The 115,343-nt window shown below is 54.2% G+C and carries 111 protein-coding genes and 5 tRNA genes; 36 read left to right on the forward strand and 80 right to left on the reverse strand.

Going from position 1 to position 115,343, the window contains the following annotated elements; genetic code table 11:
* Positions 1–162: 162 nt before the first annotated feature.
* The 7 genes from BLR44_RS21280 to BLR44_RS21310 all read left to right on the forward strand — a co-directional run bounded on the left by BLR44_RS21280 (position 163) and on the right by BLR44_RS21310 (position 6,573).
* The gene (locus tag BLR44_RS21280) at positions 163–2,292 is read left to right on the forward strand and encodes a nitrite/sulfite reductase (protein ID WP_089685940.1); all 2,130 of its coding nucleotides are present in this window, start codon (positions 163–165) and stop codon (positions 2,290–2,292) included.
* 2 nt (positions 2,293–2,294) lie between these two features.
* Positions 2,295–3,053, forward strand: a complete 759-nt coding sequence (gene cobA / locus BLR44_RS21285; RefSeq protein ID WP_089685942.1) for a uroporphyrinogen-III C-methyltransferase — start codon at positions 2,295–2,297, stop codon at positions 3,051–3,053.
* A 3-nt stretch (positions 3,054–3,056) separates the two neighbouring features.
* Positions 3,057–3,692, forward strand: coding sequence for a precorrin-2 dehydrogenase/sirohydrochlorin ferrochelatase family protein (locus BLR44_RS21290; protein ID WP_089685944.1), 636 nt, complete (start codon positions 3,057–3,059; stop codon positions 3,690–3,692).
* Between the two features lie 5 nt (positions 3,693–3,697).
* A complete protein-coding gene (locus BLR44_RS21295) occupies positions 3,698–4,372 on the forward strand; it encodes a phosphoadenylyl-sulfate reductase (RefSeq protein WP_089685946.1) in 675 nt (224 codons plus the stop codon).
* A 91-nt stretch (positions 4,373–4,463) separates the two neighbouring features.
* Complete coding sequence (locus BLR44_RS21300; RefSeq protein WP_089685948.1) at positions 4,464–5,648, forward strand: trans-sulfuration enzyme family protein; 1,185 nt, start codon at positions 4,464–4,466, stop codon at positions 5,646–5,648.
* A 12-nt stretch (positions 5,649–5,660) separates the two neighbouring features.
* Positions 5,661–6,419, forward strand: coding sequence for an SDR family NAD(P)-dependent oxidoreductase (locus BLR44_RS21305; RefSeq protein ID WP_089685949.1), 759 nt, complete (start codon positions 5,661–5,663; stop codon positions 6,417–6,419).
* 81 nt (positions 6,420–6,500) lie between these two features.
* A tRNA-Gln gene (locus BLR44_RS21310) sits at positions 6,501–6,573 on the forward strand.
* A 221-nt stretch (positions 6,574–6,794) separates the two neighbouring features.
* On the opposite strand, the gene BLR44_RS21315 is transcribed toward BLR44_RS21310, so the two are convergent.
* Positions 6,795–6,986 carry a hypothetical protein gene (locus BLR44_RS21315; RefSeq protein ID WP_089685952.1) on the reverse strand — a complete coding sequence of 64 codons (192 nt, stop codon included), beginning with the start codon at positions 6,984–6,986 and terminating at the stop codon, positions 6,795–6,797.
* A 351-nt stretch (positions 6,987–7,337) separates the two neighbouring features.
* Here BLR44_RS21315 and BLR44_RS21320 point away from each other — a divergent pair, with 351 nt between their 5' ends.
* On the forward strand, positions 7,338–8,903 hold the full coding sequence (locus BLR44_RS21320) for a hypothetical protein (protein WP_089685953.1): 1,566 nt from the start codon (positions 7,338–7,340) through the stop codon (positions 8,901–8,903).
* Here the strand turns inward: BLR44_RS21320 and BLR44_RS21325 are convergent.
* The 3 genes from BLR44_RS21325 to BLR44_RS21335 are packed head-to-tail and all read right to left on the reverse strand — an operon-like array spanning position 8,890 to position 13,160.
* Positions 8,890–10,080, reverse strand: a complete 1,191-nt coding sequence (locus BLR44_RS21325) for an ABC transporter permease (RefSeq protein ID WP_089685955.1) — start codon at positions 10,078–10,080, stop codon at positions 8,890–8,892. The genes BLR44_RS21320 and BLR44_RS21325 overlap by 14 nt on opposite strands.
* Positions 10,077–11,378, reverse strand: a complete 1,302-nt coding sequence (locus tag BLR44_RS21330) for an ABC transporter permease (protein ID WP_089685957.1) — start codon at positions 11,376–11,378, stop codon at positions 10,077–10,079. The genes BLR44_RS21325 and BLR44_RS21330 overlap by 4 nt, the downstream gene beginning before the upstream one ends.
* A gap of 15 nt (positions 11,379–11,393) precedes the next feature.
* Positions 11,394–13,160 (reverse strand): ABC transporter substrate-binding protein, encoded by a 1,767-nt coding sequence (locus BLR44_RS21335; protein WP_089685959.1) that lies wholly within the window; start codon positions 13,158–13,160, stop codon positions 11,394–11,396.
* Positions 13,161–13,233: 73 nt separating this feature from the next.
* On the opposite strand from BLR44_RS21335, the gene BLR44_RS21340 reads away from it, so the two are divergent.
* Positions 13,234–14,799, forward strand: coding sequence for an ABC transporter ATP-binding protein (locus BLR44_RS21340; protein ID WP_089685961.1), 1,566 nt, complete (start codon positions 13,234–13,236; stop codon positions 14,797–14,799).
* On the opposite strand, the gene BLR44_RS21345 is transcribed toward BLR44_RS21340, so the two are convergent.
* On the reverse strand, positions 14,800–15,183 hold the full coding sequence (locus BLR44_RS21345; protein ID WP_143017409.1) for a hypothetical protein: 384 nt from the start codon (positions 15,181–15,183) through the stop codon (positions 14,800–14,802).
* Between the two features lie 789 nt (positions 15,184–15,972).
* Between BLR44_RS21345 and BLR44_RS21350 the strand changes: the two genes are divergently transcribed.
* A complete protein-coding gene (locus BLR44_RS21350; protein ID WP_089685964.1) occupies positions 15,973–16,584 on the forward strand; it encodes a biliverdin-producing heme oxygenase in 612 nt (203 codons plus the stop codon).
* A gap of 1 nt (position 16,585) precedes the next feature.
* Here BLR44_RS21350 and BLR44_RS21355 read toward each other — a convergent pair whose 3' ends face one another.
* Genes BLR44_RS21355 through ribD form a run of 3 tightly spaced genes read right to left on the reverse strand, consistent with a single transcriptional unit; the run spans position 16,586 to position 18,902 of the window.
* Positions 16,586–17,371, reverse strand: coding sequence for a hypothetical protein (locus BLR44_RS21355; RefSeq protein WP_089685966.1), 786 nt, complete (start codon positions 17,369–17,371; stop codon positions 16,586–16,588).
* Between the two features lie 4 nt (positions 17,372–17,375).
* Complete coding sequence (locus BLR44_RS21360) at positions 17,376–17,858, reverse strand: GAF domain-containing protein (protein ID WP_089685968.1); 483 nt, start codon at positions 17,856–17,858, stop codon at positions 17,376–17,378.
* Between the two features lie 12 nt (positions 17,859–17,870).
* Positions 17,871–18,902 carry a bifunctional diaminohydroxyphosphoribosylaminopyrimidine deaminase/5-amino-6-(5-phosphoribosylamino)uracil reductase RibD gene (gene ribD, locus BLR44_RS21365; protein ID WP_089685970.1) on the reverse strand — a complete coding sequence of 344 codons (1,032 nt, stop codon included), beginning with the start codon at positions 18,900–18,902 and terminating at the stop codon, positions 17,871–17,873.
* A gap of 84 nt (positions 18,903–18,986) precedes the next feature.
* Here ribD and prmC point away from each other — a divergent pair, with 84 nt between their 5' ends.
* Complete coding sequence (gene prmC, locus BLR44_RS21370) at positions 18,987–19,823, forward strand: peptide chain release factor N(5)-glutamine methyltransferase (protein WP_176956152.1); 837 nt, start codon at positions 18,987–18,989, stop codon at positions 19,821–19,823.
* 747 nt (positions 19,824–20,570) lie between these two features.
* Positions 20,571–20,984, forward strand: a complete 414-nt coding sequence (locus BLR44_RS21380) for an Hsp20/alpha crystallin family protein (protein ID WP_176956153.1) — start codon at positions 20,571–20,573, stop codon at positions 20,982–20,984.
* 54 nt (positions 20,985–21,038) lie between these two features.
* On the opposite strand, the gene BLR44_RS21385 is transcribed toward BLR44_RS21380, so the two are convergent.
* The 5 genes from BLR44_RS21385 to rpsT all read right to left on the reverse strand — a co-directional run bounded on the left by BLR44_RS21385 (position 21,039) and on the right by rpsT (position 25,456).
* The gene (locus BLR44_RS21385; RefSeq protein ID WP_089685978.1) at positions 21,039–22,367 is read right to left on the reverse strand and encodes a dihydrolipoamide acetyltransferase family protein; all 1,329 of its coding nucleotides are present in this window, start codon (positions 22,365–22,367) and stop codon (positions 21,039–21,041) included.
* Between the two features lie 75 nt (positions 22,368–22,442).
* Complete coding sequence (locus BLR44_RS21390) at positions 22,443–23,693, reverse strand: competence/damage-inducible protein A (RefSeq protein ID WP_089685980.1); 1,251 nt, start codon at positions 23,691–23,693, stop codon at positions 22,443–22,445.
* A complete protein-coding gene (locus BLR44_RS21395; RefSeq protein WP_089685982.1) occupies positions 23,680–24,351 on the reverse strand; it encodes a DUF1684 domain-containing protein in 672 nt (223 codons plus the stop codon). Before BLR44_RS21395 ends, BLR44_RS21390 begins: the two co-directional genes overlap by 14 nt.
* Before the next feature lie 23 nt (positions 24,352–24,374).
* Positions 24,375–25,079, reverse strand: a complete 705-nt coding sequence (gene radC / locus BLR44_RS21400) for a RadC family protein (RefSeq protein WP_089685984.1) — start codon at positions 25,077–25,079, stop codon at positions 24,375–24,377.
* A 122-nt stretch (positions 25,080–25,201) separates the two neighbouring features.
* A complete protein-coding gene (rpsT, locus tag BLR44_RS21405) occupies positions 25,202–25,456 on the reverse strand; it encodes a 30S ribosomal protein S20 (protein WP_089685986.1) in 255 nt (84 codons plus the stop codon).
* Between the two features lie 102 nt (positions 25,457–25,558).
* On the opposite strand from rpsT, the gene BLR44_RS21410 reads away from it, so the two are divergent.
* A complete protein-coding gene (locus BLR44_RS21410; RefSeq protein ID WP_089685988.1) occupies positions 25,559–26,524 on the forward strand; it encodes a zinc dependent phospholipase C family protein in 966 nt (321 codons plus the stop codon).
* Between the two features lie 237 nt (positions 26,525–26,761).
* Positions 26,762–29,203, forward strand: coding sequence for a DUF3857 domain-containing protein (locus tag BLR44_RS21415; RefSeq protein ID WP_218127145.1), 2,442 nt, complete (start codon positions 26,762–26,764; stop codon positions 29,201–29,203).
* A gap of 57 nt (positions 29,204–29,260) precedes the next feature.
* On the opposite strand, the gene BLR44_RS21420 is transcribed toward BLR44_RS21415, so the two are convergent.
* Positions 29,261–29,698, reverse strand: a complete 438-nt coding sequence (locus BLR44_RS21420) for a lipocalin-like domain-containing protein (RefSeq protein WP_143017410.1) — start codon at positions 29,696–29,698, stop codon at positions 29,261–29,263.
* 114 nt (positions 29,699–29,812) lie between these two features.
* On the opposite strand from BLR44_RS21420, the gene BLR44_RS29325 reads away from it, so the two are divergent.
* Together BLR44_RS29325 and BLR44_RS21430 are read left to right on the forward strand one after the other, a co-directional pair.
* Positions 29,813–30,199: a LysM peptidoglycan-binding domain-containing protein gene (locus BLR44_RS29325; protein WP_317042807.1), complete on the forward strand. Its 387-nt coding sequence runs from the start codon at positions 29,813–29,815 to the stop codon at positions 30,197–30,199.
* Between the two features lie 251 nt (positions 30,200–30,450).
* Positions 30,451–30,942 (forward strand): DUF4293 domain-containing protein, encoded by a 492-nt coding sequence (locus tag BLR44_RS21430; RefSeq protein WP_089685994.1) that lies wholly within the window; start codon positions 30,451–30,453, stop codon positions 30,940–30,942.
* Here BLR44_RS21430 and BLR44_RS21435 read toward each other — a convergent pair whose 3' ends face one another.
* Positions 30,943–31,128 carry a hypothetical protein gene (locus tag BLR44_RS21435; protein ID WP_089685996.1) on the reverse strand — a complete coding sequence of 62 codons (186 nt, stop codon included), beginning with the start codon at positions 31,126–31,128 and terminating at the stop codon, positions 30,943–30,945.
* Positions 31,129–31,226: 98 nt separating this feature from the next.
* Entirely contained in the window at positions 31,227–32,234 is a 1,008-nt protein-coding gene (locus BLR44_RS21440) for an aspartate-semialdehyde dehydrogenase (RefSeq protein ID WP_089685998.1), read from the reverse strand.
* Between the two features lie 701 nt (positions 32,235–32,935).
* Between BLR44_RS21440 and BLR44_RS21445 the strand changes: the two genes are divergently transcribed.
* Together BLR44_RS21445 and BLR44_RS21450 are read left to right on the forward strand one after the other, a co-directional pair.
* The gene (locus BLR44_RS21445) at positions 32,936–34,882 is read left to right on the forward strand and encodes a lamin tail domain-containing protein (protein ID WP_176956154.1); all 1,947 of its coding nucleotides are present in this window, start codon (positions 32,936–32,938) and stop codon (positions 34,880–34,882) included.
* 3 nt (positions 34,883–34,885) lie between these two features.
* Complete coding sequence (locus BLR44_RS21450) at positions 34,886–36,463, forward strand: glycosyltransferase family 39 protein (protein ID WP_089686002.1); 1,578 nt, start codon at positions 34,886–34,888, stop codon at positions 36,461–36,463.
* Positions 36,464–36,467: 4 nt separating this feature from the next.
* Here the strand turns inward: BLR44_RS21450 and BLR44_RS21455 are convergent, their stop codons facing one another.
* Positions 36,468–37,472 (reverse strand): isoaspartyl peptidase/L-asparaginase family protein, encoded by a 1,005-nt coding sequence (locus tag BLR44_RS21455; RefSeq protein WP_089686004.1) that lies wholly within the window; start codon positions 37,470–37,472, stop codon positions 36,468–36,470.
* A 290-nt stretch (positions 37,473–37,762) separates the two neighbouring features.
* On the opposite strand from BLR44_RS21455, the gene BLR44_RS21460 reads away from it, so the two are divergent.
* From BLR44_RS21460 to BLR44_RS21470, 3 genes are all read left to right on the forward strand, one after another.
* A complete protein-coding gene (locus BLR44_RS21460) occupies positions 37,763–38,149 on the forward strand; it encodes a TraR/DksA family transcriptional regulator (RefSeq protein ID WP_089686006.1) in 387 nt (128 codons plus the stop codon).
* 73 nt (positions 38,150–38,222) lie between these two features.
* Positions 38,223–38,783 carry an SMC-Scp complex subunit ScpB gene (scpB, locus tag BLR44_RS21465; RefSeq protein ID WP_089686009.1) on the forward strand — a complete coding sequence of 187 codons (561 nt, stop codon included), beginning with the start codon at positions 38,223–38,225 and terminating at the stop codon, positions 38,781–38,783.
* A gap of 50 nt (positions 38,784–38,833) precedes the next feature.
* A complete protein-coding gene (locus tag BLR44_RS21470; protein WP_089686011.1) occupies positions 38,834–40,273 on the forward strand; it encodes a pseudouridine synthase in 1,440 nt (479 codons plus the stop codon).
* A 43-nt stretch (positions 40,274–40,316) separates the two neighbouring features.
* Here the strand turns inward: BLR44_RS21470 and BLR44_RS21475 are convergent, their stop codons facing one another.
* Positions 40,317–41,795, reverse strand: coding sequence for a glycine--tRNA ligase (locus BLR44_RS21475; RefSeq protein ID WP_089686013.1), 1,479 nt, complete (start codon positions 41,793–41,795; stop codon positions 40,317–40,319).
* Between the two features lie 35 nt (positions 41,796–41,830).
* On the opposite strand from BLR44_RS21475, the gene alr reads away from it, so the two are divergent.
* Positions 41,831–44,236, forward strand: a complete 2,406-nt coding sequence (gene alr, locus BLR44_RS21480) for an alanine racemase (protein WP_089686014.1) — start codon at positions 41,831–41,833, stop codon at positions 44,234–44,236.
* 49 nt (positions 44,237–44,285) lie between these two features.
* Here alr and rplQ read toward each other — a convergent pair whose 3' ends face one another.
* From rplQ to BLR44_RS21720, 48 genes are all read right to left on the reverse strand, one after another.
* A complete protein-coding gene (gene rplQ, locus BLR44_RS21485) occupies positions 44,286–44,828 on the reverse strand; it encodes a 50S ribosomal protein L17 (RefSeq protein ID WP_089686017.1) in 543 nt (180 codons plus the stop codon).
* 9 nt (positions 44,829–44,837) lie between these two features.
* Positions 44,838–45,827 (reverse strand): DNA-directed RNA polymerase subunit alpha, encoded by a 990-nt coding sequence (locus tag BLR44_RS21490; RefSeq protein WP_089686019.1) that lies wholly within the window; start codon positions 45,825–45,827, stop codon positions 44,838–44,840.
* A 27-nt stretch (positions 45,828–45,854) separates the two neighbouring features.
* Positions 45,855–46,460 carry a 30S ribosomal protein S4 gene (gene rpsD / locus BLR44_RS21495; RefSeq protein WP_089686021.1) on the reverse strand — a complete coding sequence of 202 codons (606 nt, stop codon included), beginning with the start codon at positions 46,458–46,460 and terminating at the stop codon, positions 45,855–45,857.
* A 38-nt stretch (positions 46,461–46,498) separates the two neighbouring features.
* Positions 46,499–46,891 carry a 30S ribosomal protein S11 gene (gene rpsK, locus BLR44_RS21500; RefSeq protein ID WP_089686023.1) on the reverse strand — a complete coding sequence of 131 codons (393 nt, stop codon included), beginning with the start codon at positions 46,889–46,891 and terminating at the stop codon, positions 46,499–46,501.
* 12 nt (positions 46,892–46,903) lie between these two features.
* A complete protein-coding gene (gene rpsM, locus BLR44_RS21505; RefSeq protein ID WP_089686025.1) occupies positions 46,904–47,281 on the reverse strand; it encodes a 30S ribosomal protein S13 in 378 nt (125 codons plus the stop codon).
* 6 nt (positions 47,282–47,287) lie between these two features.
* Complete coding sequence (gene rpmJ / locus BLR44_RS21510; protein WP_089686028.1) at positions 47,288–47,404, reverse strand: 50S ribosomal protein L36; 117 nt, start codon at positions 47,402–47,404, stop codon at positions 47,288–47,290.
* A gap of 49 nt (positions 47,405–47,453) precedes the next feature.
* The gene (infA, locus tag BLR44_RS21515; protein ID WP_089686030.1) at positions 47,454–47,672 is read right to left on the reverse strand and encodes a translation initiation factor IF-1; all 219 of its coding nucleotides are present in this window, start codon (positions 47,670–47,672) and stop codon (positions 47,454–47,456) included.
* A gap of 2 nt (positions 47,673–47,674) precedes the next feature.
* The gene (gene map / locus BLR44_RS21520) at positions 47,675–48,475 is read right to left on the reverse strand and encodes a type I methionyl aminopeptidase (protein ID WP_089686032.1); all 801 of its coding nucleotides are present in this window, start codon (positions 48,473–48,475) and stop codon (positions 47,675–47,677) included.
* Positions 48,475–49,803 (reverse strand): preprotein translocase subunit SecY, encoded by a 1,329-nt coding sequence (gene secY, locus BLR44_RS21525; RefSeq protein ID WP_089686033.1) that lies wholly within the window; start codon positions 49,801–49,803, stop codon positions 48,475–48,477. The genes map and secY overlap by 1 nt, the downstream gene beginning before the upstream one ends.
* 6 nt (positions 49,804–49,809) lie before the next feature.
* Positions 49,810–50,256, reverse strand: a complete 447-nt coding sequence (rplO, locus tag BLR44_RS21530) for a 50S ribosomal protein L15 (RefSeq protein ID WP_089686036.1) — start codon at positions 50,254–50,256, stop codon at positions 49,810–49,812.
* A 2-nt stretch (positions 50,257–50,258) separates the two neighbouring features.
* Positions 50,259–50,438, reverse strand: a complete 180-nt coding sequence (gene rpmD, locus BLR44_RS21535; protein ID WP_089686038.1) for a 50S ribosomal protein L30 — start codon at positions 50,436–50,438, stop codon at positions 50,259–50,261.
* Positions 50,439–50,442: 4 nt separating this feature from the next.
* Positions 50,443–50,955 carry a 30S ribosomal protein S5 gene (gene rpsE, locus BLR44_RS21540; protein ID WP_089686039.1) on the reverse strand — a complete coding sequence of 171 codons (513 nt, stop codon included), beginning with the start codon at positions 50,953–50,955 and terminating at the stop codon, positions 50,443–50,445.
* A gap of 5 nt (positions 50,956–50,960) precedes the next feature.
* Positions 50,961–51,311 carry a 50S ribosomal protein L18 gene (rplR, locus tag BLR44_RS21545; RefSeq protein ID WP_089686041.1) on the reverse strand — a complete coding sequence of 117 codons (351 nt, stop codon included), beginning with the start codon at positions 51,309–51,311 and terminating at the stop codon, positions 50,961–50,963.
* A 17-nt stretch (positions 51,312–51,328) separates the two neighbouring features.
* Positions 51,329–51,883 carry a 50S ribosomal protein L6 gene (rplF, locus tag BLR44_RS21550; RefSeq protein ID WP_089686043.1) on the reverse strand — a complete coding sequence of 185 codons (555 nt, stop codon included), beginning with the start codon at positions 51,881–51,883 and terminating at the stop codon, positions 51,329–51,331.
* Between the two features lie 9 nt (positions 51,884–51,892).
* Positions 51,893–52,291, reverse strand: coding sequence for a 30S ribosomal protein S8 (gene rpsH / locus BLR44_RS21555; protein WP_089686045.1), 399 nt, complete (start codon positions 52,289–52,291; stop codon positions 51,893–51,895).
* Positions 52,292–52,378: 87 nt separating this feature from the next.
* Entirely contained in the window at positions 52,379–52,648 is a 270-nt protein-coding gene (gene rpsN, locus BLR44_RS21560) for a 30S ribosomal protein S14 (protein WP_089686423.1), read from the reverse strand.
* Between the two features lie 63 nt (positions 52,649–52,711).
* Positions 52,712–53,269, reverse strand: a complete 558-nt coding sequence (gene rplE / locus BLR44_RS21565) for a 50S ribosomal protein L5 (RefSeq protein ID WP_089686047.1) — start codon at positions 53,267–53,269, stop codon at positions 52,712–52,714.
* A 4-nt stretch (positions 53,270–53,273) separates the two neighbouring features.
* The gene (gene rplX, locus BLR44_RS21570) at positions 53,274–53,624 is read right to left on the reverse strand and encodes a 50S ribosomal protein L24 (RefSeq protein WP_089686049.1); all 351 of its coding nucleotides are present in this window, start codon (positions 53,622–53,624) and stop codon (positions 53,274–53,276) included.
* A 4-nt stretch (positions 53,625–53,628) separates the two neighbouring features.
* Complete coding sequence (gene rplN, locus BLR44_RS21575) at positions 53,629–53,997, reverse strand: 50S ribosomal protein L14 (protein ID WP_089686052.1); 369 nt, start codon at positions 53,995–53,997, stop codon at positions 53,629–53,631.
* Positions 53,998–53,999: 2 nt separating this feature from the next.
* Entirely contained in the window at positions 54,000–54,278 is a 279-nt protein-coding gene (gene rpsQ / locus BLR44_RS21580; RefSeq protein WP_089686054.1) for a 30S ribosomal protein S17, read from the reverse strand.
* 5 nt (positions 54,279–54,283) lie between these two features.
* Positions 54,284–54,487, reverse strand: coding sequence for a 50S ribosomal protein L29 (gene rpmC, locus BLR44_RS21585; protein WP_089686056.1), 204 nt, complete (start codon positions 54,485–54,487; stop codon positions 54,284–54,286).
* Positions 54,488–54,492: 5 nt separating this feature from the next.
* On the reverse strand, positions 54,493–54,912 hold the full coding sequence (gene rplP / locus BLR44_RS21590) for a 50S ribosomal protein L16 (RefSeq protein WP_089686058.1): 420 nt from the start codon (positions 54,910–54,912) through the stop codon (positions 54,493–54,495).
* A gap of 33 nt (positions 54,913–54,945) precedes the next feature.
* Complete coding sequence (gene rpsC, locus BLR44_RS21595) at positions 54,946–55,698, reverse strand: 30S ribosomal protein S3 (protein ID WP_089686059.1); 753 nt, start codon at positions 55,696–55,698, stop codon at positions 54,946–54,948.
* A gap of 8 nt (positions 55,699–55,706) precedes the next feature.
* A complete protein-coding gene (gene rplV, locus BLR44_RS21600; RefSeq protein WP_089686061.1) occupies positions 55,707–56,102 on the reverse strand; it encodes a 50S ribosomal protein L22 in 396 nt (131 codons plus the stop codon).
* 52 nt (positions 56,103–56,154) lie between these two features.
* Positions 56,155–56,433: a 30S ribosomal protein S19 gene (rpsS, locus tag BLR44_RS21605; RefSeq protein WP_089686064.1), complete on the reverse strand. Its 279-nt coding sequence runs from the start codon at positions 56,431–56,433 to the stop codon at positions 56,155–56,157.
* A 2-nt stretch (positions 56,434–56,435) separates the two neighbouring features.
* On the reverse strand, positions 56,436–57,260 hold the full coding sequence (gene rplB, locus BLR44_RS21610) for a 50S ribosomal protein L2 (RefSeq protein WP_089686065.1): 825 nt from the start codon (positions 57,258–57,260) through the stop codon (positions 56,436–56,438).
* A 13-nt stretch (positions 57,261–57,273) separates the two neighbouring features.
* On the reverse strand, positions 57,274–57,564 hold the full coding sequence (rplW, locus tag BLR44_RS21615) for a 50S ribosomal protein L23 (RefSeq protein ID WP_089686067.1): 291 nt from the start codon (positions 57,562–57,564) through the stop codon (positions 57,274–57,276).
* Positions 57,565–57,567: 3 nt separating this feature from the next.
* Positions 57,568–58,197, reverse strand: a complete 630-nt coding sequence (rplD, locus tag BLR44_RS21620; RefSeq protein WP_089686069.1) for a 50S ribosomal protein L4 — start codon at positions 58,195–58,197, stop codon at positions 57,568–57,570.
* Positions 58,197–58,814, reverse strand: a complete 618-nt coding sequence (gene rplC, locus BLR44_RS21625; protein WP_089686071.1) for a 50S ribosomal protein L3 — start codon at positions 58,812–58,814, stop codon at positions 58,197–58,199. Before rplC ends, rplD begins: the two co-directional genes overlap by 1 nt.
* A 185-nt stretch (positions 58,815–58,999) precedes the next feature.
* Positions 59,000–59,305: a 30S ribosomal protein S10 gene (rpsJ, locus tag BLR44_RS21630; RefSeq protein ID WP_089686073.1), complete on the reverse strand. Its 306-nt coding sequence runs from the start codon at positions 59,303–59,305 to the stop codon at positions 59,000–59,002.
* Positions 59,306–59,313: 8 nt separating this feature from the next.
* Positions 59,314–61,416, reverse strand: a complete 2,103-nt coding sequence (gene fusA / locus BLR44_RS21635) for an elongation factor G (protein WP_089686075.1) — start codon at positions 61,414–61,416, stop codon at positions 59,314–59,316.
* Between the two features lie 3 nt (positions 61,417–61,419).
* The gene (gene rpsG / locus BLR44_RS21640; protein ID WP_089686076.1) at positions 61,420–61,887 is read right to left on the reverse strand and encodes a 30S ribosomal protein S7; all 468 of its coding nucleotides are present in this window, start codon (positions 61,885–61,887) and stop codon (positions 61,420–61,422) included.
* 13 nt (positions 61,888–61,900) lie between these two features.
* Positions 61,901–62,311, reverse strand: a complete 411-nt coding sequence (rpsL, locus tag BLR44_RS21645; protein WP_089686078.1) for a 30S ribosomal protein S12 — start codon at positions 62,309–62,311, stop codon at positions 61,901–61,903.
* 95 nt (positions 62,312–62,406) lie between these two features.
* Positions 62,407–62,736 carry a DUF3467 domain-containing protein gene (locus BLR44_RS21650; protein WP_089686080.1) on the reverse strand — a complete coding sequence of 110 codons (330 nt, stop codon included), beginning with the start codon at positions 62,734–62,736 and terminating at the stop codon, positions 62,407–62,409.
* A gap of 87 nt (positions 62,737–62,823) precedes the next feature.
* A complete protein-coding gene (gene rpoC, locus BLR44_RS21655) occupies positions 62,824–67,152 on the reverse strand; it encodes a DNA-directed RNA polymerase subunit beta' (RefSeq protein ID WP_089686082.1) in 4,329 nt (1,442 codons plus the stop codon).
* A 66-nt stretch (positions 67,153–67,218) separates the two neighbouring features.
* On the reverse strand, positions 67,219–71,097 hold the full coding sequence (gene rpoB, locus BLR44_RS21660; RefSeq protein WP_089686084.1) for a DNA-directed RNA polymerase subunit beta: 3,879 nt from the start codon (positions 71,095–71,097) through the stop codon (positions 67,219–67,221).
* A 169-nt stretch (positions 71,098–71,266) separates the two neighbouring features.
* Complete coding sequence (rplL, locus tag BLR44_RS21665; RefSeq protein WP_089686086.1) at positions 71,267–71,644, reverse strand: 50S ribosomal protein L7/L12; 378 nt, start codon at positions 71,642–71,644, stop codon at positions 71,267–71,269.
* A gap of 33 nt (positions 71,645–71,677) precedes the next feature.
* A complete protein-coding gene (gene rplJ, locus BLR44_RS21670) occupies positions 71,678–72,211 on the reverse strand; it encodes a 50S ribosomal protein L10 (RefSeq protein WP_089686087.1) in 534 nt (177 codons plus the stop codon).
* A 2-nt stretch (positions 72,212–72,213) separates the two neighbouring features.
* Entirely contained in the window at positions 72,214–72,912 is a 699-nt protein-coding gene (gene rplA, locus BLR44_RS21675; RefSeq protein WP_089686090.1) for a 50S ribosomal protein L1, read from the reverse strand.
* A gap of 57 nt (positions 72,913–72,969) precedes the next feature.
* Entirely contained in the window at positions 72,970–73,407 is a 438-nt protein-coding gene (gene rplK, locus BLR44_RS21680) for a 50S ribosomal protein L11 (RefSeq protein ID WP_089686092.1), read from the reverse strand.
* Between the two features lie 13 nt (positions 73,408–73,420).
* A complete protein-coding gene (gene nusG, locus BLR44_RS21685) occupies positions 73,421–73,978 on the reverse strand; it encodes a transcription termination/antitermination protein NusG (protein WP_089686094.1) in 558 nt (185 codons plus the stop codon).
* A 28-nt stretch (positions 73,979–74,006) separates the two neighbouring features.
* Positions 74,007–74,195: a preprotein translocase subunit SecE gene (gene secE / locus BLR44_RS21690; protein ID WP_089686096.1), complete on the reverse strand. Its 189-nt coding sequence runs from the start codon at positions 74,193–74,195 to the stop codon at positions 74,007–74,009.
* 19 nt (positions 74,196–74,214) lie between these two features.
* A tRNA-Trp gene (locus tag BLR44_RS21695) sits at positions 74,215–74,290 on the reverse strand.
* 102 nt (positions 74,291–74,392) lie between these two features.
* Complete coding sequence (tuf, locus tag BLR44_RS21700; protein WP_089686097.1) at positions 74,393–75,580, reverse strand: elongation factor Tu; 1,188 nt, start codon at positions 75,578–75,580, stop codon at positions 74,393–74,395.
* A 252-nt stretch (positions 75,581–75,832) separates the two neighbouring features.
* Positions 75,833–75,904 (reverse strand) — tRNA-Thr (locus tag BLR44_RS21705).
* Positions 75,905–76,043: 139 nt separating this feature from the next.
* Positions 76,044–76,116 (reverse strand) — tRNA-Gly (locus BLR44_RS21710).
* Between the two features lie 60 nt (positions 76,117–76,176).
* Positions 76,177–76,259, reverse strand: a tRNA-Tyr gene (locus BLR44_RS21715).
* 186 nt (positions 76,260–76,445) lie between these two features.
* On the reverse strand, positions 76,446–79,019 hold the full coding sequence (locus BLR44_RS21720; RefSeq protein WP_089686099.1) for a M1 family aminopeptidase: 2,574 nt from the start codon (positions 79,017–79,019) through the stop codon (positions 76,446–76,448).
* Between the two features lie 107 nt (positions 79,020–79,126).
* Between BLR44_RS21720 and BLR44_RS21725 the strand changes: the two genes are divergently transcribed.
* The 4 genes from BLR44_RS21725 to BLR44_RS21740 all read left to right on the forward strand — a co-directional run bounded on the left by BLR44_RS21725 (position 79,127) and on the right by BLR44_RS21740 (position 83,803).
* On the forward strand, positions 79,127–79,627 hold the full coding sequence (locus BLR44_RS21725) for an acyl-CoA carboxylase biotin carboxyl carrier protein subunit (RefSeq protein WP_089686102.1): 501 nt from the start codon (positions 79,127–79,129) through the stop codon (positions 79,625–79,627).
* Positions 79,628–79,710: 83 nt separating this feature from the next.
* Positions 79,711–80,418, forward strand: a complete 708-nt coding sequence (gene pyrH / locus BLR44_RS21730) for a UMP kinase (protein ID WP_089686104.1) — start codon at positions 79,711–79,713, stop codon at positions 80,416–80,418.
* A 41-nt stretch (positions 80,419–80,459) separates the two neighbouring features.
* Positions 80,460–81,020 carry a ribosome recycling factor gene (frr, locus tag BLR44_RS21735; protein ID WP_089686106.1) on the forward strand — a complete coding sequence of 187 codons (561 nt, stop codon included), beginning with the start codon at positions 80,460–80,462 and terminating at the stop codon, positions 81,018–81,020.
* Between the two features lie 161 nt (positions 81,021–81,181).
* Positions 81,182–83,803 (forward strand): valine--tRNA ligase, encoded by a 2,622-nt coding sequence (locus tag BLR44_RS21740; protein WP_089686108.1) that lies wholly within the window; start codon positions 81,182–81,184, stop codon positions 83,801–83,803.
* 75 nt (positions 83,804–83,878) lie between these two features.
* Here the strand turns inward: BLR44_RS21740 and BLR44_RS21745 are convergent, their stop codons facing one another.
* From BLR44_RS21745 to BLR44_RS21770, 6 genes are all read right to left on the reverse strand, one after another.
* On the reverse strand, positions 83,879–86,125 hold the full coding sequence (locus BLR44_RS21745) for a choice-of-anchor D domain-containing protein (RefSeq protein ID WP_176956155.1): 2,247 nt from the start codon (positions 86,123–86,125) through the stop codon (positions 83,879–83,881).
* A gap of 457 nt (positions 86,126–86,582) precedes the next feature.
* A complete protein-coding gene (locus BLR44_RS21750) occupies positions 86,583–87,983 on the reverse strand; it encodes an NAD(P)(+) transhydrogenase (Re/Si-specific) subunit beta (protein WP_089686112.1) in 1,401 nt (466 codons plus the stop codon).
* Between the two features lie 72 nt (positions 87,984–88,055).
* A complete protein-coding gene (locus BLR44_RS21755; protein ID WP_089686114.1) occupies positions 88,056–88,343 on the reverse strand; it encodes an NAD(P) transhydrogenase subunit alpha part 2 in 288 nt (95 codons plus the stop codon).
* A 136-nt stretch (positions 88,344–88,479) separates the two neighbouring features.
* Positions 88,480–89,616: a Re/Si-specific NAD(P)(+) transhydrogenase subunit alpha gene (locus BLR44_RS21760; RefSeq protein WP_089686116.1), complete on the reverse strand. Its 1,137-nt coding sequence runs from the start codon at positions 89,614–89,616 to the stop codon at positions 88,480–88,482.
* A 219-nt stretch (positions 89,617–89,835) separates the two neighbouring features.
* Positions 89,836–91,578, reverse strand: coding sequence for a single-stranded-DNA-specific exonuclease RecJ (gene recJ / locus BLR44_RS21765; RefSeq protein ID WP_089686117.1), 1,743 nt, complete (start codon positions 91,576–91,578; stop codon positions 89,836–89,838).
* Positions 91,579–91,727: 149 nt separating this feature from the next.
* Positions 91,728–92,408: an SPOR domain-containing protein gene (locus tag BLR44_RS21770; protein ID WP_176956156.1), complete on the reverse strand. Its 681-nt coding sequence runs from the start codon at positions 92,406–92,408 to the stop codon at positions 91,728–91,730.
* Between the two features lie 277 nt (positions 92,409–92,685).
* On the opposite strand from BLR44_RS21770, the gene BLR44_RS21775 reads away from it, so the two are divergent.
* Together BLR44_RS21775 and BLR44_RS21780 are read left to right on the forward strand one after the other, a co-directional pair.
* A complete protein-coding gene (locus BLR44_RS21775; RefSeq protein ID WP_089686119.1) occupies positions 92,686–93,588 on the forward strand; it encodes an MBL fold metallo-hydrolase in 903 nt (300 codons plus the stop codon).
* A gap of 11 nt (positions 93,589–93,599) precedes the next feature.
* On the forward strand, positions 93,600–94,124 hold the full coding sequence (locus tag BLR44_RS21780; protein WP_089686121.1) for a hypothetical protein: 525 nt from the start codon (positions 93,600–93,602) through the stop codon (positions 94,122–94,124).
* On the opposite strand, the gene BLR44_RS21785 is transcribed toward BLR44_RS21780, so the two are convergent.
* Entirely contained in the window at positions 94,121–96,418 is a 2,298-nt protein-coding gene (locus BLR44_RS21785; RefSeq protein WP_089686123.1) for an FG-GAP-like repeat-containing protein, read from the reverse strand. The genes BLR44_RS21780 and BLR44_RS21785 overlap by 4 nt on opposite strands.
* A 55-nt stretch (positions 96,419–96,473) precedes the next feature.
* Between BLR44_RS21785 and BLR44_RS21790 the strand changes: the two genes are divergently transcribed.
* The 6 genes from BLR44_RS21790 (at position 96,474) to BLR44_RS29330 (ending at position 103,034) form a co-directional block, all read left to right on the forward strand.
* Positions 96,474–97,763: a UDP-N-acetylmuramoyl-tripeptide--D-alanyl-D-alanine ligase gene (locus tag BLR44_RS21790; protein ID WP_089686125.1), complete on the forward strand. Its 1,290-nt coding sequence runs from the start codon at positions 96,474–96,476 to the stop codon at positions 97,761–97,763.
* A gap of 164 nt (positions 97,764–97,927) precedes the next feature.
* A complete protein-coding gene (locus tag BLR44_RS21795; protein ID WP_089686127.1) occupies positions 97,928–98,302 on the forward strand; it encodes a response regulator in 375 nt (124 codons plus the stop codon).
* Positions 98,299–99,345 (forward strand): adenylate/guanylate cyclase domain-containing protein, encoded by a 1,047-nt coding sequence (locus tag BLR44_RS21800; protein WP_089686129.1) that lies wholly within the window; start codon positions 98,299–98,301, stop codon positions 99,343–99,345. Before BLR44_RS21795 ends, BLR44_RS21800 begins: the two co-directional genes overlap by 4 nt.
* Positions 99,346–99,680: 335 nt before the next feature.
* The gene (locus tag BLR44_RS21805) at positions 99,681–100,958 is read left to right on the forward strand and encodes an oxygenase MpaB family protein (protein WP_089686130.1); all 1,278 of its coding nucleotides are present in this window, start codon (positions 99,681–99,683) and stop codon (positions 100,956–100,958) included.
* 14 nt (positions 100,959–100,972) lie between these two features.
* Positions 100,973–101,668 (forward strand): transmembrane-type terpene cyclase, encoded by a 696-nt coding sequence (locus BLR44_RS21810; protein WP_089686132.1) that lies wholly within the window; start codon positions 100,973–100,975, stop codon positions 101,666–101,668.
* Positions 101,649–103,034 (forward strand): sensor histidine kinase, encoded by a 1,386-nt coding sequence (locus tag BLR44_RS29330; RefSeq protein ID WP_089686134.1) that lies wholly within the window; start codon positions 101,649–101,651, stop codon positions 103,032–103,034. The genes BLR44_RS21810 and BLR44_RS29330 overlap by 20 nt, the downstream gene beginning before the upstream one ends.
* 3 nt (positions 103,035–103,037) lie before the next feature.
* Here BLR44_RS29330 and BLR44_RS21820 read toward each other — a convergent pair whose 3' ends face one another.
* Positions 103,038–106,358: a cyclic nucleotide-binding domain-containing protein gene (locus BLR44_RS21820; protein ID WP_089686136.1), complete on the reverse strand. Its 3,321-nt coding sequence runs from the start codon at positions 106,356–106,358 to the stop codon at positions 103,038–103,040.
* A gap of 430 nt (positions 106,359–106,788) precedes the next feature.
* On the opposite strand from BLR44_RS21820, the gene BLR44_RS21825 reads away from it, so the two are divergent.
* Entirely contained in the window at positions 106,789–107,418 is a 630-nt protein-coding gene (locus BLR44_RS21825; RefSeq protein WP_089686138.1) for a hypothetical protein, read from the forward strand.
* Positions 107,419–107,488: 70 nt separating this feature from the next.
* Here BLR44_RS21825 and BLR44_RS21830 read toward each other — a convergent pair whose 3' ends face one another.
* The 3 genes from BLR44_RS21830 to BLR44_RS21840 are packed head-to-tail and all read right to left on the reverse strand — an operon-like array spanning position 107,489 to position 111,203.
* Positions 107,489–108,541, reverse strand: a complete 1,053-nt coding sequence (locus tag BLR44_RS21830) for a glutathione synthetase (protein ID WP_089686140.1) — start codon at positions 108,539–108,541, stop codon at positions 107,489–107,491.
* Positions 108,538–110,406: a peptidase MATCAP family protein gene (locus BLR44_RS21835; RefSeq protein WP_089686142.1), complete on the reverse strand. Its 1,869-nt coding sequence runs from the start codon at positions 110,404–110,406 to the stop codon at positions 108,538–108,540. Before BLR44_RS21835 ends, BLR44_RS21830 begins: the two co-directional genes overlap by 4 nt.
* On the reverse strand, positions 110,403–111,203 hold the full coding sequence (locus tag BLR44_RS21840; protein WP_089686144.1) for an N-formylglutamate amidohydrolase: 801 nt from the start codon (positions 111,201–111,203) through the stop codon (positions 110,403–110,405). The genes BLR44_RS21835 and BLR44_RS21840 overlap by 4 nt, the downstream gene beginning before the upstream one ends.
* Positions 111,204–111,377: 174 nt before the next feature.
* Here BLR44_RS21840 and BLR44_RS21845 point away from each other — a divergent pair, with 174 nt between their 5' ends.
* Entirely contained in the window at positions 111,378–112,115 is a 738-nt protein-coding gene (locus tag BLR44_RS21845) for a DUF2625 domain-containing protein (protein WP_218127146.1), read from the forward strand.
* A gap of 56 nt (positions 112,116–112,171) precedes the next feature.
* Here the strand turns inward: BLR44_RS21845 and BLR44_RS21850 are convergent, their stop codons facing one another.
* From BLR44_RS21850 to BLR44_RS21860, 3 genes are all read right to left on the reverse strand, one after another.
* Positions 112,172–112,723, reverse strand: coding sequence for a Dps family protein (locus BLR44_RS21850; protein WP_089686146.1), 552 nt, complete (start codon positions 112,721–112,723; stop codon positions 112,172–112,174).
* A gap of 103 nt (positions 112,724–112,826) precedes the next feature.
* Complete coding sequence (locus tag BLR44_RS21855; RefSeq protein ID WP_143017412.1) at positions 112,827–114,575, reverse strand: AsmA family protein; 1,749 nt, start codon at positions 114,573–114,575, stop codon at positions 112,827–112,829.
* A 112-nt stretch (positions 114,576–114,687) separates the two neighbouring features.
* Positions 114,688–115,257, reverse strand: coding sequence for a fasciclin domain-containing protein (locus BLR44_RS21860; RefSeq protein ID WP_218127147.1), 570 nt, complete (start codon positions 115,255–115,257; stop codon positions 114,688–114,690).
* Between the last annotated feature and the right edge of the window lie 86 nt (positions 115,258–115,343).

A 115,343-nucleotide genomic window follows, 5' to 3' on the forward strand; every position in this document is an offset into this window, starting at 1 on the left:
TGCGGCTTTCACGAGGCGGCCCTGATGGCCCAGAGTGCCTTTGCCCGGGTGTTCCCCGACAAGAAGTACTCCCTGAAGTACACCACCGTCAACGGCGTCCAGGCCTTCTAATCCGCTTATTTCCTGATTCTGATTTTATTTAATTCTCGATAACTCATCCTCATGGAACTCGATCATATTTCATCCGCTGACCGTACCGACATCCTGGAATTGCAGGAGAAAATCGACGCGTTTCAGCACGGGCAGATTCCTGAAGACAAATTCAAGGCGTACCGACTGACGCGCGGCGTCTATGGCCAGCGGCAACTGGGCGTACAGATGTTTCGGACCAAGCTGCCCTACGGGCGCATCACGTCCCACCAACTGACGCGCCTCGCCGACATTTCGGAGCACTACACGAATGGCAACCTGCACCTGACCACGCGTCAGAACATCCAGTTGCACTTTGTAAAGCTAACCGACAGCCCCGCGATCTGGAAAGAGCTGGCGGAGGTAGGCGTTACGGCCCGCGAAGCCTGCGGCAACACCGTGCGGAATTTCACCGCGTCGGCTCACGCCGGCATCGATCCGGAAGAGGCGTTTGATGTATCGCCGTATGTAGAAGCGTCGTTCCGCTATTTCCTGCGTAACCCCATTTGCCAGGACATGGGCCGTAAGATCAAGATCGCCTTCTCGTCGAGCGAAGCCGATTCTGCCTTCACTTACTTCCACGATTTCGGGTTTATTCCGCGCGTCAAGCACGTCGGCGACCGCGAAATCCGGGGTTTCAAAGTGGTGATCGGCGGCGGTCTGGGCGCGCAGGCCATCATGGCCCAAACGGCGTATGAGTTTCTGGAAGAAGATCAGATCATTCCGTTGATGGAAGCGGGCCTGCGGGTATTTGACCGGTACGGCGAGCGGGCGAAGCGCCACAAAGCACGGATGAAGTTCTTGATCAAGGACATCGGGCTGGAGCGTTTCCTCGAACTGGTCGAGGAACAAAAACCTTCACTGAAACACAAGTCCTACAAAATTGATCGGCAGTTGGTGCCGACGGCCCTCCCGGCGCAGCGTCAGGCCATTCCGGAAGTAGCAATCGCCGACGAACAGAAATACCAGCAGTGGCTGGAGAGCAACGTCTATCGTCAAAAGCAAGCCGGTTTCTACGGCATTCAGTTGCGAGTGCCGCTGGGTAATGTGTCGGCCGAGCAGGCCCGCACGTTGGCCAAGCTGGTGAAAAACTACGCCGCCGACGACATCCGCATCACCATCAACCAGGGTTTGTTGCTGCGGTTTGTCCGCCCCGAAGCCTTGGCGTATGTATACAGCGAACTGGACAAATTAGGATTTGCCGACCCGGGCTTCGATACCCTGGTAGACGTAACGGCCTGCCCCGGAACCGATACCTGCAATCTGGCGGTAACCAACAGCACGGGCCTGACGGTGGAACTGGAAAAAGTGATTCGCCAGGAATACCCGGAACTGGTGGGTGAGCCGAACCTCCACATCAAAATCAGCGGTTGCATGAACTCCTGCGGTCAGCACATGGCGGCCAACATCGGTTTCCACGGAAGCTCCATCAAAAAAGGAGGCCTGGTGGCCCCGGCCATGCAGGTGGTTCTGGGCGGCGGTGTCGACCCGCAGGGACGTGGGTTCATCGCCGAGAAAATCGTGAAAGTGCCGACCAAGCGCATTCCGGAAGTGATCCGTCGTTTGCTTGATGGCTTCCAGGAAGATCGCCAGGGTGGAGAATACTTCAACGATTATTTTCAGCGGCTGGGCAAAATGCACTTTTATCACCTGCTGAAGCCTCTGGCGGAACTGGACGTGCAAGACGAAGAAGCTTTCCGTGATTGGGGCGAAGAAGCCTTGTTCCAACCTGAAATCGGGACGGGCGAGTGCGCCGGTATTTCGTACGACGTAGTCGGTGGTATTCTGGGCGACGCCGAAGAGAAGCTGGTGCGGGCCGAGAAAACTCTGGCCGAGCAATCGTGGGCGGAGGCGTTGTACTACGCTTACACGTCGCTGGTAATCGGTGCCAAAGGCCTTCTGCTGGCGAAAGACGTTTCGTGCAATACCCAGAAGGGCATCTTGCAAGATTTCGACGCGCACTATGTGCAACAAGGCGAGTTTGTGCTGCCCGGTTCGGCCAGCAACTTCGAAGCGTTTGCCGAGCGCATCAGCCAGCACGAGCCCGAAGAAGCTTTTGCGCGGCAGTACGTAAGCGACGCGCGGGCCTTTCTGGAGCATACCCAGGAAGTACGTCAGCGTCAGCTCGACAAAACCGTCATCAACCACTATTACAAAGCGTAAGCATGCAGAAGAAACTCACGTTGGTCGGAGCCGGACCAGGCGACCCGGAACTCATCAGCCTGAAGGGCGTTCGCGCGCTGCAACAGGCCGATGTGGTGCTGTACGACGCGCTGGTGCATCCTGACCTGCTTGAGTACGTGTCGCCCCGCGCGCACCAAGTATTTGTCGGCAAGCGTGCGGGTCATCATTACCTCGCGCAGGAGGAAATCAACCGCCTGATTGTTCAGTACGCGACGCAATACGGACATGTCGTCCGGCTGAAGGGCGGTGACCCGTTTGTGTTCGGGCGCGGTCACGAAGAGTTGACCTACGCACGCGAGCACGGACTGGAGGTCTCGGTAGTGCCGGGGATCAGCAGCGCGACGTCGCTGGCGGCCCTGCAAGAAGTGCCGCTGACCTGCCGGGGTGTGAACGAAAGCTTCTGGGTGCTGACCGGTACGACAAAAGCCGGTACGCTTTCGGAAGACGTTGCCCTGGCAGCCCGCTCGTCGGCAACGGTCATCGTGCTGATGGGCGTCAACAAGCTGACCGAAATTGCGGCGCAGTTCAGCACCCGCGGCAAAGGCGACCTTCCGGTGATGATCATCCAAAATGGAAGTCTACCCGACGAACGGGTGATACTGGGCACGGTCGACACGATCGTTTCGATCGCGCAAACTGAAGGCATCGGCTCACCGGCGATTCTGGTCTTTGGGCAGGTGGTGGCGCTTCATCCCAAATTTACCCTGGAGTACGCCCTTTCGTACGCACAACCCGCTTGAACGATGACTGCCAATCCACTCTACCCCGTCTTTCTGAAGCTCGATCAGGTACCGGTGCTCATCGTAGGTGCCGGGCCGGTGGGATACGAAAAGCTGTTTTTCATTCTGAAAAGCAGCCCTAACGCCCGCATTACGGTCGTCGCCATCGAAGTCTCGGCCGAGGTAGAGGAGTTGCTGCAACAGTATCCTCATCTCGAGGTGCGGCGGCGGGCTTACCAGCCTTCCGACCTGGAGGGGAATAAACTGGTGATTGTGGCGACGGGCATCCGGGAAATGGGCGTGCAGATTCGGGAAGAGGCCCATGCCCGCAACATGCTGGTTAATGTGGCCGACACGCCCGACCTCTGCGACCTCTACCTGGGTAGTATCGTGACGCGCGGCAACCTGAAAGTCGCCATTTCGACCAATGGTCAGTCGCCCACGTTCGCGAAGCGCTTTCGGCAAATGCTCGAAGAGGTGCTACCGGAAGAAATTCCGGATTTGCTGCAACACCTGAAAGCCGTTCGGGATCGCCTGAGCGGTGACTTTGAAGATAAAGTAAAACAGTTGAACGATTTGACAGCGCAATTGCTGGAAACCGGCCCTGCCCCGGAGCAAAAGACGGGTTCGTCTTCCGAGTCATCGCCTGAAACTAATTGACTTTTATGGATATTTCGTCACTGAACGAGATTTTTAAGCCCCTTTCCCCGCTGCGGCGGATGCAGGAATTGTATCGTCATTTTGACGAAAGCGAAGTACTGGTTACTTCTTCGTTTGGCACTACGTCGGCTTATCTGCTGCACCTGATTCAACGCGTGCGCCCTACACAGCCGATCTATTTTATCGATACCACGTATCACTTCCCGGAAACGCTGGCCTACCGCGACCAACTGGCGGATCAGCTCAACCTGAACATCATCTCGCTGCGCCCGGATCAGCACCTGAATGCCTACACGCGCGAGAACAAAACCTGGGCGCACGACCCGGACCTCTGCTGCTCGGTCAATAAAAACGATACGCTGTCTCCTCTCAAAATGCGCCACAAAGTGTGGGTATCGGGCGTGATGGGCTATCAGACTCCGCTGCGGGAGCAGCTCAACATTTTTGAGCAGAACGACATCATTAAGTTTCACCCCGTGCTCAACAGCACCGAGGCTGACGTGCGGCGCTATACGTCGTACTTCCGCCTGCCCCCCCACCCCCTTCAGGCGAAAGATTACCATTCTATCGGCTGTGTGCATTGCACCCAACAAGGCACGGGCCGCTCGGGACGCTGGGCGGGCAAGGGTAAAATCGAATGCGGTCTGCACGCACCGGTCGAAAAATCGATGGTGGCCTGAGGGTAGCAATGCCTCTGCTTTCTGATTCTTTTTTCGCCGGAAATGCTGGCTTGGGTCTACCTTTGTATTTCACAAGATCGGTAGTGTACTTATGAATTTCGAAACCAGAGCCATCCGTACCCAGCTGGATCGAACCCAGCACCGCGAACATTCTGCGCCTGTTTACAATACGTCCGGTTTTATCTTTGAAGATGCCGAACAAATGCGGGCGCTGTTTGCCGAGGAGTACGAAGGCCACATGTACAGCCGCTACTCGAACCCCAACAGCAGCGAATTCGAAGAAAAGATCAAACTTCTGGAAGGCGTAGAAGACGCATTCGCGACGGCCTCCGGTATGGCGGCGGTATTTGCCAGTCTGGCACCGCTGTTGCAAAACGGCGACCACATTGTAGCGTCGAGTGCGTTGTTTGGGGCTTCGGTAACCATCCTGACGAAAATTCTGCCCCGCTACGGCATCACGGCTACCCTGGTACATCCGGAACAGCCAGAAGCCTGGGAAAAGGCTATTCGGCCCAATACCAAGATGCTGTTTCTGGAAACGCCCTCGAACCCTGGTCTGGCGGTGATCGACCTGGCCTGGGCAGGCGAGCTCGCCCGCAAACATGGGCTGATCTTTAACGTCGATAACTGTTTCGCCACACCTTACCTGCAGCAACCCGCGCATTACGGCGCCGACCTGATCACCCACTCGGCCACGAAGTTTATCGACGGCCAGGGCCGCGTGCTGGGTGGCGTGGTAGCGGGTCGGAAAGACCTTATTGCCGAAGTGCGCAAGTTTTGCCGGGCTACAGGGCCTTCGATGGCGCCCTTCAATGCCTGGGTGCTTTCGAAAAGCCTGGAAACGCTGGCGGTCCGCATGGACCGTCACTGTGACAATGCCCTGCGCATCGCCGAACATTTTCAGGACCATCCGGAAGTGGAGCGCGTAAACTATCCGTTTTTGCCTTCTCATCCGCAGTACGACATCGCACGGCGGCAGATGAAAGCGGGGGGCGGCATCATCACCCTGACCGTACGCGGTGGTCTGGAACGTTGCCGTCAGTTTATCGACGCCCGACAGATGATTTCCCTGAGCGCTAACTTAGGCGACACCCGTACCATCATTACTCACCCGGCCTTTTCTACCCACTCGAAGCTCAGCGAAGAGGAGCGGCAGGCCATCGGCATTTTGCCAGGGCTCGTACGCCTTTCTGTGGGCCTGGAACATCCGAACGACATTATCGCCGACCTGGAACAGGCCTTGGAAAAAAGCAAGGTCGCCTCGGAAGTCCGGTAACGGCAGCGCGGCATGAACATCGATTTAACGAACTGTCGGGTGTTGGTGACCGGTGCCAGCCGGGGCATTGGCCGTGCTATCGCCGAGGCGATGGCGCAAGCCGGTGCGCAGGTCGCCGTCCATTATTATCGAGAGGAATCGGCCCTCGCGCTGGCGGAAACGCTGGGTGGTGGCGCACAAGCCTTTCGCGCTGATTTGGGCGACGCCCGCGCTACAACACGTCTCTTTCAGGAGGTCGTAACGACCTTCGGGCGCATCGATGTTTTGGTAAACAATGCCGGTGTGGCCGTCAGTGCCCCCCTTGCCGAAGAGGAAGCGCGCTGGCTGGACGAATGGCGCTTTACGCAACGCATCAACCTCGAAGCGGTCGCGCTGCTTTGTCGACGAGCGGTTCTGCATTTCGCCGAACGTCCTGAAGGTGGACGGATCATCAACATGGCTTCGCGCGCGGCATTCCGCGGCGACACGGCCGATTACCTGGCCTACGCAGCCTCTAAAGGGGGCGTGGTGGCCCTGACGCGCTCGCTGGCACGGGCGTATGGCAAGCAGAACATCAAAGCGTTTACGTTAGCACCGGGGTTTGTGCGGACCGATATGGCACAGGATTTTATGGACCAATACGGAGAAGCGTTCGCCCTGAATGATATTGCCCTCCCCCGCCTAACCGAACCTCAGGACATTGCACCGCTGGCTGTACTTCTGGCCAGTGGTTTAGCCGACCACGCGACCGGCAGTACGTTCGATCTCAATGCAGGCAGCTATATTCGTTGAGGATTTTTTCGGCGGGTGGGTTGCGGACATTTGAAATGTGCCTTATATTTGCCCTCGCTTTTGCCAAGAGCACAAGAGCATTGACCGATGGTGTAACTGGCAACACGTCTGATTTTGGTTCAGAAGAGTCCAGGTTCGAGCCCTGGTCGGTCAACAAAAACCCGCTTTTCAGCGGGTTTTTTGTTTTATAGCCCCTCTGCAACAAAGCATACCACGCGCTGAAAAGAAAAAAGCCCTTTGAGCGGCTACACTCAAAGGGCTGTGTAATTTCAGTGGTCGTACAGAGGCAACACCGTTGGCTCTCGTTGTTACATCCTTGCTAACCCACTTATTGGTTACACCTATGAAAAACTATGAAATGTAATGTGTGTGTGGTTATGCAACCGGCCAGGTCGTTACGACGATACCGCCCCCACCTGCCAACAGATTTTGGTCTTCTTCTTCTCCCTCTACTTGCTCGAGCATTTGTAGAATTTCTTCGTCAGTGCGGAGGCAAACTCCATCTTGGAAATCGCTGGCTGTAAGAACGTTAGCTGAAAGAAGAAAGCTGATCATTAACTCCATCATGGCTGTATCTGTTTTTGTTTTGTTGTTTCTTGACAACAAAGAACCAGCCTTTAGCCCGGGGATATATATCAGTTTTCTTTTTTTGTAACATGAATTTTGGCCAACTTTTAGAGTGCAAAACTTCACTTCTTAAGAATATTTGGGTATTTTTTCTGTCAAAACCGCAAAAAAAGTCACATATTTTGCATCATAATTACCTCAAAAAATATCCGATTCATCGACCAACGCCCATAAAAAAAAGATCAAAATAAGTTATCTCGTTACCTTTAGCATAACATGGTTCTAGGTTAAAATCCTCCTCATTTTCTTTCGATTCTTACTAGGACAGAATCTGCTGGTTAGTCCCTCGAAATGAACTACTTACACAAGCTTACGGAGATTGTCACACAGCACATTGCTGGGCAGTTTGAGTTCTTTACGAAGGGTAACCTCCGCCAGAAAAACAAGCTAAATACCCTGTTTCATGCCATCGCCAGCCAACAAGTGCGCAGCGATGCAGAAGCCGAGCGACTTATCTACGGCCGCAACGAAGGGTCGTCGCGCTACAAAATGCTGAAGTCGCGCCTGACCGATAAGCTGGAAAACACCCTCCTCACCCTGGATGCGACCCAACTGAAAGATTATGCCCGCTTTAGCTACCAATGCCACCGCGCCCTCTTTTTCTGTCGCTTGCTGACGTATTTTGAAGCCTTTCCGAGCGCCGAAAAGCTGCTACGCAAAACCCTCCGGCAGGCACAACACGCGCAGATTTACGAGGTGATCTACGAAGTAGCGCGCCTGTTGCGGTACATCTACGCCCACCAGGGCAACGAAACGCTTCTGGACAGGTACCACCAAATAGCGGCCGAAGCCAGCCAAGTGCTGAGCGCCGAAGAACGCTCGATGGAACTGTACCAACGCACCATCCCACGGATGGTACGCAGCGTGAGCTATTCGCCCGAAATGACGGCCATGTTCCGCACGTACGCCGACGAACTCAAGCCCCTGCACCAGAAGTACCCTACCTACCGCCTGACGACCAACTACCTTATGTTGGAGACGGCCTATTACACGGCCACGTTCCAGTACGAGAAGCTGCTGGAAATACAGCAGGCCCGGGAAGACTTCCTGAACAAATATCCGCATTTTATCAGCGAAGGGCTGATGCTCAACATCTTACTGACGCGGGCCAGCGCATATTCTTCGTTGAAACAGTACGATCTGGCCGAAAAGGCCATCAATCGCTCGATTCATTACGTACGCGATGGTACTTACAATTACTTTGTTCTCCAACGTATCTACCTGAGTCTCACCGCCGAAGCTGGGCAATACGACCGCTTCAACAAGCTGGTACGCCTGGTGGTGCGCCATCCGCAATTCCGCCAGCAGTCGCTGACACTCCGCAAAAATTTCATGGTCTACGCTGCGTATGGCTATTATCTGGAACTCATCGGAAAGACCAGTAGCCCGCCGCCCGCGGCCAATGCGCGGCCCCGGCAACGCGAAAGTTTCATCAACGAAATTCCGCAGCACCACAAAGACAAGGCGGGTTATAACGTAGCGTTGTTGATTGTGCAGTTGCTCTCGTTGCTGGAAAAGGGTGACCTGGACGCCGTCGACGACAAAATCAACACGCTGGCGCTGTACCGGGGGCGGTATCTGCGTCGCCCGGAAAATCGTCGCAGCCAGTTATTTGTCCGCATGCTGGAGGTGATGATCCGCGAAGGGTTTAACCCTAAAAACACCCGCCAGAAAACGGACCGCTATGTGCGCCAACTGAAAGAGTTACGCAACTACCTGGACGTAGCCAATCAGAATGCCGCCGAGATTATCCCTTACGAAAAATTATGGGAAATTGTACTGGAGCGCCTGCAACACAACCAAACCGACATTCTGTTTCGCCGGCAGCAATTTGCGCAGGGCGTTACGGTGCGCTGAGGGCATAGCGCCGGTGGCGGCGTCCTAACGCATCACCCAGCGTTCGCAGCGAAACGATGGTCAGGAAAATCAACAACCCCGGAAAGACGGCCAACCACCAAGCCGCAGGCTGACTGCGCGATTCGGCCAGAAGCGCGCCCCAGCTGGCCGCCGAAGCATCGGTCCCGATCCGCAAAAATGCCAGCGTTGATTCCAACAGCAGCATTTCGGCCGTACCGAAGGCCAAGGCCACGCTTAAGGTAGGCCACAAATTGGGCAGCACCTCACGAAAAAAAATGTGCGTCTGCGAAAACCCCAGCATGCGTGCGCTCTCGGCGTAACCCGTGTGGCGGGCCGCCCACGCCTCAGCGCGCACCAGACGGGCCAAATTCATCCACCCGGTACACCCCAGCAGCACAGGCAATACCCAAAGGAAAGTTGGAAAAATGGCGACGAAGGCGAGAAGCAAAAAGAGCTTGGGAATGGCAATGACCACTTCGATCAGCCGGGACACGAGGGCATCGACCGGTATGCTGAAGGGGCGTTTTCCCCACGCAAAGCGCTGAAACCACCGCCCCAGTCCCCAGCAACCGAGCCCGCACCCCACACACAAAGCCAGGCTGGTGCCCCACTCTCCCCAGGCAACAGACGACTCACGAGAAATCAGGTCGAACCAGACAAAGCGCAGGCGGTAAATACCATAGAAGAAGAGCAATACGATGGCCAGGGCACCCGAGAGTAACGTTGCTCGTGCCAGGCGCCATTCGCCCCAGAATCCTGCCAGCCCTCCCAAGACTACCCCAATTCCCGTTGCGATCAGTATGCCTGCCAGACTGACGAACAACGAAATCCGACTTCCGTAGACCAGGCCGGCCAATACATCTCTACCAAAGCTATCCGTACCGAGCCAATGGTAGCGGGCGGCTCCCTCCGCAGGCGACCGGTACATTCCTGCCTCACGATCGATGGCCTGGGCATCGTATGGAATCGGGGCCCGCATTACAAAAGCCTCGGACGACGGCTCCGGCGAGGCCTGGGGCTGCTCAAACGCAGGAAAGCGCCACGCACCTTCTTCTACCACCAGTAAGGGTTGCGGATTCGCCACAAAATCGGCCAGCAGGGCCGTGCTGAGCAGCGCCATGAGAAAGAACGCGGCGCTCCACTCGTACCAATGCCAAGTAGCGGTTATCCTCTTCATGAAAGTGAGGAGGGCTGACGCAAACGTGGATCGGCCCGATAATACAACAGGTCAGCGCCCAGCACACCCAGCACTGTTGCCATCCCAATTAACAACGTAAGGCCATAAATCAGTGGATAATCGCGGTACGAGAAGGCCGTGGTAGCCAGGCGCCCCATCCCGGGCAGGGCAAAAATGTATTCGATGGCGACTGACCCGCCAATCAGCCCAGGGAGCATTTGCCCTACCAACGTAATGATCGGCAACCAAGCGGTCCGTAGGGCATGTCGCCAGACCACCCAGGTAGGCGGCAAGCCCCGCGCCGAGGCGGCCTTTACGTAGTCTTGTGTCAATGCTTCCTGCATGCTTGCTTTCACTTGATTAGCTAGATACGTGACGCCCGGCAGTGCCCAGCAAAACAAAGGAAGCACCAGATGATGCATCAGGGAGAGAAATTGCCTTCCCCAGGAATCGTCCGCTTCCAATCCGGTTCCGAAGGCCGGAAACCATCCCCATTGCGCACTTAACAGCCAGATTAACAGCGTGGCGGCCCAATAGTTAGGCACTGCGTAGAGGACATGCAACGCGACATCGAGCAGGTAGCGTAGCGGATGATGCGGATGCGTTGCAAGATACACCCCCAGCGGAATGGCAAGCGCCAGGCTGATGAGCAGCACCGCCAAGGCCATGCCCATGGTCCACGCCAATGCCCTACCGATAAGGCTGCCCACCGACGCGCGGCTTTGGAGCGATGTGCCCCAGTTGCCCTGCAGCAGGTCGCTTAACCAGGCGTGGTACGCATTATCCAGCCCATGCCAGTGCAACACGGGGACGTAGGTCTTCCAGGGCGTTGCCCGTTGGGTCACCGCTTGCCAGGCAGCGGCCAGTGGCACTAAGGTTCGGCCTGAGGAGTGCTGCACTAACGCATGAATCGTCGCAGGGTCCCATGCCTGCCGCAACGCCAAGCGCACCTCCGGGTCGTCTACCTGATGCACCAACGCGCGATATCGCTGAATTTCAGTCCAGTTGCCGTAGCGATACAGCAACCGTTCGGCAGCACGGCGTTCTACGGGATCGATCAGACGATACAGGGTATCGGGCTCGGCCCATACCCCGAAGCTCACGTAAAACAGTGGGCGGATGGCCTCGGTAGCCAAGGGACTGAGCGTGTTGGTGTTGATCACCTGCCGTAGCTCGAACAAGCGCTGTTCCGCCGCGCCCCCCGGCGTACGCAATCCCAGATAAAAGCTAACCAACAAAATAAGAAGCAGGAGTGGAATGAACGTAAACAGACGGCGAAGCAGGTAGCGCATCATCATGAAATCGTGCTCAACTTAATTAGCCGCTGCCTGCTCTGCGGGCGTAAACGCAGCGGGCCAGCAACCGGGGCTCATGCCCGTAATGTGGGTATTGGTATAAGCCTTACTCACCACGATGCGGTCGTAAGGCACGTCCAAAAAAATCAGGGGCACTTCGTCCTGAATTCGGTGATACAAACGCGTGTACAGGCAATCGAGGTGCGGTTCGCCCGCATCGTAGCGAATCGAATCCAGCAACCGGTCGGTGAGGGTATCGCGGTAGTGTACATAGTTTCCCCCGGTGGCAATCGACTCACTGTGGAAAATCTGGGTGTAGTCGTTCGCAACCGGATGAAACGAGAACGAGCCGCCGCTCAATCCAAAATCGCCGGACGCCAGCGATTGCGTAAATTTCCCCCACTCTTCGGCCTGTACCCGAATGTCGATGCCCACCTTCCGGGCCGTTTCCTGCAACAGGATACCAACCGCCCGCCGCTGTTCATTACCCGCATTGTACTTGTAAACCAGTTGGAAGGGGGTTCGCTGCCCGTTTACTTCTTTTTCCAGCACGCCGTCCCGGTCCAGGTCACACCAACCGTCCTGCTGAAGCAACGCCTGGGCCTTTTGCGGATCGTATTGGTACTTTACTGCAACTTCGCCGTCGAGTCGTTCCGGATCATAAGGGCCACTGGTGCGCCGCCCCATCTTCTGCTGAATCGTGTTGAGCAGATAGTCGTAATCGACCAGATAGGCCAGCGCCTGCCGCGTGAGACGTGAGCGTAACAGCGGGTGTTGGTGGTTGATGGCCACGAAGTTGTATCCAAACATAGCCGGCGTACGAAAATCAAATTTGGCCCGCATGCGCGGATCGCGTTGCAAGTGCTCGAACTGTGCGAACGGTACCCCGCGGATAAAATCGAGCTTTCCATTCTGAAGCGCCACCCCAGCCGTTGCATAATCGCTGATCACCCGGAACCGGATCTTCTCCGGAATGGCTTCCAGCCATACGTTCCGCTGCGTTACCCGGTCGGCCCACCAATGCGGCTTTCGAACCAGCACCAGTTGCTGGTCGGCATCCCACTGGGACAGCTGATAAGGTCCGCTTCCCACCAGATCTGGCGACGTCTGCGCCCATACCTCCGAATCGAAATTACGAGCCAGCTGGTGCAAAATGGGGGGTAAGCCCGTTGTATCCGAGAGGTTACCCAGCCATTCCAGACTTAGCGTCCGCAGGGTATGCGTAGAATCGTACCGGTTTTCGGGCACAATGTCAAAATCGCCACTGGTCAGTTCCAGCAACAAGGGTTCGTCGCGACATACCAGCATTACCTTACGCGCATTGGCAGAATCGACACGCACGTCTTTGATAAACTCGATCAGGCTACGCCGGATGGGCAGGTCGGCCAGCGGATTGCGGATCACCTTCAGGCTGAAGGCCACATCCCACCCCGTGATGGGAGAACCGTCGTCCCACTGCGCTTCGGGGCGTACTTCGTAATGAATATAGGTGAGTGTATCGCGGGTTTCGATGGAGGGGCGACGCGCGGCCAATACGGGCAAAATCTCTTGCGATACCGGGTCCAGTCCCAACAACGATTGAAACAGGTGGTTGACCACCACGCCTGCGTTGCTGCTAGTATACTGATACGGATTTAACTTTCCGGGATCGGCCGGCAAATGAATATTGACCTGCCCCAGCGACCGCTCTTCTGGCTGGCAAGCACACAGCCAAAGCAAGCTTACCCAGCCCATCAGACTGGCGATGCCTACGATCCGATCCGTTATTTTTACGCGGCTCTGCATGAGTACTAATAAATAAAGATACAGATAACTTATTGTGTCTCTGTAAGAATATACCGTTCTGTAGTCCAAAAGTATGGTAAGCGCCTCTCGTCCGCTGCTTCGTATCGATCAACTTGCCGTTCGCTACCGTATGCCGGCGGGCACCTTTCCAGTACTGCATGAAATCAACCTGGAAATTTACCCCGGAGAAATTATCGGCATCGCGGGAGAATCGGGCGCCGGAAAATCAACATTAGCACACACGCTTTTGGACCTACTCCCCGCCAATGCGCAATGGACCGGTAGTATGAGCTGGCAAGACGGTACCCGTCCCGTAAGACAGCTTACGCCACACCAGAGCTGGCCCGACCTGCGCGGAATCGGCATCGGGATGTTGTTTCAGCATCCGGCCGCTGCGCTGACGCCCGTCCGAAAGTGCGGTGACCTGCTTCTGGAAACCTTACGGCTGCATCGCCCGGACCGCCCCGACGCATGGGTTGACGAAGCACTGCAACTTCTTGAGCAAGTGCAATTTACAGAACCCCGTAAGATCTACGAAGCCTGGCCTCACGAACTTTCGGGGGGACAGCAGCAGCGGGTGGGACTGGCCCTGGCGCTGGCCAGGCATCCGCGCCTGTTGTTAGCAGACGAGCCGACCTCGGCGCTAGACGCGGCTACGCAAACCGAAGTGCTCGATTTGTTACGGGCGCGCTGTCATCAGGAACACACTTCTGTGCTATGGTTCAGCCATGCCCTCTCGACGATGCGCACCCGTGCAGACCGGCTGTACGAACTGAAGAAGGGTCGTCTGCGTCCGCTCACTTCAAAAAGTGCGACTCTTGTTGCGCCACGTACGCCAGCACCCACCACGGAAGTGCTGCTGAAAACAGAACGCGTTTCCAAGGTGTACGTCTCGGTGGGTCAGCGCGCAGGCGCACCGGCGGTCAATGCCTTGGAAGAATTTTCGTGTGCGCTTTACAAAGGCGAAACGGTGGCGTTGACGGGTGTTTCGGGATGTGGAAAAAGTACGCTGGCACGTGTGATGTTAGGGTTAGTGCCGCCTTCGGCCGGCGAAGTCTGGTGGCAGGCACAGCCGCTGTCGACCTTACCCCCTACTCAGCTACGCAAGCGTCGGTCGTGGGCGCAGGCCGTACTACAAGACGGCTACCGCGCGCTCAATCCCCGGCATACGCTCCGCCAGGCCCTTTTAGCACCGATGCAACTGCACCAGATTGGTGTCACAACGTCTGAACGGCTAGAACGCATTACCGAAGGCATGCACCGCCTTGCGTTGCCGGAATCGCTGTTGGACCAGTACCCGCACGAGTGCTCGGGCGGGCAATTGCAGCGTACGAACCTGTTACGCGCCTTGTTAGTACAACCTGATGTATTGATTGGGGACGAGCCCTTTGCAGCAGTAGACCAGCCTACGCAGCAACGCATGATCGAATGGATTCAGCAGGAGCAGCGACAGCGCGGCATGTCGTTCTTGCTGATTACTCACGACCTGCCCGTTGCTTATCACATGGCGCATCGTGTCTGGGTCATGCACCAGGGGCGTCTGGTAGAACAAGGCGATGTGAACGAAATGTTTGCCACGCCTCAGCACCCGCGCTGGAAAATGCTGCTGGCCCAATCGGAGTGGACTGCGACCTTGTAATTACAAAATGCGCACGATCTGGTTCCGCGAGCGCGCCTTCCGGCGAATCAGGTTGCGTGCTTTGGCCCAGTCGTAAATGAACGTACGCATCTCCTTAACCCGGTTTTTGGCGGGCAGCTTGCCGTTACGAATTCCGATGACCGATCGGGTCGTCGTGCACTGCGTAATAAAGCCCAGCGTATCGAAAATGGGGGTTTGGCTGGAATCAAAATACCCTGGATTGAGCCAGTGAAGGTATAAATGGTACCGCCGCTCGATAAAATACTGCATAAAGCGCTGCGATGACTGGCGGTAGGGCAACGAACATAAAACGATACGCTCCTGCGTGAACTGCTCTGTTGCCTCGCGATCGGTGGGTAACTGATCGAGAAGCACTACATTCACATACTCGCAATCGTTAAAAAAAAGCTGCGTATACCCGGCTTGTGTCTTGATTTTCCCCTGGAAGATACGATTCCAAGTATACGTTTTTCCTGCTCCCTCATTGCCCAAGATTCCGATCAAAAGATTCTCCTGAGGATTTGGTGCTTCGGTCATGCACTTACGTTTAAATACGATTCTTCATCATACTCACTGTTCTGCTAGAGCTCAAAAAAGGCAGTTACGTCGTGATTGATGATTCAAAAGTATAGAACTCGGTACGAATAGGCTGAGCAGTTTTCCCGAATAGTAACATAGGATCTGGCTACCTTCTTGGTATCAACTCGCTCATATAGGCATTAAAAGCGAATATAGTCAACACAGATCCCCTAAAAAGTAACATGAAAACATAGGCGATGGATACCATAATTCCTTAAAAAATTTCTACAATCGCCTGTTTTTTGCAGAAGGAACTGCCCGAATCTTAGACAATTGAATCCCGATTTGGACACATTACGTACGTTCAACAGAACACACCTCGGAAGCACTACCGAAGTAAGTGCTGTCGCTCAACCGGCAGAAGCGGCAACCGTCGGTATGATGCAGGTCACTTAATGACTATTTGTAAAATTTGTTAAGCTTTGTGTGTTCATCCAAGGCGGTCGCTTATATTTGCTATCCCACCTCACTTTAGTTAAGCAGCAAACTCTAGCCAGCGCATCGTCACACGCTTAGTCCATTTTTATCTACCCGTCGGCCAACAGACTTAGGAGGAAGCTCAGGGTATTTTATTGGGAATTGAATCGATCTAAAATGTCTACAGCACGACTTTCACAACTTCGTAGCGTAACCACCGCGTTGCATCACCATCTCGAACAATCTTTCTTCCCTGAGTTTGCCACGCACCGCAGGATTCATCCCGAAGAGTATCAGTTTTTTTTACAGGTAATGCACGCCTTCTACACCAGTCTTTACCTCCAGTCGTCCAACTTCACCTCTGCCTCGTTCCATCTCCCCATCGAAGACCACGTCAACGCACTCCACAAGGAGATCAAACAGTTTCATATACCCCATCAGCAGGAATCATATCGATGTCCGGAATGCAAAGACGAGGCCGACCTTTTGGGCATCAGCTATGTGTTGGAAGGTTCACGCCTGGGAGGCGCCGTTATTCGCAAAATGATCCGCAAACAAGCGTGGTACCACACGGATCTGGACTTTTTCTACCTGCAAGGCTCCAGCGAAACGCTCGGGGCAGGATGGCGCAACTTTCTGGAAGTGTTGGAAAACACGACGCTAACCGCCGAACAGGAAATTCGCTTGCAAATGGCCGCGATCAATACGTTTCTGTGTCTGGAGCACCTGATGAATCACCTGCGGAAATCTGCGATGGTTCCCGTGCCGGTGCCGAACAAAGCCTCCTGACTCATTTCTCTTTCGGGTAGCCGATCAGGTAGGTCATGCGAGTGCCGAAAGCGCCCTTTTTCATCCCGGCCTGCCAGACGTAAGCTTCCCGCTCTACCTCATAAGCCAACGCCATCAACGCCCGGGGCGAATACATCCGTCCCAGCGACACCAGCCCGTCCCAGAGCGTACAACACGGAATCAGTGGTATGGCGTAGGTAAAAAATAAGCGATTTAACGTTACAGGGCGGATGAACGGCGTAACTGCCCACACCGCCGGTGCTAACAACAGCATGGCCGCTCCCCACTCCAGAGGCTGTCCGCACGCGCCATCGAACAGGCCGATAGGCACGCAACGTTGGACTGCATCGCGCAAGAGGCGTTGGAGCTGCTCCGGGGTAAGATGGTGGCTGGCCGAGAAAAGCGTACGCACGCCCGCCAGCGAAGAAGGTACTTGCAAGGCGTCGACCGACTCGGCCACATACCCGATACAGTGGGGTGCCTCCTGCGCCCGCTGCTGAAAAGCCACGATATTAGGGTACTTGTCCGTCAACGTGATCGTCACATTTTCGAGCCCCTGGTGGCGTAATTCATGGAGCAGAAAGACGATTCCGCCGCCACCACCCGAGCCTAAGTCCACCATCTTCGGAGAATGCTGCGTTGCTAGTAAGCGACCTAACAAAGGCACGGCAGGTTGATAGACCTTCAGGTGTGTGATGGCAAAATCCAGAAAATCGGTCATCCCGGTCCGGATGGCATCCGGAAACCAGGGCAGGTCTTCAAACTCAAAAAGTTGTATCCGAGGCATCGGGTCACCCGATTAAGCCTTCGATCAGGCGCATCACCTTCGCGAGGTAATGTGCGTCAGTTTCGTCGAAATCGTTCAACTGGTCGCTGTCGATGTCCAGTACCAGAAATACGTCTTCGCCCCGAAACGCCGGCAGCACAATTTCTGAGCGTGAAGCCCCGCTGCAGGCAATGTGCCCCGGAAAGGCGTCTACGTCAGGCACCAGCATAATCTCGCGACGGGTATAACAGGCGCCGCAAACCCCCTTATCGAACGAAATACGCGTACAGGCCACGGGTCCCTGAAAAGGCCCCAGCACAAGTTGCGTTTCTTTCACCAGATAAAAACCGACCCAGAAAAAGCTAAAGCTTTCTTTTAAGGCGGCGGCAATGTTAGCCAAATTGGCGATCAGGTCCGGTTCTCCTGTCACCAGTGCGTCGAGTTGGGGCAAGAGACTTTCGTATTTTTCGGCGCGGGTGGTTCCGGTAACCGACAAGGATTCAGCCATAAGAGCGTACGGTCAAAACGTTGGATAATAAATGCGCAGTTCGTCTTCTTTCAGGTGTTGTTTCTGGTAAGGCACATGCCGCAAGACGGGTGCCGCTATGCCCTCGCCAAACCGCTGAGGACTTACAAACACACGCGCTTCGTCCCAAAGGCCCGCTTCCAGAAAATGCGATAACAGCGCACTTCCCCCTTCCACAAACAGTGACATCAGGCGACGTTGGTGTAAATCCTCTACGAGTTGCACCAGCAATGGGGTTCCTTCCGAAGCCAATTTTACAAAAGTCGCCGTGGGGCGCGTTTCACTTTTCTGCGTATTGTAACAGAGCGTCGGTTGCGTGCCATCGAACAGATACAACGATGGCGATAGCCTCAGTTCCCGATCGATCACCACACGTACCGGATCAGGGCCCTTCCAGTCGCGCACGTTGAGGCGGGGGTTGTCGTGCTCGGCCGTTCGGCTGCCTACCAGAATGGCGGCTTCTTCGGCCCGCCAGCGATGTACCAGCCGACGCGACAACGACGAACTGATCCACTTGGAATCGTAATTGGACCGCGCCAGGTAGCCATCGGCCGTTTGCGCCCATTTCAGGACGATGTAAGGACGATGCTTCTCTAAGAAAGTAAAAAATCGGCGATTCAGGTGCGCCCCTTCCTGTGCGAGGAGCCCAACCTCGACCGCGATGCCCGCTTCGCGCAACCGGCTCAAGCCCCGCCCCTGCACCAGCGGGTTCGGGTCCTGGTTGGCCACCACCACACGTCTGACTTGGTGCTGCACCAGCAGATCGGCACATGGGGGCGTCTTTCCGTAATGCGAGCAAGGCTCTAACGTCACGTATACGGTTGCATCCGGCAGAAGCGCAGGATCGGCCACAGACCGAATGGCATTGACTTCGGCATGCGGCCCGCCGTACTGCTGATGCCACCCTTCGCCGATAATGCGGCCGCCGTATGTGATGACGCAGCCCACCATAGGGTTGGGAGCCGTGGACGTCCGTCCTAACGCTGCCAGTTCCAACGCCCGCCGCATGAAAAATTCGTCCAACATCGCAGATCAAGATTTTGGGCAATTTTACAGGAAAATCAATTCTTACTTCCGTTGTCGTCCCCTATCCCGCCTTCCGCACGTCTTTTGCACCGCACCGTAGCCGCGCGCCTTCAAACGTACGAACCTCCTGAAGCACAAGCGCTGGCGTTTGTGTTACTGGACGAGCGGTTGGGGCTGACCAAAACACATGTGCTGGCAGATCGCGCACTTTCAGTGCAGCAATGCGCACTTTTACCACAATTGGAGCGGGATGTGCAGCGACTGGAAGCCCAGGAACCGATTCAGTATGTGTTGGGTTACACACATTTCTGTGGACGTACGTTTCTGACCGACCGGCGGGCCCTCATTCCCCGTCCGGAAACGGAAGAATTGGTTGCGTGGATTGCCCAGGACTATGCACAACGTTCGGAAGTTCGCGGGTTGGATGTCGGGACTGGCACCGGGTGCATCGCCATTTGCTTAGCGGCAGCCCTCCCTCCCTCCGCCTGGTGGGCAGTGGATGTTAGCGAAGAAGCATTGGCATTAGCACAGGAAAACGCTGCGCGACAGGAGGTGAAAGTACAGTTCCAGCAACTGGACATCCTAAACGGACCGTACGTAGACCTACCCAACGATCTGGACATTCTGGTCAGCAATCCGCCTTACATTCCGCAGGACGAAGCGGCCGCTATGGCCGGGAACGTCACGGATTTTGAACCCAATCAAGCGCTTTTTGTGCCCAATCAGCAACCGCTGCTGTTCTATGAAGCATTACTCGATCTGGCCCACACGCACCTGAAAGAAACCGGGAAACTCTATTTTGAAATACACGAAAAAATGGGGACTGCCTTGGAGGAACTGTGTCGGTCAAAAAATTGGAATCGCGTCGAACTCCGAAAAGATTTCCGCGAAAAAGTAAGGATGGCTGCCGTACAGCGTTAGAAATCCACTCCAATGATGGCCCGAATCGGAACACGCAGATTTCCTTCCAACGTCACCCAGTCGTCGTCTACTGCCCAAACGATTACTTTCAGGACATTCAACCGGTGGTCGGCAGTTCGAAAACTTACCGAAACAGGTTTCTGATTTAAATTGCTGAAACGCTCGGCGCGCTTCAAATTATATAATCGGAACTGCTTGATAATCTCACTGGAATGAACGTCGTCGGTGCCAAAACTGTATTCACGCTCCAATGCTTCTGACGACTTTACTACTGGCTTTATCATATACTCTGATCTCCTACATCAATTGTTGCTACACACATACCTTAACGAAGAGGATCTTATAAAAGATATAACAATATAGCATAAGTACCATTATTAACGGCAAAAAGTTGCCAATTGGTCGACGAACTGTTGGTTGATGTTAGGTTTTGTTCAATTCTCAACTTTTTTCTTGACTTTGCACACAGGCATGCGTTCCAAGATTGCCAAAAAGTTTTCTATCTTGTCCGCATACTCTTTTATCCACCAGATCGTTTCCTTCCTCGCTTACACCTGTCGGCGCCTCTGTTCCGCGGAATCGATTTGCAGCTCCAACCCGCTAAGTGCGTCAATTTGGCACGCGATCACAACTAGCACGTCAAAGTGACGTATTAACGGTATAGATCCGCATCCTCAAAAGCCCTTACCATCTTGGTACGCTATTTGAAATAGAGAGGATGTTTCTAAGATTAATATGACTAAGGAGATGAATTTATTAGAGAACAAAGAACTGCTCAGAAATCTGCTCTACAGTGGTGACCTGCTGCACACGATAAACGGAGGCATCTCTATGACATACGTAGATGTAAAGAGAACTCCTCAAGAAATAATTATTAACGTTTCCGCGCCTTCTGTTCAGGCGGAAGCGTTCAACGTAATGGTCGAACAGGACAAACTGTTGGTGTATGCATTGCTGCATCACCAGATTCAGGACGAAAATGCTTCACTGGCCGGCACGTTTGCCATGCCGATGTTCAGTCAGACGTTCGATATTCCAGCGAATGTGGATATTGAACACATCGAGGCCCAACACGAAGGCAACCAGCTGCAGATCAGCATGCCATTACTGCCTGATATGGAATCGCATACTGTGCGCCGACGGATCGAGATCAAACACTAGTCGTTCCCTTCTTAATATAAAAAAAGCCCCGCATTGAGCGGGGCTTTTTTTATATCAGACCGTGCGTTCCCGGTCGAACGATTCCAGATAGTCGGCCACACGCCTAACGAACATTCCTCCCAACGCGCCATCGACCACCCGATGGTCGTACGAATGTGACAGGAACATCATGTGCCGAATGGCAATAACGTCGCCCGCGTCGGTTTCCAGCACGGCGGGTTTCTTACGGATCGCCCCCACGGCCATGATGGCTACCTGCGGCTGCATAATGATGGGCGTTCCCATCACGTTACCGAATGATCCGACATTCGAAACGGTGTAGGTTCCACCGCTGAGTTCGTCTGGCTGGAGTTTGTTTTCGCGCGCCCGTTTCGCCAGGTCATTTACTTTTTTTGCCAGACCGGTCAGGCTGTACTGGTCAGCATTACGAATGACAGGCACAATCAGGTTGCCGCTGGGCAGCGCCACCGCTACGCCAACGTTGATGTCTTTCTTCACGATAATCTTGCTCCCGTCGACCGATACGTTAATCATCGGAAAATCCTTGATGGCACGGACAATCGCTTCCACAAATAACGGCGTGAACGTAAGGCTCTGGCCTTCGCGCCGCTTGAAATCATCCTTGATGCGATCACGCCACTTGACTAGTGTAGTCACATCCGCCTCTACGAACGACGTCACATGGGGCGAAATGCGCTTTGAATCCAGCATTCGCTCGGCAATCATCCGGCGCATCCGATCCATCTCGATAATCTCGTCGTTACCGCCTACAGAGGCGGCCGCGCCAGTGCTCACATTCGGGGCGACATACGTTTCGGCCGGTGAGGCGGCGGACGTTACAGGCGAGGCAGAAGGCTGTGCAGGTGATGCCTGACGTTGTTCTACATACGCCAATATATCTTTTTTGGTCACCCGATCGTCTTTTCCGGTTCCGGGAATTCGCTCCAGTGCCGCCATCGGGATGCCTTCCGTCCGTGCAATGTTCAGCACCAGCGGTGAGTAAAACCGCCCGACATCGGAAGCCGGTGGCTCCGCGGCGTGGGTCTGCGGTTGCGGTGCAGCCACGGCTACCGGCGCTGCTTCCTGCGTCTCGACCGCACGCGCTGGCGCGGCGTCTTCTACTGCGGCGCTCTCCCGGTCGCCGTTGGTACTGATGATGGCAATCGGGCTGCCTACGGGCACGACTTCGCCCTCGTTGACCAGGATTTCTTTCAATACTCCCGCGTGGGTGGCGGGTACTTCGGTATCGACCTTATCGGTCGCGACTTCCAGCACGGATTCATCCTGTTCGATAGGATCACCGACCTTTTTCAGCCATTGCAACACGGTTCCTTCCATGATGCTTTCGCCCATTTTGGGCATGACCATTTCAACGATTGCCATACTTCAGGTTTGGTTGGGAGTGGGTGGTCAACAAAAATACAGAATTCGGTGGCGGTCTGCCAGTGGAGCGTCGTGCTACTCCGCGCGCACCATTTGCCAGGCTAGCTGCAGGGCGTATACCGCAGTCAGTTCAATGTTCAGGAGCCGCTCGGTCGTGAGTTGCAACTTACGCGTTTCGACACGCGCTCCGTACGCACACGCGATCCATACCGTCCCGACAGGCTTTTCGGGGGTTCCGCCCCCCGGTCCGGCGACGCCACTACACGCCACTCCCAGGTGGGCTCCTAACCTGCGACATACTTCTGTGGCCATGATGCGTACGACGGGTTCGCTCACCGCGCCATGCGCTTGCAGTACGTCGGGCGACACACCCAGCTGAGAGATTTTGACTTCATTGTCGTAAGCGATAACGCCGCCGCGTACGTACGCCGAACTCCCCGCAATGCTGGTCAAGCGGTGCCCGATGTAGCCGCCTGTACAGCTTTCGGCCGTCGCTAGGGTTAGTCCCCGCGTCTTTAGCTCCTGCCCCAGTGCCTCTTCGATTTCGAGGTCTTCGTAACTGTAGACATAGGGCTGCACGGCCGGCGGCAACGCATTCAGCGCCTCGTCCATTTCCTGCATCAACTGGCCAGAATCGGGTCCATGGCCTGACAAGCGCAACTTCACCCGCCCCGGCGCCGGCAGATAGGCCAGCCGAATGTGCGGAGGCAAGTGGGTCTCCCAGGTATCCAGCAACGGTGCCAGTGTCGACTCTCCGACGCCGATGGTGCGGACTACTCGATGCAGCAGCGCGGTCGGCTGGAAATGGGCTCGCAAGCGCGGCAGGCATTCCTGCTGCATCATGATTTTCATTTCGGAGGGAACGCCCGGCATGGCAATCGTTACCTTCCCCGCACGCTCGAACCACATCCCCGGGGCGGTACCCGTCGGATTGACCACATACTGCGCCTTGACGGGAAGTATGGCCTGTTGTCGATTGAGCGCTGAAAGGGTTTTGCCCCGTTGCGCAAAAAGCGCGATGAGGTGATGCAGTGCGTCAGGATGTTCAGCCAGTTCCGATTCAAAATAATCGGCCAGCACGGCTTTGGTCAGGTCGTCGCGTGTGGGCCCTAACCCGCCGGTGATCAAAATCGCTTCCGCGCGCTGCTCCGCGGCGGCCAGGGCCTGTCGGATCGCCACGGCATCGTCTCCCACCGTAGTGGTCTGTACGACCAGAAAACCCGCTTCTGACAACTGCCGGGCGAGGTAAGGCGCGTTGGTATCGACTACCTGGCCCAGCAGTAACTCGTCGCCGATGGTGAGTACCTCCGCTCTAACGCGCAGCATGCGGCAAGGTAGATAACACGTCTTTCGGAAAATCTTTCTCTCCCGCCTTCACAGGCACGCTCAGGTGATTTTCGCGGGGCGGAACGGGACAGCTGTATTTCGAACTGTAGGCACAGTACGGATTGTAAGCCAGGTTGAAATCGATCGTGATGGTATCCGACTCGGGCGGATCAACGTCGAGGTAGCGCCCACCGGCGTACGTGCCTTCGCCGTTGGTGGCGTCGGTAAAAGGTAAAAAGAGCTTTTCTTCGTCGGCCGCTTCCTTATGCCGAAACAAATAAAGCGACAGAGGAATCTCGTTCACGACAAAGTCAACCCGGCCGTACCGTAAAAACTTTTCTTCTTTGCCGTCGGTCATCGCCATCGGATACAGGGCTGTATCGCCGGTCAACTGCAGTAGCGTACGAATGCGCCAGTTCAGGTCCGCTGCATAGTAGGGCAACGAATCAAAATTTTGGGTGGAGGCTAAGGGCGACTCCTGGTTTTCGCGGAAGTACTCGTTCTTCTCTTGCCGAAATTTCTGTAACTCAGCGGCATATTCACCAGCATCCACAATGGCTTCCAACGGCGCAGCAGGCTTCAGGTCGGCCAAGTACATGGCCAACATCAGCACTGCGCCAATCGTCAGGATGCCTAACAGAAAATGTTTGGGTTTCATAAGACTTTAAACGACGGAAATCGTCAAAGAAGGTTTTCATCCGCGAAGCTAAGGTACTGGTGATCCGTAAAGATGATGTGGTCCAGTACCGGAATCTCCAGCAGGTGGCCGCCGTCTTTCAGGCGTTTGGTCAGTTGACGGTCGGCCTGACTGGGCGTCAGGTTGCCGGACGGATGGTTATGCGCCAGAATCAGTGCACTTGCCCGGTGCTCCAGCGCTACGTTGAAGATGACTTTCGGGTCGGCTACTGTTCCTGAAACGCCCCCTTCGCTCACCCGGACTTTGCGTACCACGCGGTTGGCGCGGTTCAGCAAGATAAGCCAGAATTCTTCTACGGCCAGATCGAGCATGTGAGGCCGGAGAATTTCGTACGCGTCGCGCGAGCAGGTAATCTGCGGCCGCTGTACCGGATCGGCCTCTTTGCGACGTCGGCCCAGTTCCAGGGCACTCACGATCGTAATGGCCTTGGCCTTGCCGATTCCCTTCACTTTCTGCAGGTCGCGCAGCGACAAACGCGCCAGTTCGTTCAGGTTGTTGTCCACCAGTTGCAACACCCGCTTGGCGACATCGACGGCACTTTCCGAGACGGTGCCCGACCCAATCAGGATGGCGATCAGTTCAGCATCGGACAGCGCGGCCTTTCCTTTCAGTTCCAGTTTTTCGCGCGGGCGGTCTTCTTCCGCCCATTGGTTGATGCGTACGTAGCGCGACGAAAGCTCAAGCTCCATTTTCTTCTGACAAGTTTTGGTCTAACCACCCAATATAAGAAGAAAAGTAGCCCGCCTACAACGACAAAAAGCCCTACGCATGTAACGCAGGGCTGTTATAAGAAAGTCTTTTGGGGCTTTTCTTAAGAGAGGCTATTCACATACTTGGCCAGCTTCGACTTGTTGTTGGCGGCCTTGTTGCGGTGAATCACGTTCTTCTTAGCAAGCTTGTCAAGCATGGACGAAACGGTTTTCAGAAGCTCCTGGGCCTCAGTCTTATCATGCGTAGACCGCAATTTCTTCACAAACGTCCGCGTCGTTTTTGCCTGGTAACGGTTTTGCAGACGCCGCTTCTGGCTCTGACGAATTCTTTTTAAAGCCGATTTATGGTTTGCCATACGTGTTCAATAATCAATACTGCGCTAAAAAGGATTGCAAAGATAGACTTTTCACTATAAAATCACAAAGTGACCGATCAAATTATTTCTTATCTTCCCTGTATGAAAAAAGGTGTGGTTCTGGTAATGCTTCTGTTGATTCCGTTTTGGTCGGAAGCCTGGGGCTTTTATGCGCATCGCCTGATCAACCGACTGGCGGTGATGACCCTACCGCCCGAAATGCTGGTCTTCTACAAGCGCCACATCGCCTACCTGACTGCTCAGGCCGTTGCCCCGGACCGCCGCCGCTATGCCGTTGAAGACGAAGGCCCCCGTCATTACATCGACCTGGATGTGTACGGCGATAGCGCGCTGTTTAAGGTACCCCATCGCTGGGATCAGGCCGTAGCACAATACACGGAAGATACGTTGATGGCCTACGGCATTGTACCGTGGCACCTCAACCTGATGCGTTATCAGCTTACCGAGGCGTTTAAGCGCGGCGATGCCCGGGCCATCTTGCGCCTTTCGGCCGAAATGGGGCATTATGCGGCCGATGCGAACGTGCCGTTGCACACCACCCAGAATTATAACGGTCAGCTGACGGGACAGCACGGCATTCACGGCTTCTGGGAATCGCGCGTGCCGGAGTTGTTCGCCACCGACTATGATCTTTTTACCGGGCCGCCGCAGTATCTGGAAAATCCACAGGAGGCCATTTGGCAGGCGGTGGCCCAGGCCCACCAAGCGCTCGACTCGGTTTTTGCCCTCGAACGGCAGCTCACGACCGAGTTTGCCGAGGATCGCAAGTACAGCTACGAAGAGCGGGGCAACCTGACCGTGCGTGTGTATTCACGCGATTTTTCGGAGGCATTCCAGCGTGGACTTCAGGGACAGGTCGAGCGCCAGATGCTGGCGTCGATTCAACTGGTCAGCAACTTGTGGTACACTTGTTGGGTAGATGCGGGGCAACCCGACCTGGCACCGTTGGCTTCTTTTAAATTCAGTGACCAGGAAGAACTCCAGCGGGAGCAAGATTCAAGCGCTGATCCTCAGGAGTCTATCTCAGTGCGTCCACACGAATTTTAAGGATCAAGCGCGCCTGACACCCTTCTTAAACACAAAAAAATCAAACAGGATATAAATTTAATCTCTTTTCCGACTTATCTTTCGCATTCTTTATGAACCAGCTACTTTTTTCGAATGCGACGGACTTTTACGTTTCTCACTTCCCTCCTGCTCTTTTCTTTTACTCTTTGCGCGCAATCTACCGTACAAACCGGACCCGTTCCGGCGTGGGTAAAGCCCCTTCCGGTTCCTCAGGATATGGCCTGGGCAGAAGATCAGCTCACCAGCGGAACAGCTTACCTGCTGGACGATAAGCAGCACCACGTCGCGCAGCAGACCAGTTATTTCCATCATGCGTACCGCATCACCCATCCCAGCGGCGTACAGGAGGCTTCGGAAATTGAAGTTTCGTATGATCCCACGTTTCAGCAACTGATTTTCCACCGCGTCCGCATCCGGCGCAACGGCCAGGAGATTGATCAACTGGACCCGGCCCGTTTTCGGGTGATGCAACGGGAAGAGGGCAAAGAGAGCCATCTGTACGACGGCACACTGACGGCCCTCCTGCTGCTGGAAGACGTGCGGGCCGGCGACGAAATAGAATACGCCTATTCGATCCGGGGTCGCAATCCGTTGTACGGTTCACACTTCTACCTGCGCTTCTACCTGCGTCATTACGCGCCGTTCGGGCAGATTTACGCCCGCATCGTCTCGCCCCGTGCTCTGACAACCGAGCACTTCAACACCACACACAAGCCGGCCTTGAAACAAAGCAACGGCACCTGGGAATATGTCTGGGATGCCCAACGCATAAAAGCGCTGGAGGTAGACGACCATGTGCCCTATTGGTACGATCCGTTCGATCAGGTTCAGGTAACGGATTTTGCGTCGTGGCAGGTTCTCAACGACCTGTTACTACCTCACTACACGCTGGCGAAACCGACCGGATCGCTGGCGGCTTTTGTTGAGCGACTCAAAGCAACCTACCCTACGCCGGAACAGCGGCTGGAAGCGGCGCTGGATTTCGTGCAGAACGAAGTACGCTACACGGGACTGGAATCGGGCATTGGTGCGTACAAACCTCGTCCGGCCACCGAAGTGTTCACCCAGCGTTTTGGCGACTGCAAGGACAAATCGCTGCTGCTGTGTTCCATGCTCCAGGCGATGGACATCGAAGCCCATCCGGCGCTGGTCAACAGCCAGATGCGCCAGGAAATTAAGACTTGGCTCCCGCTGCCGAACGCTTTCGATCATTGTGTGGTACAGGTCCGGTTCCGTGACCAGGCCTACTGGTACGACCCGACCATTAGTGGCCAGCAAGGCGCTTACGACACAGTCTACTTCCCGAACTACCGCACAGCGCTGGTGCTCTCTGACAACACACAAGGCCTGACGGATATTCCGGAATCGACCAACGTACGGACAGAAGTGATTGAAGAATTTTACCTGCCGCCGGTGGACGCGAAATCGACCGAGAATCGGGCGGGACTCCACATCACCACTGTTTACCACGGCTACGAGGCCGATTACCAGCGCAGCAATTTTACCAGTACACCACTGAAAAGCATCGAAAAAGACTACCTCAATTACTACGCGAACCTGTTCGATTCCATTACGGTGGCCTCGCCACTCGCTTACGTAGAAGACACGGTGCACAATACGCTGACCACGGCCGAGCATTACGAATTCTTCCACGTGTGGCAGACGCCGGACTCGCTGCATCCTGAACAACTGGCGTTCGACTTCTATCCCCGACAACTGACCGAAAAGATTCCGGAGTTTTATAGCAAGGTGCGGACCATGCCGGCCGGTTTGAGGTATCCCCTGCATTACCAGCACCGGGTGAAAGTCTACTTTCCGGAAAACTGGTCGTTCTACGCGTCCAATCGGGAAATGACAGGGCCAGGATTCTACTTTAAAGAAGAGGGTCGGATGCTGGAAGACAAGGTCGCGTTATTCGAATATGAGTTCCGCACTACACAAGCTTCCATTGCGGCCGAGGAGGTTGCCGAATTTGCCCGCCAGCGCGACGAGCTCGTCAACAATCTGGGCTATACGTTCACGTACAACACCGAAGCGGTCGGCGCGGCCTCTCGCTACAACGGCTGGGCGATCGGGCTGGCCCTGGTCGTAGTTGTGCTTTCCGGCTGGTGCATGTTGCGTGTGTATCGGTACGATCCCGCGCCCGGCATTTCTTACACTACCGAGGCGCTACCCATCGGAGGTTGGCTCATCCTGCCCGCCATCGGCCTTGTCATCGGTCCGTTTAAAGCCTTGCTGACGTTTTTTTCCAATGGGTATTTCAATGCCCTCAGTTGGCAATCATTCACTGACTCCACCTTAACGACCTATAACCCTGCGTTGGCCGCATTTTGGGCCCTGGAAATGAGCCTCAACATCTTCTTCTTCTGCGCAGTGCTCCTGCTGCTTGTACTGTTTTTCCAACGCCGCACCAGCCTGCCCAAACTCATTTCCCTTTATTACCTGAGTAGCCTGGGCTTCATTCTACTGGACTATGCCGCCACAGCAGCGTTCGGCGCCAGCGTGGACATGACCAATCAGATTCTGACTGCCGTGCTGTCTGCGGCCATCTGGGTGCCTTACTTCAACTTCTCGGAGCGCGTTCAGGAAACGTTCCTCAAGCGAAGCACGCCACGAGCTTATCATACGCTGGTCGAAACTCCGACCAGCGCCCGGTAACGAAAAGCCCTCTTGCGTCGGACGCGAGAGGGCTTTTTCTTGTTAGAGCGGATGGACTTAGCCTTCCGCTTCAAGTTCCAGGGTTGAGCCATCGGCGGCTTCCAGTTCCATCTGGTCTTCTTCCAGGCTCAGAACTTTGAACGATTCGGTGTGATTCTCGCCACTGAACTGCAACGACAGCGTTTGCGACGTGCGGTCATACATCCAGTTGCCTCCGGCGGCTTCCTGGCGGGTGTTCATCGAGAACGTGCCGTCCGCATTGAAAATCATCTGGTCGTTTTTGCGCTCCGTACGCGATAGTTTCTCGTTGTCGCCTTCGGCATTCGTGTGCTTGTCGGCATGCCAGGTTTTACTCGTACTGCCGGAGATCAGGTTCTGATCTCCGGCTTCGGTCATAGTCCCGGTTTCGGCCGTCGTATCCTGGCGCGTGTTACACGCAGCGGCGGACAGGCCCACCGCCAGCAAAAGTGTATGTATGATGTGTTTACGTTTCATAGGAATCGTGCTTGACTACCTCCTTTTACGGCCGACGGCGGGCCGTGTTGCCGAAAACCTCGTCTCTCCAATCCCGTTACATCTCTGTAAGTCGCATGAACAGAAGGCGACTGCATGAGTTATTTTATTAAACTGATTATCATCATGGGACTTAGCGATTTTTTTCGGAAGGGCGTAGAGAAACCGGTGGCGCAGAAGCCTGCGGCCCCATCTCAGCCTGCGCCAGCCGCCCCCAAACGTACATATACCGTAAAATCGGGCGATTCACTTTCTAAAATTGCCAAACAGCATTACGGCAATGCCAACGAATGGCGCCGCATCTTCGAGGCCAACCGCGGGATGATTCAGGACCCGAATCTGATTTATCCAGGACAGGAATTTGTGATCCCGGAGGCGCAAACCAGCAACGCCCCGACCGACGGGCAGCCGGTGCACGCAGCGAAGCCGTCGCGTCAGACCAACCCTCAGGCCACCAACCCGAGTAGTTTCTTTCACTCCTGATCTTAACGTCGCCTCTCTCGTCGGGAGGCGACGCTTTTTATCGCAATTCTTCCCCTTAACAAACGCTTGCGTTTCAGCATACTGCCAACCGAAACGCGCTTGTGCCACCCAATTCTGTCGAATACCAGGCCAGGCCCGCGATTATATTCTGCCGGGGTTTCCGTTCTGTAGAATCAGGAACCCGTTTTATTCAGGCCGGAAGCGGACGACACAAAGCGGATTTACTATTTTTGCCTCCCAATAGCATATTTATGATTCAACGCGTACAAACCCTTTTCCTGCTGGGCGTTGCCATCCTGATGATGGTGACCGTATTTGTCAACAGCTGGGAGAAGACCAATCCTGATACGGGCGAGCGTGCCACCCTCGATGCCTTTTACCTGACGCACCTGGAGCCGGTCGCCAACGAAACCGATTTTAAGAAATCGGCCGAACTACCGGCCTTTTACATTGCCATCCTGTGCATCATTTCCGCGGGACTGGCCGGGTTTTCCATCACCCGTTTCAACAACCGCCTGTTGCAGATGAAACTGGGCGCGGGCAATTCGCTGCTGATCGCGGGCACAGTGGTGGCCATCATGCTGCTGTCGCGCGAAGGCGAACAGCTTTTTGCGCCGACCATCGTAGGTGAATATAAAACCGGATTTTACCTGCCCATCGTAGCCATTTTCCTGAACATTTTGGCGAACCGGTTCATCAACCGCGACGAACGTCTGGTGCGGTCGATGGATCGCCTGCGCTAGTCACACGTCAGGCGGGCGATGGCTACGGCCAACGTAACGGATGAAGAGGATAATGATGGCGGTACTCACCGCAAGTTGCAACAGCGCCATGCCCATGTAACCGATCCGAAAAGCGAGGTAGGCAAAGCCTGCCACACTGGCCGCTACCAAAGCAATCAAAATAAATACGCGTGCAAAATCTTTCATATCCTTCTTGGATACGCGATTGCACTGGCCTACGATACGAAAAAGGCGTTACGAGCTAGCTCGTAACGCCTTTTCTTTTATGCTAATCGGGTCGATTTCTAGTTTTCGACGGCTTCGGTCGCCAGACCGGCTTCTACCAGGTATTCCGCAATCTGCACCGCGTTGGTGGCGGCTCCCTTGCGCAGGTTGTCGGCCACGATCCAGAGGTTCAACGTATTGGGCTGCGTGTCGTCCCGGCGGATACGCCCCACAAACACCTCGTTGCGTCCGTGTGCGTTCATCGGCATCGGATAGACCTGCTGCGACGGATTGTCTTCCAGCACCACGCCTTTGGTTTGGCTCAGGAGGGTGCGCACTTCGTCCAGATCGAAATCGTTGGCGAACTCAATGTTGACCGCTTCGGAGTGGCCGCCCATGACGGGAATGCGCACCGCCGTGGCCGTCACTTGGATGGAATCATCGCCCATGATTTTCTTGGTCTCGTTGACCATCTTCATCTCTTCCTTCGTGTAGCCGTTGTCCAGGAACACGTCGATCTGCGGAATCACGTTCAGGTCGATCGGATATTTGTAGGCCATTTCGCCCTGCTTGCCGGCCCGCTCGTTCATCATCTGGTCCACAGCCTTTTTGCCCGTACCGGTCACGGACTGATACGTCGATACGACGATCCGTTTAATTTGGTACTTTTCGTGCAACGGCGCCAGTACCAGTACCATCTGGATGGTGGAGCAGTTTGGGTTAGCAATGATCTTGTCTTCTGAAGTCAACACGTTGGCGTTGATCTCCGGCACAATCAACTTATGATCGGGGCTCATGCGCCACGCCGAAGAGTTGTCGATGACCGTAATGCCCGCCTCCGCAAATTTGGGAGCCAGCTCGAGCGACGTACCGCCCCCGGCCGAGAAAATCGCCATGGCCGGTTTTTGTGCGATGGCCTCATCGGCCAGACACACCTTGTAAGGCTGTCCGCGAAACTCTACTGTTTTTCCCAACGAACGTTCGGAAGCAACCGGAATCACCTCGGTGATTTCCAGTGATGATTCGGCCAAAACCTTCAGAATTTCGGTGCCTACCAGACCGGTAGCACCTACAACCGCTATTTTCATGATCCTGAAATTTAAGGGGGCGAAAATAAGAAAATTTACGCTATTTTTTCCCCATGATCAACCGTCTCATTTTTATCTGCTGGATGGGGTTAGGAACTTGGGCGAGCTATGCTCAGGTACAGGACGACTTCTCCGACGGTGATTTCACACAGAACCCCACTTGGGAGGGCGATGTCGCTGATTTTAAGATCAATACTGACAATCAACTTCAGCTTAATCAAGATAAGGCTAGCATTTCGCAATTGGTTACGTCTAGTGCGGTAACTAGCGACATGGAGTGGCAGTTTTATGTCCGGTTAGCTTTCGCTCCTTCATCACAAAATTATGCCCGTATCTACTTGCTAGCCGATCAAAAAAACTTGGATGGAAGCAATACAGATGGCTACTTTATTCAGCTTGGTGACCTCGGAAGCAATGACGGAATTGATCTATACAAACAAACAAATGGAAACTCAGGTCGCATTCTTCAGACCTTTCCGGGTGTAGCGGCAAGTCGACCAACCTTACGCATTCGCGTGACGCTGGAACACGACAGCTTGTGGACGATTTACGCAGATACATTAGGAGGATTTGCGTTCTTACCGGGCGGGGCAATCACTATAGCTCAGCAAGATCGTAGTGATTTTTTCGGCTTCTACTGCCGTTACACCGTTTCCAATGCTACTAAATTTTACCTGGATGATGTACTAGTGCGTCCGCTTGTGGTGGATACTGTAGCACCTGTCCTCACCAGCGTCACCGCGATTTCCGAGCACGAACTGAAACTTGCCTGGTCTGAGGCCCTCGACCCCACGGCTGCACAGGACACGACCAATTACCTTGTTCCGGAACTAGGCGCTCCGCAGACCGCAACTTTGCTCGCGCCCGATTCGGTGCTGCTGACGTTCTCGGAGGCCTTCGCAATCGAACAGGACTATCACCTGTCGGTGATTGGTACAAGCGATCTGGCCGGCAATCTGATGGAACCGATTGTGTTACCATTTCATTGGTTTCCCGGCTATTATCCCGCGCAGCCCTTCGAGGTAGTAATTCACGAAATTATGGCTGACCCTTCGCCCCCGCGCGATTTGCCGGACGCAGAGTACCTTGAACTACGTAACGTCACCTCAAACGTGCTATCGCTGACGGGTTATCGGCTGGAAGATGGGACGGGCACCACTACCTTGCCCGAACTACTCGTCCAACCCGACGAACTTGTAATTTTATGCAGTAGCTCCACACGTTCGGCTTTTTCGGCCTTTGGACGTGCTGTGGCAGTCCCTTCCTTTCCTTCGCTGCGCAACGATGGCGAACCGCTGGCGTTACGCGCCCCGGACGGAACCCTGATTCATGCCGTTACCTATTCGGACGAGTGGTACGGCGATGCCCAGAAGGCCGAAGGCGGCTGGTCGCTCGAAATGGTGGACGCTACTAACCCCTGCAGTGGCCGTACCAACTGGACCGCCAGTGTGGCCCCCCCGGGTGGAACCCCCGGACAGCTCAACTCGGTAGCCGCGTCGAACCCCGATTTGTCGAAACCACAACTGATCCGCGTGGAGGCGTTGGCGGCAGATTCGCTGCTGCTCGTTTTCAATGAATCGCTCGATAGCCTCAGCCTGGCGCAGGGAAGCTATGTGGTGCAGCCCGATGTCTCCATTGCCCGTGTGTTGATTGCTCCGCTGCAATTCGACCGGGCCGTATTGGCCTTGGCCGCGCCCCTACAGGCCGGACAACCCTATACCGTTACCGTTGGGAACATGCAGGATTGCGTCGGCAACACCATCGAAGGCGGACAGCCTTTTTCGTTTCTCCTGCCCGAACCTGCCGACTCGGGCGACATCATTCTCAACGAGATCTTGTTTGATCCCCACCCCGGTGGCGTCGATTTTGTGGAACTGGTCAATGTCTCGGAAAAGTACCTGCAACTCCAGGGGTGGCGACTCGCCAACGTGGAAGACGAGCAACTGGCTAATGAACGGTTGATCACTACCGAATCGTTTGTGGTCGCGCCGGGGCAATACGTGCTGCTAACGCCTGATCCGGCACTTACGCTACGCGATTATCCCAAAGCGGCTTCCGAGAATTTCTTACCGGTGGCATCACTGCCCGCCTTTCCGAACGATGCGGGCAGCGTTGTGCTCCTGAGCCCGGCGGGGCAACCGTGGCAACGCTTCGACTATGACGTGCGCGACCATTTCACCCTTCTTGACGACGAAGAGGGCGTATCGCTGGAACGCATCCGGATGGAGGGCCCGGTGAACGATCCGTCCAACTGGCAATCGGCCGCGGCCACGGCGGGTTATGCCACGCCCGGCTATCGTAATTCGCAAGCCACCGATCCGCTGATTACCCAGGGGACGCTGGCTGTAGAACCCGCTGTGTTTACCCCAGATCAGGACGGCGACCGCGATGTCACCACCATTCGGTATCAGTTCGATCAGAGCGGGTTTGTCGGGACGCTTACGCTGTACGACGACCACGGACGTGTCATCCGGCAACTGGCTCGCAACGAAATTCTGGGCACCGAAGGAACGTACAAATGGGACGGAACGCAGGACGACGGACGCAAAGCCCGCATCGGCATTTATCTGGTCCTCTTCGAAGTATTTCTCCTGAACGGTCATACCGAGATTTACCGTGACCAAGTTGTGGTTGGCTCTCGCTTTTAACCTATGATGCAAACCCTTTCTCCTTCGGTCCGGCCGGCCGCGCGCCTCACCGGGTCCGAGTCGCTAGTAGTAGCGGGCTTGATTCTCCTGAAACTGCTGGCGCATTTCCTGACCAATACGCGCTACGGCCTGCACCGCGACGAGTTTCTGTACCTGGCCCTGGGCGATCATCTGGCGGCCGGCTACATGGAAGTCCCTCCTTTTATCGCGTTTGCCGGGCGCCTGGTTACTTCGCTGCTGGGTCATTCAGAGTTTGTGGTGCGGCTGCTGCCGGCTCTGGTAAGCGCCGCGACGTTGTGGCTCACTGCCTTGATGACCAAGGAGTTCGGAGGGAAGTGGTTTGCCCTGCTGCTCGCCGGCGTAGCCATTCTGGTGTCGCCTTCGCACTTGCGGACAGGCTGGCTGTTTCAGCCGGTGGTCTTCGACATTTTTTTCTGGACGCTTTGCGCTTACCTGCTGCTGCGGTACCTGAAGACCCAACGTCCCCGCGTGCTTCTCTACCTGGGCGTTGCCATCGGCATTGGGCTTTTGAACAAACATTCGGTGCTGATTTTTGTGGCCGCGATGCTGCTGGCGCTGGCCCTGACGCCGCACCGTACGGCCTTTCAACAACGTGCACCGTACATAGCTGCGTTGGTGGCGTTCCTGATTTTCCTGCCGAACCTGATCTGGCAGGCCGTGCATCAGTTTCCGCTCGTGCATCATATGGAAGAATTGCGCCGAACGCAACTAGTACACGTTTCTGTGGCCGATTTTCTGGTATCACAACTGTTGATGAACCTTACGTCCGTCTTCATCTGGCTACCCGGGCTTTATTTTTTGCTGTGGACGCGTGGGGGTAAGCCGTACCGGGCGCTGGGATGGCTCTGCGTTTTGACCATTGTGCTGCTTCTGCTGGCCAGCGGCAAGGATTACTACGCGCTGGGAATCTACCCGATGCTGACTGCCGCGGGAGCATACCATCTCGAACAGATCCTCGGCAAGTGGGTCTGGGTGCGGCTTGCGTTGCCCGCGCTGATGGTGGGGCTGATCATTCCCACATTGCCCATTGCCCTGCCGGTGCTCTCGATGTCCAAATTGGTCAACTACTGTGAAGATGCCCGCGAGCGGGGTCTGGAGGGCGCGTTGCGCTGGGAAGATGGCGAGCTACACGCCATTCCACAGGATTATGCCGACATGAACGGGTGGCAAGAGCTCGCGTCGATTGTGCACCGCACGTACGAGGCCCTTCCCGAGGCCGAAAAGGCGCAGACACTGCTTTACGCAGAGAACTACGGGCAAGCCGGCGCGATCAATTACTATAACCGAAATAACGGACTGCCTACGGTCGTGAGTTTCAACGCGAGTTTCCTGGTGTGGGCACCCGACACCATCCGAGCGCAGAGCCTGATTTACGTCAACGACGAGACGGAAGACGTACGGCAGATGTTCCGTGACGTCCGGGAAGTGGGAAGAATTACGAACCCCTACGCCCGCGAAAAGGGTTTGCCGGTTTACTTATGCCGTCGGCCTCAGGTAGATTTTCCGGGCGTTTGGCACCGGCTGGCCCGCGAGCGAAAAGCAGTATTTGGCCTGGAGTAACTCGTTAATCTTTGTAAATCAACACCTTTGCTTTGGCCCCTTTCAGGCGGTAGCCGCGGTACATGCCTTCGGAGTTGAACGTCATGGTAATATTGCCTTTGCGGTCGATCCCGATAATGCCGCCGCTCCCGGGTTTCGCTTTTTCCAATTTGTCCAGAATCACCTGGCGCGCTGCTTCTTCCAAGCTAAGTCCTTTGTATTCCATGCGGGCCGAGATGTCGTAGGCCACGACGTTGCGAATGAAATACTCACCATGGCCGGTCGCCGAAATGGCACAGGTCGCATTGTTGGCATACGTACCCGCCCCGATGATGGGCGAATCGCCCACGCGCCCCCAGCGTTTGTTGGTCATGCCTCCGGTCGAAGTCCCGGCGGCCAGATTGCCCTGTTGGTCTAGTGCTACCGCGCCGACCGTCCCAAACTTATGCGGTGGACTGGGCGTGAGTTGACCAGAACCGTCGTGGTCCAGCTCCGTTTTTTCCTGCTCGATGATGCGCTGTAGCTGCTGGTAGCGCCGCTCGGTGTAGAAATACGACGGATCGACAATGTCCAGGCCTTGTTCTTTCGCAAACGTTTCGGCGCCCGTACCCGTCAGCATGACGTGTTCCGAGGCATTCATCACTTTGATGGCCGCCGAAATCGGATGCTTGATGTTGGTTACACCCGCTACGGCCCCGGCGTTGCCGGTCTTCCCGTCCATGATGGAAGCGTCCATTTCGTTTTTTCCTTCGTGCGTAAAGACCGCCCCCTTGCCTGCATTGAACAAGGGCGAATCTTCCAGATGATGCAGGGTCAGTTCAATGGCTGAGACGCTGCTTTCACCACGGGCCAGCGCGTCGTATCCGAGGTTGATGGCTTCTTCCAGGGTTTGCCGGTAGGCTTGTTCCTGCGCGGGCGTCATACTTTCCCGGCGAATGGTCCCCGCCCCGCCGTGGACAACAATCCCGAAGGTTTGGGCATGTGAGGTTAGCGTCACAAATAGAAATATAAAAAGTAAATTTATTCTCATATCCTTAAAACAATAGGATTTAAATTGGCATCTTTACTCGAGAGGCCAATTAGCAATTTAACCTCTTATTATCGATTTGGTAACCAAATATTACATTCTTTGGAAATAAAATTTTCTATGGCGTAGGCCAATTATTCGATTCATAAAATTTTATTCTTTTATATGTAACTATATTCAACAATCGTTAAGCAGGTGGAAACGGAATTATTTAAATTTGCAGCGAATTTCGGATGTATATTGTTTAGTTTATGTGTTCAATAATTATTACACCACCATCAACCTCTAAATAAATGGCTCAAGAAGAAAGAATACGGTACTCTGAAGAAGAGTTGAAAGAGTTTGAAGAGCTGATCCTGCGTAAGCTGGAAAAAGCGAAAAAAGAATTGGCCTTCTACAAAGAATCCCTGACGCGGCGCAACGATTCGGGTACGGAAAACACTGCCAGCAGCATGAAAGTGCTGGAAGACGGTGCCGATGCCCTGGAAAAAGAGAACTTCAACCAGCTCGCGGCCCGTCAGCAGAAATTCATTCAACAGCTTGAACAAGCCTTGATCCGCATCAAAAACGGCACGTATGGCTTGTGCGTCGATACCGGCAAGCTGATTCCGAAGGAACGTTTGCGCGCGGTGCCCCACACCCAGCACTCGATCGAAGCCAAAATGAACCGCGTTAACTAATACAACCTAACCGCAAAACTTCCGATTAGCGCACGAAACCGTGGGTTAATCGGAAGTTTTGTTTATTTGCCCTATGCACTCTGAATTACTATGCCAGGTGGAAGCGCTGATCTTCTGCGCGACCGAACCGATCACCCCGGAAGAGCTCAAGCGCTGTCTGTGCGAAACCTACGACGCGACCATCTCGGACGAGGACATTACCGTAGCCCTGGAAGCCCTCCGCCAGCGATACGACCAGCCGATGTATGCGTTCGGGCTGTGTGCCCTTGCGGGCGGGTATCAGTTCATGACCAAGCCCGATTTTCAGCCGGTAGTGCAAACGCTCTTGCGTCAGAATTCCAAGAAGCGCCTCTCGCCTTCTGCCCTCGAAACTTTGGCGATCATCGCCTACAAACAGCCGGTTACCAAAACCGAGGTGGAACAAATCCGGGGCGTTACCTGCGACTACGCTCTGCAAAAGCTGCTGGAGAAAGAACTGGTGGAGATTCTGGGCAAGGCCGAAACCCCGGGCCGGCCGCTCCTGTACGGGACCAGTCGCCGCTTCATGGAGCATTTTGGCCTCAACAGCCTGAAAGATTTGCCCACGCTGAAGGAAGTAGTGCAGCCCAAAGCCGAGATTGGCAACCCAAACTGAACTAATCCATGGCGGCTCGGTGTTGATTCGTACCTTTGCATTTTAAGGTTATGAAAAAGACACCTGATCCGTCCGATTCGCCCCAGCGTTCTGCTTCTGAGCAACCAGAAGACGCTGCGTCGCGGGCTTATTACAACGATACTTCGTACGGACGTAAAAAATCCTCGCAGCGCCCTGCCAAAGCCGCCGAGCCTGCACCGCCCAAACCGCAACGTGGCGACGTAACGCAGAAGAAACAGGACCGTTCGGTCTTCGACAAAGAGTTCGACTGGAACCAGGAGTTCACGGACGAATCTCCTGGAAAACCGAGTCGCAAAGCAGCGCGGACGCCTGCCAAGCGAGAGCACCGTGCCGAGCGGCCTGCGTCGTTTCAAGAGAAACCCTTCCGACGCGATCGCCCCGACAAGGGGGGACAGCCCCGGGACGACGAACGCCCTCGCAAGCGTTTCGACGACGAACCGTCGCCTCGTTCTTCTCGCCGCTCCGACGACCGTGATGCCGGTGAAAAACGCGTACGCAAACGTGTCGCGAACGACCGCAACGACGACTACGGCAAAATTTCGGGACGCCCGTATGCACGCCAGGAGGGACGCAAATTCTCAGACAAGAAATCGGATCGTCCTCGCAAGCCGTCTTCTGATCGCTCCGAATTTGACTCACGTCGCGGCGATCGCCGGCGTTCTTTTCAGGAAGACTCCTTCTCGGATCGTCGTCCTTCCCGGGGCGGCAAATCGTTCGAGGCGAACCGGAAACCCAAAGCACCGGCAGCGGAAAGCGACCCCAACATTCTTCGCCTGAACCGCTACATCGCCAACTCGGGTGTCTGCTCCCGCCGCGAAGCCGACGAACTGATTGCCGCAGGGCAGATTGAAGTGAACGGAAACGTAGTGACGGAACTGGGCACCAAGGTGAAGCGAGACGATGTGGTGAAGTACAAAGGTCGTCGCCTGTCTCCTGAAAAGCCGGTGTATGTGCTTCTGAACAAACCCAAAGACTTTATCACGACGCTGAGCGATCCGCAGGAACGCAAAACGGTAATGCAATTGGTGGAAAATGCCGCTGAAGAGCGCATTTATCCCGTAGGGCGCCTAGACCGCAACACGACCGGATTACTTCTTTTCACCAACGACGGCGCACTGGCCGACAAGCTATCGCACCCGTCGAGCGAAGTGAAGAAGATCTATCAGGTAGATCTGAATAAACCTCTGGCCAAGAATGACCTGGAGCAAATTCAGGAAGGCGTGATGCTGGAAGACGGCCTGGTGCCGGTCGATGACATCCAGGTACTTTCGGCCGATAAAACGGTTTTAGGACTGGAAATTCACGTGGGCCGCAACCGGGTGGTGCGCCGCCTGTTCGAACACCTGGGCTACGATGTAGTGCGGCTGGACCGCGTGATGTATGCGGGGCTGACCAAGAAAGATTTGTCGCGCGGCAAATGGCGCTACTTAACAGAAAAAGAGTTGAACATGCTGAAACGCATTCGTTAAAAACAAAAAGGCTTCCGACATCGGAAGCCTTTTTTTATGGTGTCTAGAGTTGTTCAAATACTGAGCGGAACGAAACGGCCCGCCCGATGCGGTCGCGCAGTTCTGCAATGGGCACCCGCTCCTGCTCCGTAGTGTCACGGTGACGAATGGTGACGGTGTTGTCTTCCAGGGTCTGGTAATCGACCGCGATGCAGAACGGGGTGCCGATCAGGTCTTGCCGGGTATACCGCTTCCCGATAGCCGCCTTTTCTTCGTAAATCACTTTGAAGTCCAGCTTCAGGTCGTCGTAAATGGCCTGGGCTTTCTCGGGAAGTCCGTCTTTGCGCACCAGTGGCAGAATTGCGGCTTTGACGGGGGCCAGCGCCGGATGCAACTTCAGATACGTCCGCTCTTTTGTCTTTTCTCCATCCTCTACCGTCTCTTCCGTATAGGCTTGGCACAGAACGGCCAGGAACAGCCGGTCGGCCCCTACCGACGTTTCTACTACGTACGGAATGTAACTTTCTTTGATTTCCTCGTCGAAGTACTGAAGTTTTTTCCGAGAGAGTTCCTGATGATTTTTCAGATCGAAATCGGTCCGTGAGTGAATCCCTTCAATCTCTTTGAAGCCAAACGGGAATTCGAACTCGATATCGACCGCGGCATTAGCATAGTGCGCCAGCTTTTCGTGATCGTGGTACCGGAGCTTGCTCTCGGGCAATCCCAAGGCGCGGTGCCACCGCAGCCGTGTTTCTTTCCAGTGCTCGTACCAGTTCATCTCCTCTCCGGGACGAATGAAGTACTGCATCTCCATTTGTTCAAATTCCCGCATCCGGAAAATGAACTGCCGTGCCACAATTTCGTTGCGGAATGCTTTCCCGATCTGGGCAATGCCGAAGGGAATCTTCATCCGGCCGGTTTTCTGCACGTTCAGGAAGTTGACAAAAATTCCCTGTGCGGTTTCGGGACGCAGGTAGATTTCGCTGGCCTCGTCGGCAACCGAACCCATCTGCGTCGAAAACATCAGGTTGAACTGACGCACTTCGGTCCAGTTGGCAGTGCCGGAAAGCGGACAAGTAATGCCTTCTTCCAAAATCAGGTCCCGTACGCCTGTCAGGTCTTCTGCACTCAACAGCGCATTCATCCGGCTGCGCAATGTAGCCGCACGCTCGGGCTGGCCTTCTGCTTCGTAAGCATCGGCTTTGTCCTCAATGAGGTTATCGGCCCGGTAGCGCTTTTTCGAGTCGCGGTTGTCGATCATCGGATCACTAAAGCTATCGACGTGCCCCGAGGCCTTCCAGGTCAGCGGGTGCATAAAGATGGCCGCATCGATCCCCACCACGTTCTCGTTCAGTTGGGTCATGCTCTGCCACCAGAGCCGCTTGATGTTATTTTTCAGTTCTGCGCCGTACTGGCCGTAATCGTACACGGCTTGCAGGCCATCGTATATCTCACTGGAAGGGAAAACAAATCCGTACTCTTTGGCGTGGGCAATGATTTTGCGAAACACTTGTTCGCTGCCGATTTGCGCTTGTGCTGTCATAGTCCACAAATATAGTAAGTTCGCCGTACGCACCTATGTACACGTTTCAGGAACTCGCCCATGTACTTGCAGGAGCCGCCGTACAAATGCCGCAACCACTGTGGCCGGTGGACACCCTATTGACCGACAGCCGAAGTCTGTCGTATTCCCCCCGTGCGCTGTTCTTTGCACTGCCCGGCACGCATCACGACGGGCACGCGTTTGTGGAAGAGCTTTACGCCAAAGGTGTGCGCTGTTTCGTCATCCAGGCGGAGGCCGCGCTCCGGCCCGAAGCTTATCCCGAAGCCAATTTCTGCCAGGTACCCCGCGTCGTAGAGGCTTTACAGCAGCTTGCTGCTTTCCACCGCAGGGGTTTTGACTACCCCGTAGTAGGCATCACGGGCAGCAATGGTAAAACCATCGTCAAAGAATGGCTGACCCAGCTTTTAAGTCCTGAGTACCGCATCGTCAGTAGTCCCAAGAGTTACAATTCGCAGATCGGCGTGCCATTGGCTGTCTGGCACATGGCGGCAGATCATCAACTGGGCATTTTTGAAGCTGGCATCTCACAGCCTCGTGAAATGGAACGCTTGGCACAGGTGCTACACCCTACGCTGGGCATCTTTACCAACATCGGTTCGGCCCACGACGAAGGTTTTGCGTCACGCCAGGAAAAAATCGCCGAAAAGTGGAAATTGTTTGCTGATTGCCCGGTGGTGATTTGTGCACGTCAGCATGAGGCCGTATACGCCTACCTGATGGCCCATCGGTCGCCAGACCAGCACATCGTGGCCTGGCACCCCGACGACTTTTCTTTTCCTTTTCCCTTTGCGGACGAAGCTTCTTTGGAGAATGCGCGCCACTGTGCAGCGATGTTGCGCTGGTTGCGTTACGATGACGAAGCGATTGCGCAGCGCCTTCAGCACTTGCTTCATGTACCGATGCGCTTAGAGTTTAAAGAGGGGATTAATCGCTGTTCGCTGATCGACGATTCGTACAACAACGACCTCGTGGGTCTGCGCATCGCGCTGGAATTCATGCGCCAGCAAAAGAACGCGGTCAACCTCTCGCGCACGGTCATTTTATCGGATATTTTGCAAACCCACAGTCCTGAAGAGGAATCTTACGGGGCGGTCGTGGACTTGCTGCACCAAGCCAAAATTGCTCGTTTCATTGGCATCGGAACAGCGTTACTGCACCACCAGCAGCTTTTTGCTTCGATTCCGCAGACACATTTCTTTGCCACGACCGAACAGTTTCTAGACGCTTATAAAAATTCAGATTTTCAGGACGCCATTATTCTGGTCAAAGGCGCACGTGCCTTCCGGTTCGAGCGCATCGTCCAACGCTTGCAATTGCAGGCGCACGGAACGCGGCTGGAAATTAACCTGGATGCGCTGGTCCATAACCTGAACATGTATCGGCATCAGTTGCGCCCCGGCGTAAAAATGATGGTGATGGTCAAGGCATTGGCTTACGGCAGCGGGAGCGCTGAAATCGCTAGTTTATTGCAGTACCATGGCGTCGACTACCTGGGCGTCGCGTACGCCGATGAAGGAGTCGCCTTACGCGAACAAGGAATTCGTCTGCCCATTATGGTGATGAATCCGTCGGCATCCACGTTCGAAAAGATGGCACTTTTTCAACTGGAACCTGAGGTATACAGCTTCGGCCAGTTGAAAGAATTAAGTGCTTACGCGCAAGCGACACAACAACCTTTCCGCATTCATCTCAAGATCGACACCGGGATGCGACGTTTGGGTTTCGAACCTACTGAAGTTCCCGCCTTATTGCAGCAGTTAGCGCAAGTACCTCAACTGACTGTAGCCAGTGTGTTCAGTCATCTGGCGGGTGCTGACGAATCGCAACACGATACCTTTACTCAAAACCAGATGTCCTACTTTGCCGATGTGGTGTCCTTGATGGAGAAAGCGTTGCCAAAACGGCCTTTGTTTCATCTGCTTAATTCTGCCGGCATTGCGCGTTTTCCGGAAGCGCAATGGGACATGGTCCGTTTGGGGATCGGATTATACGGCACCGCCCCTTCAACTGAAGCGTCGTTAATACTCCAGCCCATCGGCGTGTTAAAAACCACAGTTTCTCAAGTCAAGACCATTCAGCCTGGAGAGACCGTAGGGTACGGACGGCGTGGTAAAGCAGATCAGAAAAAACGCATCGCTACGCTGGCCATTGGGTATGCCGACGGGTACAGCCGCGCGTTTAGTAATGGAGTCGGCTGGGTGCTCATTCGCGGACAGAAAGCACCAGTGATCGGGAATGTGTGTATGGACATGACGATGGTTGACGTAACGTCCATCGGAGAAGTTCAGGAGGGCGAAGAAGCAATTGTGTTTGGAGAGGGTTTGGCGGTGGAAACATTAGCCCACCAGATTCATACGATTCCGTATGAGCTTTTGACCCGAGTGAGCGAACGCGTCAAACGCGTTTTCTATAGTGCATAAAAAAAGAGGCCCTATCGATGACAGGGCCTCTTTTCTATAAGATTTAAGCTTATTCGCTCTTGGTTTCTTCGTCGCTTTCGGGAGCTGCGTCTTCAGAAGACGAGGCTTCGGCAGCGGGTGACTTCGTTTCTTGCTGAGGAGCGGCGGCAGTGGTAGTTTCCGTATCGGAAGCTTTCTTGCTACCACGGCGGCTACGACGGGTTTTCTTCGGCTTCTCGCTGATGTCGATAAACTCGTTGAAGTCTACCAATTCAATCATGGCCATTTCTGCACCATCGCCTTTCCGGGCACCCAGCTTCAAGATGCGGGTGTAGCCACCAGGACGAGTTGCTACGCGACCCGCTACTTCTTCAAACAACTCCTGTACACTGTATTTATTCTGCAGATGCGAGAAAACAATACGGCGCGAATGCGTGGTATTATCTTTTGCCTTCGTGATCAGGGGCTCTACGTACTTGCGCAGTTCCTTAGCTTTTGCCACCGTGGTCGTGATTCGCTTGTGCATGATCAGCGACGTAGCCATATTCGACAACATCGCTTTGCGGTGCGAATAGGTACGCCCCAGGTGATTGATCTTATTTCCGTGTCTCATGGGTTTTTCTTAATCTTCTTCCAATCGATACTTCGTTACATCCATGCCGAAGGTAAGGCCCTTCTCAGCGATCAGCTGTTCAAGTTCCGTCAGCGATTTCTTACCGAAGTTCCTGAATTTCATCATGTCCGATACTTCTAGGGCTGCCAAATCTCCTAATGTCTTGATATCGGCCGCCTTCAGACAGTTGTATGCACGTACAGACAGATCCAGATCGGTCAGTGACGTCTTCAACAGCTTACGCATGTGCAGATATTCCTCGTCGACCGTCTCTTCCTCTTCTGTCTTCACGGTTTCGAACGTCATGGTCCGATCCGAGAAGAGCATGAAATGCTTTATCAGAATGTTAGCTGCACCTTTCAAAGCATCTTCCGGATGCACTGAGCCGTCGGTTTCTACTTCGATGACCAAGCGCTCATAGTCCGTTTTCTGTTCTACACGCGTATTTTCAACGCTGTATTTTACGTTTTTGATGGGCGTAAAAATAGCGTCGATGGCGATGTAGCCGAACGGCTGATCGTCCGTTTTGTTCTCTTCGGCCGGAACATAACCACGTCCTTTTTGAACGTAGAGCTCCATCTCCAGATCCACCGAAGGATCTAACGTGCAGATGGGCTGTTCAGGATTCAAGACTTCAAACGAACTTGTGAACTTAGTAATGTCACCAGCCGTCAAAGCTTCCTGATTCTGTACCCGCACCACGATCTTTTCGTCGGGCTCGTCCACAACTTTCTTGAAGCGAACCATTTTCAGGTTCAGGATGATCTCGCTTACGTCTTCGATCACACCTTCAATGGTAGAAAATTCGTGCAGGACGCTGCCAATCTTAATGCCTACAATCGAATAGCCCTCCAAAGAAGAGAGCAAGATTCGACGTAATGCATTACCGATGGTAACACCGTAGCCTTTTTCTAAAGGTTTGAATTCAAATATACCGTGAAAGTCGTCGGCTTTCTCCATAACGACTTTCTCGGGCATTTGAAAAGCTAAAATAGACATATGTTGGGGGAGATTAGCTCCAGGCAATTACTTAGAATACAATTCTACGATCAACTGTTCCTGAATTTTCTCCGGAATCTGATCGCGCTCGGGGTAGCTTACAAAAGTACCCTCTAATTCGGCTTGGTTCCACTCCAGCCAATTGAATTTGCGGTTTGCCCGCCCTGCCAAGCTAGCGGTGATAGCTTCAAGCGACTTGGACTTTTCACGAACGCCTACTTTATCGCCTGGCTTCACAGCATACGAAGCAATGTTGACTACTTCTCCGTTCACCACGATATGCTTGTGACCTACGAGCTGACGAGCAGCGCGACGCGTTGGTGCAATGCCTAAGCGGAAAACTACGTTGTCAAGACGAGCCTCCAGGAAGCGCAACAGGTTTTCACCAGTAATTCCTTGCTTGCTGGCAGCTTTTTCGAACAAGTTGGCAAACTGACGCTCCAGTACCCCATAGGTATACTTCGCTTTCTGTTTTTCTGCCAACTGAATTGCATATTCGGAAGGTTTCCGACGACGGCCACGGCCGTGCATGCCTGGTCCGTAAGGTTTCTTCTGAAGAGCTTTGCTAGGGCCAAAGATCGGGTCGTTGAAACGACGTGCTACTTTAGCCTTAGGGCCTGTATATCTAGCCATTTTATGATAATTACAATTATAAACTCAATTCCAATACCTTATACACGACGACGCTTCGGAGGACGGCAACCGTTGTGCGGTAACGGCGTTACGTCGCGAATAGAAGCTACCTCGATTCCCGAATTTTGGATGGTCCGAATGGCTGACTCACGTCCTGAACCCGGGCCTTTCACGAAGACTTCTACTTTCCGCAAACCCAAATCATATGCCGTCTGTGCACAATTGGACGCAGCAACCTGGGCTGCGTAAGGGGTATTCTTTTTAGAGCCTTTGAAGCCCATTTTACCCGCCGATGCCCAAGAGATGACCTGGCCTGTATTGTTTGTAATGGAAATGATAATATTGTTAAAAGAGGCTTTGATGTGCACTTGACCGGTAGGTTCAACGACGACTACCCGCTTTTTAGCCTTATCTTTTCTTTTCTGCGCCATGACAATTATAGATTATTTGGTAGCCTTCTTCTTGTTTGCTACAGTTTTCCGCTTTCCTTTACGTGTGCGAGAATTGTTTTTGGTCTTCTGGCCACGTACAGGTAATCCTCTACGGTGACGCAGTCCACGATAGCAACCAATATCCATCAGACGCTTGATATTCAGCTGCACTTCAGACTTCAGTACACCTTCCACACGGTATTCGGCAGCGATGATATTACGAATCGCGTTCGCTTCATCATCACTCCATTCAGTTACTTTCTTGTTGGGATCAATCCCGGCTTTTTCGAGAATGGTTTGGGCGGAACTCTTACCAATTCCGAAAATATAGGTGAGTGCGATTTCGCCTCGCTTGTTGTCGGGAATGTCTACTCCTGCAATTCTGGCCATGTGAAATTACCCTTGTCTTTGTTTGAACTTAGGATTCTTCTTGTTAATGATGTAAAGTTTGCCTTTACGCCGTACGATTTTACAATCGACGCTACGTTTTTTGACGGAAGCTCTTACTTTCATAATCGTCAAGTGCTAAAGTGATCAGATGGAGGCACTCTCCATCTCAGGTTTATTTATAACGGTAAACTATTCTACCTTTTGTGAGGTCGTAAGGAGACATCTCCAGTTTCACCCGGTCGCCAGGTAAAATTTTGATATAGTGCATGCGCATCTTGCCAGAAATATGAGCAATTACCTGGTGGCCATTCTGAAGCTCTACGCGAAACATAGCGTTGGATAACGCTTCTACAATGGTCCCGTCTTGCTCAATGGAAGACTGTTTTGGCATAATTAAACGCGTATAATTTTTTCTATGTACTCAAAGGTAGTTAGGATGTCAAAAGTTCCATTTCGCATCGCTACCGTATGCTCAAAATGTGCTGAGGGCTTTCGATCAGCCGTGCGAATGGTCCAACCGTCCTGCTCCTGCACTACATTCTTCTGACCTAAATTTACCATGGGTTCAATGGCAAGTACCATCCCATCGCGCAACACAGGCCCTTTCCCTTTGCGTCCATAGTTAGGGACTTCGGGGCTCTCGTGCAGTTGTTTGCCTACGCCATGTCCTACTAACTCTCGAACCACTGTATAACCGCGGGCTTCCACATACTGCTGTACCGCAAAGCCTATATCGCCTACTTTATTGCCACGCGCTACCGCTTTTATACCTTCGTAAAGAGACTCTTTCGTCGCTCTTAGCAAAGCTTGTATTGCAGCGTCAACTTCCCCTATCGGATAAGTATAAGCACTGTCGGCATGAAAGCCATCCCGGAAAACACCGCAATCAATAGAGACAATATCGCCTTCTTTTAACTCGTACTTTCCCGGAAAGCCGTGTACTACGTTCTCATTCACAGAGATGCAGAGGGCGGCAGGAAAACCGTTATAGCCTTTGAAGGAGGGTGTTGCTCCAGAGTCGCGAATAAATTCTTCCGCACGTTTATCGAGTGCTTCTGTACGAACACCGGGTTGAATCAGCTTGGCAACTTCGGCGTGTGCTTTTCCTAGCACAACACCGTTGCTGCGAATAATCTCAATCTCTTCCGCTGTTTTGTATTTAATTCCAGCCACACTCGCCACGGCAGTCGACATCAAGAAGCAACAGCAATGTTTCTAGAACGACCTCTCAGGCGATTGGAGCGCATCATGCCATCATATTGCTTCATGCGCAAATAGCTTTCGATCTGCTGAAGGGTGTCTAGAATGACGCCTACCATGATCAGAAGAGAAGTACCTCCGTAAAACTGAGAGAATTCCCGCGTTACACCCGCTACGCTAGCCAAGGCCGGCAGAATGGCCACGATAGCCAGAAATACCGAACCCGGTAAAGTAATGCGATCTAAAATGGTAGATATGAAATTGCTTGTGTCCTCCCCTGGTTTAACTCCGGGTACAAACCCTCCGTTACGCTTCATATCGTCAGCGATCTGCTTAGGGTTGATGGAAATAGCCGTGTAGAAGAAAGTGAACACAATGATCAGAATACCAAACAGCACGTTATACTGCCAAGTGGTGTAATCGGAGAAAGTAGCACCGACTTCACTTGCCAGCTCACTATCGGCTGACCAGTTCGCCCACAGACCTGCCGTGAGCGCCGGCAAAAACATAAGAGATTGGGCAAAGATAATGGGCATCACACCCGCTGCATTAAGCTTCAACGGAATGTATTGGCGTTGACCGCCGTATACCTTATTACCTACTACCTGCTTTGCATATTGGACAGGAATCTGACGAACGGCTTGCGTTAACATCACTACGCCCATAACTACAAAGAAGAGAACGATCAGTTCTAGCAAGAACAAAAGACCACCATTAAGACCACGTGCCAATCCTTCGGAGATAATAGCACCCGGGAAACGAGAGATGATCCCAATCATAATCAGCATAGAGATCCCATTCCCGATACCTTTGTCGGTGATTTTTTCTCCCAGCCACATGCAGAAGATAGTGCCTGCCGTTAGAATAACAGTAGCGGAGAAAGTAAAGAACGCACGGTCAATCAGAATGGCTTCTGCCGGGATAGTAGCAGACAGATAGGCAGTCGACTGAAAAATCGTAATGATAATTGTCAACCAACGTGTGTATTGGTTAATCTTTCTACGTCCTGATTCCCCTTCCTTTTGCATCTTCTGAAACTGCGGCACCGCCACAGTTAGGAGTTGCAGGACAATCGAGGCCGAGATGTAAGGCATAATCCCCAGTCCGAAAATAGAAGCATTGCTGAAGGCACCTCCTAGGAATGTATCTAACAGCCCTAAGATGCCGTCCGACGCTCCTTCCAAGCGGTTCGGATCAATACCGGGCAAAACGATATAGGATCCTAGACGAAAGACTACTAACAACAAAAGGGTATTGAGAATACGTACCCTTAAGTCATCAATAGAAAAGATATTTCGGATTGTGGTGATTAGTTTTTTCATATGCCTTTACAATACAGTGGCTGTACCTCCCGACTTCTCAATAGCTTCTTTGGCACTGCCTGAAAAGGCGTGTGCTTTCACTTCTGTTTTGGCCGTAAACTCACCCTGCCCCAGGATTTTAATCCGATCTTTTTTGCCTACTTGTCCATGTTCTAACAAGAAAGCAGGATCAATAACTTCGGGAGAATAAGCTTCCACTAACTTTTGGAGGCGCTCTAAGTTAATGACTTTATACTCTACCCGGTTAGGGTTATTAAAGCCGAACTTAGGGACACGACGCTGGATAGGCATCTGTCCACCTTCAAAACCTATTTTCTTAGAATAGCCTGAACGCGACTGTGCGCCTTTGTGCCCACGGGTAGAAGTACCTCCACGTCCCGAGCCTTGGCCACGTCCGATGCGCTTTCTGCTTTTGATCGAGCCTTTTGCAGGCCGCAGTTGATTCAACTTCATAATCAGAGCTCAGTTACTGATACTAAGTGACTTACTTTACGAATCCTACCTAGAACCGCAGGCGTAGCCTCCACTTCGATGGTACGATTGATTTTACCCAGGCCTAATGCCTTGATATTTTTGATTTGGTTGGCAGGACGTCCAATAGTGCTACGAACCTGCGTGATTTTCACTTTCGCCATCACCTTATCCGTTAAAAACTTTGCTAAGAGAAATTCCTCTTTGCTTAGCTACCGCCAGCGGATCGCGCAATTTAGTCAGCGCGTCGAACGTAGCCTTCACTACGTTGTGGGGGTTAGAGGACCCTTTAGATTTTGCCAGTACATTGTGAATACCGGCACTCTCCAGAACAGCGCGCATGGCGCCCCCAGCAATAACACCGGTACCCGCTGTAGCAGGCTTGATGAGTACATAACCACCACCAAACTTACCGTGCATGGGATGAGGAACCGTGCCTTTCATCAGAGGAACTTTAATCAAGTTCTTCTTCGCATCATCGATCCCTTTGGTAATGGCGTCGGTTACTTCGTTGGCTTTACCCAGTCCGTACCCTACTACACCATTTCCGTCACCGACCACAACAATAGCAGAGAAGCTAAAACGACGCCCTCCTTTTACTACTTTTGCCACTCGGTTAATGGCTACTACTTGTTCTTTGAGCTCAATATCGCTGGCTCTAACTACGTTTCCTCGCGCCATATATTTTAGAATTTGAGCCCACCTTCACGGGCTCCATCTGCCAATGCTTTAACACGTCCGTGGTACTTATACCCCCCACGGTCAAATACTACTGCAGCGATGCCACTAGTAGCTGCTTTCTCGGCTAGTTTCTTACCAACCTCTTTCGCAAGATCTGTCTTCGTCGAAGACTCTTTGCTCAATTCACGGCTGGACGCACTTGCCAAAGTAGTGCCCTTCAAATCGTCGATCAACTGGGCGTAGATATCGCGGTTGCTACGGAAGACAGAAAGGCGAGGGCGCTCGGCAGTGCCTTTTACCTTTTTACGAATCCGATACCGAATCCGAGTTCTTTTTAGAGTCTTTATCGCGGTCATGATGGTACTATGGTATATTATTTAGCTGACGTTTTACCAGCTTTACGACGAACCACTTCTCCAGAGAAACGAACCCCTTTGCCTTTGTAAGGCTCTACAGGGCGTTGCTCGCGAATTTTAGCGGCGATCTGACCGATAAGCTGCTTGTCAATACTTTCCAGCGTTACTACAGGAGAACGTCCTTTTTCCGTAACCGCCGTAGCTTTAATTTCAGGAGGCAATCCCATAATGATATTATGAGAGTAACCCAAGCTCATTTCGAGCTGATTGCCCGTTACGGTGGCTTTGTAACCCACCCCAACCAGTTCCAACTCTTTTTTATAGCCGTTGCTAACGCCTTCAACCATGTTGTTGATCAAAGCACGATACAAACCGTGCAGCGCTTTGTGACGTTTCTGTTCCGTCGGACGCTCCACTGAAAGCTCGCCATCTTCGATCTTTACAGTAATGTCAGGGTCTACTTTTTGTGTCAGTGTACCCTTAGGACCTTTAACTGTAACTTCGTTGTTTTTAGCAACCGTAATTTCTACTCCCTTAGGGATGGTGATGGGCTTCTTACCTATACGTGACATGGCAATTGCTTAGTAGACGTAACACAAAACTTCTCCCCCAACGTGCGCGGCACGCGCCTCTTTATCCGTCATGACCCCATGCGAGGTCGACAAGATCGCAATACCCAGGCCATTCAATACGCGAGGCAATTCAGAGGCCGAAGCATACTTCCGCAAGCCTGGCTTACTGATACGTTCTAAGGAAAGAATGGCAGACTGTTTTGTCGAAGGATCGTACTTCAAAGCAATTTTAATATTGCCTTGAACTTCATTATCTTCAAACTTATAATTCTGAATATAGCCTTTGTCGTAAAGCACTTTTGTCAACTCTTTCTTCAGATTTGACGCAGGAATATCTACAATACGGTGCCGTGCTTTAACCGCATTCCGTATCCTCGTGAGATAATCTGCAATGGGATCAGTGATCATAACGTAATAGCTTGAGACCCTTGCCCTGAATTAGGGGGTGCAAAGTTAAATACTTTTTTCGAATTGAATAGCCGAGAAGTCTAAATATTACCAACTCGCTTTTGTAACACCCGGAATTTTACCTGCTGATGCCATCTCACGAAAAGTCACCCGCGAGATCCCAAACTTCCGCATGTAACCACGAGGACGTCCGGTCAAGCGGCAACGGTTATGGAGGCGTACAGGCGAAGCATTGCGGGGTAGCTTGTCCAACCCTACGTAGTCGCCAGCTTCTTTCAAAGCTTTTCTTTTTTCAGCGTACTTCGCCACCATTTCCTGGCGCTTCCGTTCACGTGCTTTTACTGATTCTCTTGCCATAATAGATTCGGTATAAAAAACTTGCAACACTTGGGTAAGTGTGCAAGTTCTGAATAGCTTGTTTTATTTCTTTTGATTTGCGAAAGGCAATCCGAAAGCTTTCAGGAGCTCCAGACTTTCTTCATCCGTCTGGGCTGTCGTTACGAAAGTGATGTCCATCCCTGAGATCTTAGCTACTTTATCAATGCTAATTTCTGGAAAGATAATCTGTTCTTTAACTCCCAGGGTATAGTTGCCACGCCCATCAAATCCTTTATCGTTGATACCACGGAAATCACGCACACGAGGCAAAGCCACAGACATCAGGCGGTCCATGAATTCGTACATACGATCACCACGCAGCGTTACGCGTGCACCGATCGGCATTTCTTCGCGCAATTTAAAGTTTGAAATTGCCTTGCGCGCTTTAGTCGGAACAGCTTTCTGTCCTGTGATGGTAGTGAGCTCTTCTACACCTACATCCACCAACTTTTTATCAGCTACCGCTGCCCCGATTCCTTTGTTGACGCAAATCTTCGTCAAACGTGGTACTTGCATCGGCGATTTGTACTGAAACTTCTGTTGCAGTGCTGGTGCAACCTCCTTATGATATTTTTCTTTAAGTCTTGCTGTCGTGCTCATCTTCTTAACCTATAAAATCACCGGTTTTCTTTGAGTAACGCTGCAGCTTGCCCTGATCGTTAACTTTACGACCTACACGCGTAGTTTCGCCCGTGGCAGGCTCGATAAGCTTCAGGTTGCTGATATGAATGGGTGCTTCCTTCTCCACAAATTCACCTTGAGGATTGGAGGCTGAAGGCTTCATAGCGCGGTTGATGAGGTTAATTCCTTCAACAATGGCCCGGTTGCGTACGCGATCTACCGATAATACCTTTCCGCGCTGATTCTTATGGTTACCAGAAATGACGAGTACTTCGTCTCCGGTTTTGATCCGCAGCTTTAGGGGCTTAGTGTTTTTAAGCTGTGTTTTTTTCATGGCTTTATATCACTTCAGGAGCCAGAGAAACAATTTTCATAAACTGCCGTTCGCGCAGTTCACGGGCAACAGGTCCGAAAATACGGGTTCCGCGAGGCTCGTCGTTATTGTTGAGCAGGACCACGGCATTGTCTTCGAAGCGGATGTAAGAGCCGTCTTTACGACGTACTTCTTTTTTAGTCCGTACGACTACCGCTTTCGAAACCGTCCCTTTTTTCATGTTGCTGGACGAAAGAGCCGATTTAACGGTTACAACGATCTTATCGCCTACCGAAGCATAGCGCTTACGTGTACCACCTAGTACCCGGATCACCAACACTTCTTTAGCGCCGCTGTTATCGGCTACGCTGAGTCTGGATTCTTGCTGGATCATCGTTATTTAGCTCTTTCTATGATTTCTACCAAACGCCACCGCTTACGCTTGCTCAACGGACGCGTCTCCATAATTTTCACCAGGTCACCGATGTTACAATCGTTTTTCTCATCGTGCGCAACGAGTTTTTTCGTTTTCGTCACAAACTTGCCGTAGATCGGGTGCTTTTCTTTCCGTACGATGGCGACGGTAATGGACTTATCCATTTTATTGCTGACCACTTGCCCGATCCGTTCTTTGCGGGCGTTGCGAGTGGTTGGGTTGCTTACTTCGGTCTCCATAATGTTTACTTGTTTTCGGATGCCTTATTACGCGCCGTTATTTCGGTATGCAAACGAGCAATGTTTTTCCGTGCAAAACGGATTTTCATCGGATTCTCAAGAGGCGAGATGGCGTGGGCAAACTTCAGTTTTTGCAAGGCTTGCTGCTCTTCTTGCAATTTCTGCTGAACTTCTTCAGTGCTCAGGGCCCGGATTTCGTCGTTTTTCATGATTCCTATTCTTGATAATCGCGGCGAATAACAAACTTAGTTTTGAGCGGCAATTTCTGAGAGGCCAGGCGCAGAGACTCTTGAGCCAACGCTTTGTCTACACCTCCAGATTCGAATAAGATCGTGCCGGGCTTCACACGCGCTACCCAATATTCTGGTGCACCTTTACCTTTACCCATCCGCACTTCCGCAGGCTTTTTCGTAATAGGCTTATCGGGGAAAATTCGTACCCATACCTGGCCTTCACGCTTCATAGCACGCGTCATTGCGATACGAGCGGCTTCTATTTGACGGCTGGTGATCCAGCCAGTTTCCAGCGATTTGATTCCGAACGAACCGAAGGCGATGTTATGCCCCCGCTGGGCGATGCCCCGTACGCGTCCTTTTTGCTGCTTTCTGTATTTAGTTCTTTTTGGCTGTAACATGATGTCGCAATGTTTTGAGTCGCGTTAACGTTCTTATCTTCTTCTACGACGACGAGAACGATCGTCTCCCCGGTCGTTGCGATCACCACGACGGCGACGGCCACCGGAGGGCTCATTTCCAGAGCCAGCATTGGCTGCAGCATTGGGCGAAAGATCTACTTTACCGTATACCTCTCCTTTAAATACCCACACTTTAATGCCAATCTTTCCGTAAACTGTATTTGCTTCCGAAATAGCGTAGTCGATATCAGCACGTAACGTATGCAGTGGAATACGTCCCTCTTTGTACATTTCTGTACGGGCAATTTCAGCTCCACCCAGACGACCCGATACTTTCACCTTGATTCCTTGGGCACCTACGCGCATAGCTGACGAGATGGCTTGCTTCATAGCACGGCGGTACGAGATACGTGCTTGCAATTGCTGAGCAATCGACTCACCAATCAGCTTTGCATCCAACTCGGGACGCTTGATCTCGAAGATATTGATCTGAATATCTTTATTGGTAAGCTTTTTCAGCTCTTCCTTGATCTTATCTACTTCAGATCCGCCTTTCCCGATAACCACTCCGGGACGTGCCGTATGGATCGTCAGGGTAATGCGTTTGATCGTACGTTCAATGATGATCCGGGCAATCCCCCCTTTGGGAATCCGGGCGAGAACGTATTTGCGGATTTTTTCGTCTTCTATGAGTTTGTCCGCAAAGGTTTTACCGCCATACCAGTTGGATTCCCATCCTTTGATGATCCCTAAACGGAGTCCTACGGGGTTTACTTTCTGTCCCATCTATAATATCAGTTAGCTGATTCGGATTCGTTATTTACGTCTGCTTCTTCTACCTCGACGGCCACTTTGCTATCCACCACTAGGGTGATGTGGTTCGAGCGTTTCCGGATGCGATGGGCACGTCCCTGAGGAGCGGGCTGCAAACGCTTGAGCATCCGCCCACCGTCAACCTGAATGGTTTTAATGTAAAGGCCCATCTCTTCAGGACGACCTTCAGGATTTTTTTCCTCCCAGTTGGCGACTGCCGAGCGAACTAACTTGTAAAGTTGGTCGGCACCGTACCGAGACTGCACTTTTAAGATATTCAGTGCGTGATCCACCCGCTTCCCACGAACCAAGTCAGCCAGCAGGCGCATTTTTCGCGGCGAGGAAGGAACGTTCTTAAGTTTAGCAACTGCTTCCATGGTAATTTATGTTGAAGCTACCCGCCGAAACGGGTGGTTTTCAGTTCAGGATTTATCTTCTGCCTTTGTCTTTCTTGGCGATGTGTCCGCGAAAGTTTCGCGTAGGGGCAAATTCACCCAGTTTGTGACCGACCATGTTTTCTGTCACATACACGGGAATAAATTTATTTCCGTTATGCACAGCGAACGTGTGACCGACAAAGTCCGGAGAGATCATGGAGCGACGTGACCAAGTCTTGATGACGGTCTTTTTGCCTGAATTGTTCATCGAATCCACTTTGTTTTCCAAGCGAAAGTCGATGTATGGCCCTTTTTTGAGCGAACGTGACATAATTATTTCTTCCTTCTGCTGACGATGAATTTATCAGATGGTTTTCTCTTGCTGCGCGTTTTAAAGCCTTTTGCCAAGATACCGTTACGCGAACGTGGGTGCCCACCTGAAGCACGGCCTTCACCACCACCCATCGGGTGATCCACAGGGTTCATGACGACACCGCGAACACGAGGACGGCGACCCAGCCAACGCTTACGACCTGCTTTACCGATCTGCACGTTCATGTGATCTGCGTTCGACACGGTTCCTACGGTAGCCATGCACGTACCCAGGATCATACGCATCTCACCCGAAGGCATTTTCAGCGTAACGTATTTTCCTTCACGCGCTACTACTTGAGCGTAGGTCCCAGCGCTGCGCGCCAGCTGTCCGCCTTTGCCAGGCTTCATCTCAATGTTGTGTACAATCGTACCCAGCGGCATAGCACTCATCGGCAGTGCATTTCCCAATTCAGGAGCGACTTCAGGTCCTGATACGAGCTGCTGACCGACCGTCAATCCTTCCGGGGCAATGATGTAACGCTTTTCACCATCTGCGTAGAAAAGAAGCGCGATACGCGCACTACGGTTCGGATCGTATTCAATGCTCTTTACCGTAGCAGGTACATTTTCTTTATCACGCTTGAAGTCAATCACACGATAGCGACGCTTGTGACCTCCACCTAACTGGCGAACGGTACGACGGCCATTGCTATTCCGGCCACCCGATTTCTTGATCGGACGCAAGAGAGACTTCTCCGGACTTGCCTTTGTAATTTCCTCAAACGAAGGAGCCAGACGGAAACGCTGCCCCGGCGTTGTAGGTTTTAATTTCTTAATTGCCATAACCTATACGTGGTTAGATATTCTCGTAGAAGTCGATGAATTCACCTTCGGCCAACTGAACGTAAGCACGCTTGGTATTTTGAGTGCGCCCTGAAATCACGCCAGCTTTGGTGTAACGCGACTTAGGCTTTCCTTGATAGTTTACGGTCCGCACAGATTTTACACGCACATTGTACATGCTCTCAATCTCATGGCGTATCTGAAGCTTATCAGAGTCGCGATTTACTTCAAAACCGTATACTCCTTTTTCGTTCAACTTGGTAAACTTTTCCGTAACGAGGGGTCGGATTAAAATGCTACGCATGGCTTACTTGTTCAAAAGTTCTTCGAATTTACCAATCGCCTCTTCGCTCAAGATGATACGATCGGCGTTCATCACCTCGTAAGTGTTCAGGTGGCTAACCGTAGTAACTTTGCTCTTTGCCAAGTTACGACCTGACAAAATCAAGTTTTTATCGAGATCCCCGAGAATAAAGAGCGTTTTGCCCGAGCCTACCGACAGATTGCTCAACATAGTGGCAAACTGTTTGGTGCTAGGTTTATCAAGCGTAGGCTTTTCCAAAACTGTGATGCTTTCACTCAAAGCTTTTTGCGCCAACGCCGAACGACGTGCCAGCGCTTTTACTTTTTTATTGAGCTTGAAGCTGTAGTTCCGAGGACGCGGACCAAAAATCCGTCCACCACCGACAAAAACCGGCGACTTCAGGCTGCCTGCCCGTGCACCACCTGTTCCTTTTTGACGCTTGATCTTCTTGGTAGAGCCGGCTATCTCAGCACGCTCTTTCGACTTATGCGTTCCTTGACGCTGATTCGCCAGGTACTGCTTAACGTCCAGATAAACCGCGTGCTCGCTCGGCTCAATACCGAAGACTCCTTGGGGCAGGGTTACCGTACGGCCTGTCTCCTTCCCGTCTATATTTAATACAGGCAGTTCCATTATTTCTCGAGAATTACAAATGAATTTTTAGCTCCAGGGATAGAGCCACTCACCAAGATCAGATTTTTCTCCGGGTACACTTTCAGAACGCGCAGGTTCTGAACTTTCACCCGTTGGCCGCCCATGCGACCCGCCATGCGCATTCCCTTGAATACACGCGAAGGAAACGAGCAAGCACCAATAGATCCGGGGTGACGCTGACGGTTATGCTGACCGTGCGTTTGTCCACCCACACCACCGAAGCCGTGACGTTTCACAACCCCCTGAAAGCCTTTTCCTTTTGAGGTGCCTACTGCATCGATAAACTCGCCTACTTCAAAAAGAGAGACATCGATCGTATCGCCCAGGTTGAATTCCTGCTCAAAATATTTGAACTCTACCACTTTCCGTTTGGCAGTGGTATTTGCTTTCTTGAAGTGGCCTATTGCGGCCTTAGTGGCGCGCTTTTCTTTCTTTTCGCCATACCCCAACTGGAGAGCCTTATAGCCATCCGTTTCGGGCGTTTTTACTTGCGTGACCACACAAGGACCAGCTTCTACTACTGTGCATGCGACGTTCTGTCCATCGGCACTATAGATGCTAGTCATTCCGATTTTTTTACCAATAATACCTGACATTGGGATGTAACTTGTAAGTCAAAAGCGCGGCTTGCAGACCTTGCGCGCAAAAGGACTGCAAAGTTATGAAAACCGCTCAAGTAATCAAATGCGCCTGATAAATTATCTCTGAACGGTGGAGGATTTTTCAGAATAAAAAAAGCACCAACCCAACGATTGGTGCTTTCTATCTTTATTTCAACTGATCACACCTTGATTTCTACATCGACTCCACTGGGGAGTTCAAGCTTCATCAGAGCGTCTACAGTTTTTGCACTTGAAGAATGAATATCTACCAAGCGCTTATAAGTACACAATTGAAATTGCTCACGCGCCTTCTTATTCACGTGCGGCGAACGCAGCACGGTGTAGATCGACTTTTCAGTCGGCAACGGAATAGGACCACTCACTACCGCTCCAGTAGCTTTTACGGCGCGAACAATCTTTTCGGAAGACTTGTCGACCAAGTTATGGTCGTAAGACTTAAGCTTGATTCTAATTTTCTGGTTCATTGTCTTCGTTAATTAACTGCCGCGCCTTTGCTTTTAGAGATGATTGCCTCTGCTAAGTTGTTCGGCACAAACTCATAGTGAGAGAAAGTCAGAGAAGCGGTTGCACGTCCCGAAGAGATCGTACGCAGATCGGTTACGTAGCCAAAAAGCTCCGACAGGGGCACATTCGCTTTGATTACCTGCGCACCCGCTTTGGTATCCATACCGCGCATGATGCCACGACGACGGTTCAGGTCACCTGTGATAGGACCGGTAAACTCTTCCGGTGTTACCACATCCACATTCATGATAGGTTCCATGATTTTCGGTCCGGCCTGACGAGCGGCTTCTTTAAAGCCCAAACGTGCTGCCATTTCGAAAGAGAGCGAATCAGAGTCAACATCGTGGAAGGATCCGTGGTAAAGACGCACCTTCATCGCTTCGATAGGATAGCCCGCCAACGGTCCATTCTTCATCGCTTCATCGAAACCTTTCTGGATGGCAGGAATGAATTCGCGAGGAATGACACCACCGACAATCTCGTTTTTAAACTCAAGCCCTTGGGTTTCATCTTCCCGTGGCCCAAGTTCAAAGACGATGTCTGCGAACTTACCACGACCACCGGTTTGCTTTTTGTAGACTTCACGGTGTTCAACCGCTTTGGTGAGCGCTTCTTTGTAGGCCACCTGGGGAGCCCCCTGGTTGATCTCTACTTTAAATTCACGCTTCAAGCGATCGATGATGATTTCCAAGTGAAGCTCACCCATACCCCGCAGGATGGTTTGCCCTGTTTCGTGGTCAGTATTCACTTGCAGAGTCGGATCCTCTTCTACCAATTTAGCGATCCCGTTGCTCAACTTATCCATATCGGCCTGCGTCTTAGGCTCGATAGCATAACCGATTACAGGCTCAGGGAACACCATGGACTCGAGCACAATCTTAGCGCTCTGATCACACAAGGTATCACCCGTTTTGATGTCTTTAAAGCCGACAACCGCTGCAATATCCCCCGCACTCAGACGCTCAATCTGATTCTGCTTGTTAGCGTGCATTTGGAAGATACGCGAGATACGCTCCTTATTGTTCGAGCGAGTATTGTAGATGTAAGAACCTGACTCCAATACTCCTGAGTAAGCACGTACGAAGCAAAGGCGACCTACGTAAGGATCGGTAGCGATTTTGAAAGCCAAACCAGCAAAAGGTTCTTTATCAGAAGGCTTACGCTTAATTTCAGCCCCTGTGTCTGGATCCGTTCCTTTGATGCTTTCACGATCGAGCGGCGAAGGGCACAAGGCCATCACGTAATCCAGCATCGTTTGTACGCCCTTGTTCTTAAACGAAGAACCACAAAGCATAGGAACGATGGCCATATCGATAGTTGCGCGACGAAGCGCGTTCATGATCTCGTCTTCGGTGATCGACTCAGGATCTTCGAAATACTTCTCCATCAGCGACTCGTCGTACTCAGCTACTGCTTCCAACAGCTTTTCACGATACTCCGTCGCTTCATCCATCATATCGTCAGGAATAGGCACCTCGGTAAACGTCATGCCCATATCTTCCTCGTTCCAGATAATGCCCCGGAAGTTGACCAAGTCAACCACACCCCGGAAGTGATCTTCAGCACCAATTGGCAGCTGCAACGCAACTGCGTTGCTGCCGAGCATTTCTTTTACCTGCTTGCAAACCGCCAGGAAGTCAGCGCCGGAACGGTCCATCTTGTTCACAAAACCAATGCGGGCTACATTGTAGTTATTCGCCAGACGCCAGTTGGTTTCAGACTGAGGCTCTACCCCATCTACCGCGCTGAACAAGAACACCAGCCCATCCAATACGCGCAGCGAACGGTTTACCTCTACGGTAAAGTCCACGTGCCCGGGCGTATCAATGATATTGAGGTGATACTGCTCGCCTCTGTATGGCCAGCTAACGGTAGTAGCTGCAGACGTAATGGTAATACCGCGCTCCTGTTCTTGCTCCATCCAGTCCATCGTGGCGGCACCATCGTGCACCTCCCCGATTTTGTGACTTACCCCAGAGTAGAACAGAATGCGTTCTGTCGTAGTCGTTTTACCTGCGTCGATGTGCGCAGCAATTCCTATATTCCTGGTGTATTTTAAATCGCGTGCCATGAATTAGAATCTAAAGTGTGAAAACGCTCTGTTTGCTTCAGCCATTCGGTGGGTGTCGTCTTTTTTCTTAACAGCCGCTCCTTCACCTTTCGCCGCAGCAACAATCTCGCCCGCCAGCTTTTCCGTCATGGTTTTCTCACCCCGCAGACGTGCGTACTTAATCATCCATTTGATCCCCAATGACTGTTTCCGGTCAGGACGCACCTCGCTAGGCACCTGGAATGTAGCACCTCCCACACGACGACTACGTACCTCTACGTTAGGCATCACGTTGTTCAACGCTTTTTTCCATGTTTCCAGACCGTTCTCGTTGGTGCGCTTTTCTACCAAATCGCAAGCATCGTAGAAGATAGAATAAGCAATGCTTTTCTTGCCGTCTATCATCAAGCTGTTTACGAATTTAGTAACCAGGGTGTCCTTGTATTTAGGATCAGGCAGTACGTACCGCTTTTTTGGTTTAGCCTTTCTCATGACAATCTATACGCTATTTCTTTTTCCCTTTAGTCGGCGCGGCTGCTTGTCCTGGTTTTGGACGCTTCGCACCATATTTAGAACGCCCTTGCAGACGACCACTTACACCCGCCGTATCCAACGCACCGCGTACGATGTGGTAACGCACCCCGGGCAGATCTTTGACACGTCCCCCGCGAATCAGCACGATCGAGTGCTCTTGCAGATTGTGTCCTTCCCCAGGAATGTAAGCGTTCACTTCTTTCTGGTTAGTCAGGCGTACCCGCGCTACTTTACGCATCGCAGAGTTAGGCTTCTTAGGAGTGGTGGTGTACACACGAGTGCACACACCGCGCCGCTGCGGGCACGCGTCCAGCGCGGGAGATTTGGATTTACTGGTTAGTTGTTTTCTACCTTTTCTAACCAATTGTTGAATGGTTGGCATCTATCGTTTTCCGCTTAGTCGTTAACCCTCAAAATTTTCGGATTGCAAAAGTAAATAAAAATACTCTAGCAACAAATCAGTATAAAATTAAAGTTCTAGGCCTGCCCCATGGTGCCGCCGAAAGGCAACGGAAATTCTGGTGAAGCCTGGGCAGTCCGCTTGATGCGGCCATGAATGGATTCGTATCGCTCGATGTTTTCTTTCAAGGCTTCCAGAAAACGGACCGCGTGTTCCGGAGTCACGATCACCCGTGATTTCACCTTCGCTTTTGGAATGCCGGGCATCAGGCGAATAAAGTCCAGAATGAATTCGCTGTTGGAATGCGCAATCATTGCTAGGTTGGCATACACTCCTTCAGCCACTTCCTCCGACAACTCAATATTGATTTGATTCTGTTGCTCTTCGGATGCGTTTTCTTCCTTCATCTCTAATTTTCCTCTGGTTACAAATAAAAATGGCGGACACCTCGAGCACACTGTGGGCCGTAGTGTCCGCCATTTCAATACATTCGCTTATCTGCTTTGCAGTTCGCGTCTTCTCCGCATGGAAGTTCCGTCGCCGTTTGACGTCGACAGCTTCTCATACTCTTCTTTCGAACCGACAATGATATTTTCGTACTCGCGCAGACCCGTTCCCGCCGGGATCAGGTGGCCTACGATTACGTTTTCTTTCAGTCCTAACAGGTGATCGCTCTTGCCACGGATCGACGCTTCGCTCAATACCTTCGTGGTTTCCTGGAAGGAAGCCGCTGAGATAAAGCTCTCGGTGCCTAGCGAGGCTTGTGTGATCCCCTGGAGCGTCGGGCGCGAAACCGCCGGTTCCGCATCGCGTACTTCTACCAGTTTCATATCACGACGGCGCAAGCTCGAGTTCTCATCGCGCAGCTGACGGGCCGTTACAATCTGACCTGCTCTCAGCTTCTCCGAATCTCCGGCTTCCACGACGACTTTCTTATCCAGAATTTCGTCGTTTTCGCCTTGGAAGGTGAATTTGTCGACTGTCTGTCCCGGCAAGAAGCTGGTATCACCAGGCTCCAGAATTTCAACCTTCTGCATCATCTGACGCACGATGGCTTCGATGTGCTTGTCGTTGATTTTTACCCCTTGCAGGCGGTATACTTCCTGGATTTCGTTCACCAAGTACTCCTGTACTGCAGTAGGACCTTTGATGGCCAGAATGTCAGACGGCGTAATGGCACCATCGGAAAGCGGCATCCCTGCGCGAACAAAGTCATTGTCCTGCACCAAAATGTGCTTGGACAGCGGCACAAGGTATTTCTTCTTCACGCCATCTTTCGATTCGATGAAGATCTCACGGTTACCCCGCTTGATACCACCGTACGTCACGGCACCATCAATTTCGCTCACAACCGCCGGGTTCGACGGGTTTCGTGCTTCGAACAACTCCGTTACCCGTGGTAGACCGCCTGTGATATCACGCGTCTTACCGACCGCACGTGGAATCTTAGCCAGAATCTGACCCGCCCGGATGACGTCACCTTCGTCAACCGCAATGTGCGCACCGACCGGCAGGTTATAGCTCTTCCCGTCGCCGTCACGCGGGCTCACCGAAATGGCCGGGTTCTTCGACTTGTCTTTCGTGTCAACGATTACTTTCTCCCGGTGACCAGTGTGTTCATCATACTCTTCACGGAAGGTGATGCCGTCTTCAATCGACTCGAACCCGATGGTTCCGTCAATTTCCGACAGAATTACCGCGTTGTACGGATCCCAGTAGCAAAGTTCATCCCCCTTCTTCACCGTCTGCCCGTCTTTCACGCGCAGGAAGGAGCCATAAGGAGCGATGTTGCTGGCCAACACTTTGTTGGTATTCGGTTCTACTACTTTCAGTTCGCCCGAACGACCCATCACGACTTTCACGGTTTTCTCTTCGTCGTTCTCCCGGGTGACCAGGTCAATCGTACGCAGATCTTCGAATTGCACCACACCATCAAACTTAGACTTGATTGTGGCTTCTACCGCGATGTTAGACGCTGTACCACCTACGTGGAAAGTACGGAGTGTCAGCTGCGTACCGGGCTCACCGATTGATTGGGCGGCGATTACGCCAACAGCTTCGCCTTTCTGGACCATACTACCGGTTGCCAGGTTACGGCCGTAGCATTTGGCACACACACCACGCTGGCTTTCGCATGTCAATACCGAGCGAATCTCAACCGATTCTACCCCCGCTTCTTCAATCGCAGCGGCGATGTCCTCGTTGATCTCTCCACCCGCAGCGATGATCAGATCGTTCGACACGGGATCGTACACGTCGTGGACCGTCACACGCCCCAGGATACGCTCCGAAAGCGATTCTACTACTTCTTCGTTGTCTTTCAGTGCACTCACCAACAGGCCACGCAACGTACCGCAGTCGGTTTCGTTGATGACCACGTCTTGTGCCACGTCCACCAGACGACGGGTCAGGTAACCCGCATCGGCTGTTTTCAGAGCCGTATCGGCCAGACCTTTCCGCGCACCGTGTGTCGAAATGAAGTACTCGATTACGTCCAGCCCTTCTTTAAAGTTCGACAGAATGGGGTTTTCGATAATCTCACCCACCGAACCTTGCAGGTTTTTCTGCGGCTTGGCCATCAGCCCCCGCATACCACCCAACTGACGGATCTGTTCGCGCGAACCACGTGCACCCGAGTGCATCATCATGTAGATCGGGTTGAAGCCCTGATCGTCATTCTCCAGCTGATTCATCAGCGTGGCCGTGATTTGCGAGTTGATACGCGTCCAGATGTCAATGACCTGATTGTACCGTTCGTTGTCGGTAATCAGACCCATCAGGTAGTTGTTCCAAACTTCTTCTACCTCAGATTTGGCTTCGCCGATGAGTTCTTCTTTCGCACTCGGGATCATTACGTCACCCAGGCCAATCGACAACCCACCTTTGAAGGCCAGCTGGAAGCCCATCGTCTTGATGTCATCCAGGAACTTGGCCGTTTTCGCCATGCCTACGGTCTTGAAGACCGTCGAGATAATTTGCTGTAGTTTCTTCTTGGTCAGCAGCTCGTCGATGAAGCCTACTTCTTCAGGAACAAACTCATTGAAGAGGACACGGCCGGCTACGGTTTCGATGACCTTCGTTTCCAGCTGTCCTTTTTCGCCACGTACTTTGACGCGGACTTTAATATAAGCGTGCTTGGAAAGACGCTTTTCGTTCAGCGCAATGATGACTTCTTCCGGTCCGTAGAAGTGCATGCCTTCTCCGTCTACCAGATGTCCGTCTACACCACGGCGTCCTTTCGTCAGATAATAGAGTCCCAATACCATGTCTTGCGACGGAACCGCGATGGGCGCGCCGTTGGCAGGGTTCAGGATATTGTGCGATGCCAGCATCAACAGGGAGGCTTCCAGAATGGCTTCGTGTCCCAGGGGCACGTGTACCGCCATTTGGTCACCGTCAAAGTCAGCGTTGAAGGCTGTACATACGAGCGGATGCAACTGAATCGCTTTTCCTTCGATCAGTTTAGGCTGGAAGGCCTGAATACCCAAACGGTGGAGTGTAGGAGCCCGGTTCAACAGCACAGGGTGCCCTTTCAGAACGTTTTCCAGAATGTCCCACACCACCGGATCTTTACGATCGACGATTTTCTTTGCTGACTTCACCGTCTTGACAATACCGCGCTCGATCAGCTTCCGGATAATGAACGGTTTGAACAATTCGGCGGCCATGTCTTTCGGCAGACCGCACTCGTGAAGTTTCAACTCAGGACCTACCACAATGACCGAACGACCGGAGTAGTCGACACGCTTACCAAGCAGGTTCTGACGGAAACGGCCTTGCTTTCCTTTCAGCATATCTGAAAGCGATTTCAAGGCACGGTTACCCTCAGCTCGTACAGCGTTCACTTTCCGTGAGTTATCGAACAGAGAGTCGACCGCTTCCTGAAGCATGCGCTTCTCGTTACGCAAGATCACTTCCGGCGCTTTGATTTCGATCAGACGCTTCAGGCGGTTGTTCCGGATGATCACGCGACGATATAGATCGTTCAGGTCGGAGGTAGCAAAACGACCTCCGTCCAGCGGCACCAGCGGACGCAATTCCGGCGGAATGACCGGCACCATTTTGATCACCATCCATTCCGGACGGTTCTCGATCCGGTTCTGGGCATCGCGAAACGCTTCTACTACTTTCAAACGCTTCAGGGCCTCGGCTTTCCGCTGCTGCGACGTGTCGTTAGCGGCAGAGTGGCGTAGGTCGTACGAAAGTTGGTCGAGGGCCAAACGAGACAGAAGCATCTCCAGGGCCTCAGCACCCATCTTTGCAATAAATTTATTAGGATCGGTATCATCCAGCTTTTGGTTATCGCCCGGCAGCTTATCCATGATATCGAGGTACTCGTCTTCGGTCAGGAAGTCGAGGTAATTGATACCATCTTCCGCCTTCAAGCCAGGCTGTACGACCACATAGCGCTCGTAGTAGATGATCTGATCCAGTTTTTTCGTCGGCAAGCCGAGCAAGTAGCCAATCTTGTTGGGCAGCGAGCGGAAGTACCAGATGTGCGCCACCGGTACCACCAGTTCGATGTGGCCCATGCGCTCACGGCGTACTTTCTTCTCAGTTACTTCGACTCCACAACGATCACAAATAATTCCTTTGTAGCGGATACGCTTGTATTTTCCGCAGTGGCACTCCCAGTCCTTCACCGGCCCGAAGATCCGTTCGCAAAACAGACCTCCCATTTCGGGCTTGTAAGTACGGTAGTTAATGGTCTCGGGCTGCGTGACCTCCCCGTGCGAGCTTTCCAGAATCGACTCCGGGGACGCCAGGCTAATGGTGACCTTGGTGAAGTCCTGGTTGAGCTTCTTGTTTTTTCTGAATGCCATATTGTCGAGGTTGTGATAGATTCAATGATGAATGGAGACTGACCGAAGTCAGTCTCCAAAAGAATATTAGTCCAGCGTAATCTCCAGTGCCAAACCTCGCAGCTCGTGCACCAGTACGTTAAACGATTCCGGGATATTCGGACGAGGCATGTTTTCGCCTTTCACAATGGCTTCGTAGGCTTTAGCACGGCCAATTACGTCATCCGACTTCACCGTCAGAATTTCCTGCAGGATGTTAGCGGCCCCGAAGGCTTCGAGTGCCCACACTTCCATCTCGCCGAAACGCTGACCACCGAACTGTGCTTTACCACCCAGCGGCTGCTGTGTGATGAGCGAGTAAGGTCCAATGGAACGGGCGTGCATCTTGTCGTCAACCAGGTGACCCAGTTTCAGCATGTAGATGACCCCGACGGTAGTTTTCTGGTCGAAGCGCTCGCCACTCAAACCATCGTACAGATACGCACGTCCCAAATCGGGCAAACCGGCTTGCTTCAGTTCGTGAGCGACTTCCTCTTCAGTAGCTCCGTCGAAAATCGGCGTAGCGTACTTTTTGCCGAGCTTCAAACCAGCCCAACCCAGTACGGTCTCGTAAATCTGCCCGAGGTTCATCCGGGAAGGTACCCCCAATGGGTTCAGGACAATATCAACCGGAGTGCCGTCTTCCAGGAAAGGCATGTCTTCTTCACGAACAATTTTCGCAACGACCCCTTTGTTTCCGTGGCGACCGGCCATCTTATCCCCTACTTTCAGCTTCCGCTTCTTGGCGATGTAGACTTTGGCCATGCTGACGATTCCCGCCGGCAGTTCGTCACCAACTTCTAGGGTAAAACGCTCCCGTTTGAAGCGACCTGTGATCTCGTTCCGACGATTGTTGTAATTTCTAACAATTTCTCCTACCAGATGGTTAACCCGCTCGTCGTCGGTCCAGTTGTCGAGAATTACGTCGGCAATCAGGTTGACCTCTTCGGGAACGTTGTAGTTGCTTTCGTCTCGGTACGGGTTCTTCTCAGCAAACAGGTTTTCGCCGATCACCCGTTCTGAGAACTTCACACCCTTAGAGATTAGTTCATCACCAAATTTATGTTTTACGCCCTGGCTTGATTTGCCTTCCAGCAAAGTGGCCAGTTTGTGCACCATTACTTTGCGGAGATCGATCAGGTCTTTGCTGTACTTGCTCTTCAGTACCTCAACTTCCTTCTTCGCTTTCGCACGCAGGTCCTTGTCTTTCTTAGGACGAGAGAACAGCTTGGTGTCGATGACCACGCCGCGCAAAGACGGCGGTGCTTTCATCGAAGCGTCTTTCACATCTCCCGCTTTGTCGCCGAAGATGGCGCGCAGCAGTTTTTCTTCAGGGGTTGGATCAGTCTCTCCTTTCGGAGTAATCTTACCGATCAGGATGTCGCCTTCTTTTACTTCTGAACCGATGCGGATGATTCCGTTGTCGTCCAGGTTGCGTACCGCTTCTTCACTAACGTTCGGAATTTCCGAAGTCAGTTCTTCTTCACCACGCTTGGTATCTCGCACTTCGAGTTCGAACTCCTCAATGTGTAAGGAAGTAAAGATGTCGTCGCGCACGACGCGTTCCGAGATCACGATGGCATCCTCGTAGTTGTAACCCTGCCACGGCATGAAGGCCACTTTCAGGTTCCGACCCAGGGCCAGTTCTCCTTTTTGGGTTGCGTAGCCTTCGCACAGGATTTCTCCTTTTTTCACCCGCTGCCCACGTTTCACAATCGGACGCAGGTTGATGCAGGTATCTTGGTTCGTGCGGCGGAACTTGATTAGATTATACGTACGGGTTTCGTTATCGAAATCCACCAGTTTCTGATCGTCCGTCAGGTCATAGCGCAACACAATTTTGCGTGCATCGACAAACTCAACCACACCATCTTCTTCTGCCAGTACCAACGTACGCGAATCGCGTGCTACGCGGCCTTCCAAGCCCGTTCCCACAATGGGAGATTCCGGACGAAGTAGCGGCACGGCTTGGCGTTGCATGTTCGATCCCATCAGGGCGCGGTTGGCATCATCGTGCTCCAAGAAGGGAATCAATGAGGCTGCAACCGACACAATCTGGTTCGGTGCTACGTCCATGTAAGTCAAGTCCTTAGGACCTACCAGCGGGAAGTCACCTTCGTAACGGGCTTTGATCTGCTCGCGCAGGTAATTCCCTTTATCATCGATGGGCGCGTTGGCCTGCGCGATGTTGTGCTTATCTTCTTCTTCTGCCGTTAGGTAAGCGACGTTCTTGTCCAGCCGTACGACACCATCTTCCACGTACCGGTAAGGCGTCTCGATGAAGCCCATATGGTTGATTTTGGCGTGCACACACAGCGAGGAAATTAGTCCGATGTTCGGACCTTCCGGCGTTTCGATGGTGCACAGACGTCCGTAGTGCGTGTAGTGTACGTCACGTACCTCGAAACCAGCACGCTCGCGCGACAGACCACCTGGTCCCAAAGCTGACAGACGACGCTTGTGCGTAATCTCAGCCAGTGGGTTGGTCTGGTCCATGAACTGCGATAACTGGTTGGTACCAAAGAACGAGTTGATGACCGACGAAAGCGTTCGTGCGTTAATCAGGTCAACGGGTTTGAAATCTTCGTTATCACGTACGTTCATCCGTTCCTTGATGGTCCGTGCCATACGTGCCAACCCGACACCGAACTGACTATAGAGTTGCTCCCCTACTGTCCGTACACGACGGTTGCTCAGGTGGTCAATATCATCAACAACCGCCTTCGAGTTGATCAACCCGATGAGGTATTTCACAATCTCGATGATGTCCTGCGTCGTTAAAACGCGGGTATCAGCTTCAATTTCCAGCCCCAGCTTTTTGTTGATCCGGTAGCGACCCACTTCACCCAGATCGTAACGTTTGTCCGAGAAGAACAGGTTCTGAATGATATCGCGTGCCGTCTGCTCGTCAGGTGCTTCCGTGTTACGGAGCTGACGATAGATCTGCTCTACCGCTTCTTTCTCTGAGTTAGAGTTATCTTTCTGAAGCGTATTGTAGATGATCGTGTAGTCGGCAATGTTGATGTCCGCGCGGTGCAGGATGATCGACTTCGTGCCCGAATCCAGAATCGTTTCTACGTCCTCTGCTTCCAGTACGGAATCACGCTCCAACAACACCTCGTTCCGGTCGATCGACACCACCTCACCGGTGTCTTCGTCCACAAAGTCTTCTGTCCAGGTGCGAAGAACACGAGCCGCCAGCTTACGTCCTACCACGTCTTTCAGGTTCTCACCATTGGCTTCGATTTCCTCTGAAAGATTGAAAAGGTCCAGGATGTCTTTGTCGGTACCGTAACCGATCGCCCGCAACAACGTCGTCACCGGGAATTTCTTCTTCCGGTCGATGTACGCGTACATGACGTTATTCACGTCCGTCGCAAATTCAATCCATGAGCCTTTGAACGGAATGATCCGTGCCGAATACAGCTTGGTGCCGTTGGTGTGTTTGCTTTGCGCAAAGAACACCCCCGGCGAACGGTGCAACTGCGAGACAATAACACGCTCAGCACCATTAATAATGAATGAACCGCGCGAGGTCATGTAAGGGATGTTGCCCAAAAACACTTCCTGCTCGATCGTTTCAAAATCCTCATTGTCAGCATCGTTACACAGCAAGCGCAACTTTGCCTTCAAGGGTACAGCATAGGTAAGCCCCCGATCAATACACTCATCTACCGAATATTTGGGAGGATCGATGGTGTAGTCAATAAACTCAAGAACAAAGTTTTCTCGAGAGTCAGTAATCGGAAAATTCTCAGCGAAGACTTTATACAAGCCCTCCTGGGTCTTCTTCTCGGCGGCTGTATCAAGCTGAAAGAAATCCTTAAAAGACTGGAGCTGTACATCTAGGAAGTCCGGGTAATCGATGATGTTCCGGATAGACGCAAAGCTTTTTCTCGGGGTGGGATATGAAGAATTAGCTGACATCGAAATTCAGAGATAGGTAGACAAATTATTCAGAAGACACGCTTCCAGACAGATTAGTTCCGACCGAAAGGAGGTGTTTGTCAAAAAGACACCACTAGGTACAAACAGGAAAAGACCTGACGGAAAGCCAGGCCTACTTTCGGAATAAACTCGGTAAAGGGGAGAAGCTTTATTTTACTTCGACTTCAGCACCAGCTTCTTCCAACTGTTTCTTGAGCGCATCTGCCTCATCTTTCGCTACACCTTCTTTCAAAGGCTTAGGAGCGCTATCAACGAGTTCTTTTGCTTCTTTCAGGCCAAGACCAGTGAGTTCTTTCACCAGTTTAACGACTGCCAGTTTGCTGGCGCCAGCGGCTTTCAGTACTACGTCGAAGCTAGTCTTCTCGGCAGCGGCCTCTTCGGTGGCGGCTGCGGCTGGTCCTGCTACAACAGCGGCCGCGGCGGCAGGTTCAATGCCGTAATCGTCCTTCAGAATAGTGGCCAGCTCATTTACTTCCTTCACAGTCAGGTTTACCAACTGTTCCGCGATCGATTTCAAATCTGCCATCTTAGTGCTACTTTAATAATGATTAAACAAGGGTTATGATTCCTTTTCGGAAAGGGTTTTAAGAATACCGACGATCTTTTGGCCACTGCCTGTCAGGCCAGAAAGCACAGTTTTCATCGGCGATTGTAGGAGTGCGACTACGTCGGCAATAAGTTCCTGCTTCGATTTAACACTGGTAAGGGCATCCAATTGATTAGCGCCGATGTACAACGCTTGGTCGATGGAAGCGGCTTTCAGTACAGGCTTTTCCAGCTTACCGTTCTTCTTGTAGAAGTCCTTAAGCAATTTAGCGGGAACGTTGCCTGCCTCAGGAGAGAACATAATTCCTGAGAAACCTTTCAGAACATCATCAAATTCCGAGTAGTCGGTTTCTTGGTCCTCCAATGCTTTTTTAACCAGGGTATTTTTGTACACTTTGTACTCAATCCCCTTTTCAAAGCAGGCCCGCCGAAAGTCGTTGATCTGCGCCACGGACATGCCGGAGGCGTCGGTTACATAGAAGTAGTTGAAGTTCGAAAACTTTTCACGTAACTCTTCAATGATGCTGGCTTTTTCTTCGCGTGTCATGATTAGATTCCGGCTATGCTAGCTTTATCAATAGTAATTCCAGGGCTCATGGTGCTGGACAAATGCACCGAGCGCAAGTAAGTTCCTTTGGCAGAAGAGGGCTTCAGCTTCGTGATAACATTCATCAGTTCCTGAACATTATCCGCAAGTTTCTGGGGCTCGAACGAAACCTTTCCTACACTGGCGTGGATGATGCCGTACTTGTCGACTTTAAAGTCAATCTTACCGGCTTTCACTTCACCCACCGCTTTGCCAATGTCCATCGTTACCGTACCCGACTTAGGGTTAGGCATCAGGCCACGCGGACCGAGGATACGGCCCAAGCGTCCTACTTTAGCCATTACGGTAGGCATGGTGATGATCACATCCACATCGGTCCAGCCTTGCTCGATCTTCTGAATGAACTCATCCAGACCCACGTAGTCAGCGCCTGCCGCACGGGCCTCTTCCTCTTTATCCGGTGTGCACAGTGCCAATACCCGTACAGTTTTACCCGTACCATGCGGCAAAGTGGCTACTCCACGCACCATCTGATCAGCTTTCCGAGGATCAACACCCAAACGGATGTCTACGTCTACGGAAGCGTCGAATTTTGTATAGTTGATGTCTTTGACCAAGGCAGCGGCATCCAGCAGCGCATAGCTCTTGCTGCTATCCACTTTTTCGCGAGCGGCCTTCTGTTTCTTTGTTAGCTTAGCCATAATCTTGTGTGATGTGGGTTGAGCGTTTGGCCCGCCCCAAGCTTTAGAATAAAGAGATTAGAACGGCGCGTCGCCCGTCACAGTGATGCCCATGCTGCGCGCCGTACCTGCTACCATTTTCATGGCAGACTCTACTTTGAACGCGTTCAAGTCAGGCATTTTGGTTTCAGCAATCTGACGAACCTGATCCCATGTAACTGAGCCCACTTTTTTCCGGTTTGGCTCTGCCGACCCTGACTTCAGCTTGGCGGCTTCCATCAACAAGACCGGCGCAGGAGGAGTCTTGATTATAAAATCAAAAGACTTATCTTTATAAACCGTGATGACCACAGGCAACACCATGCCTTGCTTGTCCTGCGTGCGACCGTTAAATTGCTTGCAGAACTCCATGATGTTTACCCCTTTAGCCCCCAATGCAGGACCAATGGGCGGCGCCGGATTGGCTTGTCCTCCTTTTACCTGCAGCTTAACGTAGCCGCTTATTTCCTTAGCCATTTCGCTCTTATTACTATTGTTGTTTTTCTACCTGATAATAGTTCAGCTCGACCGGGGTGTTACGTCCGAAGATCTTCACCATCACGTTCAGCTTCTTCCGTTCTTCAAAAACCTCCTCTACGGTACCCGAGAAACCGTTGAACGGACCGTCCATCACTTTGATGGTCTCCCCTACAATGAACGGCGTATTCAGCTGCTCTTCTACTCCTTCGGTCTCGTCTACCTTACCCAGGATGCGGTTCACTTCCTGGGGTCGCAGCGGGACTGGCACCTTGTCGGCACCACCTTCGTTTGAACCCAAGAACCCAATAACGCCGGGGATGCTTGTGATTACGTGCGTGGTTTCACCAGAACTCAGGTCGGCCTGAATCATGATGTACCCTGGAAAAAAGCTCCGCTCTCGCACACGTTTTTTTCCATTCCGAATCTCATAGACCTTCTCGGAAGGAATCAGAATTTCAGGCACAACTTCCTCCAGGTGCTGCCGGGCGATTTCGTTTTCCAGGTAGGTTTTTACTTTCTTTTCCTGCCCGGCAACTGCCCGTACTACATACCACTTGAGTTCCGCCATTATTACTGGATAGTTTTTGATGGTTCGATTACAGGTTATAAATAACCTTCATCAGATTTTCGAACACAAAATCAATTGCCCAGATGACAAGCGAAAAAATAATTGACGCTACTAACACCAGGCGCGTATCACGCTGCAAACTGTCGAACTTCGGCCACGTTACCCGGTAACGCACCTCTTCGATCGACTCCTTCACAAAATTGGTCAGTTTTTTCACTGTATCACATGATTTGTGTTGGCACGGGAGGAGGGACTCGAACCCCCAACCAACGGTTTTGGAGACCGCTACTCTACCAATTGAGCTACACCCGTACAGCCTCCCCGAAAAAGGGACTGCAAAGATAGGGATTTTTGCGTTGCAAACAAAAGCGTCCCCGAGGTTTTCAGGGACGCTTTTGATAAGTTTTCGCTAAATTATTTCAGGATCTCTGTTACCTGCCCTGCACCCACGGTCCGGCCGCCTTCGCGAATCGCGAAACGAAGACCTTTCTCCATGGCCACTGTGTTGATAAGCTTCACAGTGATTGTGATGTTGTCACCCGGCATTACCATTTCTACGCCTTCGGGCAGCATGATCTCCCCGGTAACGTCGGTGGTACGCAGGTAAAACTGCGGACGGTATTTGTTAAAGAACGGTGTATGACGACCACCCTCCTCTTTTGACAGAACGTACACCTCGGCTTTGAACTCGCTGTGAGGCGTTACAGAACCAGGCTTACAGATTACCATACCGCGACGAATGTCAGTCTTTTCAATACCGCGGAGCAGGAGCCCTACGTTATCGCCCGCTTCGCCACGGTCCAGAATCTTGCGGAACATCTCCACACCTGTTACAGTCGACTTCAGGTTTTCAGCACCCATACCCAGGATCTCAACCGGATCACCCGAGTTGATGACACCACGCTCGATACGACCTGTAGCAACAGTACCACGACCTGTGATCGAGAACACGTCTTCGACCGGCATCAGGAACGGCAGATCAACCAGACGCTCGGGCAACGGAATGTAGCTATCAACGGCATCCATCAGTTCGACTACCGTCTTCACCCATTTCTCTTCACCATTCAGAGCACCCAGGGCCGAGCCTTGGATTACCGGAATGTCGTCGCCTGGGAATTCGTAGAAGCTCAGAAGTTCACGCACTTCCATTTCTACCAGTTCCAGAAGCTCTTCATCATCGACCATGTCGACTTTGTTCATGAACACGACCAGCGCAGGTACACCTACCTGACGTGCCAGCAGGATGTGCTCACGGGTTTGGGGCATAGGTCCATCCGTGGCGGCTACTACCAGAATAGCACCGTCCATCTGAGCGGCACCCGTTACCATGTTCTTTACATAGTCAGCGTGACCAGGGCAGTCAACGTGCGCGTAGTGACGATTTTCCGTCTGATACTCAACGTGTGAAGTATTGATGGTGATACCACGTTCTTTTTCTTCGGGTGCGTTATCGATCGAAGAGAAGTCGCGCATTGATGCCAAACCCTTCTCGGCAAGCACCTTCGTGATAGCCGCCGTCAGAGTTGTTTTACCGTGGTCAACGTGACCGATCGTACCAATATTAACGTGCGGCTTGGAACGATCGAAGGTTTCTTTAGCCATGTCTGAAAACTATGGTTAGGTTATTAAATTGAAAATTGTACTTGTGATAATTTACGCGTATGCCTTAAGCTCTACGAACTCAACATAGCGCGGAAGGACAGGCCTTCATTTTGTATGTACCAATAGCAGCCTTGCACACAAAGCTGCTGAACGGAAACATCGTAAGTCAATCGCTAGAAGTTCTTCGCCCTGCTCCATTCCTCGTCTCTTCTACCGAATAGCGCTTTGCCGAAACAATAACTCGCGCTGTTGAGCCAACGATGGGATTTGAACCCACGACCCCTTCCTTACCAAGGAAGTACTCTACCACTGAGCTACGTCGGCAGCTTCCCCTAAAGGGAAAAAAAGAGCGGTAGACGAGGCTCGAACGGCACGGGCCGCCCCGCCGCGACCTACAGCCTGAAAGGCTGTCGCTCTGATTGCTATCTAACCAGCCGCTTCTCGACTGAAGAGATAATAAAAGAGCGGGAGACGAGGCTCGAACCCGCGACCTACAGCTTGGAAGGCTGTCGCTCTACCAACTGAGCTACTCCCGCTTGCATTTCGCTCTCTACAGTCAACCCTCGCTTTCCAACAAAACAACGAGCGAAATAAGGTGGGGAGAGAAGGATTCGAACCTTCGAAGTCATAAGACAGCAGATTTACAGTCTGCCCCAGTTGGCCACTTTGGTATCTCCCCAACTGAACTTGTTTAGCGCAAAAATCGGCCCTGTAAGCCGATTCGTGATAAGCGCTTTTTCAAAAGAGATGCAAAAGTATGAGCATTTCTGGGATTATCAAATCCCTGTTGCAAAAAAATAGATTCTTCTTTCAACACTCCGTATGGCAAGCAAAAGGCTCCTCCTTCCGGGAAGCCGCCGAAAGATTAGGGCATAAATTCGTACAACCGCTTCAGGCGTTCACTGGCTTCTTCCTCTTTGATCTGTCGCCGCAACGGCGCAACTGCATCGGAGGTTTCTACCAACAGGCCCAACGCTTGGTAAGACGACAGGCGCACGTACTCGTTAGCATCGGCGCGTGCCAATGAAGCCAGCAGATCGATCCCTTCTTGTTGAAGCGTAGTATCGGGTACGTTCATCAGGTATTGCCCCAAGTACTGAGCCAATAGGTAACGCATTTGTGCAGGCCGGGTAGCCAGTTGTTTCTGGAACCAAGTAAAATTCTCCGGTTGAGCTTCCTGCGCGTAATAGTCGGCCAGAAAGTTGACGATGTGCTCATTGTCCTCTTTCTGAAAAGGCTGTACTACCTGTACTACGTCGGACGCCCCACTTTCTACGTAAGCGGTCAGCGCAGCGGCAATCACCATGTAGGAGCGGTCTTGCAGGGCTTCGCGGAAAAGCGACTGATCCGCAGGGTTCTCGAACGAAGCGAGGGTTTCCAGCGCCGTGGCTCTTACCGACGAAACGGTGTCGTCTAGCGCTAGCTGGCGGATGGTGGGCCGGATCGCGGCAAAGCTGGCTTCGTCTACGTTACTGAAGTAATTTAGCGCTTGTTCGCGCAGTGCCCAGAACGGATCGTGCAGGGCCCGCTCCATCATATCTGCAATCTGCGGGCGGTTGGTCCCTGACTGAAGCTGGTCCAGCGCTTCGTAGCGCGGCTCAAACTTGTCGCTGTGCAGGTACTGAAAGATCAACTCATCCGTCGTCTTCTGATGCTCTACCGTGCCCAACAGCTGCTGTTCGGCATCGAACAACACCAGATTCGGAGCCGAGGGTAGCCGGAACGTAAATTCCTGATAGCTTTTCTCGATCTCAATCGGTAGCTCTAACGGCTGATCGCCCATCCACACCTCCAAAGCAAGCGGAAGGCGGAACACCGGCGATTGGGTGGTGTCCTGTTCCTGCCAGACCTTCACGCGCAGCGAATCGCCCGAAAAGGTGTGCTGCACACGCAACTGCGGATGCCCGGGTTGCAGAAACCACTGGTTGAAGAACCAATTGAGGTCTTGGCCGGTCACCTCTTCGAACACCAACCGCAGGTTGTTGATTTCGACGGACTGGAACTGATAACGGGTAAGGTAAGTGCGCAGGGACTCAAAGAAAGCTTCGTCGCCCACGTACTTGCGCAGCATGTGAATGACCCGGCCCGCTTTGGCGTACGAGTGCGAATCGAACATATCTTCGCGGTCGGCATAATGGTACCGGATGATGGGCACCTGCTTGGTTTGCGCCTCGGATAGGTACTGCATCTTCTCGCTCAGTCCGCTGTAGTCGGCGGCGTCGCGTCCGTGCTCGTGCTCGGCCCATAGGTACTCCGAATAGTTGGCAAACCCTTCGTTCAGCGCTAGGTTCGACCACGATTCGCACGTGACCAGATCGCCGAACCACTGGTGAAACAACTCGTGGGCGACGATAAAATCCCAGTCGGTGTCGAGCGTTTCACGCGTGGTAAGCTGGAGATCGTCCATAAATACCGAGGCCGACGTGTTTTCCATCGCGCCCGACACGTACTCCCGTACGACCACCTGCGCATACTTCGCCCACGGATAGTCGACGCCCAGCTTTTGCGAGAAAAACTCCATCATGGCAGGCGTATCGCCAAACACGGCCTTGGCATGCGCGGCATACTTCGGCTCTACGTAATAGTTGACATCCAGATCGCGCCACTCGTCTTCTACCACGGCAAACTCCCCGACCGCCATCATAAACAAGTAAGGCGCATGGGGCAACTCCTGCGACCAATAGTCGGTGCGGGTGCCGTCGGCATTCGATTGGGAATAGATGAGCGACCCATTCGAGAGCGTCTTGAAACGGTCGTCGACAGTGATGTACATCTCCTGCGTGCACCGCTCGTTCGGCTGGTCGATGGTCGGGAACCAGCAACGGCTTCCCTGGGTCTCGCCCTGGGTCCAGATTTGCTGCGGCTTGTCCGGGTCGGTCCCCAGCGGATTGATAAAATAGAGGCCTTTGTCGGAGGTGATGGCCGCGCTTCCGCCTTCGGGCAGTTCGTTGGGCTTCGCGGTATAGACGATCATCACCTGAAAGGTGTCGGTTCGGGCATACGAGCGCTCCAGCTGAATCGTGATTTTTTCGCCGTCGTAGTCGTAGGTAAGCGGCCGCTCGCTGGTGTCGGTAATGAGTTGCACGGAATGCAGATCGAAGCCGCGTGCATCGAGCGCCAGTGTGCTTTGCGGATAGAACCAGGGCGAAAGGGTCAGCTCGGCTTCGCCATGCAGGTACTGCTTCGCCCAATCGAAACTGACCTCCAGACGCGTATGAATCAGGTCAAATGTCCGGGGCTCTTCGGCACGGTACGGGTAAACCGGCTCGGCCGGGCGGGGCGGCACGGCAACTTCTTCCACCGAATCTTCGATGATGCCGAGATCGGCCACGGCGGTGGTATCGGGCGCGGGGGGCGCTGTCACCGTAGTTTTCTTGAACGATGAACAGGCACTGGACACAACCAGCAGCAACAGGAAAACGCGAACCGTTTTAGTCATTCGAAAATAAGTGTCTACTTTGCTACGCATGTAAAGTCAGGAGTTACCGTTTTCTGCGCTTTTCTCGGCCGCCGGTCCCTCCCCGTTAACGTTAAGGTAAGCTAATAATGTACGAAGTTACCGTAAATCAGCATTCTAAGTTTAAAATCCAGCCGGACGGAACCGACGCCACTGCCCCCGAAGCAACGGCTTCGCCAGACATCACGGCGCTGGGCGAAGGCCGTTTCCATGTGCTCTACCAGCACCGCTCCTACCAGGTTGAAGTGGTACAGCGCAGCGCGGCCGACAAAACGTTTCAGATCCGGGTCAACGGTCGCCTGTACGAAACACAGGTACAGGACGAACTGGACCAACTCCTGGCCAGCATGGGATTGCAAAAAGGGGCCAGCGCGCAACTGAGCGAAATCAAAGCGCCCATGCCGGGCCTGATCCTGACAATCTCGGTAGAAGTGGGCCAAGCGGTCAAGAAGGGCGACCCGTTGCTCATTCTGGAAGCCATGAAGATGGAAAACGTACTCAAATCGCCGGGCGAAGGGACCATCAGCGCCCTGGCGGTGGTCCAGGGGCAAACGGTCGAGAAGAACGAAGTGCTCATCCGGTTTGCCTAAAGGCTCTATTCGGCGCACGCCCCTCTGGTTTTATGCTATATTTGCGCCACTTTCGGGTACGATCATCCCTCTTTCCTTACTGCATGAAATACAAAAGAATCCTGTTAAAGCTTAGCGGCGAGTCCCTGATGGGTAAAAAACAGTACGGCATCGATCCGGCGACCCTCAGTCAGTACGCGTCCGAAATCAAGCGTGTCTCAGAAATGGGCGTCGAAATTGCCATCGTCATCGGCGGCGGCAACATTTTCCGGGGAGTCGACTCCGAAGGCACGGGCATCGACCGGGTGCAGGGCGACTACATGGGCATGCTGGCTACGCTGATCAACGCCATGGCCCTGCAAAGCGCCCTCGAAAACGCCGGCCTGATTACCCGCCTCATGTCGGGCATCAAAGTAGAGCAGGTTTGCGAACCGTTCATCCGCCGCAGAGCCGTACGTCACTTGGAGAAAAGACGCATCGTCATCTTCGGTGCGGGCATCGGTAACCCGTATTTCACCACCGACTCTACGGCCAGCCTGCGCGCCGTGGAAATCGAAGCCGATGTAGTTTTGAAAGGCACCCGGGTCGACGGCATCTACACAGCCGATCCCGAGAAAGATCCGGCCGCTACGCGCTACCGCAGCATCTCTTTTCAGGAGGTTTACGAAAAACGACTCAATATCATGGATATGACGGCGTTTACCCTCTGCAAAGAGAACGATTTGCCCATCATCGTATTCGATTTTAACAAGCCCGGCAACCTGCACCGGATCGTGGAAGGCGAAGATGTCGGCACCCTTGTTACCATGTAACCGTATTCTATTCGCATACACCCAATTCTTATATAACTTTCATGGAAGAGATAGATTTATACCTGGAGGAAGCCCAGGAACTGATGGAAAAGGCCGTATTGCACACGCGCCAGGAATTGTCCAAAGTCAGAGCCGGCAAGGCCATGCCCAACATGTTAGACGACATCCGTGTCGATTATTACGGCGCGCCTACGCCGCTCAACCAGGTTTCTTCCGTTACGACACCCGATGCCCGCACGTTGGCCATCAAGCCGTTCGATAAAAATACGCTGGGGCTGATCGTCAACGCCATTCGCAACAGCGACCTGGGGCTGAACCCCATTAACGATGGCGACCTTGTGCGGATCAACATCCCGCCGCTGACGGAAGAGCGCCGCCGCGATCTGCTCCGCCAGGTTAAAAACGACATCGAAAACGGGAAAATCTCGATCCGTTCCATTCGGAAAGACACCAACGACTCCCTGAGAAAATTGCAGAAAGAGGGTGCTCCGGAAGATGCCGTAAAGCGCGGTGAAGATCGCGTGCAACAGCTAACGGACAAGTACGTGAGCACCATCGACGAGGTGTACGCACAGAAAGAAAAAGAAATCATGACGGTTTGAGAAAACGGTCTTCGGTTCCGTATCAGAAAAGCCTCGCCCGTCGAGGCTTTTTTTGTGCCGGGTGCGCCGCCGGTACCCCGCCCCTCCTCTCCGCAGGTCTTCTGAAAATAGTACCTTTGCGGTCCTGTTATACGTGATTTTTCATTATTCCCGCGAATTCAATGCTGCCCAAAACCTACGACCCTTCCGACGTCGAAGCAAAGTGGTACCAATACTGGCTGGACCAGAAGTTTTTCGAATCGAAACCGAATCCAGACAAAGCGCCCTATACCATTGTGATCCCGCCACCCAACGTGACGGGTGTTTTGCACATGGGACACATGCTGAACAATACCATCCAGGACGTGCTCATCCGCAAAGCGCGCATGGAAGGCAAGGAAGCGTGCTGGGTTCCCGGCACAGATCACGCCTCCATTGCGACCGAAGCCAAAGTGGTGGCATTGCTGAAAAGCCAGGGGATCGACAAGCGCGACATCGGCCGGGAGAAGTTCCTGGAACATGCCTGGGAATGGACGCACAAATACGGCGGCATCATTCTGGAACAGCTCAAAAAACTGGGCGCTTCGTGCGACTGGAGTCGGACACGCTTCACGATGGAAGACGTGATGATCGAGTCGGTGACCAAAGTGTTCGTCGACCTGTACCGCAAGGGCTACATTTACCGGGGCGTGCGCCTCGTCAACTGGGACCCGGAGGGCCGCACCGCCGTTTCGGACGAAGAGGTAAACCACAAGGAAGTTGCTTCGCAGCTCTGTTACCTGCGTTACCCGATCGAAGGCGAAGCGGGTGAGTTTGTGACGATTGCGACCGTGCGTCCGGAAACCATCATGGCCGACTCCGCCATCTGCGTGCACCCGGATGACGAGCGCTACAAGCACCTGCACGGCAAACGTGCGCTGATTCCCCTCCTAGGACGCGCCATCCCGATCATTCAGGACGAGTACGTTTCGATGGAATTCGGAACGGGCTGTTTGAAGATCACGCCGGCGCACGACCCGAACGACTACGAACTGGGGCTGAAACACCAGTTGCCGGTCATCGACATTCTGAACGAAGACGGCACGCTGAATCCGGAGGCGCAGCTCTACGTCGGCATGGATCGCTTTGCCGCCCGGAAAGCCATTCTGAAAGACCTGGAGGCGCAAGACTTTCTGGTAAAGGTCGAGGATTACACGAGCAACGTGGGGTTCTCGGAACGGACCAATGCGGTGATCGAACCGCGCTTGTCACAACAATGGTTCGTGCGGATGAAAGACCTGTCGGCACCGGCCCTGAAGGCGGTAATGGAAGACGACATACGGCTGATTCCCGACAAGTTCAAGAACCTCTACCGTCACTGGATGGAAAACGTCCACGACTGGTGCATCTCGCGGCAACTCTGGTGGGGCCAGCGCATCCCGGCGTGGTACCTCCCTAACGGCGAGTTTATCGTAGCCGAAACCGAAGCCGAAGCACTCAAGCTCGCGCAGGAACAGGACGCCACCCTGACGCTGGCCGATCTGCGGCAGGACCCCGACGTGGTCGACACGTGGTTCTCGTCGTGGCTGTGGCCCATTACGGTGTTCGACGGGATCGTCAAGCCCGACAACGACGACATCAATTACTATTACCCGACCAACGATCTGGTCACCGCGCCGGAAATTCTGTTCTTCTGGGTAGCGCGGATGATCATCTCCGGGTTTGAATTCCGGGGCGAACGGCCCTTCAAAAATGTGTACCTGACGGGCATCGTGCGTGACAAGCAGCGCCGGAAGATGTCAAAACAACTGGGCAACTCACCCGATCCGCTGGACCTGATCGCGCAGTATGGCGCCGATGGTGTACGCACAGGTATGCTGTTCTCCTCACCCGCGGGCAACGACCTCCTGTTCGACGAGAAACTGGTGGAACAGGGACGTAACTTCTGCAACAAAATCTGGAATGCCTTCCGCCTGATCGAAGGCTGGGAGATCCACGACGGCGAAGCGGAAGCGGGCAACGACACGGCTATCCGCTGGTTCAACGCCAAGTTGAACGCCGCTATGCAGCAATTGGAAGGTCAGTTTGCGGAGTATCGGATGTCCGACGCGCTGATGACCGTGTACAAGTTGACGTGGGACGATTTCTGCTCGTGGTACCTGGAGATGATCAAGCCGGAATATGGCAAGCCCATCGACCGGGCGACTTATGAAACGACCCTGGGCTACTTTGAAACGCTGATGAAGCTGCTGCATCCGTTCATGCCGTTTATCACGGAAGAGTTGTGGCATGCCGTTCGCGAACGGCCGCAAGATGACTGCGTGTGCATTGCACCCTGGCCTGAAGCCGGAGCAGTAGAAACTGAATGGCTGACCGACTCGGAGCCGGTGCTGGAGATCATCACGCAGGTACGGAACCTACGCAGCAGCAAAGGCCTCTCACCGAAGGAGGCATTGGCGCTGTACGTCCGTACGGACAATCCCGCCCGTTACCAGGGATGGGAAGCGGTGCTAACCAAAATGGCGAACCTGAGCGCGTTTCAGTTCACAACCGAAAAAGTAGAAAACGCACTGTCGTTCATTGTCAAGACCGATGAGTTGTTCGTCCCTTTTTCCGAACAGATTGACGTGGAGAAAGAGCGCGAGAATGTCGAAAAAGAGCTGACTCGCTTGCGGGGTTTTCTGGTAGGGGTAGATAAGAAACTCTCTAACGAGCGCTTTGTGCAAAACGCGAAGCCGGACGTGGTAGAGAAAGAACGCCAGAAGAAAGCCGATGCAGAAGCCAAGATCAAATCCTTGGAAGAAAACTTGGCTGCGTTGCAGTAGCCCTTCATCGCTTATAACTTAAAAAGCCGGTCTGGTGTACACCAGACCGGCTTTTTTTATAAAGGTTAAAAGACGTTAACGGCTGATGATGATCCGTTTGGTCTGCACACCCGCCTGGCTCCGGAGCAACAGCACATACATGCCGTTCTTCAGCGTCGCAACCGGGAGTTGCAGTTGGTTCAACCCTTGGGTCGCCTGATACTGCTGTTGCATCACCTGCTGGCCCCGGGCGTTGATCAGTTGCACGTCGACCGCTTCGGCCTGTTCTGTCGCAAACGTCAGCGTTACGGCCTGCGCCGCCGGGTTCGGATACACATCCATCGTAGCGGGGACTGAGGCAGCGACCGCAGTCTGAGGCAGCACGCGTGCTTCGCCAGGAACGGTCACTTCCAGGTAATCGACGTTAGGACCACTCCTACCTGCTGCTACCAGTTGAATCGTATTTTTTCCTTTGTTCAGGGGTGCGTTCAGGCTGATCTTCGTCCAGAGGCCCCAGTCGCCGGTCGGCTCAAACGCCAGGCTGCCTGTTACGACGGTACCATTGACCACAAGGCGCATCGCACGTGTATCGCTGCCGCCGTGTGCATACCGAAAGGCCAGTTGGTACGTGCCTGCGGCCGCGCGTTCTACCTCCCAGGCGATGTAATCGTTGGAAGCGTGCAGGTAGTCCACAAAACCTTCACCACTGTAACCGGCGTGTTTGGACGAGACGGTCCCGCCTACCACTTGCGCGTTTTCTGCTTCGTACAGCGATGGCTGCGGTTCAGGCTCCACCACGTCTTCGGCCGGAATCGCTGCGACGAGGTAGTTGGTGCGGGCGCCTTGTGCCGGACTCGCCAGGTTGCCACCCAACGTCACAGTCCCCGCCGGAAACGTCTGTTTGTACAGGTCGAAGGCATTGATGCTGGGGTCGGTCGTGCCGAGGCGCTCCGTCACTTTTTCCCAATTGTTCAACCAGGCGGGCAGTCTCCACCCGCGCGGATCGTAAGCGACATACACCGTTGCTTTTGCCGTCAGCGTGAACGAAATCAGGGCGGCATCGGAGCTGTTTTTGTCGTCGTTCGCCGTTTTCACAAACTCAGCACCTTTGAGGGCTTCGGGCAGCGAAGTAACAGCATGACGATCCCGGTCGGTATAATGCTGCACGCCTACGTTCAGCACCGCTTCTTCGTATTTCAAGCTGCTGGTAGACGCAAGTTTGGTCATCAAGCCTCCGTCGGGAGCGGGCGGTGGCGGCGTGGGCTCGGTGTTCTCGCGGTAGGGCTTCACGTTCGCGACCACAAACACGTAATCCTGGTAGTCGCCGTTGGCAGCGGGTTCCATCGCCACCAGATAGCTGTGCGGCACCGCAACGCCTTCGCGATTTTTCAATGGATAAATCCGTACCGAATGCGACAGCGGCGAAGTGGTGTTGAGTTTATCTTCCGTATAAGTATTGTAACCGGCGTAACTGGTAGCTCCTACGTAAAAGCCGAACGCCGCCTTCCCCGGTTCGAACGTAAACGCATCGGTCAACACGGCAGGCATCAACGTCTGCTCCTGATCGAGCGCGATGGTGTTCACCTTCTTGGGCGTGGGCGTAGTTCCCGGCAGGTAATAACCATAGTCCAGCAGATCGTCGGGCGAATAGCGCGCCACCGGCTTTATGGTAACCGGGCCGTCCGCAGCTTTTTCAAAAAGGGGTTCGAGCACCTCATCGCCAATGGCAGACGGACCCGTTTCCAGAATCAACGCGGTTCCGCCCACATCGATCTTGTAACCCAGCGTGGTCACGATGTTGTGCAGCGAAGGCTCTTTGCCGCCTTGCTCCCCGGCGGTTCCCAGACCGTACAAGTAGACATTCGCTAGGGGTTGAGCCGGATCGTTGCTACTCACCTGCAACCGGTCGCTTAAGGAACCTACCTTCTTGGGCGTGAAAGCCACCTGAAGCACCAGTTGCTCGCCGGCCGCCAGCGTGTAGGGCAACGAAGGCACCTGCGTTACCCGGAAATCGCTGCCACTTTCGAGCGCGATTTTGGAAAGTTGCAACGGTCCGTCCCCCGTATTTTTCAGCACCACCTGCTGGGATGAACTTGTGGTCGAGCGTACGCCGCTAAAAATAAAGTCGGCGGTGGGCCACTGAAGCGCCGGTGCAGCCAGGGCATTGCCCTCGACCGGAAACGCGTCGGGCGTGGCCCGAACGGCCGGCTCAGCTTCGATGTAGACCGCTTGCGCCGCCAGGGCACTACGAACGACAGACGGATCTGCCGTAGTCGCCTGCCCTCTGACAGACGGGATAATGCCTGCACAAAAGGCCAGGGCAAAGCATACGTTTTGCTTCATCAGCGTAAGGATGTAATTCGGATTTGTTTCTATGTGGTTGAAGACTAGCGCAATCGTATCAGCGCCGCTGTTGTTGCCCATGTCAAACGCATTCCCGATGGGTTTGACATTACCGCAAGGGCTCCCAGCCACGCCTACTTACACCAAAACTACTACGCGCCGGGAAAATTCAAATACAGTTTCGACGAATTAGTCCTTATTTCTTACTCGGTTAACCTAAAAATCCAACTGGGTAACCCCTGCCCTCGCTTCGGTAATCGCCTGAGAAGCTCGAATCCATAACACCTTTTACCCTAAATTATTACACCTAGTCCAACCCGTTTCCTCCCCGTAATGCCTATGCCGCGTTTTAGACGAATGGCTTCCTTTTGCGGGTGAAAGCGAATGCCTGTCCTAAACGCAAAACGCCCCGCTTCAGGCGTGAAACGGGGCGTTTTGTATGGGAATATGAGTCGGTTTACATCTCTTTCAGTTCGCCGACCACTTCCGTCATCTTTTTCTTCGCGTCGCCGAACAGCATCAGCGCATTATCATAACCGAACAACTCGTTCTGGATTCCGGCGTACCCGGATGCCATGCTGCGTTTACTGATGATGACCGTACGGGCTTTGTCGGCGTTGAGGATCGGCATTCCGTAAATCGGGCTGCTTTTGTCGTAGCGGGCGGCGGGGTTCACCACGTCGTTTGCACCGATCACCAGGGCGACGTCGGTATTCGCGAAGTCGTCGTTGATTGCCTCCATCTCCACTAATTTGTCGTAGGGCACGTTGGCTTCGGCCAGCAGCACGTTCATGTGGCCGGGCATCCGTCCTGCCACCGGGTGAATGGCGTAGCGCACGTTGACGCCCTTTTTTTCCAACAGATCGGCCATTTCGCGAACAATGTGCTGCGCCTGCGCCACCGCCATGCCGTAGCCCGGCACGATGATCACCGACGACGCCGAATCGAAAATCATGGCGGCCTCTTCGGAGCCCACCTCTTTCACGACCATCTCCTGCCCACCGGCTCCGCTGACACTGGCCCCACCGCCTTCCTGCCCGAAGCCACCGAGCAAGACGCTGACGAGCGAGCGGTTCATGGCCTTACACATGATTTGCGTCAGAATCAGCCCCGAAGCACCGACCAGCGCCCCCGAGATGATCAGCACCTGGTTGTTCAGGACAAAACCCGTCGCACAGGCCGCAATCCCCGAATACGAGTTCAACAAGGAAATCACGACGGGCATGTCGGCCCCTCCGATCGGAATTACCGTCAGGATGCCCAGCAGCAGGGCGATGCCCAGCGTAATCAGCATCCACAGTTGGTTATTGGGGTAGATCACCATCATCGCAGCCGAGGCCACCATGGCCAGCGCCAGCACGGCGTTCAGCGCATGCTGTCCCGGATAGGTCACCGCCCCGCCGTTCACAAAGCCCTTCAGTTTGCCGAAGGCAATGAACGAGCCGGTGAGCGTCACCGCACCGATGATGACCGACAGCGCAATGGTCACGCCCACGGTCGTCGGCATCGAGGTATCGGCCGCGCTAAGGTAGCGCCAGTATTCCGAGGCCGCCACCAAGACGGAGGCCGCACCACCGAAGCCGTTGAAAATGGCGACCATTTCGGGCATGGCCGTCATGGCGACGGTCCGGGCGGCGTAAATCCCGATGGCGGAGCCGATCAGGATGGTCACAAAAATTTCGATGTAGCTGACCACTTCGCGGTCCAGCAGGGTGGCCAGCACCGCGATGAGCATGGCTACCGACGAATAGAGGTTGCCCTCGCGGGCAGTACTGGTTTTGCCGAGGCGCTTGATGCCGACAATGAACAGCACCGAGGCCAGCAGGTAGGCTATTTTAATAATGAGATCTCGATCCACGGGGAGAGTGTGCTTGGTTAGTGAAGTGATTGGGTGCGCAAACCGGGAAGGTCGCAGAAAGGCAAGGTGGGGTTATTTTTTCTTCTTGAACATCTGGAGCATGCGGTCGGTCACCACATACCCTCCTACCACGTTGATCGTCGCCAGCAGCAACGCGGCAATGCCCAGCCATTTGGCCAGCGAACCTTCCTGCGGTCCGCAGCAGATCATCGCGCCCACAATGGTGATCCCGGAAATGGCGTTGGAGCCGGACATCAGCGGCGTGTGCAACGTCGGCGGGACTTTGGAAATCAGCTCGAAGCCGACAAAGCTGGCCAGCACCAGCACATAAAACAGAACCAGTAGATTTTCGGTAGACATACAGTTCGGGTAAGTGGTTTTGTGAATGGGTGAAGAAGTGATCGCAGCGTGGCCTCCTGAGAACGGCCGCGGCCGCATTGTGCTTCGCCAGAAAATATGATTAAACAGTTTGCCGGATTGGTCGCGTAGTGCCGCCTTAGCTCACGGTTTTGGCCAGGATTTCTTTGGTGAACGCGTGCACCAGTTCGCCGTCTTTCGTGATGAGCGAGCCTTTGGTGACCTCCTCGTCCATTTCCCACTTAAAGCCTTGGTCGTCGGCAAGGTGGAACAGCAGCGCGAGGATGTTTTTGGCGTAGAGTTCGCTGGCATGGAGCGGCAACAGCGCCGGCAGGTTCGACTCTCCGATGATGGTCACGTTGTGCTTCACGACCGTCTGGTCACGTTCACTCAATTCGCAGTTTCCTCCGGACGCCACCGCCATGTCGACAATGACCGAACCGGGCCGCATGGACTTGACCATCGGTTCCGTCACTAGCATCGGCGCTTTTTTTCCAATCACGAGCGCGGTTGTAATCACCAGGTCGGCGTCGGCTACGTGCTTCGAGACCATCTCCTTCTGCTTGGCGAGGTATTCGGCCGAGACTTCGCGGGCGTAACCGCCTTCGGTCTTGATGCCCTCTCCTTCCACTTCTAGAAATCGCCCGCCGAGCGATTCGACCTGCTCCTTGGTTTCCGGACGTACGTCGGTCACTTCCACCACGGCACCCAGGCGTTTGGCCGTTGCAATGGCTTGCAGCCCCGCTACACCAGCCCCAAAGATCATCACCTTGGCAGGCGTAATGGTGCCGGCGGCGGTCATCATCAAGGGGAAGATTTTGCCCAGTGCGTTGGCGCCCAGCAGCACGGCCTTGTAACCACCCAGGTTGGCCTGCGATGAAAGCGCGTCCATTTTCTGCGCCCGCGAAATGCGCGGCACCGCATCCATGCTGAACGCGCTGATGTTCTTCGCGTTGAGGGCCTCGACTACGTCGGGAATGGTGTAGGCATACAAAAAGGAAATCAGGATGGAGCCTGGCTTCATCAACGCCACTTCTTCGACCGTCGGGGCGTTGACTTTGACCACCACGTCGGCCTCGGCGTAGAGGCTGGCCGCATCGGAGCGGATCGTGGCACCCGCGTCCTGATACGCTTCATCCAGAAAGTAAGAGTTGACACCGGCTCCTGCTTCTACGTCGCAGGTAAAGCCTTTTTTGAGGAGAGTTTTGACTGCGTCGGGGGTTAGGGCGACGCGGCGTTCGATAGCATTTGTTTCCTTGGGTACAGCGATTTTCAAGGTTCCGTGCGGTTTGGGTAGGTCGTCAATATGAGAATTTCCGGGCTGATTTGAAAACCAGCCCTTTACACGCTGTAAAGGTGAATGTTTTTACATAAATCGGAAACGAAAACCGCAGAGATTTCGCAAATAGAATCGCCGTCCCGCCCGCCAACGGTAGAAGCTCCCGCGTCAAAGGCGGACTTTTGCGAAAGATTATTCGGAAGAAATACGGATTACTCAGTCGTCAAACTTCACGTCTTTCACCTGCAACTGGAGACGCGTTTGCCCACGGAAGTGGTTCTCTTCCAACGTGTAGCACAATTGGAACGGCTCACCGTCGGCAATGCGCGGGTAATAATGCGCCAGTCCAAAACCAATACCCTCCATCACCGGCGAGTCCTGTTGCTGCACCCGGAAACGGAGGTGCGGCGGCGGCACAATCTTAGCTCCGACCGGGACACAGCCGGCGTCGACGACCTGACGGGTGACGAACAACGGGTTCATGTTGCCCGGACCGAACGGGGCGAACTGCTTCAGCACCCGCCAGAACTTCGGCGTGATGTCGGCAAAGTTGAGTTCGCAGTCGATCTCAAAAAGGGGAATTTTCTGTTCCGGCGTCAGGCGGCGCGTCACGATCTCCTCGAACCGCAACCGAAACTGGTCCAGTTTGTCGGGCGAAAGCGTCAGCCCGGCGGCCTGTTGGTGACCCCCGAATTTCTCCAGCAGGTCGGCGCACTCGTTCAGCGCGGCATGGAGGTCGAACCCATCGACCGAGCGGGCCGAGCCGGTCAGCGATCCGTTCGATTTGGTCAGGATGACCGTCGGGCGGTAGTACTTCTCGACGCAACGCGAAGCCATGATGCCCACCACTCCTTTGTGCCACGCTTCGTGATACAGCACGGTCGTATTGGTCTCTTCCGTGATGTCTTCTTCTTCCGCAATCATGTCCATCGCCTGCTGTGTCTGCTGCGTGTCGTAGTCGCGGCGTTCGGTGTTGCGGAGTTCCAGCAGGTTGGCGATGCGCTCGGCCTCCTGTTCGTCGGTGGCGGTCAGCAGTTCGACCACCAGGCGTGCGTGCGCCATGCGTCCGGCGGCGTTGAGGCGAGGTGCGACCACAAACACAACGTTGCTGATGTTCAGGGTATACTGGCCGCTGCGTTCGTCGGGAAAGTGGCCGGCAGCAGCCAGCAGCTTCCGGATGCCCAGGCAGGGATCTTCCAGCATTTTCCGCATGCCCCAATGGGCCAGAATCCGGTTCTCGCCGGTGATCGGCACAATGTCGGCCGCAATGCTGATCGCCAGCATGTCGAGGTAGCGGTACAGCGCCTGCAGAGGAACGCCGTGCCGCACGCAGTAGGCCGACAGCAACTTGAAGCCAATGCCACAGCCCGACAGTTCCACAAAAGGGTAGGGACAGTCGGCGCGTTTCGGGTTGAGGACCGCCACCGCCTCGGGCAACTGGTCGCCGGGTTCGTGATGGTCGCAAACGATGAAGTCGATTCCCTGACGGCGCGCTTTTTTGATTTTTTCCAGGTCTTTGGTCCCGCAGTCCAGGGTGATGATCAAGGTCACCCCCCGCTCCAGGGCATAGGCAATGCCCTGGTCCGAAATGCCATAGCCTTCCTGCTTGCGGTCCGGGATGTAGTAATCGATGTCGGGATGGAGGTTCCGCAGAAACGAATAGACCAACGACACGGCCGTGGTACCGTCTACGTCGTAGTCGCCGTAAATCAGGATCTTTTCGCGCTTCTCCTGCATGGCGACCGTCATACGCTGCACCGCCTCGTGCATGCCGCACATCTGAAAAGGATCGTGTAGGTCGTCCAGCGAGGGCCGGAAAAAGTCTTTGGCGTCGTCGAACGTCGTGATGCCGCGCTGAATCAGCAGACACGCCAAGGTTTCGTTTACATGAATGGCTCGCGAGAGCCGCTCCACCTGCTCTGAAGATGGTGTCGGGCGATAAGACCATCGTTTCTCCATAACCACAAAATAACGAACCTTCCCGGGAAAAGAGAACAGCTTTTCGGCCGGGAGCCTACGTCCTTCTCACCTGACGCAAAAGAGGCGCGCTCCCCGGGGGAACACGCCTCTTTTGTATTTTTCTTACGCGGCAAGCTTCCTGCCGACTTTTACCACCCGCTTCCTTCGTCGGGAACGGTCGAAATCTGCGGTTTCGGCGCCTTTTTCGCGGCCGGGGCCGGACCTGCTGCCTCCAGGGCTTCCTGCATGGCGATGCGATCGCCGTTGCGGTACGCCACGATCCACGCGTCTTTCACGCCCATCTCGCGCAGGTATTTTTTAAAGGTATCGGCTTCCCAATACTCCGCAAACTGCCCCAGCGTAACGCGCTGCGTGCCGTCGGAATCCTGTTCGCCTCCGAAATTGGGATGGTTCTCGAAGTATTTGCTCAGGTTTTTATTTTTAAAGGCCCCGATCTGCACCTTGAAGACCAGCCCGTCGACCGGCGCCACCCCGTGCTGGGCGGCAGCTTTGCGCTCGGTAGAAGGCGGCGTTGCCAAGGCTTTGGCTTTACTTTCGGCCAGTTGCCCTTTCAGGTTCGAGTTTTCGACGGTGGCCTGGTCCAGTTGCTTTTGCAGTTGCATCACAGACGACCGCAATTTCTCGGTGTCCGAAACAGCCTTGTCACGCTCTTCCATCAACTCTTTAAACTCCAGCGGGTCCATGCTCTTCTGCTTCTTGGCCCACTCTTTCGCTTCTTTCTTGTCGCTCTTTTTGCTCTTCTGGGCAAATGCATCGTTCACGTTACCGGCCATCACGATGAGCCCGAGTATCAGCACAACTTTTTTCATAGTGGCGTATTAGGTGATAATCCTTCGTTAGCGCCTCCAAGATAGAGCGACCGCGAGGAATAACCTGACCACGCGCCCACGGCCCTGCGCCAGTGGCAGCAAGTTTTACGCAAGAGGCTGACCGATTGGGAATTCCGCCTGCGTTTCGTCACAAAAACTAACGTTTGCAGCATCAGGAGGCACACCGGAAAATCGGCGGGAGTGCGATCCGCTTTTTTGTAGTAAGGTGCTTACCTTAGGGGCGAAAGCCGTTGAAACTCATCCTTATGAATCACGCATGATCCACCCACTCGACCTACGTTTCCTGGGCCATGACCACACCATCGCCTCGTTTCTGATTTCCACCGCCGAAGGCCCCATCCTGATCGAAAGCGGCCCTCACTCCACCTTACCGGCACTGGAACAGGCCCTGGCTCAGCACCACGTTCAACTGGCCGACATTCAGCACGTGCTGCTCACCCACATTCATCTGGATCACGCAGGGGCGGCCTGGGCACTGGCCCAACACGGCGCTACGGTCTGGGTCCACCCGGTCGGGCTGCCTCACCTGGCCGACCCTTCGCGGCTCATGCAGTCCGCACAACGGATTTACGGCGACGACATGGACCGCTTGTGGGGAGAGATGCGGGCCATTCCGGAAGCGCAACTGCATGCGGTAGCCGATAACGCCCTCCTGCGTTTCGGCGAAGTGGAACTGCGCGCCCACTACACGCCGGGGCACGCCTCGCACCACATCGCCTGGCAATACGACGACGTGGTGCTGACCGGCGACGTGGCCGGCGTACGCATCGCCAACGGGCCCGTGGTGCCGCCATGCCCCCCGCCCGACATCGACATTGAGCACTGGCGCGATTCGATCCGGTGCCTGCGCGAACTGGCGCCGCGCCAACTGTACCTTACGCACTTCGGGCGTATCGACGACCCTTTGGCCCACCTGGACGAACTGGAAACTCGCCTGATCGACTGGGCCGCCTGGATGCGCATTCCGTGGGAAGCGGGACGAACGGCCGCCGAAGTGGTGCCGGAATTTCAGGCGTACGTACGCCAGCAACTGCGCGACCAGGGCGTCACCGACGAGGAAGTGCTCGCGCAATACGAAGCCGCCAATCCGTCGTGGATGAGTGTCGAAGGGCTTTTCCGCTACTGGCGGAAGTATCAACCTAAAACCGAAGTCAACTAAGCGTTATTCCCATGAAAGTAGAAACGTATCAGATCCAGGACTGGGAAGAGCCGGAAACCGGCCTGGTACTGGCCGAGAATGACGAATGGATTCTCGTGCACTACATCCCGTCCGATTATGTGGTGGACGGCTACAAGCTGTTCAAAAAATCGTTTGTGCAGCAACGCCTCCACTCCGAGCACGAAGCCCGCGTGGAAAAAGTGCTACGCCTGAAAAACGTAACCGACGAACCGCCGGAAGGCTTTGCGTTCGGCACTACGATCGAACTGCTCCAATGGGTCGAAGACCGTTACGGCATTTTCGAGTTTCAGGAAGAAGACGAAGAGGGGCTGTATTACGGAAAAATTTCGTACGCCTCGGCCGATACGCTGGTGATCGACATGATTCTGGCCGACGGGACGGTTGATACTGATTACGACTACGAATACGACGTAGACGAGATTCGGGCCATCACCTTCGGGTCCGATTATCACCTGTCGCTCCGGCTGCTGTGGCTCGACCAACAGGCGAGTGCCGAAGGACCGGAACTCGATTAAGGAACGTGCACCAGCCGGCGGGTCGCCACGCGCCCGTCGTCGCTCGTGAACTGCCAGACGTACACACCCGGACGCCAGGCGGCGGTGGAAAGCACTGTGGTTTTTTCGGCATACAGACGCTGATACGGCACCACCAGGCGTCCGGCCACATCGACCACCCGGAAGCTACCCGCCACCGCCACGTCCATCTGCAACTGTTGCCGGACCGGATTGGGATACACCCGCACGGACGCTGCCTCCAGCAAAGGCGGCGCTGCTGAAGGAAGGCCGGTCGTCTGACGCAGGTAGTGCACACCGCCGGCGCGCGTGCCCCCCAGTACGTCGATCTTGCCATCGCCATCCAGGTCACCGACGGCAGGCACTAGGTACTGCTGCCCGAAGCGCGCAATAGCCAGCGTATCGGCATACGGGCTGGCAATGAGGCGGCTCTGAGGTACGGGCCGCCCCGCGAGTTCGCGTGCAATGTCCGAGTAGACCAGGAGGCGGCCACTGCGATCGCTGGTCATCAGGTCGACCCGGCTATCGTTGTCCACGTCAGCCAAAACTACCTTCAGTTGCAGGAAATCCAGACTGTCGCCGATGCCGGCGACATTGTCCTGCGCCAGCACAAACGCAGGGGCGGTGGCGGTTCCATCGTTCCGGTAGTAGCGTAGACGCCCCGGATATTCCCCGATCAAGGCATCCACATCGCCGTCGCCGTCCAGATCAGCAAAGGCCAGGCTCTCGCGCGAGGTGGCGGTAAGGGACAATTGCTGCATAGACGCCAGATTAAAAACGGCAGGCGCACCGGCCTGGGCCTCATTGGGCAGATAACGCACATTTTGCCGGGGCGATTCGTAGATCGTCAGTACCAGATCAAGGGCGCCGTCGCCGTTCACGTCGGCAAAATAAGGGGTCAGTCCAGCCCATTCGTTCCCCGTTAATGCCAGCCAGTCGTCCGTTTCGAGCCGAAATACAGGAGCCGTTGCCGTTCCCACGTTCCGGAAAAGCGTCAAACCCGACGCCAACGCCCCGTCGGGTTGCACATTGCCTCCGTTTCCGATGACCAGATCCAGGTCTCCGTCGCCATCCAGGTCGGCCAGCGCCGGCGTAGCGTCGGTGCCCACGTCGATCATCTCGCGCTGCAAAAACGCATCGGTTCGGTACGCAAAGCTGGCGGGTTGTTCGCCCGTAGCCGTATCCTCGTACAACCAGGTGCTGCGCTGATAGTCGACCACGCCGTTCACGTCATTGTGCAGGCTGGTCGACACCACAAGGTCGGGGCGGCCGTCCAGGGTAATGTCTTCTACAAAAGCCGCCGGCATTTCGGCCAAGTCGACCGGATGGGCAGCCGGGTAGTTGGTCAGGATCGAGGTCATTTGCGCCGCGGAGGCAGTCCCGGTGTTTTTCAGCAACGTCAGGTTACGGCAACTGGCATCGCCCACCAGTGCATCCGCTACGCCATCGCGGTCGGGGTCGAACAACGTCAGGGTCGAGCCAATGTGCTCGACGTTCTGGGGCAACGGCGGATGGGTTGGAGCCTTGTCGGAAGGCCGCGGGCTTTCGGGCTGCACCAGGCAGGGCTCCGGATACGACTCGAACGTGTAATCGGTGCATCCCTGTTCGATAAAATTCCCCCAGTAAGCGCTTGCACCCTCAAACACCAACGCCTCGCGCCCACCCGTGGTTTCTACGCTCATGTTCCGGTACCACTCGGCCGAATTACGCCCGTAACCAAATAACAGAATGTCGAGGTCGCCGTCGCCGTCAACGTCATAGACGGAGGGCAAATCGTCGGGAAACAGAGCAATGGCGCGGTCTTGCACACAACTGAGGGGATGCGTCGAGCGCAACACGTCCCGCACCTTGGAGAAGCCGGTCAGGCGCGTGCCGTTGTGCTCGCCCCGGTACACGGTAATGTTGAACGAGACCGAAGGGCCGCTAAACTCGTTGGTAAACAGGTCGCGGATGCCGTCGCCATCGTAGTCGCGCAGCAGCATCCAGTTCCGTACCACTGGAAAAAGCGACTGGTACGCCGGGGCATAGCGCCACCGAACGCCATTACCGTCGGAAACGGCCAGAAAAGTCAGCACGGTTCCCGACGAACGCTCGAAAACCACAAGGTCTTCTACCGGATCATCGTCCAGCCGAATGCGCGAAAATTGCGCGCTGTTCAGGCCACCCGCCCAGGCGTTTCGGAGGGAATCTTCGCCGCTACTGACCGGAATCGAATTCTCGGGCCGAAAGGCCAATTCTTGCGCTGACAGCCTGAAAATCAACAGACAAAACCCACATAATAATCCGTAATGTTTCATTCAATCCATATCTTGCGTCTCCCTCAACTATAACTCTGAGCCGTCGGGCAAAAGTATGTATACATCGACCGAAACTTTGTACCGCCATTTTCAGGAGTGCGGCGCCGTCAGCACCGATACACGCCGCATTCCCGCCGACTCCATCTTCATTGCTCTGAAAGGACCGCGTTTCAACGGCAACCAGTTTGCGGCCGAGGCGCTGCAACAAGGGGCCTGCTATGCCGTGGTCGATGAGCGCGACGCCGTCGTAAACGAGCGTTGCCTGCTGGTGGAAGATGGCCTGAAAGCGTTGCAAAACCTCGCCCGAATGCACCGCCGTCAGCTCAGCATTCCGGTGCTGGCCGTAGGTGGCTCCAACGGTAAGACGACTACGAAGGAACTGATCGCGGCCGTGCTGGGTAAAAAATTTCGGACGTTCGCCACGCGCGGCAACCTCAACAACCACATCGGGGTGCCCCTGACCCTACTGAGCATCTTTGCTGATACGGAAATGGCCGTAATTGAAATGGGGGCCAACGCGCCCGATGAGATCGATCTGCTGTGCCGCATTGCTGAACCAACGCACGGCATCATCACCAACGTGGGACTCGACCACCTGGAGGGGTTCGGCAGCCACGAAGGCGTGATCCGCGCCAACGGCGAACTGTACGATTACCTGGCTCAGCACGAAGGCATGGCCTTTGTCAACACGAACGAGCCCGACCTGGTGCGCATGGCCGAGGTGCTGCGCTACCTTACGAAATACCCCAATCCGGGCGATTTTTACCACTGCACACTGCTGCCTTCCGACTTTTTTGTGAAAGTACAGGCCGAAGACGGCACAGAAATCCAGACGCAGCTGTTCGGCCGGTACAACTTCCCCAACATTGCGACGGCCCTTTGCATCGGCAAATATTTCGAGGTGCCGCCGGCCGATGCGCACGCCGCGATCGCCGACTACGTGCCGAAAAATAACCGCTCGCAGTTGGTGCAAAAAGACCATAACACCATTCTGCTCGACGCCTACAACGCCAACCCCAGTTCCATGCAGGCGGCGGTCGAAAACCTGGCGCACCTGAAGGCCGCTCACAAAACGGTGATTCTGGGCGACATGCTGGAGATGGGCCACGAAAGCGAGTCGGAACACCGAAAACTGGGCCAACTGCTGCAACGCCTCCACTTCGATACGGTGCTGCTCTGCGGCCACGAGATGCAGTACGCTCACCGGGAAGCACCGGGCAGTCACTGGTTTGCCGACCGGCAAGCGCTCAAAGCCTGGCTGGCCGATCACCCCATCCGCGACTCGTACGTGCTGTTGAAAGGCTCGCGGGGCATTGGCCTGGAAGAGGTCGTGGAAGGACTTTAAGGCGGCGTCGATCAGCGCGGAGCTACGGCCCCCTGAGCGTGTCGGGCGGCGGCGTGGGTCCGCGGGGAGGATAGGATAATTTGGGGCAAGTTGTGTAAAAAATCACATGAGCCGCTGAAAATCACTATCTTACTAACGCGACCTTCTGCTTAGACGACACTTCCATGAAGATTTTGGTGGTCGATGATGAGTCCGACATCCAACCGCTTTTTGAGCAACGCTTCCGCCGCGAAATTCGCCAGGGCACCGTCGAACTGGCATTTGCCCATTCGGGGGAGGAAGCGCTTGCTTACCTGCACCAGCACATGTCGGAGATCATCCTGATTCTTTCGGACATCAACATGCCGGGCATGAGCGGCCTTGAGCTGCTGCACCGCATCCGGCAGACGTATGCCGCACCGCCGCCGGTGGTCATGATGGTGACGGCCTACAGCGACGAGCAAAGTTACCAGCAGGCCCTGCAGTACGGCGCAAACGATTTTTTAACCAAGCCGCTTGACTTCAACGCGCTGAAAAGCAAACTAAAAAGCGCCTTATGAGTGCCAAAATTTTAGTGGTAGACGACGAGTCCGACCTGGAACTTCTGATCAAACAGAAATTCCGGCGACAGATCCGCGAAGGAACCTACGAGTTTTATTTCGCGCCAAACGGCCGCAAAGCGCTGGAAAAGCTGCAAGAGCAGTCGGACATCGACGTGGTGCTCAGCGACATCAACATGCCTGAGATGGACGGTCTTTCGCTGCTGGTGAAGCTCCACGAGCTGAGTCCCCTGATCAAGACGGTGATCGTGTCGGCCTACGGCGACATGGACAACATCCGCACGGCCATGAACCGCGGGGCGTTCGACTTTGTGTGCAAACCTGTCAACTTCGCCGACCTGGACGTGACCATCCAGAAAACGCTCCGGCACGTGACCCAACTGCGCGATACCCTGCGTGCTGTTAAAGAAAACAACATCCTGCGCATGTACGTCGACGAGACGGTGATCCAGTTCATGTCACGGCAGGAGTTCGAGACGTCGGTGATGCTCAACGAAACCGTGCAGGCGTCGGTGGCCTTCGTCGACATCTGCCGTTTTACCGCCGTCAGCGAACACGCGCCTGCCGATACGGTGGTGCGGCTCCTCAACAAGTTGTTCGACGTGATGGTGAAGGAGATCATCGCGCAGGGCGGCTACATCGACAAATTTATCGGCGATGCGGTAATGGCCGTCTTTCGGGGCAATTACCACCTGGACCGGGCCATCGACGCGGCCCTGGCAGTGCGTAACCGGATCGATGCCCTGCAGGAAACCATTCCGGAAGCGCCCGGCTACGTCCCGAAAGTCTCGGTAGGCATCAACGCCGGGGAGATGATTTCGGGCAACATCGGCTCGGCCTCCCTGCGGCGGCTCGACTACACCGTGATCGGCGATACGGTCAACCTGGCGCAACGCCTGCAATCTTCCGCCCATCCGGGGCAGATCCTCATCACCCATCACGCTTACCAGCAGATCAAAGAGTCGTTTCGTTGCGAACCGCGCGGCGAAGTGATCCTCAAGAATAAGGAACAGCCGGTGGAGGTCTACGAGGTGCTGGAGTAAGTCGTCAGCCCGGGGGCGTTACCTCTGCGCGGTACTACGTAACGCCAAGTGAAAAGAGTGCTGGCAGAAAAATAGCTTTTGTTTCAGGACCATCACGTGCCCATTGAAACGTGGGCCTGCACTCATCTACGACACAGACACCTTTCTGGCCTCACTGTAATTTTCGTTCTGTAGCAAGGTATTCAATTATTATACTATCTTGTTGCTGAGCTTCTTTACGACGACAGGTACGCCTACGCATCCTTCTCCAGCCAATTTTTCCTCTGCTTTGGTGTGTGCCCCCTTTGTCGGGGCCAAAACGTATGCCTCTCCCCTAAACCCTACTGCCCTTCCCCATGAAATCCTCTACCCTGGCCCTTGCCCTACTCGCCGTGGCGGTTCCTTCCGTCGCGGTCGCTACCCGCCTGTACAACCGACGGCAACGCCGGTTGCAGACACGCATCCGCAAGTTTCAGCAACGTCCTCTGCACGATTGGTCACCCGCGTTTCTGCAAAGCAAGCGGCAGCGTACCGACCCTGTGGCCGATGGGGTGATCCGCGCCATTCTGGAAAATAACCAGGCGCACCTGATCAACGGCCTGTTTGCCGCCCTGGTCCGCAACGATAGCCCGTTGCCGACGGAACTCCCTCAAGAAGCGCACGATTATTTCGCGCTGAAGGGGCACCTGCCGCCCTGGGCCGACCCTGACCTGATTGCCGTCGCCGAACGCGTCTACCTGGAGCACGGTCCGCTCATCAGCCTGATTCTGAACTGCAAATCGCTTCCGGAAAGCTACGCCTGCGCCAAAGGGGCCATGGTGCTGCACCTGACAGGTCGCCTCAACGAACAACAGGGCGCCATGAACGCCTACAGCCGTCGCATTGTCGAGACCGCGCAGTTTGTGGTCAATGTGATGTCGCCCGGAGGCCTGGCACCGCACGGCACCGGCATCTGTACGGCGCTGAAGGTTCGGTTGATTCACGCCACCATCCGGCATTTCCTGCACCAGCAACCCGAGTGGGACGTTGCTCTTTTTGACGAACCCATCAACCAGGAAGACAAAGCCGGTACGCTCATGTCCTTTTCGGCGCTGGTGCTCGAAGGACTCGCGCTGCTGGGCGTCCGCCTTTCGCCCCTGGAAGAAGAAGCCTTTCAGCATGCCTGGTGTGTGGTAGGTTACTTTATGGGTGTAGACGACGACCTGCTGCCCAACAACGTGGCCGACGCCCGCAAGCTGGGCCACGCCATCCTCGACCACCAGATGCAGGAAAGCGAACACGGAAAGGCCCTGACCAGCGCCTTGATTCGCTTCAACGAAGAGGTGTCGCGGGAACCGGGACTAAGCGGCGTATTTCATGAGATGCTCTATTTCATGATGGGGAAACGCCTTGCCAGCCTGCTGGGTGTACAGACCGATCCCTCACAGGAGACCCAGGTGCGCCGCCGCGTGCTCGCCCTGGTAGGCGACGTAGAGCGCCTCGTGCATAGTTCGCGCCTCATGGAAGTGCTGGCGGAAGAGATGAGCAAGCTACTGCTCCATGGGATGCTGCACCACATGAACCACCACCAGCCCATACGCTTCTACCTGCCCGAATCGCTAAAAAAAGACTGGGGATTTGCCGAAACCGCCTAAACCCTTCCTCCCTTATGCACCAACCTTGGATCAATTTTACCGACTACGCCCCCCTCGGCCTCTTGTTCAACGGCGTGGGCTGTTTGTTCTGGGTGGTCTCCTACACGGCGCTGGTCTGGAGCATCCGGCAGAAAAAGTTTGTGGAGATGCCCGCGTATGTGGCGTGTGCCAACATCGCCTGGGAGTTTGTCTGGAGCGTGTTTTTCCATCCCGATTCGGGGCTGCTCTACAGCCTGAGTTACCAGGCCGCCTTTCTGCTCGACTGCTTCATCTTTTATTCGTTGCTGCGCTATGGCACCAAGCAGGTCATCACCGCGGGCTTCCGCCGCTACTTCACGGCCTTCTGCCTGGCGAACCTGGTGTTTTGGATCGGCTTCAGCTACTTCTACCGCAGCGAAGGGTACGACACCGCCATCGGGGCCAATTCAGGGTACCTGATCAACGTAATTCTGTCGGCGCAATGCCTGTTGCTGCTGGCAAAAACCGCAGAGGCGCATCTCTTTTCGTGGACGGTTGGCTGGAGCAAGATGCTGGGAACGGGGCTGATCACGGTGTCGATGTTCATCTTCTACCCCGACAACCACTTTGTCCAGTTCCTGGGCATCACCTGCCTGTTGCTCGACAACTTCTACCTCTACGTGCTCTGGCGCAAACGTCAGGCCTATTCGCTACTTCATACACCCCACCCCCATGCTCAATCGGCTGGTTAACTTCTTTGTTCCACCACAAGAAACGCAACGCGCCGACCGCCTGCGACTGGCCCGCATTCGTATCATCGTGTTTTTGCTCAGTGCGTTTCTCAACCTGCTCTACATCGGCAGCGCGCTGCAGTATCAATTTCATCCGGTCGAATACGTGCTGCTGGCCAACGCCCTGCTTTGCCTCGTCACCGCTTTTCTGCTGAAATGGGGGGTGCCCGGCTGGGTCTGTGTTCACCTGCACATGTTCAACCAGACTACCTCCGCGTTTGTCACCATTGTGCTGGGCAGCGGACTGGAATCCCCCTCCACCGTGGGCATTGTCCTGATGCCGATTCTCGCGCTGCTACTCTCCGACGTGCGCAACAGCCTGGTGTGGCTTGTGGTTTCGCTCGTTTTTTCGGGAGGCCTCTTCTATTACGAATCTACCTACGGACCGCTACCCAGCCATTTTGACGAACCGTATCGCCTCACCTACCTTTTTTCCAGCGTGCTGGGGGTCACCGCTGCGCTGTTTGCCTGCGCCCTGGTGTTTTACCACGAAAAAGCCCGGGCGGTCGATACACTGATCCGCACCAACCTGGAGCTGATCGGCATGCAGGAACAACTTATCCAGAAGGAAAAAATGGCATCGCTGGGCGAACTGACGGCCGGCATCGCGCACGAAATTCAGAATCCCCTCAACTTCGTCAACAACTTTTCGGACGTCAGTGGCGAGCTGGTGGAAGAGCTGAAAGAAACCCTACGCACACCGGAGCAAGATCCGTCCCTGGTGACGGAAATCCTGCATGACCTGACGCAGAACCTGGAAAAGATTCACCACCACGGTCGCCGGGCCGACAGCATCGTGAAGGGCATGCTGCAACACTCCCGCGCATCGGGCGGCGAAAAACAGCCCACCCGGCTCAACGACCTCACCGACGAGTATTTACGCATCGCCTACCACGGTTTCCGAGCCAAAGACAAAGCCTTCAACGTAACCCTGACAACCCGCTTCGATCCGCAACTCGGCAAGGTAAACGTAGCCCCGCAGGAACTGGGGCGGGTACTACTCAATCTGTTCAACAATGCCTTTTACGCTACCGATCAGAAGCGCAAGCTTCAGCAGAACGGCTACCTGCCCGAGGTGACGGTCAGCACCCAGAAAACCGGCAATCGGGTCGAAATTCGGGTGCAGGACAACGGCACCGGCGTTCCGGCGGCCGTCAAGCAAAAGATTTTTCAGCCGTTTTTCACCACGAAACCCACCGGCGAAGGAACGGGGCTGGGGCTTTCGCTGTCCTACGACATTGTGACGAAAGGCCACGGCGGGGAGCTAAGCATGGAGAGCCGCGAAGGCGAAGGCACGGAATTCGTCATCCGGTTGCCTGCGCTGTAGCATTCAGGCAGGTTTCTCCAGTGCCGAGGCGGCCCGCTGTTGCAACTGTTCTTTCATTTCGGCGACGGCCCGGTTCTGGTAGCGCAACCGGCGGCACATGATCTTCATGATTTCGCGGGTTACTTCAATGTGGTCGGCCATGATCTCGTAGAACGCGTGCTGATCCAGCCGCAGCAGAAAACTGTCTTCCAGCGCCGTGACCGACGCCGAGCGGGGTTCGGCATCCAACAGCGAAAGTTCTCCGAAAAAATCGCGGTTTTTCAGTTCGGCCAGCGTGTGCTCGCCGTCGTGCACGCGCACAGAGCCTTCGTAGATGATGTACATGCAGGTACCGATCTCGCCCTTTTGCACGATCTGCTCACCGACCACCACGGGAACTTCCTTCAGAATCGATGCAATGTCGACCAGAATGTCTTCGGGAGTTTCACTGAGCAATCGCGTGGTTTTCAGAGCCATCACTTTTTCAACGGCCAGCAGTCGGGAGTTCATAGCATTTTGGGCAAGTTTTTGAAAAAGTACGGACGCACCGTTTTCGGGCAACCGGTCGTGCTGAAAGCCCTGCAACGTCCAGCAGGCGGTTTCGGCCACCAGAGACGTAGGATGCGAGAGGGCTCCCATCACCTCGGCCGTCAGCGCCTCCAGTTGGAGCTGTCGCACTACGTAGAGCGTAACGGCCTGCGTCCAGACGTTGACCACCGGCACCTCCCGGCGGTTGATCAGCTTTTGCAGGTAGCCCGTCGGGGACAGCCGCACGTGCGGAAATCGTGGGTTCAGAATCTTGATCTGCTGCGCAATCGGGAAGTCTTCCAGCAGGGGCAAGATAATCGAACTCAGCTCTTTTGCAACCAGCACATCGAGCACTTCCAGCGCGTTGGCGCGTTTCTCCCGGCTGGTTAGTTGCAGGCTGTTCCAGACCTGTAACACGTCGTTGGCCTCGTACAGAAAAGAAAGCAACAGCAGGAGGCGGCGCTTGAGGTGGTGCAACTCCACTTCGAGGGCGCGAATCAGGAGGGCATAGTACGGCAACTGGGCAGCGGTAGAAGCCAGGCCGATTGCTTCCATGGCATTCAGAAACCAGGCCGCGTCGGCCAGTTCGGCGTGCAGGGTACGCAGCACCACCTCTTTCTCGGCAGCATTGGGCTTGTAGCCGCAAAGCGAAAGCGAATGGAGAATCTGGTTCCGGACTTCGATGTTTTCGAAATACAGTTTGTCTTTTAGCAGAGCAATGGACTTGGCACCGCCTACTTTGCCGCAGATGGCGATGAGCCGGCGCATGCGTACCGGGTTGTAGTCGGCTTGGTTCAGTTCCCGCTCGAACAGCCCGATTACGCCCTCGCCGCTCTGGATGAGTGCATTCATCGCGACTTCGAACACGTCCGGCGACGAGACGGCCTGCAACAAGGGTTCGTACAGGCGCGGGTGACGAATGATGCCGGCCGCTTTCAGCGCGGCCTTCCGCACTACCACATCTTCGTCGTCGAGCAATCCCAACAGCGGGTGGTAAAAATGGTAGATGCCCACTTCGCCGATCACATCGGCCGCAAAAGCACGCTTCTCCGGCTGGGTGGCGTAGATGTAGTCGTTCAGGCGCTGCCCGGCCACGATCACGCCGTCGATGCCGCCGGAACAGATCAACCCCACCAGCGCACCGGTCCGCACGGGCTCGTCGGTAGCTTCCAGGTAAGGAGTCACTTCGTCGACCACCGTGGCCTCGCCCAACTTGCAGTACACCCGGAGGGCCTGTTTTTTCAACGCCAGCACCGTTTCCTGTTCCATCCGTTTCTTGATTTCTGGCAACAGCGAAGCCTGCCGCAGCGCATCCACTTTGGCGAGCGCTTCCTGCCGGACTTCTTCGGAGGGATGCACCAGCAGGCGCTTCAGCATCTGCGGCAACTGCCCGTGCCGGTGTTTACTCAGGATGTCGAGGGCGTACAGCACTTCGCCCGGGTAAGGGCTGTCCAGCTTTTCGTGAATCAGCCGCAGCGTTGCGGGGTCTTCCACCGACAGCGCATGGCCCGCCAGCAGTCGCTTCTTCAAACCTTGTTCCAGCACCCGCAGGTACCGGCGGTTCAGCACCCGGATGGCGGCGACCCACCCGACCAGCACCACCAACAGAAACCCGCTGAAGTACTGGAGCGACAGCGCATCCAGCAGACCGAACCCGACCAGCACCAACCCACTCAGCCCGACGGCTGCCGCTTCGACGTTGCCCAGCAGATCGAGGCCGAGCATTTTCATGCGTCTGGGCAGCGGCTGCAACAGCGCAATAAACGTGTTGCTGTAGAGCGACGACCGCAGGGTGTCGTTCGCCACCATGATCACCACCCAGAGCCAGACCAGCAGCAGCGTAGGTCCGACCAGCCCGCTGAGGAGGCTGGACGCCATGATGAGACCCAGCACCAGCGGGAGGGCGAGCAGCGCCGCCCGCAACCCGAACCGCCGCTGCACCTGTCCGTAGAGGAACGTTTTGAGGAGAAAGGCGGCAAACTGCCCCATCGCCAGAATAATCCCGATAAAAAAAGTAATCTGCGACTGGTTGGTGAAACGGCTGCTGACCTGGCTCAGAAAAGCGAACTCGATGAGGGTAAAGGTCAGCACCGCAAACACACAGGTCAGGGCCAGGGCGGCCAAAAAATCGCCGAGGCGACCCTTCCCTCGCCGGAAAAGCGACACCGGAGGCGCGGCCTCGGCTTCGGTACTGGTTTCTTCGAACGTCAGGGTGCCCGGCCGGGTCGTCAGCAGCGCCAGAAAGACGAGGGCACCGAGCAACGCACCAGCCGACCACCACAGCAGATTGGGCGTGCCGATCAGGGGCACCAACGCCGAAGCCAGCAAATAGCCCAGCACACTCGCGGGGGTTTCGGCGGAAGTGATCAGCCCGAACAGCCGTTTGCTTTGCCGCACGTCGAACAGCAGCAGCGCCAGCCGCAGAAAGCCCGCCGACAGGTACGAGGACATCACCCGATGCCACACAATCAGCCCGAAGGCCAGCCACGCCGCATGCGCCCACCCCATGCCGATCCGAAACAGCAGGATCACGACCAGAATCACCCCTACCTCGGCCAGCATCAGCGTCCGGGCCGGTACAAAACGCGTGATCCGGGCATACACCCCGTTCAGGAACAGCAGCAGCAGACCAGTAGAAAGGTAGACGTACGCCAGCGTACGAATGGGGTACTCGGTCAGGAAGAGCGAACTGGCCGCCGTGAAGAAAAGGGCCAGTGCCGTGGTCTGAAAGAACGAAAACAGCAGAAGCGTACGCACCACCCACACCTCGCCTTTCCGCAGGTTCAGCAGGTCGTTCAGGTTGGCTAGGTACCTCATCAATAACTCCTTCGAGATCAGGAAAACTGTTCGGTTCGGACGGTCGTTACGCTGCGTAAGCAACGGCAGCTGGTACTGAAAAGAGGGGTACGGCGGCCGGGGATCGTTGCACGTTTCCCGGGTGGCGCTACTGTCGAGCCGCGTAGGGCAGAAACACGGGTAGCGACGGATGCGGCCACCAAGTGATGATGTTGCTTCGGTGCAAACGGATGGACACCCGTGAGCGCATCTGTTTGAAAAGTAGCGTTTTTGCGCCAGCAATCCGTGTACCTACCCGATTATATTTCGAACGCTTTCCGGCAGGCGGCGTTTTTCCGGTGCGTCCGAACTCACCCGCCGGCCGCCCACGCCGACGTACCTTAACCGGTCAGAAACCGGAATTTCAGCGTCAGGCATTTTGTAGCTTCGCCCCATCACATCTCTGTTTCACATGTTGAAGACGACAGCACTGGTAGGCAGCCTGTTTCTGGCGGTGCCCTGCCTCGGTCAACTCCACGCGGTGACGGGCACCGGCGAAGAAGTACTGCTCTACGAAGACGGCACCTGGGCCTACGTCGATGGGGAGGTCGACAGCACTGCCACCATCCCCCTGAACGCTACCCCGTTCGTAAAAGCCAAAGACGCCACCTTTCTGGTCAAAAGCGACCGGGTGGACATTCGCGTGTACATCAATCCCAAACAGTGGAGCTTCGGGAAGGCGCAAAGCAACGATGCGGCCGAGTTTCAGTTCAAACTAAAAGACGAGGATGCCTACGCCATGTTCATCTCCGAAAGGCTGGAAGTTCCGCTGGAATCGTTTAAGGAAATTGCGCTGACCAACGGCAGAAATGCTGCGCCCGACATTCGCGTGGTAAAGGAAGAGTACCGTATGGTCAATGGCAGAAAGGTGCTCTGCCTGCAAATGAAAGGGACGGTTCAGGGCATGAAGGTCATCTACTACGGGTACTATTATTCGTTTGCGGGCGGTACGGTCCAACTCATTACGTATACGGCGCAGAACATGCTCCAACGCTACGAGTCTTCAATGGAGAAACTGCTCAACGGGCTGGTTGCTTTATAGGCGAATCACCACATAAAAAAAGCCGCTTTATCCTGCGATAAAGCGGCTTTTTTTATGCGAAACGACCTCGTCAGATCATCGCGACGGTGCGGTTGTCGAGGTGCTCTTTATACGTTTTTTTGTAGTGCACCTTGCATTCCAGGGCGTGAATGACCGGTTCGGAGAAGTCAACGTCTTCCAACTGGCTGGAGACGTTCAGCCCGCCCGGCGAAAACACGTTGATTTCCATCAGCTTGTCGCCGGCAATGTCGAGCCCGACCAGGAACATCCCATCCTGAATCAGCTTGGGTCGCACCAACTCCACAATTTCGCGCATGCCGTCGTCGATCTTGGCACGCGCCACCTTCCCGCCAGCCGAAATGTTGTTGCGTACGTCGTCACTGCCGCCGCTGACGCGTTTCATGGCCGCGATTTTTCCCTTGTGCTCGATGATCTGTCCGTTCATCACGAACAGCCGTGTATCGCCTTCAGTCGCCTTCGGCAGAAACTCCTGGGCAATCACGTAACCATCGCGGCTGATGGCCTCCACAATCTGGTTCAGGTTGGTGGCGTCTTTTTTCTTGACGACAAACACCCCCTGCCCGCCGGAGCCTTGCAACGGCTTCAGGATCATGTGGCTTTTCTGTTCCTCGTAAAACTCGCGGATCTGCGCCACGTTGCGCGTAATGAGCGTGCGCGGTCGCACCTCTTCCGGAAAGTGCTGGAAGTACATTTTGTTGACCGCATCGGACAGGGAGTTGGGATCGTTCAACACGATGACACCGTTGCGCGCGGCCAACTGCCCGAAAATCACGCCTGCGATCTGCGCCCAGCCCCGGTCCGGTCCTTCGGACGAAGGGTCGTTGCGCAGCATCAGCACATCGAGGTCCGGTGCCATAATCTGCGTAATCTCCGCCGTTTTGTCGTCCTGCAACGCATTCAGGTACTCTTCCTGCGTCTTGTACTTTTCTTTCGGGGCGCGACGTGCCGTAGCGCCCATGTACCCTTGTGGATCGTAGCACAAATCGCCCACGCCGATCAGGTACACGTGGTGGCCCCGGTTGTGCATACGCTGGGCCAGAAAGACGGTGGTATAGCCCGCTTTCTCGGTTTTTATATCGTTGATGACAAATGCTATGTTCATGAATCGAGTAGATTAAAAATGGTGACACCTTTTTTGACACGGGCCAGCCGTTCCTGCGCCTGCGGATCGTCCAGGTAACGCGGGCGGAGCGGCACCCGCTGCAGTACTTTGCGGTAGAGTAATTCCTGCACAAAAGGCAGGTAATCTTCCCGGATTTTTCCGACCAGCAGCGGCTCCAGGTCGTTCCCGGCCGCCAGGTAGGCCAGCAGGTCGATGAGGCCCTTCAGGTAGACAGCGTCTTTGGTGAGGCCGCCGCCCCGGTAAACCCGCAGCGTAATCTGAAATGCGTTGAACGGTTTAAAGCCGTAGTCTACCTGAAGCATACGGTAGGTATCGGGAAAAGATGCTCCGCGCACCATTGCATCCACGGCGATGACACGCGCCGCCAGCACGCGCAGGCGCGCGACCGTCAGCCCGCCCACCAGGTATTCGCTCAGCACGGCGAGTCCTTCCTGCAGCTCTTCGTAGCCGGGTACGCCGCTGTAGAGCAGTTGCAGCGGCTGGGCGCGGCCGTTGTACCACGTCAGCACGTGCGTCCCCACTTCGTGTTGGATCAGCGCTTCGGCGCGGTGCGCGGGAATGACGTAGTTCTTACCGATGTACAACTGCCCCTCCGAGACCATCAGGCCCGTCATATCGTCGCGGACGTAGACCTGGGCATCGACGCTTTCGTGCTGCGAGCGGAAAAATTCGATCTCCCGCAGGGCTCGCTGCCGAAAGGCTTCGGCGTCCAGACGCGTGCCTTTGGTTTGGCGCGTACGCTGGGTTTCTAGGGCGACCATCAGGCCTTTGGCCATCGTGAGAAGCCGGTCGTCGACCCCACCGAAAATCTGCAGACTGCCGTAAAGGAAGTTGGGGCTATTGCGGTCGGCCAGCATGGTCAGCATCCGGTCGATCTCCTGCCGTTTGTCGCGGAACAGAAACGCCAGCGTCGGGTCTTCCACGCGCTCGATGTAGATGTTGTGTAGGCGGCGCTTCAACAGGTCGGTATCGACCGGAATCAGGCGGTAGTGCAACACCGGGTCCTTGCGGTAATGGCTTTTGCGGAAGCTCCGCCACGCCTCCTGCGTGTTGACCGGCGTCACCAGCATCAGAAATTCGTAAGCCGTGCTGATCTCCACCAATTGCCGGTCGACCTCCCACACTTCGTCGGTCAGGTTACGCGACCCCAGCGACTGGAAGTGTACCGGCTTGCGTTGGGTCTGCAAGCGGATAAAATCGAACACCGTTTTCCGCAGGGCCTGGGTCACCTGTTCTTTCAGCGTGCGGAACAGAAACGGATAAGGCAGGCCGGTTTCGGGTTGGATGAAGAACGGCCGCATCGACAGTCCCAGGTACAGGCCTTCCAGTTTTTTCAGGGTCGGCTTGTCCAGCAGCGCGGTCCGGTCGGGTGGACTGCGGTCGTCGTCAGTAGGTTGCCCGACGGTAAACGCCAGTTGCGGCAGTCGGATGTCGCGCAGGGCCTGTTCGAGCGTGGTGACGGTGGCCGGCAGTTTCTTTTGGGGGCCGTGTACCTGAAACGTATGCTCGTTGTTTTCGTCGAGCCACACTTCCAGAATCAGAAACGCCGAAAAACGATCGGCCAACGGCTTCGCGATGGTGTAAACCAGTTGACTGACTTCCGGGTCGGACATGCCGTTGGTGATGAGCCACGAAGCTTCGCTGCGAATCAGTTCACTCAGCGGATCGAGCGCGGCTTTCTCGTCGTCGTGCGGCGACGCGCCTCCCCGGTACACGTACAGGTACGGCAGGGGACGATCGATGTACAACTGACCACCGCCGGGCAACGCACGCACGCAACGCGCTCCCTCCGCAAGGCACTTCGCAATCTCCTGCAACAGCGGATCGGTAATGGCCTCCGTCATACGAGATGGTAGTCACGTGAGACCGCTTCGCGTGCCGCCAGTACGCCCGGCACCGTAGCCGCCAGCGCGGCCCGAATGGCTTCGACCTGCCCGGGGTACGCTTCGCCGGTCCACTCGTTCATGAAAAATTTCTTAAACTCGATCGACATGACGCAACTCACGCCAGGGAACGTTTTGTGAATCCACTTCATCATGTTTCCGCCGTCGAACTTCACGTTCTCGCGCACGTCGAGGTGGCGTCCGTTAAAGTCGTGCTGTGCCAGTTCGTACATAAACGTATCGACCACCGGAGCCCAGCGGTCGCGGTCCATGCCCACCGTCCCGATGTTCACTTCGGGATTCTGGTGCGGGTCGGCGGCCGGTCCGTCGGCCCCGTCGCGCAGGTGGTTGTAAGTGTGGAGGTCGTAAATCACAAAGGATCCAAACTCGTCGACCAGGCGTTGCAGTCGCTGCTGCAAGTCGTCGTAAAACTGGTCGTATTTTGCCAGCGACGCCTGCGTGGGGCCGTCGGGTAGTTCTTCGGTCCACACGTGCAGGCCCCAGGCATCTTCGGGGCGGCGGTAGATCGCCTTCTCGCGCGGGCGGTTCAGGTCTACTTCGAAACGCGACGTGTCAACCACAATCTGCAGCTCGGCCACGTCGACCCAACGTGCCGTAAACGGATCTTCTTCGCGCAGGCGTTGCGCGTCGTCGAGGTTCAAAAGGGGATGGAGTTCGGGTCGTATCGTATGCCCGTCGTGGATGGCCGTGGCCACCAACGGGCGATCAGGTCCGGTGATGGAATAAAACGGTTTCATACCTTCTATGTACGCAACGACACAGGGAGGGTTGGTAAAATCGCAGTACGCCCCACAGGCAGCGCGCACTAGCGGACCAAAGGCCGGGCGGCCGGGTGCTTTCTACGCCGTTTTTACGAAGCCTACCCATCGTTCAGGATGTATCTTGCTGTACAAATTCGCTCTTCCTTCTACATGAAATATCTAGCTTTTTGCCTCGTAGCCATTCAATTGCAAACCGGATTTGGCCAAACCACGCCTATGCGCTCCCTCGAAGAACTGGTCAACCGGGAAGATCCTGGTTGGCGATTTGTAGAAGAGTGGATCGAAGAAGCGACCAATCAGGTCGAAGTGCTGAAGAGAGACGCTAAAAAAGCCGATGCTGCCCTGTATCAGACACAGGTCACGACCCGTTCGCCCATGGGCGCAATTATTTACGAGACGGGCGGTATTCTGGTAGATCATGGGTGGATTCGAATACTAGGTTCAGGGTCCGCAAAAATGACCCGAAGCCTACCCGAATGGAACAAAGGCAAACTCGCTGGCGAGTTGGGGCAGGGCACTACGCTTCTGTTAATTGCCGACGATGCCATCGGCGGATATTTTGCGTTAAACGGCGGAGCCTTTGGCAATGACCTTGGAAAAGTTTACTACTTCTCGCCCGACAACCTGGAATGGGAACCCCTTGATGTGGGCTACTCCGAATTCGTGTATTGGGCATTTACTGGCGATCTTGAGCAGTTTTATGAAGGGCTCCGGTGGAACACGTGGAGAAAAGAGGTGAGCCTCATGGACGGCGACCAAGTTGTGCACTTCTTCCCTTATTTATGGACTGAGTACGAAGACCTGGAAAAACTGAGCCGAAAAGCGGTTCCTGTCGAAGAGATGTGGAATCTACAGATGGACTTAAAAAATCAATTATTTGGAAACTAAAAAAGCCGCCTTCCCCAGCGGAAGAGCGGCTTTCGGTTCACTTTGAATGATTGCTCTTAATCAGCAAGTTCTTTTTCGGAGTGCAACAGCCCGACCGAAATCGAGTCTTCACCCAGGAAGTGCTCGATGTGGTGCGCGCGGTCTTCGGTTTTGGCTAGAATCCCTTCCAACAGGGTTTTGGTACCGTAATCTTCACCCTCAAAGGCTTTCTTGATACTTTTCCGCAACTCCACGGCGGCCGTTTTCTCGGCTTCCATGTCGCGCTCCAGCATCTCGCGGATGTGGAAAACGCCTTCGGGTTCGTGCTCAATGTAGGCGAGCTTGATCATGTTGGTCGGGTGACACGTGGGCGTCATGCCCATAACGGTCAGCCGCTCGGCAATGCGATCGTATGCTTCGTGCACTTCTACGTAGTTGCCTTCAAAAAACAGGTGTAAGTCGCGAAACTGAGGTCCTTCCACCATCCAGTGATGTTTGTGGTACTGCTGGTACAAAATCAGGAAAGAGGACAGGTGGCGATCCAGTTCTTTCGCCATCGATACCGCAACTTCTTTCGAAAGCCCAATCGGGTTTCCTTCGTATTCTTTTTGTTTTCTGAGCTTATCCATAAATAGAGAGATCTGTCTTGATACAGTTTAGTTACTAGTTCTATAACGCATAACTCCCTGAAAGGGTTGAGAAAAACCTGCGGTTTTTGCCGCGTCGGCTCCGCTATTCTTCCTGCTTTGAACCGGCGCCGAACCAGTTCATGACGCGCTCCCAGAACGTTTTTTCTTCGGGGCGGGGGTTCTCTACTCCCAACGTGTGCTTCATGCCCGACAGTGCCGATTTCCACCAGTAATTGAACATCGACTTCTGTGGGTTGCGCTCGAAGTAAATCTGCCCCACGCGCAGGTCGTCGCCTTTCGGATTGTCGGAGCGGAGCACCAGTCGGTTGGCCAGAAACGAAATGATGTCGCGGCGGCTCTCTTCGTCTTCCAGCACTTTGTCGCCATTCAGTACGCTAATTTTCAAGTCCTGGTAGCGCCACCGCAACTCGCCCCCGGAGCGTTCGCCGTTGCCCACAATGTGGAAATCGGTGCGTAGGTTCTGCCCCTCTTTGATGCGGACAAAGACGCGGTTCACGGTCATTTCGTTCAGCGCGGTCAGGTCCATCTTCCCCAAGGTACCCCGCACTTCGAACCGATCGGTCGAGTCGCCCAACATAAACTTCAGGTGCGCATCAAGACGGCCCTGCCCCATCAGGTACGCCGAGCCGTCGAAGGTAGCCGTGGCGCCCGTGTCGAGCATCCAGGGAACGTTGGTCAGGTTGCGCAACACGCCGTTCAGCCGCTCGAACGTTACGTAGCCGGGTTTGATGCTCTCCTCCCCCAGTTCATCGTAACGGATAAACCCGTCTTTGATTTTCAGGCTATCGATTTTCACGTGGATGGGCAATTCGCGCAAGATTTCCTGCGGTAGGGGACGGATGCGTTTTTCTTCGTACAGCTTCTTGTTTTTGTACGAAAGCAACCGAATCTGGTCCAGGTCCACTTCGTTGACGTAACAGTCGTTCAAGCGAAACAGCCGCTTCAGGTCGACGCCCTTCAGGTCCACCCGCGCAACGCTCACTTCCGTACTGGCGTTGCGTTTTTCCAGCATCTTGCCCATCTCGGAGCGCTTGAACAGCGGCGTATAGTGTAGGCTATCGAGCGAGAGTCGCCCGCCGTCCGAATCGATCCCGACGCTGTCGATCGACAGTACGTACAGGCTGTCGGGGGTTTCGATCCGGAACCCTTCCGCGCGCCCCCGGAAATGCTCCGAATAGAACATGCGGTCACGGTCCAGATGCGCCGTCGAGTCGATTTTAATGTCGCGAATGCGCAACGAGAAGCGAGGCAACTCAGCCCGGTTTTCGGCATGCTGCCATTGCTCCAGCACAATAGTTCCTTCCGAAAGCCACAACTCGCCCAGTTCGATGGTGTGCAGCACCCCGTTGAAATACTGATACACGTTCAGCGGATCGCGCCGTGAGGTTTGGGCGGTGTCCTGCGCCAGCGTATCGGTCCGGGCCAGTTCGTTGCGAATCACCCGCACAAAGGGCTCGCGAATCTCAATGGCGTCCAGGGCCAGTTCGCGTTTCAGCAGGAGTCGCATCACGTCGATGTCTTCCAGGTTGAGCCCGTCGAGCTGCACTTCGAACAAATTAGGTTGCTGCAGCAACTGTTCGTGGTGCTGGCGAATGTGCGACGTATCCGGTCCGAACAAAATCGACGACGAGCGAATCGTCCCGCCCAGAAGATTGATCCGCAGGTTCTGCACGTCGAGCTGGTACAAGCTATCGGTCCATTCCGTAACGCGTTGTTCCAGCTTGCGCCCGACGATCGGGCTGACTACATAGAGTGAAAGCACCTGAACGGCTGTGAGCAGTATTCCCAAAATAACGGCTGTGCTCAACAGCCAGATCAAGACTTTTTTCATGCAGGAAGAATCACGGTGGCAGAAGGCGGCTCGCCACTACAACGGTAGCAAGTCCGCGCAGAGTAAGTATTCAGAACGGGGAGGTGCAGCGCGGCACGAATAAGGCGCGGGGCTACTCGTTGCCCGGCACAATCAATCCGGCCACCACGTGTACGACGCCATTGGTCGCCTGTACGTCGGGGGTTTCGACCGGCTCGTCGGCGACTGAGATGGTGTTCACCACTTTGCTGATCGTGATGGTGTTGCCCGCCAACGTCGTCAATTCCATACCGTTGGTCAGGCTGTCGGCCGGGTAATACCCTTCGACAATGTGGTTCGAAAGCAGCACCTGCAATTCTTTGCGGCGGGTGGTGTCTTCCAGCAAGGGCTGAAGCGTAGTAGCGGGCAGTTCCTCGAACGCGGCGTCAGACGGCGCAAAAATGGTGAGAGGCCCGGCAGCTTCCAGGGCAGCTTCGAGTTGGGCGGCCTGCACGGCGTCGTACAAAGCCCCGAGGTCGTCGTCATACTGGACCCGCTCCAGGATGGTTTGCGTAGCGCCCAGCGAGACTTCAGTATCTTCTGCCTCGGTCGAGGCGGTATCGGAGGTTTCCTGCTGAGACGTGGTTTCGCCGCCACAGGCAGCCATGAACGTAACGAACAAAAGGGCACTGGCCCCGCGGGAAAGGTTTTTCAACGTCAACATCATTAAAAAATTTAGGAATGGGAATCAGACGCAGCGTCAGTTCCCACGCTGGGGAGGCGCTGCAATGATGTGTACGTAAATGTCGG

Origin of the sequence: Catalinimonas alkaloidigena, from assembly GCF_900100765.1 — a bacterium.
Classification (GTDB): Bacteria; Bacteroidota; Bacteroidia; order Cytophagales; family Flexibacteraceae; genus Mooreia; species Mooreia alkaloidigena.

Coding starts and splice junctions, on each gene's coding strand:
- BLR44_RS21320 (WP_089685953.1), top strand. CDS start 7,338: ATGAACTACTTACACAAGCTTACGGAGATTGTCACACAGCACATTGCT.
- rpsS (WP_089686064.1), bottom strand. CDS start 56,433: ATGTCACGTTCGCTCAAAAAAGGGCCATACATCGACTTTCGCTTGGAA.
- rpsE (WP_089686039.1), bottom strand. CDS start 50,955: ATGGCGCGAGGAAACGTAGTTAGAGCCAGCGATATTGAGCTCAAAGAA.
- rplF (WP_089686043.1), bottom strand. CDS start 51,883: ATGTCACGTATAGGTAAGAAGCCCATCACCATCCCTAAGGGAGTAGAA.
- BLR44_RS21295 (WP_089685946.1), top strand. CDS start 3,698: ATGGATATTTCGTCACTGAACGAGATTTTTAAGCCCCTTTCCCCGCTG.
- BLR44_RS21305 (WP_089685949.1), top strand. CDS start 5,661: ATGAACATCGATTTAACGAACTGTCGGGTGTTGGTGACCGGTGCCAGC.
- rplJ (WP_089686087.1), bottom strand. CDS start 72,211: ATGACACGCGAAGAAAAAGCCAGCATCATTGAAGAGTTACGTGAAAAG.
- BLR44_RS21395 (WP_089685982.1), bottom strand. CDS start 24,351: ATGAAACCCAAACATTTTCTGTTAGGCATCCTGACGATTGGCGCAGTG.
- BLR44_RS21385 (WP_089685978.1), bottom strand. CDS start 22,367: ATGGCAATCGTTGAAATGGTCATGCCCAAAATGGGCGAAAGCATCATG.
- BLR44_RS21450 (WP_089686002.1), top strand. CDS start 34,886: ATGATGCAAACCCTTTCTCCTTCGGTCCGGCCGGCCGCGCGCCTCACC.
- frr (WP_089686106.1), top strand. CDS start 80,460: ATGGAAGAGATAGATTTATACCTGGAGGAAGCCCAGGAACTGATGGAA.
- rplK (WP_089686092.1), bottom strand. CDS start 73,407: ATGGCTAAGGAAATAAGCGGCTACGTTAAGCTGCAGGTAAAAGGAGGA.
- BLR44_RS21725 (WP_089686102.1), top strand. CDS start 79,127: ATGTACGAAGTTACCGTAAATCAGCATTCTAAGTTTAAAATCCAGCCG.
- BLR44_RS21360 (WP_089685968.1), bottom strand. CDS start 17,858: ATGGCTGAATCCTTGTCGGTTACCGGAACCACCCGCGCCGAAAAATAC.
- BLR44_RS21790 (WP_089686125.1), top strand. CDS start 96,474: ATGTATACATCGACCGAAACTTTGTACCGCCATTTTCAGGAGTGCGGC.
- BLR44_RS21770 (WP_176956156.1), bottom strand. CDS start 92,408: ATGAAAAAAGTTGTGCTGATACTCGGGCTCATCGTGATGGCCGGTAAC.
- BLR44_RS21860 (WP_218127147.1), bottom strand. CDS start 115,257: ATGTTGACGTTGAAAAACCTTTCCCGCGGGGCCAGTGCCCTTTTGTTC.
- BLR44_RS21840 (WP_089686144.1), bottom strand. CDS start 111,203: ATGAAACCGTTTTATTCCATCACCGGACCTGATCGCCCGTTGGTGGCC.
- rplW (WP_089686067.1), bottom strand. CDS start 57,564: ATGCGTAGCATTTTAATCCGACCCCTCGTTACGGAAAAGTTTACCAAG.
- rpsT (WP_089685986.1), bottom strand. CDS start 25,456: ATGGCAAACCATAAATCGGCTTTAAAAAGAATTCGTCAGAGCCAGAAG.
- BLR44_RS21335 (WP_089685959.1), bottom strand. CDS start 13,160: ATGCAGAGCCGCGTAAAAATAACGGATCGGATCGTAGGCATCGCCAGT.
- BLR44_RS21740 (WP_089686108.1), top strand. CDS start 81,182: ATGCTGCCCAAAACCTACGACCCTTCCGACGTCGAAGCAAAGTGGTAC.
- radC (WP_089685984.1), bottom strand. CDS start 25,079: ATGGAGCTTGAGCTTTCGTCGCGCTACGTACGCATCAACCAATGGGCG.
- rpsG (WP_089686076.1), bottom strand. CDS start 61,887: ATGAGAAAGGCTAAACCAAAAAAGCGGTACGTACTGCCTGATCCTAAA.
- rpsK (WP_089686023.1), bottom strand. CDS start 46,891: ATGGCGCAGAAAAGAAAAGATAAGGCTAAAAAGCGGGTAGTCGTCGTT.
- BLR44_RS21805 (WP_089686130.1), top strand. CDS start 99,681: ATGAAATCCTCTACCCTGGCCCTTGCCCTACTCGCCGTGGCGGTTCCT.
- BLR44_RS21650 (WP_089686080.1), bottom strand. CDS start 62,736: ATGAAGGAAGAAAACGCATCCGAAGAGCAACAGAATCAAATCAATATT.
- rpmC (WP_089686056.1), bottom strand. CDS start 54,487: ATGAAAAACGACGAAATCCGGGCCCTGAGCACTGAAGAAGTTCAGCAG.
- BLR44_RS21800 (WP_089686129.1), top strand. CDS start 98,299: ATGAGTGCCAAAATTTTAGTGGTAGACGACGAGTCCGACCTGGAACTT.
- rpsJ (WP_089686073.1), bottom strand. CDS start 59,305: ATGAACCAGAAAATTAGAATCAAGCTTAAGTCTTACGACCATAACTTG.
- ribD (WP_089685970.1), bottom strand. CDS start 18,902: ATGTTGGACGAATTTTTCATGCGGCGGGCGTTGGAACTGGCAGCGTTA.
- rplA (WP_089686090.1), bottom strand. CDS start 72,912: ATGGCTAAGCTAACAAAGAAACAGAAGGCCGCTCGCGAAAAAGTGGAT.
- BLR44_RS21440 (WP_089685998.1), bottom strand. CDS start 32,234: ATGAAAATAGCGGTTGTAGGTGCTACCGGTCTGGTAGGCACCGAAATT.
- cobA (WP_089685942.1), top strand. CDS start 2,295: ATGCAGAAGAAACTCACGTTGGTCGGAGCCGGACCAGGCGACCCGGAA.
- BLR44_RS21280 (WP_089685940.1), top strand. CDS start 163: ATGGAACTCGATCATATTTCATCCGCTGACCGTACCGACATCCTGGAA.
- rplX (WP_089686049.1), bottom strand. CDS start 53,624: ATGAAAAAAACACAGCTTAAAAACACTAAGCCCCTAAAGCTGCGGATC.
- BLR44_RS21825 (WP_089686138.1), top strand. CDS start 106,789: ATGTTGAAGACGACAGCACTGGTAGGCAGCCTGTTTCTGGCGGTGCCC.
- infA (WP_089686030.1), bottom strand. CDS start 47,672: ATGCCAAAACAGTCTTCCATTGAGCAAGACGGGACCATTGTAGAAGCG.
- rplE (WP_089686047.1), bottom strand. CDS start 53,269: ATGAGCACGACAGCAAGACTTAAAGAAAAATATCATAAGGAGGTTGCA.
- BLR44_RS21350 (WP_089685964.1), top strand. CDS start 15,973: ATGTCTACAGCACGACTTTCACAACTTCGTAGCGTAACCACCGCGTTG.
- BLR44_RS21490 (WP_089686019.1), bottom strand. CDS start 45,827: ATGTCTATTTTAGCTTTTCAAATGCCCGAGAAAGTCGTTATGGAGAAA.
- BLR44_RS21745 (WP_176956155.1), bottom strand. CDS start 86,125: ATGAAGCAAAACGTATGCTTTGCCCTGGCCTTTTGTGCAGGCATTATC.
- BLR44_RS21355 (WP_089685966.1), bottom strand. CDS start 17,371: ATGCCTCGGATACAACTTTTTGAGTTTGAAGACCTGCCCTGGTTTCCG.
- rpsQ (WP_089686054.1), bottom strand. CDS start 54,278: ATGGAGACCGAAGTAAGCAACCCAACCACTCGCAACGCCCGCAAAGAA.
- nusG (WP_089686094.1), bottom strand. CDS start 73,978: ATGGCGGAACTCAAGTGGTATGTAGTACGGGCAGTTGCCGGGCAGGAA.
- alr (WP_089686014.1), top strand. CDS start 41,831: ATGTACACGTTTCAGGAACTCGCCCATGTACTTGCAGGAGCCGCCGTA.
- BLR44_RS21300 (WP_089685948.1), top strand. CDS start 4,464: ATGAATTTCGAAACCAGAGCCATCCGTACCCAGCTGGATCGAACCCAG.
- BLR44_RS21795 (WP_089686127.1), top strand. CDS start 97,928: ATGAAGATTTTGGTGGTCGATGATGAGTCCGACATCCAACCGCTTTTT.
- rpsM (WP_089686025.1), bottom strand. CDS start 47,281: ATGGCCAGAATTGCAGGAGTAGACATTCCCGACAACAAGCGAGGCGAA.
- rpoB (WP_089686084.1), bottom strand. CDS start 71,097: ATGTCAGCTAATTCTTCATATCCCACCCCGAGAAAAAGCTTTGCGTCT.
- pyrH (WP_089686104.1), top strand. CDS start 79,711: ATGAAATACAAAAGAATCCTGTTAAAGCTTAGCGGCGAGTCCCTGATG.
- BLR44_RS21460 (WP_089686006.1), top strand. CDS start 37,763: ATGGCTCAAGAAGAAAGAATACGGTACTCTGAAGAAGAGTTGAAAGAG.
- secY (WP_089686033.1), bottom strand. CDS start 49,803: ATGAAAAAACTAATCACCACAATCCGAAATATCTTTTCTATTGATGAC.
- BLR44_RS21340 (WP_089685961.1), top strand. CDS start 13,234: ATGGTAAGCGCCTCTCGTCCGCTGCTTCGTATCGATCAACTTGCCGTT.
- BLR44_RS21290 (WP_089685944.1), top strand. CDS start 3,057: ATGACTGCCAATCCACTCTACCCCGTCTTTCTGAAGCTCGATCAGGTA.
- BLR44_RS21475 (WP_089686013.1), bottom strand. CDS start 41,795: ATGACAGCACAAGCGCAAATCGGCAGCGAACAAGTGTTTCGCAAAATC.
- scpB (WP_089686009.1), top strand. CDS start 38,223: ATGCACTCTGAATTACTATGCCAGGTGGAAGCGCTGATCTTCTGCGCG.
- rplD (WP_089686069.1), bottom strand. CDS start 58,197: ATGGAACTGCCTGTATTAAATATAGACGGGAAGGAGACAGGCCGTACG.
- rplL (WP_089686086.1), bottom strand. CDS start 71,644: ATGGCAGATTTGAAATCGATCGCGGAACAGTTGGTAAACCTGACTGTG.
- BLR44_RS21830 (WP_089686140.1), bottom strand. CDS start 108,541: ATGAACATAGCATTTGTCATCAACGATATAAAAACCGAGAAAGCGGGC.
- recJ (WP_089686117.1), bottom strand. CDS start 91,578: ATGGAGAAACGATGGTCTTATCGCCCGACACCATCTTCAGAGCAGGTG.
- rpsH (WP_089686045.1), bottom strand. CDS start 52,291: ATGATCACTGATCCCATTGCAGATTATCTCACGAGGATACGGAATGCG.
- rpsL (WP_089686078.1), bottom strand. CDS start 62,311: ATGCCAACCATTCAACAATTGGTTAGAAAAGGTAGAAAACAACTAACC.
- rplO (WP_089686036.1), bottom strand. CDS start 50,256: ATGAAGTTGAATCAACTGCGGCCTGCAAAAGGCTCGATCAAAAGCAGA.
- BLR44_RS21810 (WP_089686132.1), top strand. CDS start 100,973: ATGCACCAACCTTGGATCAATTTTACCGACTACGCCCCCCTCGGCCTC.
- BLR44_RS21330 (WP_089685957.1), bottom strand. CDS start 11,378: ATGATGATGCGCTACCTGCTTCGCCGTCTGTTTACGTTCATTCCACTC.
- BLR44_RS21780 (WP_089686121.1), top strand. CDS start 93,600: ATGAAAGTAGAAACGTATCAGATCCAGGACTGGGAAGAGCCGGAAACC.
- BLR44_RS21455 (WP_089686004.1), bottom strand. CDS start 37,472: ATGAGAATAAATTTACTTTTTATATTTCTATTTGTGACGCTAACCTCA.
- BLR44_RS21855 (WP_143017412.1), bottom strand. CDS start 114,575: ATGAAAAAAGTCTTGATCTGGCTGTTGAGCACAGCCGTTATTTTGGGA.
- rpsN (WP_089686423.1), bottom strand. CDS start 52,648: ATGGCAAGAGAATCAGTAAAAGCACGTGAACGGAAGCGCCAGGAAATG.
- rplP (WP_089686058.1), bottom strand. CDS start 54,912: ATGTTACAGCCAAAAAGAACTAAATACAGAAAGCAGCAAAAAGGACGC.
- rplN (WP_089686052.1), bottom strand. CDS start 53,997: ATGATCCAGCAAGAATCCAGACTCAGCGTAGCCGATAACAGCGGCGCT.
- rpmJ (WP_089686028.1), bottom strand. CDS start 47,404: ATGAAAGTAAGAGCTTCCGTCAAAAAACGTAGCGTCGATTGTAAAATC.
- BLR44_RS21835 (WP_089686142.1), bottom strand. CDS start 110,406: ATGACGGAGGCCATTACCGATCCGCTGTTGCAGGAGATTGCGAAGTGC.
- BLR44_RS21755 (WP_089686114.1), bottom strand. CDS start 88,343: ATGTCTACCGAAAATCTACTGGTTCTGTTTTATGTGCTGGTGCTGGCC.
- BLR44_RS21410 (WP_089685988.1), top strand. CDS start 25,559: ATGAAAAAAGGTGTGGTTCTGGTAATGCTTCTGTTGATTCCGTTTTGG.
- tuf (WP_089686097.1), bottom strand. CDS start 75,580: ATGGCTAAAGAAACCTTCGATCGTTCCAAGCCGCACGTTAATATTGGT.
- BLR44_RS21470 (WP_089686011.1), top strand. CDS start 38,834: ATGAAAAAGACACCTGATCCGTCCGATTCGCCCCAGCGTTCTGCTTCT.
- BLR44_RS21325 (WP_089685955.1), bottom strand. CDS start 10,080: ATGAAGAGGATAACCGCTACTTGGCATTGGTACGAGTGGAGCGCCGCG.
- BLR44_RS21390 (WP_089685980.1), bottom strand. CDS start 23,693: ATGCTGCGCGTTAGAGCGGAGGTACTCACCATCGGCGACGAGTTACTG.
- rpsC (WP_089686059.1), bottom strand. CDS start 55,698: ATGGGACAGAAAGTAAACCCCGTAGGACTCCGTTTAGGGATCATCAAA.
- rplR (WP_089686041.1), bottom strand. CDS start 51,311: ATGACCGCGATAAAGACTCTAAAAAGAACTCGGATTCGGTATCGGATT.
- BLR44_RS21315 (WP_089685952.1), bottom strand. CDS start 6,986: ATGATGGAGTTAATGATCAGCTTTCTTCTTTCAGCTAACGTTCTTACA.
- rplC (WP_089686071.1), bottom strand. CDS start 58,814: ATGTCAGGTATTATTGGTAAAAAAATCGGAATGACTAGCATCTATAGT.
- BLR44_RS21820 (WP_089686136.1), bottom strand. CDS start 106,358: ATGAGGTACCTAGCCAACCTGAACGACCTGCTGAACCTGCGGAAAGGC.
- BLR44_RS21415 (WP_218127145.1), top strand. CDS start 26,762: ATGGCCTGGGCAGAAGATCAGCTCACCAGCGGAACAGCTTACCTGCTG.
- BLR44_RS21420 (WP_143017410.1), bottom strand. CDS start 29,698: ATGAAACGTAAACACATCATACATACACTTTTGCTGGCGGTGGGCCTG.
- rplV (WP_089686061.1), bottom strand. CDS start 56,102: ATGGAAGCAGTTGCTAAACTTAAGAACGTTCCTTCCTCGCCGCGAAAA.
- rpmD (WP_089686038.1), bottom strand. CDS start 50,438: ATGGCGAAAGTGAAAATCACGCAGGTTCGTAGCACTATTGGACGTCCT.
- map (WP_089686032.1), bottom strand. CDS start 48,475: ATGTCGACTGCCGTGGCGAGTGTGGCTGGAATTAAATACAAAACAGCG.
- BLR44_RS21435 (WP_089685996.1), bottom strand. CDS start 31,128: ATGAAAGATTTTGCACGCGTATTTATTTTGATTGCTTTGGTAGCGGCC.
- fusA (WP_089686075.1), bottom strand. CDS start 61,416: ATGGCACGCGATTTAAAATACACCAGGAATATAGGAATTGCTGCGCAC.
- BLR44_RS21775 (WP_089686119.1), top strand. CDS start 92,686: ATGATCCACCCACTCGACCTACGTTTCCTGGGCCATGACCACACCATC.
- BLR44_RS21380 (WP_176956153.1), top strand. CDS start 20,571: ATGAATTTATTAGAGAACAAAGAACTGCTCAGAAATCTGCTCTACAGT.
- BLR44_RS21430 (WP_089685994.1), top strand. CDS start 30,451: ATGATTCAACGCGTACAAACCCTTTTCCTGCTGGGCGTTGCCATCCTG.
- BLR44_RS21720 (WP_089686099.1), bottom strand. CDS start 79,019: ATGACTAAAACGGTTCGCGTTTTCCTGTTGCTGCTGGTTGTGTCCAGT.
- BLR44_RS21785 (WP_089686123.1), bottom strand. CDS start 96,418: ATGAAACATTACGGATTATTATGTGGGTTTTGTCTGTTGATTTTCAGG.
- BLR44_RS21850 (WP_089686146.1), bottom strand. CDS start 112,723: ATGGATAAGCTCAGAAAACAAAAAGAATACGAAGGAAACCCGATTGGG.
- rplB (WP_089686065.1), bottom strand. CDS start 57,260: ATGGCAATTAAGAAATTAAAACCTACAACGCCGGGGCAGCGTTTCCGT.
- BLR44_RS29330 (WP_089686134.1), top strand. CDS start 101,649: ATGCTCAATCGGCTGGTTAACTTCTTTGTTCCACCACAAGAAACGCAA.
- BLR44_RS29325 (WP_317042807.1), top strand. CDS start 29,813: ATGAGTTATTTTATTAAACTGATTATCATCATGGGACTTAGCGATTTT.
- rplQ (WP_089686017.1), bottom strand. CDS start 44,828: ATGAGACACGGAAATAAGATCAATCACCTGGGGCGTACCTATTCGCAC.
- rpoC (WP_089686082.1), bottom strand. CDS start 67,152: ATGGCATTCAGAAAAAACAAGAAGCTCAACCAGGACTTCACCAAGGTC.
- rpsD (WP_089686021.1), bottom strand. CDS start 46,460: ATGGCTAGATATACAGGCCCTAAGGCTAAAGTAGCACGTCGTTTCAAC.
- BLR44_RS21845 (WP_218127146.1), top strand. CDS start 111,378: ATGAAATATCTAGCTTTTTGCCTCGTAGCCATTCAATTGCAAACCGGA.